Origin of the sequence: Streptomyces sp. DH10, assembly GCF_029813805.1 — a bacterium.
GTDB classification, from domain to species: domain Bacteria; phylum Actinomycetota; class Actinomycetes; order Streptomycetales; family Streptomycetaceae; genus Streptomyces; species Streptomyces coeruleofuscus.
The window spans coordinates 107487-218771 of the sequence record NZ_JARVKU010000002.1; the positions used below are offsets into that span (position 1 = coordinate 107487).

The 111285-nt window shown below is 71.5% G+C and carries 110 protein-coding genes, 2 tRNA genes, 1 pseudogene and 1 riboswitch (1 of these 114 cut by a window edge); of the genes and pseudogenes, 49 read left to right on the plus strand and 64 right to left on the minus strand.

The window, feature by feature from the left end; all coding sequences use genetic code 11:
* The 6 genes from ispD to QC385_RS04105 all read left to right on the plus strand — a co-directional run bounded on the left by ispD (window position 1) and on the right by QC385_RS04105 (window position 7063).
* The gene (ispD, locus tag QC385_RS04080; protein ID WP_279539873.1) at window positions 1-765 is read left to right on the plus strand and encodes a 2-C-methyl-D-erythritol 4-phosphate cytidylyltransferase; all 765 of its coding nucleotides are present in this window, start codon (window positions 1-3) and stop codon (window positions 763-765) included.
* Window positions 755-1258: a 2-C-methyl-D-erythritol 2,4-cyclodiphosphate synthase gene (ispF, locus tag QC385_RS04085; RefSeq protein WP_279539874.1), complete on the plus strand. Its 504-nt coding sequence runs from the start codon at window positions 755-757 to the stop codon at window positions 1256-1258. The genes ispD and ispF overlap by 11 nt, the downstream gene beginning before the upstream one ends.
* 45 nt (window positions 1259-1303) lie before the next feature.
* Window positions 1304-2698: a cysteine--tRNA ligase gene (gene cysS / locus QC385_RS04090; protein WP_279539875.1), complete on the plus strand. Its 1395-nt coding sequence runs from the start codon at window positions 1304-1306 to the stop codon at window positions 2696-2698.
* A 94-nt stretch (window positions 2699-2792) separates the two neighbouring features.
* On the plus strand, window positions 2793-3734 hold the full coding sequence (gene rlmB / locus QC385_RS04095; protein ID WP_279539876.1) for a 23S rRNA (guanosine(2251)-2'-O)-methyltransferase RlmB: 942 nt from the start codon (window positions 2793-2795) through the stop codon (window positions 3732-3734).
* A gap of 128 nt (window positions 3735-3862) precedes the next feature.
* Complete coding sequence (locus QC385_RS04100; RefSeq protein ID WP_279539877.1) at window positions 3863-5593, plus strand: DoxX family protein; 1731 nt, start codon at window positions 3863-3865, stop codon at window positions 5591-5593.
* 240 nt (window positions 5594-5833) lie between these two features.
* Window positions 5834-7063: a GNAT family N-acetyltransferase gene (locus QC385_RS04105; RefSeq protein ID WP_279539878.1), complete on the plus strand. Its 1230-nt coding sequence runs from the start codon at window positions 5834-5836 to the stop codon at window positions 7061-7063.
* Window positions 7064-7119: 56 nt separating this feature from the next.
* On the opposite strand, the gene QC385_RS04110 is transcribed toward QC385_RS04105, so the two are convergent.
* The 4 genes from QC385_RS04110 to QC385_RS04125 form a co-directional block, all read right to left on the minus strand.
* Window positions 7120-7851 carry a nucleotidyltransferase family protein gene (locus QC385_RS04110; protein WP_279539879.1) on the minus strand — a complete coding sequence of 244 codons (732 nt, stop codon included), beginning with the start codon at window positions 7849-7851 and terminating at the stop codon, window positions 7120-7122.
* A 105-nt stretch (window positions 7852-7956) separates the two neighbouring features.
* Entirely contained in the window at window positions 7957-8412 is a 456-nt protein-coding gene (locus QC385_RS04115) for a hypothetical protein (protein ID WP_279539880.1), read from the minus strand.
* A gap of 218 nt (window positions 8413-8630) precedes the next feature.
* Entirely contained in the window at window positions 8631-9719 is a 1089-nt protein-coding gene (locus tag QC385_RS04120; protein ID WP_279539881.1) for an ABC transporter ATP-binding protein, read from the minus strand.
* A gap of 184 nt (window positions 9720-9903) precedes the next feature.
* On the minus strand, window positions 9904-10872 hold the full coding sequence (locus tag QC385_RS04125) for a helix-turn-helix transcriptional regulator (protein WP_279539882.1): 969 nt from the start codon (window positions 10870-10872) through the stop codon (window positions 9904-9906).
* A gap of 116 nt (window positions 10873-10988) precedes the next feature.
* On the opposite strand from QC385_RS04125, the gene QC385_RS04130 reads away from it, so the two are divergent.
* Both QC385_RS04130 and QC385_RS04135 read left to right on the plus strand, forming a co-directional pair.
* Window positions 10989-11405, plus strand: a complete 417-nt coding sequence (locus tag QC385_RS04130; protein WP_279539883.1) for a DUF3224 domain-containing protein — start codon at window positions 10989-10991, stop codon at window positions 11403-11405.
* Between the two features lie 88 nt (window positions 11406-11493).
* Window positions 11494-11567: transfer RNA gene (locus QC385_RS04135), tRNA-Thr, on the plus strand.
* 45 nt (window positions 11568-11612) lie between these two features.
* Here the strand turns inward: QC385_RS04135 and QC385_RS04140 are convergent.
* The 14 genes from QC385_RS04140 to QC385_RS04205 form a co-directional block, all read right to left on the minus strand.
* A complete protein-coding gene (locus tag QC385_RS04140) occupies window positions 11613-13010 on the minus strand; it encodes a tyrosine-type recombinase/integrase (protein ID WP_279539884.1) in 1398 nt (465 codons plus the stop codon).
* Between the two features lie 64 nt (window positions 13011-13074).
* Window positions 13075-13278, minus strand: a complete 204-nt coding sequence (locus QC385_RS04145) for a helix-turn-helix domain-containing protein (protein WP_279539885.1) — start codon at window positions 13276-13278, stop codon at window positions 13075-13077.
* 463 nt (window positions 13279-13741) lie between these two features.
* Window positions 13742-15217: an ATP-binding protein gene (locus QC385_RS04150; RefSeq protein WP_279539886.1), complete on the minus strand. Its 1476-nt coding sequence runs from the start codon at window positions 15215-15217 to the stop codon at window positions 13742-13744.
* A 2-nt stretch (window positions 15218-15219) separates the two neighbouring features.
* Window positions 15220-16068 carry a bifunctional DNA primase/polymerase gene (locus tag QC385_RS04155; RefSeq protein ID WP_279539887.1) on the minus strand — a complete coding sequence of 283 codons (849 nt, stop codon included), beginning with the start codon at window positions 16066-16068 and terminating at the stop codon, window positions 15220-15222.
* 89 nt (window positions 16069-16157) lie between these two features.
* On the minus strand, window positions 16158-16448 hold the full coding sequence (locus tag QC385_RS04160) for a hypothetical protein (RefSeq protein WP_279539888.1): 291 nt from the start codon (window positions 16446-16448) through the stop codon (window positions 16158-16160).
* Between the two features lie 12 nt (window positions 16449-16460).
* Window positions 16461-16919 carry a hypothetical protein gene (locus QC385_RS04165; protein ID WP_279539889.1) on the minus strand — a complete coding sequence of 153 codons (459 nt, stop codon included), beginning with the start codon at window positions 16917-16919 and terminating at the stop codon, window positions 16461-16463.
* A gap of 174 nt (window positions 16920-17093) precedes the next feature.
* Complete coding sequence (locus tag QC385_RS04170; protein WP_279539890.1) at window positions 17094-19238, minus strand: hypothetical protein; 2145 nt, start codon at window positions 19236-19238, stop codon at window positions 17094-17096.
* A complete protein-coding gene (locus tag QC385_RS04175) occupies window positions 19238-19789 on the minus strand; it encodes a hypothetical protein (RefSeq protein ID WP_279539891.1) in 552 nt (183 codons plus the stop codon). Before QC385_RS04175 ends, QC385_RS04170 begins: the two co-directional genes overlap by 1 nt.
* Window positions 19786-20061, minus strand: coding sequence for a hypothetical protein (locus tag QC385_RS04180; RefSeq protein WP_279539892.1), 276 nt, complete (start codon window positions 20059-20061; stop codon window positions 19786-19788). Before QC385_RS04180 ends, QC385_RS04175 begins: the two co-directional genes overlap by 4 nt.
* Before the next feature lie 12 nt (window positions 20062-20073).
* Window positions 20074-20574, minus strand: a complete 501-nt coding sequence (locus QC385_RS04185; RefSeq protein WP_279539893.1) for a hypothetical protein — start codon at window positions 20572-20574, stop codon at window positions 20074-20076.
* Between the two features lie 27 nt (window positions 20575-20601).
* The gene (locus QC385_RS04190; protein ID WP_279539894.1) at window positions 20602-20943 is read right to left on the minus strand and encodes an RRQRL motif-containing zinc-binding protein; all 342 of its coding nucleotides are present in this window, start codon (window positions 20941-20943) and stop codon (window positions 20602-20604) included.
* Window positions 20943-21950: a DUF2637 domain-containing protein gene (locus tag QC385_RS04195; RefSeq protein ID WP_279539895.1), complete on the minus strand. Its 1008-nt coding sequence runs from the start codon at window positions 21948-21950 to the stop codon at window positions 20943-20945. The genes QC385_RS04190 and QC385_RS04195 overlap by 1 nt, the downstream gene beginning before the upstream one ends.
* Window positions 21947-22276 carry a hypothetical protein gene (locus QC385_RS04200; protein WP_279539896.1) on the minus strand — a complete coding sequence of 110 codons (330 nt, stop codon included), beginning with the start codon at window positions 22274-22276 and terminating at the stop codon, window positions 21947-21949. Before QC385_RS04200 ends, QC385_RS04195 begins: the two co-directional genes overlap by 4 nt.
* Complete coding sequence (locus QC385_RS04205) at window positions 22273-22539, minus strand: DUF6284 family protein (RefSeq protein ID WP_279539897.1); 267 nt, start codon at window positions 22537-22539, stop codon at window positions 22273-22275. Before QC385_RS04205 ends, QC385_RS04200 begins: the two co-directional genes overlap by 4 nt.
* 711 nt (window positions 22540-23250) lie before the next feature.
* Between QC385_RS04205 and QC385_RS04210 the strand changes: the two genes are divergently transcribed.
* Window positions 23251-24018, plus strand: a complete 768-nt coding sequence (locus tag QC385_RS04210) for an XRE family transcriptional regulator (protein WP_279539898.1) — start codon at window positions 23251-23253, stop codon at window positions 24016-24018.
* Window positions 24019-24021: 3 nt separating this feature from the next.
* Window positions 24022-24495 (plus strand): NUDIX domain-containing protein, encoded by a 474-nt coding sequence (locus tag QC385_RS04215; RefSeq protein ID WP_279539899.1) that lies wholly within the window; start codon window positions 24022-24024, stop codon window positions 24493-24495.
* Here the strand turns inward: QC385_RS04215 and QC385_RS04220 are convergent.
* Entirely contained in the window at window positions 24483-25049 is a 567-nt protein-coding gene (locus QC385_RS04220; protein ID WP_279539900.1) for an HD domain-containing protein, read from the minus strand. The two genes, QC385_RS04215 and QC385_RS04220, sit on opposite strands and share 13 nt — an antisense overlap.
* A 1-nt stretch (window position 25050) precedes the next feature.
* Window positions 25051-25512 carry a GntR family transcriptional regulator gene (locus tag QC385_RS04225; RefSeq protein ID WP_279539901.1) on the minus strand — a complete coding sequence of 154 codons (462 nt, stop codon included), beginning with the start codon at window positions 25510-25512 and terminating at the stop codon, window positions 25051-25053.
* A 401-nt stretch (window positions 25513-25913) separates the two neighbouring features.
* On the opposite strand from QC385_RS04225, the gene QC385_RS44190 reads away from it, so the two are divergent.
* Window positions 25914-26867, plus strand: a complete 954-nt coding sequence (locus QC385_RS44190; protein ID WP_443032834.1) for a helix-turn-helix domain-containing protein — start codon at window positions 25914-25916, stop codon at window positions 26865-26867.
* Window positions 26868-27593: 726 nt separating this feature from the next.
* A tRNA-Thr gene (locus tag QC385_RS04230) sits at window positions 27594-27668 on the plus strand.
* 16 nt (window positions 27669-27684) lie between these two features.
* On the opposite strand, the gene QC385_RS04235 is transcribed toward QC385_RS04230, so the two are convergent.
* Window positions 27685-28776 (minus strand): DUF4037 domain-containing protein, encoded by a 1092-nt coding sequence (locus QC385_RS04235; RefSeq protein ID WP_279539902.1) that lies wholly within the window; start codon window positions 28774-28776, stop codon window positions 27685-27687.
* Between the two features lie 3 nt (window positions 28777-28779).
* Window positions 28780-29703 (minus strand): aminoglycoside phosphotransferase family protein, encoded by a 924-nt coding sequence (locus QC385_RS04240; protein ID WP_443032835.1) that lies wholly within the window; start codon window positions 29701-29703, stop codon window positions 28780-28782.
* Window positions 29704-29839: 136 nt separating this feature from the next.
* Between QC385_RS04240 and QC385_RS04245 the strand changes: the two genes are divergently transcribed.
* On the plus strand, window positions 29840-33133 hold the full coding sequence (locus tag QC385_RS04245) for a Tat pathway signal protein (RefSeq protein WP_443032836.1): 3294 nt from the start codon (window positions 29840-29842) through the stop codon (window positions 33131-33133).
* A gap of 33 nt (window positions 33134-33166) precedes the next feature.
* Here QC385_RS04245 and QC385_RS04250 read toward each other — a convergent pair whose 3' ends face one another.
* Both QC385_RS04250 and QC385_RS04255 read right to left on the minus strand, forming a co-directional pair.
* Complete coding sequence (locus QC385_RS04250) at window positions 33167-34147, minus strand: zinc-binding dehydrogenase (RefSeq protein ID WP_279539905.1); 981 nt, start codon at window positions 34145-34147, stop codon at window positions 33167-33169.
* A gap of 43 nt (window positions 34148-34190) precedes the next feature.
* Window positions 34191-35351: an FAD-dependent oxidoreductase gene (locus QC385_RS04255; protein WP_279539906.1), complete on the minus strand. Its 1161-nt coding sequence runs from the start codon at window positions 35349-35351 to the stop codon at window positions 34191-34193.
* A gap of 129 nt (window positions 35352-35480) precedes the next feature.
* Between QC385_RS04255 and QC385_RS04260 the strand changes: the two genes are divergently transcribed.
* On the plus strand, window positions 35481-36173 hold the full coding sequence (locus QC385_RS04260) for a pentapeptide repeat-containing protein (RefSeq protein WP_279539907.1): 693 nt from the start codon (window positions 35481-35483) through the stop codon (window positions 36171-36173).
* Window positions 36174-36181: 8 nt separating this feature from the next.
* Here the strand turns inward: QC385_RS04260 and QC385_RS04265 are convergent, their stop codons facing one another.
* Window positions 36182-36832, minus strand: a complete 651-nt coding sequence (locus tag QC385_RS04265) for a hypothetical protein (RefSeq protein WP_279539908.1) — start codon at window positions 36830-36832, stop codon at window positions 36182-36184.
* Window positions 36833-36897: 65 nt separating this feature from the next.
* A complete protein-coding gene (locus tag QC385_RS04270; protein ID WP_279539909.1) occupies window positions 36898-37398 on the minus strand; it encodes a hypothetical protein in 501 nt (166 codons plus the stop codon).
* A gap of 37 nt (window positions 37399-37435) precedes the next feature.
* Here QC385_RS04270 and QC385_RS04275 point away from each other — a divergent pair, with 37 nt between their 5' ends.
* A complete protein-coding gene (locus QC385_RS04275) occupies window positions 37436-38830 on the plus strand; it encodes a M1 family metallopeptidase (protein WP_279539910.1) in 1395 nt (464 codons plus the stop codon).
* Window positions 38831-38837: 7 nt separating this feature from the next.
* Here QC385_RS04275 and QC385_RS04280 read toward each other — a convergent pair whose 3' ends face one another.
* Window positions 38838-39362, minus strand: coding sequence for a GNAT family N-acetyltransferase (locus tag QC385_RS04280; RefSeq protein ID WP_279539911.1), 525 nt, complete (start codon window positions 39360-39362; stop codon window positions 38838-38840).
* 92 nt (window positions 39363-39454) lie between these two features.
* Window positions 39455-40030 carry a TerD family protein gene (locus tag QC385_RS04285; RefSeq protein WP_279539912.1) on the minus strand — a complete coding sequence of 192 codons (576 nt, stop codon included), beginning with the start codon at window positions 40028-40030 and terminating at the stop codon, window positions 39455-39457.
* 146 nt (window positions 40031-40176) lie between these two features.
* Here QC385_RS04285 and arfB point away from each other — a divergent pair, with 146 nt between their 5' ends.
* Entirely contained in the window at window positions 40177-40614 is a 438-nt protein-coding gene (gene arfB / locus QC385_RS04290) for an alternative ribosome rescue aminoacyl-tRNA hydrolase ArfB (RefSeq protein ID WP_279539913.1), read from the plus strand.
* A gap of 212 nt (window positions 40615-40826) precedes the next feature.
* On the opposite strand, the gene QC385_RS04295 is transcribed toward arfB, so the two are convergent.
* Both QC385_RS04295 and QC385_RS04300 read right to left on the minus strand, forming a co-directional pair.
* The gene (locus tag QC385_RS04295; RefSeq protein ID WP_279539914.1) at window positions 40827-41294 is read right to left on the minus strand and encodes a GNAT family N-acetyltransferase; all 468 of its coding nucleotides are present in this window, start codon (window positions 41292-41294) and stop codon (window positions 40827-40829) included.
* Window positions 41295-41394: 100 nt separating this feature from the next.
* Window positions 41395-41979, minus strand: a complete 585-nt coding sequence (locus tag QC385_RS04300; RefSeq protein ID WP_279539915.1) for a flavin reductase family protein — start codon at window positions 41977-41979, stop codon at window positions 41395-41397.
* A gap of 382 nt (window positions 41980-42361) precedes the next feature.
* Between QC385_RS04300 and cdgB the strand changes: the two genes are divergently transcribed.
* The gene (gene cdgB / locus QC385_RS04305) at window positions 42362-44023 is read left to right on the plus strand and encodes a diguanylate cyclase CdgB (protein ID WP_279539916.1); all 1662 of its coding nucleotides are present in this window, start codon (window positions 42362-42364) and stop codon (window positions 44021-44023) included.
* A 118-nt stretch (window positions 44024-44141) separates the two neighbouring features.
* Entirely contained in the window at window positions 44142-45095 is a 954-nt protein-coding gene (locus tag QC385_RS04310; protein ID WP_279539917.1) for a carbohydrate-binding protein, read from the plus strand.
* Window positions 45096-45107: 12 nt separating this feature from the next.
* On the opposite strand, the gene QC385_RS04315 is transcribed toward QC385_RS04310, so the two are convergent.
* From QC385_RS04315 to QC385_RS04325, 3 genes are all read right to left on the minus strand, one after another.
* Window positions 45108-46037, minus strand: a complete 930-nt coding sequence (locus tag QC385_RS04315) for a 1-phosphofructokinase family hexose kinase (protein ID WP_279539918.1) — start codon at window positions 46035-46037, stop codon at window positions 45108-45110.
* 122 nt (window positions 46038-46159) lie between these two features.
* Window positions 46160-47371, minus strand: a complete 1212-nt coding sequence (gene nagA, locus QC385_RS04320; protein WP_279539919.1) for an N-acetylglucosamine-6-phosphate deacetylase — start codon at window positions 47369-47371, stop codon at window positions 46160-46162.
* Window positions 47371-48312 (minus strand): ROK family protein, encoded by a 942-nt coding sequence (locus QC385_RS04325; protein WP_279539920.1) that lies wholly within the window; start codon window positions 48310-48312, stop codon window positions 47371-47373. Before QC385_RS04325 ends, nagA begins: the two co-directional genes overlap by 1 nt.
* Window positions 48313-48445: 133 nt before the next feature.
* On the opposite strand from QC385_RS04325, the gene QC385_RS04330 reads away from it, so the two are divergent.
* Window positions 48446-49699, plus strand: coding sequence for an ABC transporter substrate-binding protein (locus QC385_RS04330; protein WP_279539921.1), 1254 nt, complete (start codon window positions 48446-48448; stop codon window positions 49697-49699).
* Window positions 49700-49734: 35 nt separating this feature from the next.
* Window positions 49735-49980, plus strand: a complete 246-nt coding sequence (locus QC385_RS04335) for a DUF3263 domain-containing protein (RefSeq protein WP_279539922.1) — start codon at window positions 49735-49737, stop codon at window positions 49978-49980.
* Between the two features lie 111 nt (window positions 49981-50091).
* Here the strand turns inward: QC385_RS04335 and otsB are convergent, their stop codons facing one another.
* The 3 genes from otsB to QC385_RS04350 form a co-directional block, all read right to left on the minus strand.
* Window positions 50092-50940 carry a trehalose-phosphatase gene (gene otsB, locus QC385_RS04340; RefSeq protein WP_279539923.1) on the minus strand — a complete coding sequence of 283 codons (849 nt, stop codon included), beginning with the start codon at window positions 50938-50940 and terminating at the stop codon, window positions 50092-50094.
* A gap of 6 nt (window positions 50941-50946) precedes the next feature.
* Window positions 50947-52335: an alpha,alpha-trehalose-phosphate synthase (UDP-forming) gene (locus tag QC385_RS04345; RefSeq protein WP_279539924.1), complete on the minus strand. Its 1389-nt coding sequence runs from the start codon at window positions 52333-52335 to the stop codon at window positions 50947-50949.
* A gap of 73 nt (window positions 52336-52408) precedes the next feature.
* Window positions 52409-53353 (minus strand): glucosyl-3-phosphoglycerate synthase, encoded by a 945-nt coding sequence (locus tag QC385_RS04350; protein ID WP_279539925.1) that lies wholly within the window; start codon window positions 53351-53353, stop codon window positions 52409-52411.
* Between the two features lie 155 nt (window positions 53354-53508).
* A riboswitch (SAM riboswitch) is annotated at window positions 53509-53663 on the plus strand.
* A gap of 15 nt (window positions 53664-53678) precedes the next feature.
* Here QC385_RS04350 and thrC point away from each other — a divergent pair.
* The 6 genes from thrC to QC385_RS04380 all read left to right on the plus strand — a co-directional run bounded on the left by thrC (window position 53679) and on the right by QC385_RS04380 (window position 61612).
* Window positions 53679-54965: a threonine synthase gene (thrC, locus tag QC385_RS04355; protein WP_279539926.1), complete on the plus strand. Its 1287-nt coding sequence runs from the start codon at window positions 53679-53681 to the stop codon at window positions 54963-54965.
* Window positions 54966-55076: 111 nt separating this feature from the next.
* Entirely contained in the window at window positions 55077-55352 is a 276-nt protein-coding gene (locus QC385_RS04360) for a ubiquitin-like small modifier protein 1 (protein WP_010035955.1), read from the plus strand.
* Between the two features lie 447 nt (window positions 55353-55799).
* Window positions 55800-56003, plus strand: a complete 204-nt coding sequence (locus QC385_RS04365) for a cold-shock protein (RefSeq protein ID WP_010035953.1) — start codon at window positions 55800-55802, stop codon at window positions 56001-56003.
* A 1022-nt stretch (window positions 56004-57025) separates the two neighbouring features.
* Window positions 57026-58648, plus strand: a complete 1623-nt coding sequence (groL, locus tag QC385_RS04370) for a chaperonin GroEL (protein ID WP_279539927.1) — start codon at window positions 57026-57028, stop codon at window positions 58646-58648.
* A 180-nt stretch (window positions 58649-58828) separates the two neighbouring features.
* On the plus strand, window positions 58829-59956 hold the full coding sequence (locus tag QC385_RS04375) for an NADH:flavin oxidoreductase (protein WP_279539928.1): 1128 nt from the start codon (window positions 58829-58831) through the stop codon (window positions 59954-59956).
* Window positions 59957-60055: 99 nt separating this feature from the next.
* A complete protein-coding gene (locus QC385_RS04380; protein WP_279539929.1) occupies window positions 60056-61612 on the plus strand; it encodes a carboxylesterase/lipase family protein in 1557 nt (518 codons plus the stop codon).
* Between the two features lies 1 nt (window position 61613).
* Here the strand turns inward: QC385_RS04380 and QC385_RS04385 are convergent, their stop codons facing one another.
* From QC385_RS04385 to QC385_RS04400, 4 genes are all read right to left on the minus strand, one after another.
* Window positions 61614-62186, minus strand: a complete 573-nt coding sequence (locus QC385_RS04385) for a hypothetical protein (protein WP_279539930.1) — start codon at window positions 62184-62186, stop codon at window positions 61614-61616.
* 22 nt (window positions 62187-62208) lie between these two features.
* Window positions 62209-62343, minus strand: coding sequence for a DUF397 domain-containing protein (locus QC385_RS04390; RefSeq protein WP_279539931.1), 135 nt, complete (start codon window positions 62341-62343; stop codon window positions 62209-62211).
* Window positions 62344-62455: 112 nt separating this feature from the next.
* Entirely contained in the window at window positions 62456-63391 is a 936-nt protein-coding gene (gene murQ, locus QC385_RS04395; protein WP_279539932.1) for an N-acetylmuramic acid 6-phosphate etherase, read from the minus strand.
* 52 nt (window positions 63392-63443) lie between these two features.
* Window positions 63444-64346, minus strand: coding sequence for a MurR/RpiR family transcriptional regulator (locus QC385_RS04400; RefSeq protein ID WP_401471078.1), 903 nt, complete (start codon window positions 64344-64346; stop codon window positions 63444-63446).
* Window positions 64347-64401: 55 nt separating this feature from the next.
* On the opposite strand from QC385_RS04400, the gene QC385_RS04405 reads away from it, so the two are divergent.
* Both QC385_RS04405 and QC385_RS04410 read left to right on the plus strand, forming a co-directional pair.
* The gene (locus QC385_RS04405) at window positions 64402-64785 is read left to right on the plus strand and encodes a hypothetical protein (protein ID WP_279539933.1); all 384 of its coding nucleotides are present in this window, start codon (window positions 64402-64404) and stop codon (window positions 64783-64785) included.
* A complete protein-coding gene (locus QC385_RS04410) occupies window positions 64782-65069 on the plus strand; it encodes a DUF4031 domain-containing protein (protein ID WP_279539934.1) in 288 nt (95 codons plus the stop codon). Before QC385_RS04405 ends, QC385_RS04410 begins: the two co-directional genes overlap by 4 nt.
* Here QC385_RS04410 and QC385_RS04415 read toward each other — a convergent pair.
* Both QC385_RS04415 and QC385_RS04420 read right to left on the minus strand, forming a co-directional pair.
* Window positions 65042-66118, minus strand: a complete 1077-nt coding sequence (locus tag QC385_RS04415; RefSeq protein WP_279539935.1) for a GNAT family N-acetyltransferase — start codon at window positions 66116-66118, stop codon at window positions 65042-65044. The genes QC385_RS04410 and QC385_RS04415 overlap by 28 nt on opposite strands.
* A 10-nt stretch (window positions 66119-66128) precedes the next feature.
* On the minus strand, window positions 66129-66791 hold the full coding sequence (locus tag QC385_RS04420; protein WP_279539936.1) for an HD domain-containing protein: 663 nt from the start codon (window positions 66789-66791) through the stop codon (window positions 66129-66131).
* Window positions 66792-66838: 47 nt separating this feature from the next.
* Here QC385_RS04420 and QC385_RS04425 point away from each other — a divergent pair, with 47 nt between their 5' ends.
* Together QC385_RS04425 and QC385_RS04430 are read left to right on the plus strand one after the other, a co-directional pair.
* Complete coding sequence (locus tag QC385_RS04425) at window positions 66839-67519, plus strand: maleylpyruvate isomerase family mycothiol-dependent enzyme (RefSeq protein ID WP_279539937.1); 681 nt, start codon at window positions 66839-66841, stop codon at window positions 67517-67519.
* A gap of 119 nt (window positions 67520-67638) precedes the next feature.
* On the plus strand, window positions 67639-68331 hold the full coding sequence (locus QC385_RS04430) for a copper homeostasis protein CutC (RefSeq protein ID WP_279539938.1): 693 nt from the start codon (window positions 67639-67641) through the stop codon (window positions 68329-68331).
* Window positions 68332-68417: 86 nt separating this feature from the next.
* On the opposite strand, the gene QC385_RS04435 is transcribed toward QC385_RS04430, so the two are convergent.
* A complete protein-coding gene (locus QC385_RS04435; RefSeq protein ID WP_279539939.1) occupies window positions 68418-70457 on the minus strand; it encodes a HelD family protein in 2040 nt (679 codons plus the stop codon).
* A gap of 336 nt (window positions 70458-70793) precedes the next feature.
* Between QC385_RS04435 and QC385_RS04440 the strand changes: the two genes are divergently transcribed.
* Window positions 70794-70985 (plus strand): hypothetical protein, encoded by a 192-nt coding sequence (locus QC385_RS04440; protein ID WP_184985143.1) that lies wholly within the window; start codon window positions 70794-70796, stop codon window positions 70983-70985.
* Window positions 70986-71006: 21 nt separating this feature from the next.
* Here QC385_RS04440 and QC385_RS04445 read toward each other — a convergent pair whose 3' ends face one another.
* Window positions 71007-72650 carry a DNA repair helicase XPB gene (locus QC385_RS04445; RefSeq protein ID WP_279539940.1) on the minus strand — a complete coding sequence of 548 codons (1644 nt, stop codon included), beginning with the start codon at window positions 72648-72650 and terminating at the stop codon, window positions 71007-71009.
* A gap of 199 nt (window positions 72651-72849) precedes the next feature.
* Between QC385_RS04445 and istB the strand changes: the two genes are divergently transcribed.
* Window positions 72850-74091 carry an IS21-like element helper ATPase IstB gene (istB, locus tag QC385_RS04450; RefSeq protein ID WP_279539941.1) on the plus strand — a complete coding sequence of 414 codons (1242 nt, stop codon included), beginning with the start codon at window positions 72850-72852 and terminating at the stop codon, window positions 74089-74091.
* Here istB and QC385_RS04455 read toward each other — a convergent pair.
* From QC385_RS04455 to QC385_RS04465, 3 genes are all read right to left on the minus strand, one after another.
* The gene (locus QC385_RS04455) at window positions 74069-74260 is read right to left on the minus strand and encodes a hypothetical protein (protein WP_279539942.1); all 192 of its coding nucleotides are present in this window, start codon (window positions 74258-74260) and stop codon (window positions 74069-74071) included. The two genes, istB and QC385_RS04455, sit on opposite strands and share 23 nt — an antisense overlap.
* A gap of 100 nt (window positions 74261-74360) precedes the next feature.
* Complete coding sequence (locus tag QC385_RS04460; protein ID WP_279539943.1) at window positions 74361-74492, minus strand: hypothetical protein; 132 nt, start codon at window positions 74490-74492, stop codon at window positions 74361-74363.
* A gap of 175 nt (window positions 74493-74667) precedes the next feature.
* Window positions 74668-77202 (minus strand): helicase C-terminal domain-containing protein, encoded by a 2535-nt coding sequence (locus QC385_RS04465; RefSeq protein ID WP_279539944.1) that lies wholly within the window; start codon window positions 77200-77202, stop codon window positions 74668-74670.
* Between the two features lie 154 nt (window positions 77203-77356).
* Here QC385_RS04465 and QC385_RS04470 point away from each other — a divergent pair, with 154 nt between their 5' ends.
* Window positions 77357-78376: a hypothetical protein gene (locus QC385_RS04470; RefSeq protein ID WP_279539945.1), complete on the plus strand. Its 1020-nt coding sequence runs from the start codon at window positions 77357-77359 to the stop codon at window positions 78374-78376.
* Window positions 78377-78435: 59 nt separating this feature from the next.
* Window positions 78436-79059 carry an HAD family hydrolase gene (locus QC385_RS04475; protein ID WP_279539946.1) on the plus strand — a complete coding sequence of 208 codons (624 nt, stop codon included), beginning with the start codon at window positions 78436-78438 and terminating at the stop codon, window positions 79057-79059.
* Here the strand turns inward: QC385_RS04475 and QC385_RS04480 are convergent.
* Window positions 79038-79286 carry a hypothetical protein gene (locus tag QC385_RS04480; RefSeq protein ID WP_086601337.1) on the minus strand — a complete coding sequence of 83 codons (249 nt, stop codon included), beginning with the start codon at window positions 79284-79286 and terminating at the stop codon, window positions 79038-79040. The two genes, QC385_RS04475 and QC385_RS04480, sit on opposite strands and share 22 nt — an antisense overlap.
* Window positions 79287-79449: 163 nt before the next feature.
* On the opposite strand from QC385_RS04480, the gene QC385_RS04485 reads away from it, so the two are divergent.
* Window positions 79450-79833: a cold-shock protein gene (locus tag QC385_RS04485; protein ID WP_010035896.1), complete on the plus strand. Its 384-nt coding sequence runs from the start codon at window positions 79450-79452 to the stop codon at window positions 79831-79833.
* A gap of 5 nt (window positions 79834-79838) precedes the next feature.
* On the opposite strand, the gene QC385_RS04490 is transcribed toward QC385_RS04485, so the two are convergent.
* From QC385_RS04490 to QC385_RS04505, 4 genes are all read right to left on the minus strand, one after another.
* Entirely contained in the window at window positions 79839-80687 is an 849-nt protein-coding gene (locus tag QC385_RS04490) for an MqnA/MqnD/SBP family protein (RefSeq protein WP_086844385.1), read from the minus strand.
* Window positions 80677-81477: a futalosine hydrolase gene (locus QC385_RS04495; protein ID WP_279540349.1), complete on the minus strand. Its 801-nt coding sequence runs from the start codon at window positions 81475-81477 to the stop codon at window positions 80677-80679. Before QC385_RS04495 ends, QC385_RS04490 begins: the two co-directional genes overlap by 11 nt.
* Before the next feature lie 14 nt (window positions 81478-81491).
* Window positions 81492-81965 carry a DUF2771 domain-containing protein gene (locus QC385_RS04500; protein ID WP_279539947.1) on the minus strand — a complete coding sequence of 158 codons (474 nt, stop codon included), beginning with the start codon at window positions 81963-81965 and terminating at the stop codon, window positions 81492-81494.
* A gap of 62 nt (window positions 81966-82027) precedes the next feature.
* Entirely contained in the window at window positions 82028-83461 is a 1434-nt protein-coding gene (locus QC385_RS04505; RefSeq protein ID WP_279540350.1) for an MFS transporter, read from the minus strand.
* A 282-nt stretch (window positions 83462-83743) separates the two neighbouring features.
* Between QC385_RS04505 and QC385_RS04510 the strand changes: the two genes are divergently transcribed.
* Window positions 83744-84658 (plus strand): DUF3027 domain-containing protein, encoded by a 915-nt coding sequence (locus QC385_RS04510; protein ID WP_279539948.1) that lies wholly within the window; start codon window positions 83744-83746, stop codon window positions 84656-84658.
* Window positions 84659-84680: 22 nt separating this feature from the next.
* Here the strand turns inward: QC385_RS04510 and QC385_RS04515 are convergent, their stop codons facing one another.
* The gene (locus tag QC385_RS04515) at window positions 84681-85439 is read right to left on the minus strand and encodes a hypothetical protein (RefSeq protein WP_443032837.1); all 759 of its coding nucleotides are present in this window, start codon (window positions 85437-85439) and stop codon (window positions 84681-84683) included.
* 36 nt (window positions 85440-85475) lie between these two features.
* On the opposite strand from QC385_RS04515, the gene QC385_RS04520 reads away from it, so the two are divergent.
* The 3 genes from QC385_RS04520 to QC385_RS04530 all read left to right on the plus strand — a co-directional run bounded on the left by QC385_RS04520 (window position 85476) and on the right by QC385_RS04530 (window position 90607).
* Window positions 85476-88622: a sacsin N-terminal ATP-binding-like domain-containing protein gene (locus QC385_RS04520; RefSeq protein WP_279539949.1), complete on the plus strand. Its 3147-nt coding sequence runs from the start codon at window positions 85476-85478 to the stop codon at window positions 88620-88622.
* Window positions 88623-88795: 173 nt separating this feature from the next.
* The gene (locus tag QC385_RS04525) at window positions 88796-89554 is read left to right on the plus strand and encodes a calcium-binding protein (RefSeq protein WP_279539950.1); all 759 of its coding nucleotides are present in this window, start codon (window positions 88796-88798) and stop codon (window positions 89552-89554) included.
* 195 nt (window positions 89555-89749) lie between these two features.
* Window positions 89750-90607 (plus strand): hypothetical protein, encoded by an 858-nt coding sequence (locus QC385_RS04530; protein ID WP_279539951.1) that lies wholly within the window; start codon window positions 89750-89752, stop codon window positions 90605-90607.
* A gap of 24 nt (window positions 90608-90631) precedes the next feature.
* On the opposite strand, the gene QC385_RS04535 is transcribed toward QC385_RS04530, so the two are convergent.
* The 3 genes from QC385_RS04535 to QC385_RS04545 all read right to left on the minus strand — a co-directional run bounded on the left by QC385_RS04535 (window position 90632) and on the right by QC385_RS04545 (window position 94416).
* Complete coding sequence (locus QC385_RS04535; RefSeq protein ID WP_279539952.1) at window positions 90632-93025, minus strand: HAD-IC family P-type ATPase; 2394 nt, start codon at window positions 93023-93025, stop codon at window positions 90632-90634.
* 144 nt (window positions 93026-93169) lie between these two features.
* The gene (locus QC385_RS04540; RefSeq protein WP_279539953.1) at window positions 93170-94015 is read right to left on the minus strand and encodes a class I SAM-dependent methyltransferase; all 846 of its coding nucleotides are present in this window, start codon (window positions 94013-94015) and stop codon (window positions 93170-93172) included.
* A gap of 122 nt (window positions 94016-94137) precedes the next feature.
* Window positions 94138-94416: a DUF2530 domain-containing protein gene (locus tag QC385_RS04545; RefSeq protein WP_279539954.1), complete on the minus strand. Its 279-nt coding sequence runs from the start codon at window positions 94414-94416 to the stop codon at window positions 94138-94140.
* 117 nt (window positions 94417-94533) lie between these two features.
* Here QC385_RS04545 and QC385_RS04550 point away from each other — a divergent pair, with 117 nt between their 5' ends.
* A complete protein-coding gene (locus QC385_RS04550) occupies window positions 94534-95985 on the plus strand; it encodes an NCS2 family permease (protein WP_279539955.1) in 1452 nt (483 codons plus the stop codon).
* Between the two features lie 29 nt (window positions 95986-96014).
* Here the strand turns inward: QC385_RS04550 and QC385_RS04555 are convergent.
* Window positions 96015-96188 (minus strand): annotated as a pseudogene (locus tag QC385_RS04555) (ribbon-helix-helix protein, CopG family); the annotation flags it as partial.
* Window positions 96189-96341: 153 nt separating this feature from the next.
* On the opposite strand from QC385_RS04555, the gene QC385_RS04560 reads away from it, so the two are divergent.
* Together QC385_RS04560 and QC385_RS04565 are read left to right on the plus strand one after the other, a co-directional pair.
* Window positions 96342-96779 carry a MarR family winged helix-turn-helix transcriptional regulator gene (locus QC385_RS04560; RefSeq protein WP_020273509.1) on the plus strand — a complete coding sequence of 146 codons (438 nt, stop codon included), beginning with the start codon at window positions 96342-96344 and terminating at the stop codon, window positions 96777-96779.
* Between the two features lie 150 nt (window positions 96780-96929).
* Complete coding sequence (locus QC385_RS04565; protein WP_279539956.1) at window positions 96930-98294, plus strand: MFS transporter; 1365 nt, start codon at window positions 96930-96932, stop codon at window positions 98292-98294.
* 7 nt (window positions 98295-98301) lie between these two features.
* On the opposite strand, the gene QC385_RS04570 is transcribed toward QC385_RS04565, so the two are convergent.
* Together QC385_RS04570 and QC385_RS04575 are read right to left on the minus strand one after the other, a co-directional pair.
* Window positions 98302-98889 (minus strand): Uma2 family endonuclease, encoded by a 588-nt coding sequence (locus QC385_RS04570; RefSeq protein WP_279539957.1) that lies wholly within the window; start codon window positions 98887-98889, stop codon window positions 98302-98304.
* A gap of 99 nt (window positions 98890-98988) precedes the next feature.
* Window positions 98989-99510 (minus strand): GNAT family N-acetyltransferase, encoded by a 522-nt coding sequence (locus tag QC385_RS04575; RefSeq protein ID WP_279539958.1) that lies wholly within the window; start codon window positions 99508-99510, stop codon window positions 98989-98991.
* A 25-nt stretch (window positions 99511-99535) separates the two neighbouring features.
* Here QC385_RS04575 and thpR point away from each other — a divergent pair, with 25 nt between their 5' ends.
* On the plus strand, window positions 99536-100108 hold the full coding sequence (gene thpR / locus QC385_RS04580; RefSeq protein ID WP_279539959.1) for an RNA 2',3'-cyclic phosphodiesterase: 573 nt from the start codon (window positions 99536-99538) through the stop codon (window positions 100106-100108).
* Between the two features lie 188 nt (window positions 100109-100296).
* Here the strand turns inward: thpR and QC385_RS04585 are convergent, their stop codons facing one another.
* A complete protein-coding gene (locus QC385_RS04585; protein WP_279539960.1) occupies window positions 100297-101289 on the minus strand; it encodes an aldo/keto reductase in 993 nt (330 codons plus the stop codon).
* A 125-nt stretch (window positions 101290-101414) separates the two neighbouring features.
* Here QC385_RS04585 and QC385_RS04590 point away from each other — a divergent pair, with 125 nt between their 5' ends.
* Window positions 101415-102164 (plus strand): aminoglycoside adenylyltransferase family protein, encoded by a 750-nt coding sequence (locus QC385_RS04590; RefSeq protein ID WP_279539961.1) that lies wholly within the window; start codon window positions 101415-101417, stop codon window positions 102162-102164.
* Here the strand turns inward: QC385_RS04590 and QC385_RS04595 are convergent.
* Complete coding sequence (locus QC385_RS04595; protein ID WP_279539962.1) at window positions 102152-102826, minus strand: SGNH/GDSL hydrolase family protein; 675 nt, start codon at window positions 102824-102826, stop codon at window positions 102152-102154. The genes QC385_RS04590 and QC385_RS04595 overlap by 13 nt on opposite strands.
* A 158-nt stretch (window positions 102827-102984) precedes the next feature.
* Here QC385_RS04595 and QC385_RS04600 point away from each other — a divergent pair, with 158 nt between their 5' ends.
* The 3 genes from QC385_RS04600 (at window position 102985) to QC385_RS04610 (ending at window position 105580) form a co-directional block, all read left to right on the plus strand.
* Entirely contained in the window at window positions 102985-103392 is a 408-nt protein-coding gene (locus QC385_RS04600; RefSeq protein ID WP_086844440.1) for a YciI family protein, read from the plus strand.
* A gap of 8 nt (window positions 103393-103400) precedes the next feature.
* The gene (locus tag QC385_RS04605; protein ID WP_279540351.1) at window positions 103401-104546 is read left to right on the plus strand and encodes an RNA polymerase sigma factor; all 1146 of its coding nucleotides are present in this window, start codon (window positions 103401-103403) and stop codon (window positions 104544-104546) included.
* 62 nt (window positions 104547-104608) lie between these two features.
* Entirely contained in the window at window positions 104609-105580 is a 972-nt protein-coding gene (locus QC385_RS04610; RefSeq protein ID WP_279539963.1) for a WD40 repeat domain-containing protein, read from the plus strand.
* A 470-nt stretch (window positions 105581-106050) separates the two neighbouring features.
* Here the strand turns inward: QC385_RS04610 and QC385_RS04615 are convergent, their stop codons facing one another.
* A complete protein-coding gene (locus QC385_RS04615; protein WP_279539964.1) occupies window positions 106051-106863 on the minus strand; it encodes a TetR/AcrR family transcriptional regulator in 813 nt (270 codons plus the stop codon).
* Between the two features lie 111 nt (window positions 106864-106974).
* Between QC385_RS04615 and QC385_RS04620 the strand changes: the two genes are divergently transcribed.
* Together QC385_RS04620 and QC385_RS04625 are read left to right on the plus strand one after the other, a co-directional pair.
* Window positions 106975-107937 carry an ATP-binding cassette domain-containing protein gene (locus QC385_RS04620; protein ID WP_279539965.1) on the plus strand — a complete coding sequence of 321 codons (963 nt, stop codon included), beginning with the start codon at window positions 106975-106977 and terminating at the stop codon, window positions 107935-107937.
* On the plus strand, window positions 107934-108752 hold the full coding sequence (locus QC385_RS04625) for an ABC transporter permease (protein WP_279539966.1): 819 nt from the start codon (window positions 107934-107936) through the stop codon (window positions 108750-108752). Before QC385_RS04620 ends, QC385_RS04625 begins: the two co-directional genes overlap by 4 nt.
* A 310-nt stretch (window positions 108753-109062) precedes the next feature.
* On the opposite strand, the gene QC385_RS04630 is transcribed toward QC385_RS04625, so the two are convergent.
* Both QC385_RS04630 and QC385_RS04635 read right to left on the minus strand, forming a co-directional pair.
* A complete protein-coding gene (locus QC385_RS04630; protein WP_279539967.1) occupies window positions 109063-109932 on the minus strand; it encodes a glutaminyl-peptide cyclotransferase in 870 nt (289 codons plus the stop codon).
* Between the two features lie 106 nt (window positions 109933-110038).
* Window positions 110039-111285, minus strand: the 3' portion of a protein-coding gene (locus QC385_RS04635; protein ID WP_279539968.1) for a polysaccharide biosynthesis tyrosine autokinase. It continues 346 nt past the right edge of the window; the window shows 1247 of its 1593 coding nt (coding positions 347-1593); its start codon lies beyond the right edge, outside the window; its stop codon occupies window positions 110039-110041.

Sequence of the window (111285 nt, forward strand, 5' to 3'; positions counted from 1 at the left end):
ATGTCTGACGATTCGCGCCCTTCGCCGTCGGCCACCCCCTCGGCAGCCCGTACGGCGGCCGTGATCCCGGCCGCCGGCCGTGGTGTACGGCTCGGCCCGGGCGCCCCCAAGGCGCTCCGCGCGCTGGGCGGCACCCCCATGCTCATCCACGCGGTCCGCGCGATGGCCGCCTCCCGCGCCGTCTCGCTGGTCGTCGTCGTGGCCCCGCCCGAAGGCGCCGCCGAGGTCAGGTCGCTGCTCGACGCACACGCGCTGCCCGAGCGGACCGACTTCCTCGTCGTGCCGGGCGGGCAGACCCGCAAGGAGTCCGTGAAGCTCGGCCTGGACGCGCTGCCGCCCGGCCACGACATCGTGCTGGTGCACGACGCGGCCCGGCCGCTGGTGCCGGTCGACACGGTCGACGCCGTGATCGAGGCCGTACGCGAGGGCGCCCCGGCCGTGGTCCCGGCGCTGCCGCTCGCCGACACCGTCAAGCAGGTCGAGCCGGCCGGGACTCCCGGCGAGCCGGAGCCGGTCGTCGCCACGCCGGAGCGCGCGCGGCTGCGGGCGGTGCAGACGCCCCAGGGCTTCGACCGGACGACACTCGTGCGGGCGCACGAGACGGTCACCGGAGACGTCACCGACGACGCCGGCATGGTCGAGCAGCTCGGCCTCACGGTCGTGGCGGTGCCCGGCCACGAGGAGGCGTTCAAGGTCACCCGGCCCCTGGACCTGGTGCTCGCGGAGGCGGTCCTGGCCCGCAGGAGGCTCAACGATGGCTTCTGACACGACGCCCGGGATGCCGCTGCCCCAGGTCGGCATCGGTACCGACATCCACGCCTTCGAGGAAGGCCGCGAGCTGTGGTGCGCCGGCCTGAAGTGGGAGGGCGAGGGCCCGGGCCTGGCGGGCCACTCGGACGCGGACGTCGTCGCGCACGCCGCGTGCAACGCGCTGTTCTCGGCGGCCGGCCTCGGCGACCTGGGACAGCACTTCGGCACGGGCCGCCCCGAGTGGTCGGGCGCGTCCGGCGTCACGCTGCTGACGGAGGCCGCCCGGATCGTCCGCGAGGCGGGCTTCCGCATCGGCAACATCGCCGTACAGGTGGTGGGCCCGAGGCCGAAGATCGGCAAACGGCGGGACGAGGCGCAGAAGCTCCTGTCGGAGGCGGCGGGAGCACCGGTGTCGGTGTCGGGCGCGACGACGGACGGACTGGGCTTCCCGGGACGCGACGAGGGCCTGGTGGCGGTGGCGACGGCGCTGGTCGTACGGGTCGGGTGAACGGCACTGCCCCACACACCCCCCATGGCCTACTACCCTGGTCCCGTGACTATTCGCCTGTACGACACCAGCGCCCGGCAGATCCGTGACTTCTCCCCGCTCAAGCCGGGTTGCGTCTCGATCTACCTGTGTGGTGCCACCGTGCAGGCGGCACCGCACATCGGGCACATCCGGTCGGGTCTGAACTTCGACATCATGCGCCGCTGGTTCGAGTACCGCGGCTACGACGTCACGTTCGTGCGGAACGTGACGGACATCGACGACAAGATCATCATCAAGTCGGCCGACCAGGGCCGCCCCTGGTGGGCCATCGGCTACGAGAACGAGCGGGCGTTCAACGACGGCTACCACGCCCTCGGCTGCCTGCCCCCGACCTACGAGCCGCGTGCCACGGGCCACATCACCGAGATGGTCGAGATGATGCGCGGCCTCATCGAGCGCGGGCACGCCTACGAGGCCGACGGCAACGTCTACTTCGACGTGCGCTCCTTCCCGGGCTACCTGCAGCTGTCGAACCAGGACATCGACGATCTGCGTCAGCCCGACGAGGGCGTCTCCGGCAAGCGCGACCCGCGGGACTTCGCCATGTGGAAGGCGTCCAAGCCGGGTGAGCCGGACTGGGAGACGCCGTGGGGCCGCGGCCGCCCGGGCTGGCACCTGGAGTGCTCGGCCATGGCGCACAAGTACCTCGGCACCTCCTTCGACATCCACGGCGGCGGCCTCGACCTGGTCTTCCCGCACCACGAGAACGAGATCGCCCAGGCCAAGGCCTACGGCGACGACTTCGCGCGGTACTGGGTGCACAACGCCTGGGTCACCATGAGCGGCGAGAAGATGTCGAAGTCGCTCGGCAACAGCGTCCTGGTCAGCGAGATGGTCAAGGCCTGGCGGCCCATCGTGCTGCGCTACTACCTCGGCACCCCGCACTACCGCTCGATGATCGAGTACAGCGAGGAGGCGCTGCGCGAGGCCGAGTCGGCGTTCGCGCGGATCGAGGGCTTCGTGCAGCGCGTGGTGGAGAAGGCCGGTGCCGTCGAGCCGGCCGCCGATGTGCCGCCGGCCTTCGCCGAGGCGATGGACGACGACCTGGGTGTGCCGCAGGCGCTCGCCGTCATCCACACCACTGTCCGGCAGGGCAACAGCGCGCTGGCCGCCGACGACAAGGAAGCCGCGGTGGCCCGGCTCGCCGAGGTCCGTGTCATGCTCGGCGTCCTCGGGCTCGACCCGCTCGACCCGCACTGGGCCGGGGAGAGCGACCGGGGCGCCGATCTGCACGGCGTGGTCGACAGCCTCGTACGACTCGTCCTCGACCAGCGCGAGGCCGCCCGGGCCCGCAAGGACTGGACCACCGCGGACGCCATCCGCGACCAGCTGAGCCAGTCCGGTCTGGTCATCGAGGACAGCCCGCAAGGGCCGCGCTGGAGCCTCGGACCGCGCTGATCCGGCCGCGATCCGGAAGATCGATTGTGCCGCCCGGGCCTCCGGGCGGCACACTTCATAGACGTACGTCACCGCACCCACAGACAGGTAGGTCATGGCAGCCAACAACCGCCGCATGTCCGGCAAGAAGGGCGCGCAGGTCGGCAGTGGCGGCCAGCGGCGCAAGGGCTTGGAGGGCAAGGGCCCCACTCCGCCCGCCGAGATGCGCAAGGGACACAAGAAGAACCGTGTCGCCGGCGCCAAGGCGCGGCAGACGGCCCGCCGTCCCGCGCCCCGGGGCCGCGGCGGCAAGTCCACGTCCGAGCTGGTCGTCGGCCGCAACCCGGTCTACGAGGCGCTGCGCGACGGCGTGCCCGCCTCCACGCTGTACGTCCAGCAGTTCATCGACAACGACGAGCGCGTCCGTGAGGCCCTCCAGCTCGCCGCCGAGCGCGGCGGGATCAACCTCATGGAGGCCCCCCGTCCCGAGCTCGACCGGATGACGAACGGGCTGAACCACCAGGGGCTCGTGCTCCAGGTCCCGCCGTACGAGTACGCCCACCCGCAGGACCTCGCCGACGCCGCCCTCGACGACGGCGAGGACCCGCTGATCGTCGCGCTCGACGGTGTCACCGACCCGCGCAACCTGGGTGCGGTCGTCCGCTCCGTCTCCGCCTTCCGCGGGCACGGCGTCGTCGTACCCGAGCGGCGGGCCGCCGGGATGACGGCGGGTGCCTGGAAGACGTCCGCCGGTGCGGCCGCCCGCACCCCCGTCGCCCGCGCCACCAACCTGACGCGCGCGCTGGAGGCGTACAAGAAGGCCGGCATCGTGGTCGTCGGCCTGGCCGCCGACGGCGAGGTCGAGATCGGTGAACTGGAGGCCCTGGGCGGGCCCGTCGTCATCGTCGTCGGCAGCGAGGGCAAGGGGCTGTCCCGGCTGGTCGGGGAGACCTGCGACCACCGGGTGCGGATCCCGATGCCGGGCGGCGCCGAGTCGCTCAACGCCGGTGTGGCGGCGGGGATCGTGCTGTACGAGGCGGCCCGCCGGCGCAGCTGAACAGGCGTCCGCCACCTCACCTGTACGGGTTAATTCCGGGAACATCGGGGCGACGAGGGCAAGCTTGACGGGGTCCGGACAGATCCGGCGAGTCAAAGCAGTGTCCTATCCCGACGTCACTCGGTTAGATGAGTGTGGACACCAGAACACCCCGCACACCCACGGGGGACCGCTCGTCGGGACTCGACGACGCTCCCGCGCTGAGCATGGTGAAGGTGCCGAGCGACCCGGCGCAGGTCATCGTCAATCACGCGAGTTTCCGCGTGCAGTTGGGCGTCTCGACGCGTCGCGTCCAGTCCCCACGGGTCGCACGGCACCTGACCGCCAGCGAGGACACCGCCCGCATCCCCGTCGTCACCGCCGGGGGCGCGGCGGACGGGGCCAACACCCGCCGCCGGCCCGTCGTCTGGAGCGGCAAGTCCGCGCCCGACGACACCGGCGCGCACCGGCTCCTCCAGGCCGTCCGGCACGAGAGCGTCCGCCACCCCGACGAGTCCGCCACGGACACCGGGGCCACCCAGGTCATCTCCCGCGTGGGCACCGACCCGCAGGGTCCGGGCTACGGCGCCGGATACCAGGACGGCGGCTACGGCGGCACCGGCTACGAGGGTGACCGCTACCCGGGCGACGGCTACCAGGACGACCTCACCCAGACGGTGGAGACCCCCGTCGTGGGCCCGCAGCGCACGCACGAGCCCGCCGACGGCACCCGGCTGCTGCCGCCCATGCGCACGGTCGGCAGCGCCTACGACGAACCCGCCTACGAGGAAGCGGAGTCCGAGGACCTCGCGCCCGAGACGGACGACATCGAGCGGCCCGTCAAGCGCCACGGCGACGACCCGGCACGGCACGCCTACTATCCGAGCCGCCGGATGAACCTCGGCGTCGTCCTGCTCCCGCTGCGCGTCTTCCTCGGCTTCATCTCCATCTACGCCGGCATGGGCAAGCTGTGCGACCCCGTCTACTTCGACGGCGGCAAGCGCGGCTCCATGGTCAAGTGGCTCAACACCCTGCACCCCTGGGAAGTCGCCGAGCCGCTGCGCCAGTTCGCCTTCGAGCACCCGGTCGGCACCGGACTGGCCATCGCCTTCGCCCAGGTCATCGTCGGCGTCCTGACGGTCCTCGGCTGCTGGCAGCGCGTCGCCGCCTCCTTCGGCGCCCTGCTGTCGGCCGCGCTGCTGGTCACCGTCAGCTGGAAGAGCGTCCCCGCCTACGAGACCCCCGACATCATCTACCTCGCCGCCTGGTCCCCGCTGATCATCGCCGGTGCCCCCGTCTACTCCGTCGACGGCCGCCTGGCCGGCAGCGCCTGGCGCCGCCTCGGGCCCCGCGCCGACATCTGGGACCTGCGCCGCTACGTGCTGCGCCGCGGCGCCCTCGTCACCGCCGTCACCGTCGGTCTCACGCTGCTCGTCGGCTCGCTGGTCGGCGGCGCCGTTCGCGACGCCGACCGGGTCGTCGTTCCCGGGCCCGGCGAGGCCCCGCGCAACGAACTGCCCGGTTCGCCGCTCCCGGAGGCCCCCGGTAAGCGGCAGGACAAGCGGACCCCGTCGGCCTCCACCTCGCCCACCCAGGGCGCCACGGCCGGCTCCGCCAGCCCCAGCGCGGGCACCTCGACCAGGCCGGACGCCACCCGGGACACCGGCACCGTCACCGGCGGCTCGCCCAGTCAGACCCAGGGCAGCGCGGGCCAGGCCCCGCCCCAGCAGTCCTCCCCGGCCGGCCAGGCCCCGAGCACCACCTCCGGCCCGACCTCCGGTGGCACGGCGACCGGCGGCTCCGGCTCGACCGGCGGCTCGGGCGAAGGCGGCTCCTCGTCCAAGGGCCGACCGGGTCTGGTGGGCGGCCTGCTGGGCTAGTCCTCCGATCGGAACGATCAACGGATCAGTGCCCACCGGCCTTGCGCCGGTCGGATGTGACGACACACGTCCGACCGGCGCGAGGAGGCAGGGCGTGCTCGCGGCGCTGGCCGGCCGGCACGTCGGGGTCTCGGGCCTCGGCGGAGCCGTAATTCGTTTGACCGGGCCACGGGCCGACGCTGCACTGTGGCGGGACACCACGCGTCGTGGTGCCGGTATCCCGAGGAGGCAGCGGCCGCGATGGAGATCCGTTCCACGACCGACAGGGATCTCGACGTCTTCGTCGACACGGTCCATGCCGCGTTCGGGCGCTTCCCGGAAACCCCGGTCGACGGCGGCGGGCTCTGGTGGTCGGCGCTCGAAATGGACCACTGCCTGCTCGCCCTGACGGCGGACGGGCGGCCCGTCGGCACCGCCGCCGAGCACCCTTTCGAACTCACCCTGCCCGGTGAGGCCATCGTCCCGGTCGCCGGGGTGACCGCCGTCGGCGTCCTGCCCTCCCACCGGCGCCAGGGCGTGCTCAGCGCGATGATGCGGCACCAGCTGACCGAGGCGCGGGCCCGGGGGGACTTCCTCTCCGTGCTGCTGGCCTCCGAGGCCCCGATCTACGGCAGGTTCGGCTACGGACCGGCTACCTACACGCAGCGGCTGACGGTGCCGCGCCGCCAGGCCGCCCTCGCCGCTCCCCGGGCCCGCACCGCGGCGGGTGCCCCAGCGGGCTCGGACAACGGCTCGGTCGAGGTACTGCGGCGTGCCGAGTGCGGCGAGATCCTGGAAGAGGTCTACGACCGGTACCGCCGCGCCCAGCCCGGCGCACTGTCCCGGCCGCACCGCTGGTGGGCCCTGCGCGCGGGGCAGCCCCCGATCTCGCCGGAGCCGCGCTACGTCGCCGTCCACCGGGACGCCGACGGCGTCCCGGACGGCTACGCCAGCTACTCGATCGGCGAATCCAGCACCCTGACGGTCGACGAGACCATCACCACCGACGACGCCGTCTTCACGGCCCTGGCCCGGTTCGTACTCGGACACGACCTGGTCAGTCAGATCGTGTTCAAGCACGTCCCGCCCGAGCACCCGCTGCGCTGGCAGCTCGCGGACTTCCGCGCCGGCCAGGTGAGCGACGCCATGGACTGGCTCTGGGTACGGCTCCTCGACATCCCGCAGGCGCTGACCGCGCGTGGCTGGTCCACGGACGGCGAACTCGTCCTCGACGTCGACGACCCGTTCCTCGGCGAACACGGCCGCTACCTGCTGACCGTCCAGGAGGGCAAGGCAGGCTGCGTCCCGACGGACCGGGAGCCCGATCTGTCCCTGGACGTGCGCGACCTGGGCTCGGTCTACCTCGGCGGCACCGCCCCGAGCACGCTCGTGCGGGCCGGACACATCCGGGCCCGCCACCCGAGCGCGGCCGCCCTCGCCGGCGCCCTCTTCCGCGCCGACCGTCCCCCGCACTGCCTGCACTTGTTCTGACCGCGCGCCCGCCGGACCCGTTCAAATCCCGTCAGGGGCGTGGGGCTGTAGAGCTCTCAGCGCCCCAACGCGGCCAGTTCCTTCGCGGCCTCCGTCAGATCCTTCGCCGTATCGATCGCACGCCAATACGACCCTTGGGGGATCGTGAAGCCGGCCAGCTTCCGCTCGCGGGCCAGCCGGGGAAACGTCGTGCGCTCGTGGTCCCCGCGGTCCGGCAGCAGCCCCGCGAACCCGGGGGAGAAGACGTACACACCCGCGTTGATCTCGAAGGTCGACGGCGGGGCCTCGATGAAGTCCGTGATCCGGCCGAAGCCGTCCGTCTTCACCGCGCCCCACGGCAGCCGCGGCCGGGCCAGGGCCAGCGTCGCGACGGCGTCCCGCTCGGTGTGGAAGTCCGCCATGTCACGCAGTGAGAACCGGGTCCAGATGTCGCCGTTCGTGGCGTACCAGGACCGGTCCGGGTGGGGCAGATGTGCGGCGGCGTACTTGAGGCCGCCGCCGCGTCCGAGGGGCTCGGACTCCACGACGGTGGTGACGGAGACCGGCAGATCGGCCGTCTCCAGCCACTGCTGGAGCACCTCGGCGAGGTGGCCGCAGGAGACCACCACGTCGGTCACGCCCTCCTCGGCGAGCCAGGACAGCTGATGGCCGATGATCGGAGTCCCCGTCCCGGGGATCTCGACCATCGGCTTGGGCCGGTCGTCGGTGTACGGACGCAGCCGGGAGCCCTGGCCTCCGGCCAGAACGACGGCTTGAACGGGGCGGGACGCGGCGCTCGGATCGCTCATGAGACCGAACTGTACGTGGCGTCCCGCCCGGTACCGCGGCGGACGAAGGTTCCCGCGTCAATCGCTGCCGGCTTCCCACCCCTCTCGTTCGGCAGGGCCGTGTGCTCAGCCGTGCGCGGCCGCGACGCCCGTGGCGAAGGAGGTGTCGCAGACCGGGCGGGCGTAGGACTGGGCGCGCGTCGGGCCGTAGACCCGGACGGCGGCCTGGCCGAGGGCGCGGGCGATGGACGCACAGTGCTTCGCCAGCGACGGGCGGCCGTTGACGGCCTGCTGGAGGTGGGTGAGGGCGACGCCCGGGTTCTCCTCCTGGAGCTCGGTGAGCAGCCTGTCGCGCAGGATGTCCTGCGGTGCGTCCTTGGCGGCCCGCGGGGTGCCGGCGGACGTGCTGGTGTCCGCGGCGGTGAGCACCGGGTCGGAGGGGCTTCCCGACCAGTTGACTCGGGTGACCGCGAGGGTCCCGGAGAGCACCAGGACGACGGGCAGGACGAAAGCGAGGGAGCGGCCGATCCGGCGGGCGGGGCCCCGGCCGCGTCGCGTCTGTTGGTTAGTGGAGTGCTTCACGCGTGTGAGGGTAGCGCGGGGTAATGGTTTATAGACATTGAGTCACCGGTTCGGGGGATGAGAGAGTGCCCGTTTTTGGGTAAGGCGTTGACGCACACCGCTCGAAACGTCCGGTCTGCCGGGGTATTTGTCGACAACGAGAAGGGCCCCGCAGCACGCTACGGGGCCCTCTTCGTCAACTTGGGTGATTCACCCGGGGTTGTGCGTTTGCCGACGGGTCAGTCGGACAGGCGCTCGCCCGTGGAGGTCGAGAACACGTGCGTCTCGCCGGAGCGCGGGACGATGTGCAGCGTGCTGCCCTTCTCCGGGACGTCACGGCCGCTGACGCGGACGACGAGGTCCTTGGAGTCGTCGCCGACCTTGGCGGTGCCGTAGACGTAGGCGTCGGCGCCGAGCTCCTCGACGACGTTGACGGTGACCGCGAGGCCCAGCTCGGCCTCCGGGCCGGCCACGTCGAAGTGCTCGGGGCGGACGCCGACGGTGACGGTCTTGTCGGTGGTGGCGGCGAGCGCGTCGCGCTGCACTGGCACGACCGACTTGCCGAACTTCACGCCGCCGTCGGCCACCGGGACCTCGACGAGGTTCATCGCCGGGGAGCCGATGAAGCCGGCCACGAAGAGGTTGGCGGGCTTGTCGTACATGTTGCGCGGGGTGTCGATCTGCTGGAGCAGACCGTCCTTGAGGACCGCCACGCGGTCGCCCATCGTCATGGCCTCGACCTGGTCGTGGGTGACGTAGACGGTGGTGATGCCCAGGCGGCGCTGGAGCGAGGCGATCTGCGTACGCGTGGACACACGGAGCTTGGCGTCCAGGTTGGACAGCGGCTCGTCCATGAGGAACACCTGCGGCTCACGCACGATGGCGCGGCCCATGGCGACACGCTGGCGCTGACCACCGGAGAGGGCCTTCGGCTTGCGGTCCAGGTACTCCGTGAGGTCGAGGATCTTCGCGGCCTCCTCGACCTTCTGCCGGATCTCCGCCTTGTTGACGCCGGCGATCTTGAGCGCGAAGCCCATGTTGTCGGCGACGGTCATGTGCGGGTAGAGCGCGTAGTTCTGGAACACCATGGCGATGTCCCGGTCCTTCGGCGGCAGGTGGGTGACGTCGCGGTCGCCGATGCGGATGGCGCCGGCGTTGACGTCCTCGAGCCCCGCGAGCATGCGGAGCGAGGTGGACTTGCCGCAGCCGGACGGGCCGACGAGGACGAGGAACTCGCCGTCCTCGATGTCGATCTCCAGCGCGTCAACAGCGGGCTTGGTGGAACCCGGGTAGATCCGGGTCGCCTTGTCGAACGAGACAGTGGCCATGATGAGTGAACCCCTTCTACCGGCAGGAACGTGCCGGACGATCCGAGTAGGAAGGCGGTGCCACGACGGGTGTTCCGTTGTGGTGTAGTCCACGCGTGTGAACTGGCTCAGGACGGTACCTGGCGTTCACCTGTCTGTCAGTACCTCCGGGCCTGTGAACTTCGCGGAAATTTTCGAAGGGGCTTCACGGCTGCCCGTACCGTTCCGCCAGCGCCGCCACCGCCCGCGTCACCGCCTGCCGCAGCTCGGGAGGCCCGAGGACCTCCGCCTCCGGACCCAGCCGGAGCAGGTCCCCGACCGCCACCGCCTCCGCCTCCACGGGCAGTTCCACCTCCACCCAGCCGTCCGCCTCCGGCGCACCCGCGTCCTCCAGGGCCCGTGCGCCCGCCGCCCCGAACTGCATCGGCAGCAGCCGCTGCCCCCGCGGTGAGAGACGCAACCGGGCGACACCCTGCCGCAGGGCGGCCTCCAGCCGCCGGGACGACTCCTCCCAGTAGGCGGCCAGGTCGAAGCCCGCCGGACGGTCGAACAGCTCCCCGGTCTCCTCCACGGTCAGCAGGCGGGACACCCGGTACGTCCGCACGGCCTCCTCCGCCAGGGCGACCAGGTACCAGATGCCGCCCTTCAGGACGAGCCCCAACGGCCGCACCTCCCGGCGCACCTCGCCCCGCCACCGCCGGTAGTGCACGCGCAGCACCCGCCGCTCCCACACGGCCGCCGCCACCGGCTCCAGACACGGCACCGGATCGGCCTCCCGGAACCACGCAGGCGCGTCCAGATGGAACCGCTCCTGCACCCGCCGCGCCTGCCCGGCCGACTCCGCCGGCAGCGCGGCCTGCACCTTCAGCTGGGCACTGGCCAGCACCGCCCCCAGCCCCAGGTCCCGTGCCGGGCCGGGCATCCCGGCGAGGAACAACGACCCGGCCTCGGCGTCGGTCAGACCGGTCAGCCGGGTGCGGTAGCCGTCCATCAGCCGGTAGCCGCCCTCCGGCCCGCGATCGGCGCACACCGGCACACCCGCCGCGCCCAGCGCCTCGACGTCCCGGTAGACCGTTCGCACCGAAACCTCCAGCTCGGCGGCGAGCTCGGGCGCGGTCATCCGCCCGCGGTTCTGGAGCAGCAGAAGCAGGGAGAGGAGCCGGTCGGCGCGCATGGTGGCCATTGTCCGGCGTACGTTTCCCGTACCTGACAGGAGATGTCAGGTACGGGAAAGAGAGTGGTGGTCCCAGACGGCCCGCACGGCCTACGGCTGACCGAGAGGACCCACCCATGCCCGGCACACGGACCACCACCGGACACTTCACCTTCGCCGACTGGCAGGAGCGCGTGATCGGCCCGGGCGAGGAGGCGAACCCCCGGCTCGCCCACGCCTCGGTCCGGAACACCTTCAGCGGCGGCATCGAGGCGGCCGGGACGATCTGCGAGTACACCATCGTCTACGTCACCGAGAAGACCGGCTCCTTCGCCGGCATGGAGCTGATCACCGGCCGGCTCGACGGGCGGGCGGGGAGCTTCGCCGTGGAGGAGCGGGGGTGGTTCGGCGAGGACGGGGCGGTGCACTGCACGTTCGAGGTGGTGCGGGGTTCCGGGAGCGGGGAGCTGGCCGGACTGCGGGGGAAGGGCGGGTTCACCGCGCACCACGGGGAGACGACGGTGGCGTACCGCTTCGAGTACGAGCTGGAGTGAGACCGGGCGACGGGGAACTTCGTGGCTCGGGGTAACGGGCTCTGTGTACAGTGGTGCCGCCCTCGCGTACGGCGTTGTAGTACGCGGTGCCTCCTTAGCTCAGCTGGCCAGAGCAACGCACTTGTAATGCGTAGGTCGTCGGTTCGAATCCGACAGGGGGCTCTGGTGAACCCCAGGTCAGATGTCGTCTGACCTGGGGTTTTGTTGTCAGCGGATGCGGCGGCGGCGCCTGGCGCGGGCCGCGCGGGTGTCGGCGGTCTCAGTTCTGGTCTCAGTGGGGCCCGGATCCGCGGGGGTGGGCGCGGGCACGAAGAACTCGCCCATGCGTCGCATGGCGTCCTTGGATAGGTGGGATCGGCCCTTCACGTATCGTCGGGTCTGGCTGATCTGGGTGTGCCGGAGGATCTCCATGATCGTGGGCATGTCCACGCCCAGCTCGTTGAGGATGGTGCCGGCGGTGTGGCGGCTCCCGTCGTAGAGGCGGCGGTCATCGATCCCGGCCTCCTTGAGTAGCTCCTTGAATTCCTCGTAGTCGGCGCGCGGGTCGAGCGGGCGTCCGTCCGGCCGTGAGAACACGACGTCGTGCTCCTGCCACAGCTCGCCGGCGGCGGCCCGCAGCTCCTCTTGCCCGGCCTTGTGCTCGCGCAGGAACGGGATGAACACGGGCGGGATCGGGACGGCGTTCCGGCTCTTTTTGGTCTTGGGCCGGGTGAAGACGAGACCGCCTTCCCTGCGCTGCGGGCAGGCGCTCGCGTGCCTCTTGCATGCCTTGGGGCACGGCTTCGGGCAGCCGCGCTTGTAGCTCCTGTGCCTGGCGCATCCGGCAGGGCACGGCTCGAAGCGGTGCAGGCGTTCCCCGCAGGCGTGCGGGTCGGCGCAGCCGTGCCGCCACGTGAGGCGTTGCAACTGCCACTCGGGGCGGAACAGCTCCGCCTCCAGGTCGACGTACGACCAGCGCAGTCCGAGCGTCTCACCCTGCCGGAACCCCATGCCGACGCCGACGATCCACCGCATGAACGTGGGCCGCTTCGACGCGGCCTCCAGGAAGGCCCTGGCCTCCTCCTTGGTGAAGGGGTTGGCCTCGATCTCGTCGACGCTCGGTGGGTCCACGAGCGTGGCCACGTTCTCGCCGATGATGCGACGCCGGTGGGCAATCTTCAGGGCCCGGGACAGGATGCGGTGCACCTTCACGACGTGCGAGGGAGCGTGGCCGGCGTCGAGCATGGCCCGGTACATCCGCTCCAGGTGCTCGGGCTGCAACTTGTCGATGCGGTGCTGGCCGACGCCGGGGATGATGTCGTTGCGCGTCTTCGACCAGTAGTCATCGAGCGAGCGCGGCTTGAGCTTCAGGCTCGCGATGTCGGTGAGGTAGGTCTCCATCCACTGCGCGACGGTGGGCTTGCGCCCCGCGGTGGTCGCGCGGCCCTGGTCACGCAGCCGCTCCAGCTCCCGGACCTTGCGGCGAACCTCCGCCTTGGTCTTGGCGCGGCGATGCCGGCGGTCGGGGCTGCCATCGTTCTTCACGCCCATCGTGACGCGTCCGTGCCACCAGCCGTCCGCACCAAAGTAGATGGTCGATTCCATGTTGGGCTTGCGGGGGCTCATGCGCTCCTCCATGCAGGAGGCGCCCCGAGCGGAGTGCTCGGGGCGCCTCAGGGCGTGCTGGGGGTCAGTTGGGCAGTGGGGCGAGGTTCGCCACGTACTCCTCGAGGTCCGTTCGCCGGATCCGGCGGGCGCGGCCCAACTTGATGTACTTCAGGGCGCCTTCCGCCATCAGCTCGTAGACGGTGGATCGGCCGATGGCGAGCGCTTCGGCAGCTTCCTCGGGCTTGTACAGGAGTCGGTCGACGGGGGCGGCAATCGCCGTGCTCATCCGGGGTGCCTCCTAGGCGGGAGGGTCTTGGGCGCTCTCGGGTCTCGTGTCTGTCCGAAGTGCGGATTCCTGCGTCATTGCGTCATCAGCGTCATCCGCGCTGCTGACCTGCGGCTTTGGGTGACGCAATGGTGTGGGGGTGCGTCATCGGGGCGTCATGAGCCGCGTCATCGGGTGACGCAGATGACGCAGGATGACGCAGACACCGTCGTCTGCGTCATGTCCCTAGCCGCAGGTCAGGGGCCGTTTCTCTGCCTGCATGACGCAGATGACGCAGGGTTCCCCCCTTGGGACAAAAGAGGGGGTGGTGTCTGTTGTGGTGCGGTGCCGCTTCAAGCGTGAAGAGCGAGCCGCTGCGCGGCGCGCCCCTCGCAGGGCGGCTATCGCCGCCGAACAGCAAGAAGAGCACGCCTGGCCGGTGGTGCTCTTCTTGCTTGTCCGGGGACCGTACGCGGGCGGGGGGTCAGAACATCCGCTTCTCCTCGTGGGGCGGCGGCGCCTGCAGGTGGGTCATTTCGAGGTAGCGGCCCTCGCTGGTGCGGCCCGATTCGATCAGGACACCCCGGGCGGCAAGCGTGGGTTGGAGGCGCTTGAGCCGGTCGGAGAGGACTTTGCCCGTCGTCGGCCACCCCTTGGGCAGCGGACGCATGTCGTCGCCGCTGTAAAGGCGGCTGAGGCAGTGCAGCCACTCCGTGGAGGTCATCCGCTGCTCGCCGCCCGGTTCGATGGTCTCGGCGTGCTTGAGGACGGTCTGCGCGAGCAAGTCGCCCTCGATCACGTCATCGTTGAGGTCGTCGAGGCTGCGCCGGTAGGCGGCGAGTGCCCCCAGGCCGGTCGCGGCGTCGAGCTGCGCGCACAGGTGCGCGAAGTCCGCCATCCGTAGATCGGTCGGGGTCTCGGCCTCAGCCGCGCGGACCTTGACCGTGAGGTCGAGCAGGGAGCCGAGGATGACCGGCAGGGCCTCGGCGTACTCCGCCCACAGCTCCGCTTCGGTGCGCCGGACGCGCGGGCGTTCCAGGCGCAGGGGGAGGAGTCGTTCGGCGAGGTCGGGCCGGATGACGCCGACGTCGATGCCGGTGAGCAGCATGGGGCGGCGGTAGCGGGCGCGGACCACGTCCCCGTCGGTGTACAGGGCGCGTTTGACGTTCTCGGCGCCGGTGACGATGCAGCACATCGCGTCCGACAGGTCCGGGGTCATGTGGGAGAGGTTGTCCAGGGCGGTGACCCATCCGGCGGCCACGGCCGCGATCAGGTTCTCCTCGTCCTTCGGGGCGCGGCGCAGGTCGCCGCTCATGCCCTCGATGATCCGCACGAGCATCCGCCCGCCCGTGGACTTGCCGGCGCCCTGCGGACCGGTCAGGAACGGTGCGGGGACGGGCACGGACGGCCCGAGACAGCCGATCAGCCAGGCGATGGCCAAGCACTCGGTCTCCGCGTTGGCGAAGTTGCACAGCCTGAGCAGGAGATCGATTCCCTTTCCGTCGGTGTCCTTGACCGGCAGGGGCAGCTCGCCGGTGAGCTGGGTGCGCCGCCAGCACACTTCCCGCGGGTCGGGGACGGCGATCTCCCACCCGGTGGGGTGGATGCGAACCGATTGCCCGTCCGTGCGGCCCAGGTCCAGCCACGTCGCCCCGTCGAACCCGGGCGCCACGCGGATGTGGACGGGCTGCACGTCCTCGGTCAGCGCCAGGGCCTCGATCAAGTCCAGTGCCTCCTTGAGGGCGGTGCCGTTGAACACGCCGTGTCCGTCGCGGTAGAGACCGACCATGAGTTCCTGGCGGTGGCTGCCCGTCGTGCCCTGCGAGCGGATCGGGCGGGCGACGGGGTGGCCGTTGCGCTGCGCGTACACGGTGCCGTCGGCGGTGCGGAAGTACCGGAAGTGCGCTTGCGCGTAGTCAGTGATGACCTCGCGGGCCGGGGTCTTGTCGTCCTCGGACATGCTCACAGTCCCAACCTGGTGCGGGCGTTGGTCCATGCGTCCGTGCAGTGGCGGGCCGATTCGCCCTTGGCCTGAGCGGCGGTGAACAGGCGCGTGACGTGGGCGTCGGTGAGGCAGCCGCATCGGCCATGCGTGGACAGCACGGCCAGGAACGTCTGGTACACGGTCGCGTGGACCGAGCTGCGGGCCTGTGTGATGCGCTGCTCCGCCATGGCGATGCCGCGATCCAGATAGGCCGGCGTGCGGTGACGGCACTCCCCGAACCCGGCCTCTGCCGGCACGGCGATGCTGTGCGGTGCGGGCCGGGCCGCACAGGTCTTCTTCACGGCCAGCGCGCGGACGACATCGGGCAGGGCGGTCGTGGTGCCGGTGCCGGGTCCGAGGTAGCGGGCGTAGGCCATGGTCGACTTGATGTCGACGCCAGGCCGGACGGCGTTGTGCGACGACATGGCGCCCCGGTAGATCCAGTGCTCACCGCGGGTCGTCTCCACGACCCGTGTGGCGGGCAGGGTCTCGCGCGCCCATGCGACGGCCGCCGCGTCGTCGAGGTCGACGACGGTCAGCCCTGCGGCGCCGGGGTGGTAGGCGACGCAGGCGGCCCGACGCCATGCGGCCACCCAGGCCGGAGAGGTGAGAACGGCCGGGTCGGCGGTGGCAGCGGCCCACGCATGGCAGACGCCAGGGCATCGGCACGGCCCGGCGGCCTTCATGTTCGGCCGGCCGCCGCACGCGTTGTTCGCGCACCGGTGGCAGTTTGCGAAGGGGGTTTTGGCCGGACGCAGGGGGAGAACGGGAAGTCCGGCGGCGGCCAGGTTGAGCGCCACTCGCCGGATGGGGGTCTGTTGGGTCATGCTGGGGGACCTCCAACAGGTCTGTTCACGGCTGGTTGGGCAAGGGCGGCCCCGGTTCTTGGCGGAATGGGGGGCCGCCCTTGGCGTAGCTAGAAGGGCGGTTCGTCGCTGTGTCCGTTGGGCGCCCACGGGTCGGGGTCCTGCCGGTGCCGGTACAGCCAGCGGGGGCGGCGGGGGATGGGCAGCAGGAACCAGCGGCGGTCCTCGTTCCAGCAGGTGCAGGGCTCCCAATCGGTGCCCGCGTACTCGCCGGTGTCGTGGTCGCCGTAGTGGTGCTCGGTGCCGCCCACGCCGTCACAGTCGGCGCAGTCGGGGCGGGGCGTGTCGGTCAGGATCAGCGCGTTGCGCGGCCACGTGGCGCGCTGGAAGCGCAGTCGCATTTGGTCTCCTTGTCAGCCGTGGAAGTGGCTGCGCTTGATGACGGCCTTGCGGATGTTGACCGTGCTGCCGTTCCTGCCGTTGGCAACACGTCCGGGCAGGCGCCAGGCGAGGACGGCGAGGGCGATCCACATCGCGGCTCCGGAGCCGAACCCGGCGGCGGCATTGACGACTTCACTCACGCCGTATCCGGCTCCGGCGGCGAGGGCGCCGCCCCCGAGACCGGCGCCCAGGAAGCGCTGGGCGACGGGGTCGAGCAGCGGCAGCGGGGTCAGGTCGCGCGGCTCCGGGACGGGCATGGGCGGCGGGGCGAGGTGCTTGGGCATGGGCACCATGCGGCCGTAGGCGTCCGGGACCCAGACGACCGGGACGCGTTCGGCGTACAGCTCCACCGGCCCCTGCGTGGGGGTCTGGAGGGGCTGTATCGCGGTGTCTGGGGTGGGCTCTCGGTAGGGCTCAAGAGGGTGGGTCACGGCCGGTTCTCCGATCACGGATCGTGACTGTCAGAGGGCAGGCTCTGACAGTCAGAAACGGGTGTCAGGCGTGATGTCAGGCCGGAATCGCTGACTTACCTATAGGCCGGGCCGCGCCCTGACTGTCAGAGTCAGAGCGCGGCCCTGACAGTCAGGGCGTCACCGTGGGTAGCGCTAGGCGGCGACGGCGACAGGGCGGACGATGGTGTACTCGCCCTGTCCGTCGCGCTGCAGGACGCCCTGTTCGGTGAGCTTCTTCAGCTCACCCTGGAGCCACGGGCGGGAGCGGCCGGCGGCCACCGTCGCGGGGATCAGGTCGCCGGGCTCGAAGGTGAGCCGGTCCTGTGCGGCCCATGCGTCGATCTGGCCGTACAGGGTTGCGCGGGCCTCCTCGGTGGACGGCCGGGCCGTCTGCGCGAAAGTGAGGTCCGTGTCCGGGTCGGCGTCGGGTACGTCGTCCTCCAGGCGGAGACGGGCGTAATCGGCGTCAGGCTCCGGGTCCGCCGGGATGTGGGACATCACGTCGTCGTAGGCGTCCTGCAGTTCCATGGCGGCGGCCTCCTCTACGGCCGGGTCGACGGCGTCGATGTCGTCGTCCTCACTGTCGTCCCACCCCGGTGCCGGGGCGGGGACGGCGTGCAGCAGGGCGGGCGCCGTCGCGGTGTCGGGGGCGTTGGTGCGGTTGGTGCCGTGGTGGGTGCGCCGTTCGTAGGCGAGACCGGCGGCCCGTGCGGACACGTCGTCCAGCGGGTCGCGGACCACGGCGGCGGCAAGCACCATTTCCCGGATCTGCTCCTTGACCGTCTTGGTCAGGGAGCCGCGCACCTCGGTGGTCCACCGCTTGGCCGGGATGTTCATGCCGGTGGCGTAGGCGTAGCCGGGCCGGTCCGCGCCCCAGTCCGGGATGGCGCCGGTTTCGGTGACGCGGTCGGGCAGGCAGAACCCGGCGTCGGCGGCGTCGTCGACGCCGAAGCACGCGGCGGCCTGGAGGTTGGCGCGCACGTCGGTGGACACGTTCTTCCAGGACGCACGCTGGAGGCTGACGACCAGCCAGATGCCGACCGACCGGGCAGCACGGGCGATCTTGTCCAGGACTTCGAAGTCGGCCACGTCCGCGGCCTCTTCGATCCAGACCACCATGGCGTTGAGCTTCGAATCCGGGGTCCACTGGTCGAGCCCCTCGTTCGCCAGCTCCGTGCCGCGCGCCGCGATCACTTCCGGCAGGCAGCGCAGCAGGGCTTTCGCCTCACGCTGTCCGCCACGGTTCTTGTCGACGAACCAGTCCAGCCCCTCGGCCATGTGCCCGACCGTCTGCTCACCCTTGGACAGGTCGACCAGCCATACCGACAGCTTGCGCCGGGTCATCAGGTGGGCGAGCACTGTACGGGCGAACTCCGACTTGCCCGAGCCGGTGACGCCCATGACCAGCAGGTGCTGAAGGATCTCGGCAAGGAAGGGGTTGATCGACCAGACCTCGCCGTCGGCGTACAGGCCGACCGGGATCGGCTCCGTGGGCAGCAGTCCGAGTTCGGCCGGCGGGCGGAAGGGGACGCCGTCCTTGAGCACGTCGGCCACGCGGGCGGAGAAGGTGCCACGGGCGGCGTTGTCCGGGTTGCGGTCGACGGTAACCGCGGACGGCGGGACGTGCAGGGCCGCCGCGAGTTTCGGCGCGGCGCTCTGGACGTCCTCCATGGTCTTGCCGGGCGGTACGACCACGTCGGCACTGACCATGCCCTTTCCGTTGCCGCGAGCGTTCTTGACCTGCACCTTCTCCAGGCCGATGGCTTCGGCGAGCTTGCCCAGACCCGTCGACTCGGTCTCCTCGGTCTCGTCGTGGGCGTTGCGCATGATCTGGCGCACGTTCCACGACGCGGCGAACAGCCCGCCCCCGAGCAGCCACAGATCTGTCATGGGGTGGCCGAACGGCCCGGCGGAGACCGAGCAGGTCAGCCAGCCCATGCCCGCGGCCACGCTCGCGGTGGCCTGTACGCGGCGGAAGCGGCGGAACTTGTTGGTACCACCGGCCACCGCCCATGTCACGGCGGACAGCAGGACCCCACCCGCCCCCATGCCGGCGGACGCGAGACCGGCGGACAGCGCGGAATCGCCCCACATCTCGTTGACCCCCCATCCGGCGACCGGGGGGAGGGCGGCGGCGCCGATCCAGGGCGGCAGGTAGGGCGCGGCCTTCGCGGCGAGGTGGTTGCCGATGGTGGACAGGACACCGCCCCGGCCGGTGGGCATGGTGGCCAGGGCGTAGCCGTTGTGGCCGTCCCACCCGCGCACGGCGGAGGTGTTGTCGCGGTCGCGGCGGGCCATCAGTCCTCCCCGATCGTGAACGTCGGGCGGGCCTGCTTGCCGTTGCGCTTCTGCTTGGCCTCCTGCTCCGGCTTGACGAAGTGCCGGTCAAAGGCGTGTGCCATCTTCAGGGCGCCGACCCCGAGCGCCTTGGCAGCTTCCGCACTGACCTTGAGGTGGGCGGAGACCAGCCGGGCCTTGATCCGGGACTGTGCGCCGAAGGTGTACCACTTGCCCTTGTACTGCGAGAGCACGCCGTTCAGCTCCTCGGCGCGCATGCCGAGGATCAGATACAGCTCGCGCCCAAGGTGGTTGATGGCCTTGGCCATGGCGATGATGTCCTTGTCGCTTCGGATCTCGATCCGCTCGATCATGTGGATCAGGCGGTCGCCCTGGTGTCGGTCGGACGCACCGCCCCCACTGCTGTCGTCGCTGAACCCGGAGTTCCCGCCCGGGTTGCTGCCGGTGTTCGCGCCGAAGTTGACGTTGTAGGTGCGTTCCTTGTGGGTGTGCCGCTTCGGCCCGCCCGAGGGGGCGCCGTTGGGCGGGGCGCTGTTGGTGGGGGTGCTCATGTGTCGTCCTCCTCGAAGACGAGCGACCGACCGAGCAGCCGTGACGTGGCGATGTGGTCGACGGTCCATCCGTCGTCGACCGCGTCGGCGGCCTGCTCGATGAGCCGGTGGGATGCCGCGAACCGTGCCGTGACGGTTGCGGCGTACAGGTCGGTAGGCCGCCAACGGGACTGACCCGAGACGGCGTGAACGAGGGCGCTCACCCGGCGGACCGCTCGGGAGCCGAGGGCCCACGAGCGGTCCAGCAGGGCGGCGCGGCGCGCGCCGAACACAGCCCGCCCCCTTCAGCCCTTGCGGCGGATGACCAGCCACGCCGTCTGAACGGCCAGCGTGACCAGCAGCCACAGCATGGGCAGCGGACCGGCCGTCGGGCCGAACCCGGCGGCCAGGGCCAGCCAGGTCAGCGCGGACGTGCCGCCCGTGGCGAGACCGATCCGCCACAGCAGCACCGAGCGGCCGGCGCGGCGGCGCAGCAGCGCGAAGGCCAGCCAGGCGAGCGGGGCGACGGCGAGCGGGGCGAGCAGCAGGCCCGACCACCACGCCCACCAGTGCAGCAGCGCCGTGACCGGCAGCGCGACCGTGGCGAGGGTGAGCGGCGCCATGGCGCGGCGGTGCTTCCACAACACGCGGGCCAGGAAGCCGAACGCCTCACGGGTCAGCGACGGACGCTCCGGGACGACGACCACGAACGGCTGCGCGCCCCGGCGGCCACGCTGACGCGGAATCTGGACGGTGTGGACACCCGCGGCCCTCTTCGAGGCGCGGGTACGAGTACGGCTGGACACAGCGAAGCTCCCAGGAGACGAGAGGATTCAGGCGGCGCGCTGTTCGTCGGCCGGGTAGGCGCAAGGCACGCACATCCCGAGCGAGACGGGGATCACGTAGCCCGCGTCGGCGTGGCACTGCGGGCACAAGCGGCGGGCGGCGTTGGCCTTGGCTAGGGCTGCCCACTTGGCGGGCGTCATCGGCCTGACCGGCTTGGCCTGCTCGATGCGGTAGAGGTAGGCGACCAGCGGGTCCCGGCGACGGCGCGGACGCTCCACTTGCGCGGCCACGTCCTGACCTCCGGGTCGCAGCCTGAAGGCCCTCAGTTGGCGGCGCGTGGCCAAACCGTCGGGGGCAAACCGCCACCGGTAGGTGGGGATGCCGGCCATCAGTTGCTCGCGATGGCCAGCTCAGCCCCACCGGCGCCGGGGTCGCGATGCTCGGCGTAGCGGGCGGACACCCAGCCGACCGACCAGCTGCACAGTTCCGCAGCCTGACGCACCGACAGGCCCGACGTGAACGCGGCGGCCACGATCTGGCGTGCCTCGTCCTCCGGCAGCTTCACCTCAGCCGGGCCACGCTCCAGCAGAGCGGCGCGTTCACGCTCGGCCCGCTCCTCGCGTTCACGGCGTTCACGCTCGGCCCGCTCAGCGCGCTCGCGCTGCTCGGCTTCGGCCCGCTGCCGGGCCTGCTGTTCATACCTCAGCCGCTCTTGTTCACGCTGTTCACGCTCGCGTTCACGGCGTTCACGAGCCTCCCGCTCGGCAGCCTCGGCCCGCTCCCGGGCTTCTCGCTCCTCGCGCCGCTGACGCTCCTCCCGCTCAGCCTGTTCGCGGGCCAAGCGGGCTTCGTGTTCACGCTGTTCACGCGCCAGCGCTGCGGCGTGCTCGCGCTCCTCACGGGCCTCGGCGCGGGCCTGCTCGGCTCGCTCCCGGGCCGCCTGCTCCCGCCGCTCCCGCTCGGCTGCCTGCTTGGCTTCCAGGGCCGCCACGGCGGCGGTGATGGCTCGCCGGTAGGCCAGACTGGTTTCCGCTGTGACGATCAGCAGCAGCGGCGCCACGGAGTGGACGGCAACTCCGACCAGGTCTTTCTTCAGCGCGGAGTCAGCCGTGTTGAGCGCGAGCGTCATCAGGCCGGTCATCCACCGCAGCACGATCGGCCAGCGCCCGCCGTGCCCGCCCAGACGGGCCAGCACATCATCGAGCTTGACCACGATGACCACCGCCGCGTCGACCACGAGCGGCAGGATCGGCGCCGTCCAGTCCCACGCTTCGGCCGTGTGCTTGGCCATCAACGGCGTCACGGTGAGGATCGAGTACAGCATCGCCCCGCACACGATCAGCCACGTCCCGCCCGACAGGGCGCGCTCCGCTGAACGCGTCTGAACACTGTTCACGCCGCACCCCCTACGCGCTCCGGGGCGCATGCGTCGCTGTAGCCGGTCAACTCCAGCGTGGCGTCCGCGAAGTCGGCGGACGCCTTCAGCACGCGCGTCCGGCCGTCGCTCTGCTCTCGGTAGACCACCGCGTCTGGGGAGATGTCCAGCGCCTCCCGCCAGACCTCGAAGTCCGGCAGGCCGCGGTGGAAGCTCAGCTCCAGCTGGTCCGGGAAGACGGGGGACATGCGTACGTCCGGCGCGGGAAGGTGGCTGAAGTCCACGGCCAGCAGGCGCAGCGCCCGCAGCGGCAGGGCCAGGCCGTCCAGCGTCAGGTTCTCGCTCACGCCCCAACCTCCGTCACCGTGCGGGTCTGGTTCGTGAGCTTGCGACGCGCGGCCAGCACCTTGCGGCGGGCCCGGCGCAGCCGTCGCGCGTCCAGCTCGGTCACCGGCCGGTCCATGAGGCTGATCCGAACGTCCAGCTCCTCGACCTCCGCGCGGATGAGGGGCATCTCGGCGTCGATGGCGTCCAGCTCCGCGTCCGTCGGTTCGCGGTCCTGCTCGGTCGCGTCGATGTCGGACAGCGGGTGAAGGGGGAGAATCTTCATGGGTCGTGTTCCTCTCGAAGTGTGGAACGGCCCGAACGCGGCTCCCGGGTGGCACCCCGGGGGCCGCTTGCCGTTGAAGCCGGGAACGTCTCGGCTCCCCGCGCCCCGCCCGTACGGCCCCCGCGCGATACGCAGGCCCGGACGGGCGAGGGAGGCAACCGGCCGCAGCGCTAGCCGCTGCGACGGCAGGAAGAGAGCGGACCGGTTCGGCCGTGAGCGTGCGTTCCGCTCGCGGACCTGGATGACGTATTGGCGCCCGCCGGCCGATCCGTCACGGCGGCGCCCAAAGTCTTCGTCGATGCACTGGAATGCCTATCTGTTGAGGTCAACAGGGGTGAAGCACTGCAAGGGGGACCACGTCCCCACCCTCCGGCCGTTGCTCGCGGTCGCCGGGCCACCTCGCCAGTACGGGCCGAAACCCTGTTCTGCCTGGCCTTCAGCGGGATTGCAGCGTCCCCGCCTTCTGCGCATGCGGCATGAAGCCGCCTTCCGGCCGAGGTGTTGCGTTCGGCCGTTGCAGTACCTGTTTTACAGGTACTGCATGAGGGCCCGTCAAGTACGCCGACGGAACCTCTCGTTCTTCGCGCCTGGAATTCTTGGCGCACCATCAGAATCGCCGCAGGTCAGGGGCGTTCGTAACCGCACCCTTGGAAAAGTCGGGGAGCGCTGTCTACGCTCAAGAAGTCCCTACAAGTCCCTCAGGGGGTGCAGATGTCCAACGAGCGCTTGAGGTCGGCTCTATTAGCGCGCGGCATGACCATTCAGGACCTGGCTGAGGAGATCGGCGTTATCCCGAAGACAGTCGAGCGCTGGATCACGCAAGGGAAAGTCCCCTACCGGCGTCACCAGTACGCGACAGCGGCGGCGCTCAAGGTCGAGGTGACAACGATCTGGGAAGACGGCCGGACCATCGAGAGCGCGGCGGACCTGTCCAAAGCCGAGATAGCGACCGTCTACCCGCACCGCCATACGGTGCCACCAGGGCTCTGGCGAGAGCTCTACGGCCGCGCTGAGCGGAACCTAGACGTGCTCGTCTACTCCGGGTTGTTCCTCTCCGAGGACCCGCTGTTCCACGACCTCGTGAAGGCGAAGGTGGAGGCCGGAGCCCAGGTGCGCATCCTGCTCGGCGATCCTGAGTGCGCTGCTGTACGGCAGCGCGGCATCGACGAGGGGCACCAGATCATGGACGGCAAGATCCGCAACGCCCTGCTCCACTACCGCGCCCTCATGCGCAGTCATCCGGACATCGGCTTCCGGCTGCACGACTCGACGCTCTACAACTCGATCTACCGGGCCGACGACGAGATGCTGGTGAACCCTCACGTCTACGGCATCGGCGCCTTCATGGCGCCCGTCCTCCATCTACGCCGTCTGCCTGGCGGCGGCATGTTCGACACGTACGCGAATAGCATCGAACACACCTGGGAGAACGCCCGACCGATCACTGAGCAGGACATAGCGAGCACTACGGGAGCCTGAACGATGGGACGTATCGACTATCTGCACGACCCCGACGCCCCGCCGGCCAACTCGGTGGTGCCATCCGTCGTCGCGTTCGTGCAGAACGACGGGGGACAGGTGCTGATGATTCAGCGCTCCGACAACGGACGCTGGGCACTGCCCGGCGGTGGCCACGACGTAGGGGAATCGATCAGCGACACGGTCGTGCGCGAGGTCTGGGAAGAGACCGGGATCAGGGCAGAGGTGGTCAACGTGTCCGGGCTCTACACGGACCCCGGGCACGTGATGCAGTACGACGATGGCGAGGTGCGCCAGCAGTTCAGCATCTGCTTCCGCGCGCGGCCGGTCGGAGGCGAACTGCGTACGAGCAACGAGACGACTCAGGTCCGCTGGGTCGACCCCGCGGACCTGACGACGCTGGACGTGCACCCTACGATGCGACTCCGCATCGAGCACGCCATGGACCAGGCGCGCACGGCTCCCTACATCGGTTGACGCTTGGCGGCGGCAACCCGTTCGAGCACGCGGGACGTACAGGCCAGGATCTCTGGTTCGGCCCGACGGATGAACTGCCCGATAAGGCTGTCCGCCCCGTACCGACCGGCGATCTCGTTGATCCGGTCGATCGGGTTCGTGGACGTGCCGTCCGGCGTGGTGTTCATGTCGCAGTAGCAGAGCGCGTCGTTCAGGTGCGCACTTTCGCGGGGGAACTCGCCCTCCAGCTCCTCGCGCATGCCGCGCGCTTCCGCCTCCATCCAGGCGCAGGAGTGGTGGGCGACCAAGTTGATGACGCGCTTGTCGGCGTCGGCCACGTCCCGGAGGTAGCGGGCCCCGTCCAACGGGTGGAAGCCGGTCTTGGCCAGGTCCGGCGCGTAGCCGATGTCGTGCAGGACCGCGGCGGCCTCCAGCAGGTCGGCGTCCTGGTCGAGTACGAGCGCGATCGTGCGGGCCCTCTCGGCAACCCCTAGGCAGTGCTTCCACCGCCGTGGCAACGGCTCGGCGAGCAGGGACTCGGCCAGGGGGTAGGCCCACTCCGTCAACTTCGGCAAGCTAGGAACGCTCCTCTCGCGTCGGCAAGGCGCGGACTGTCCGCACCTTGCCCTGTCCGCCCCCCGCCAGCACGCCGGCAGATTCCAACTTCTCCAGTGCCTTGGTCACCGTGGGACGTGAAACTCCGAACCGTTCGGCCAGCGCGGAGGCACTTGGGAACGCTTCCCCTACTTTGAGGCCGTCAGCCGCGATGACGTCTGCGATCCGCTGATCGAGCGGACGCCGGTCGACTTGAGCACCCGAGCGCACGACGCGCCACCGCTCGCCTGGCGCCGGTTCGGCCACGCCTTCCTGTCGCAGCACGCCGAACGCGCGGAGGGCGACCCCGCGCGAGACCTTGTGATCGCGCATAACCTCAGCCAGCGACGGGAGCTCCGTCAGGTCCGGGTCGTCCTCGATCTGCCGTTTCACAGAGTCGGCAACTTTCAGGAACGTTCCCCGAGGGTTGGCTTGCTGCGACACCTGTTCTCCCCTCTGCCGGCCGTTAACGGGTTCAAGCGTCGCACGCCCCTCACTTCTGGGTGTAGAGCAGCTCCAAGGGGCGGCGCGCTTCGTGTCGCTGCACCCTGAAGCCTGCGTCACTCGGGATGGGGTTGCTCTTCGACCGTGGCGTGCTGCGGGTGGCTCCGCTGCACTCGTTGCCGGGACGAGATCCGGACGCTTTTGGGACGTTGCGCTCTTGCGCCGTGCTGTGACCTGCGGAAATGTGCTGATCAGAGGGTTTATGGCCCCTGATAATGTGCCCCCGTCCCGGACGGGGAGGGTCGATGCGGTGGACACGGGCAACGCCCTCGCGTCAAGCTTTGCGCATTCCGCGGAGCTCGTAATCAGCGTGCTAATGATCACTACGCGCAGGGGGAGGAATGCGAGGAAGCGATCAGCGGTTTCCGTCAGTCCAATTCGGAACGCTGCAATCCTGGCTGCTTGACGAGAAACGCCGAAGCGGGCTCAGTTTTGGTGAGCTTGCGGCCCGAACCTTCGTATCGAAGTCGGCGTTGCATCGCGCTACACGGGGTTCAAGGTTGCCTAGCCGACAGATTTTCGATGCGTTTGTTGCTGGGTGCAAATCTGACCCTGAAGCTGCTGAGGAGCAGTGGCGTTGGGCTGAGCTCGTAGCCAACGCTCCTGACTTCCCCTGGGGTTACTCAAATGACGGTCCGGAAGCGGTGGCAAATTACAGTGATCTCAGACAGGCGCTGCTGTGGCTAACGGCTAAGAGTGGTCGCTCTTTACGTGAACTCGAAAGCGTAGCGCGGGCGCAAGGCGGCCGCCTGAGGCGGAGTACGGTCAGCGATGCACTGAGGGGTCGGCACAACTTCAGTCGGTGGATGGTGGCCGAGCTAGTCCGAGCCTGTGGGGTGTCGAGCGACGCTGTCACAGCCTGGGATGAAGCGTGGCAACGTGCCGAGAGGGAGCGGCGGGGCCGACGGGGGCATCTGGGTGCCGTGCGACGACTGCCCGCTGAGGCACGAGAGGTAATTGAACTCGGCGTCGTCGAGATGTTCCGAATCGGAGACCGTTACGGCATACCTGATGCGGAGATCGAACTATATATTCGCGGCTGCGCTGAAAGGAAACGTCGCTGGAAGGGAGGCACGTATTGGGCTGAGCCTCCTGAGTCGTGGAAGCGAGCTGTGCAAGGCCCTCTTGCTGGACTTTCTCGGCGGCTGGAGGAGGCGCTGTCTCCCGTTCTTGCCGTGGATGACGAGCCCTCCGAAGATGTCGTTGCCCGAGTTATTCAGGTAGTCATAGGTGTCATCTCGGATTCTGGCGAACGGGCGCTCATGCCGCCCACGGGTGACACCGGTCAGGGCTGAGGAGGCTGCCCGGCGCTGATATCGGTTGTGATGATGAGGCCGACCGGGAAGCGCAGTAGTTGGTAGACCCGTTAGTTGATCATTGCAGGGCGGTGCGGTCGCATACAAAGGCGGCCCCCGCTGGCACGGGAGCCGCCCTGACCCAACCAGCAACAGAGAAAGGTCAGGAATGACAATACCCACCGACGCGTCAAATCCAGCACCGCGTCAGATCACGAGCAGGCGTCGAGTCCCCAGCGTGGCGCCTGAGAGGAGGAGCCGACGACTGGCCGCCCAGGTGGCGGGTGTCCTGGGCGGCGCGCTACTCCTCGCGATCCTTGTTGGGGTCTTTCCTGCCCTCGCTGTACCGCTGGGTGTCGCCCTCGCGTTCGTGGCTGCGGTCCCGCCCCTGGCACAGTGGTTACTGCGGCGCTGAGCGACTGAGTTCGTTACCGGACCGGCGTTCACCCGGTCCGGGCGGCCTCACGGTGACTCGAACGGTGGCCGCCAACCACAGCCATTGGATGCGATGTAAGGCACCAGTGGGGCACTCACACAGCCGTGAGGCAACGAGGTAGGTCGCTGCCTGATCCCTGCGCAGACCCGTCAACCTGCTGAGTCAGCCTGCGCTGTCGGGCAGCGCGGTCTCAATCGTGGTCTCGATTGCCGTTCGTTCCGCACTCGTCCCCAGTCGTCCGCATGGGACCGCGCAGCCGCGTGACCAGGCTGGGTCCCTCGTTCGCAGACGCCCCTGGACACCGCGGGACAAAGGTCCGACAACTTGTAATGCGTAGGTCGTCGGTTCGAATCCGACAGGGGGCTCCGGTGGAAGCCCGGGTCAGATCGTCTCTGGCCCGGGCTTTTTTCTGTTCCGGACGTCGCTCAGGGCGTCGGTGCTGTCCACCCACTGGTCGATCGCGCCGGTGTCGGGCAGACAGCGGAGTGCCGGGTCCGTGATGCGGGCGCGGAGTGCCGCCGTGAAGCGTTCCGCGTGGAGGACCTGGAACGGGCGGCTGTGGTACGGGCGGGTGCCGGGGTCGACGGGGGCCGTGAGCGCGAGGTCGTTGTGGTGGGTCGCGACGGCCTCGTAGGCGTGCTTGAGGTGGTGCTCGCGGGTGTGCCAGTCGGGTGCCGCCAGTGCCGCCATCAGGGTGGGGGTGAGTGCCGCGCCCCGGGCGGTCGCGGTGAAGGCGGTGCCGAGCCACTTGCTGTAGGGCGGGTAGCGGCGGTGCATGAGGAGGCTCAGGCGCATCAGGTCGCGGATCAGACGGGCGGCCACGATCGCCGAGCCGAGTTCGTCGCCCACCTCGCCGCAGCGGCCTACGAAGGCCTCCTCCTGGGAGATGCGTTTCCACTGGCAGGCCAGGACGTACAGCCAGATGTCGTGCGGGTACCAGCGCAGGGCGGTGCGGGCCGGGGCGAGCAGGCCGAGGCCGTCGTGGAAGACGGCGCCCGCGGTGACCTCGGCCAGGCGCTGGGTGGGCGTGGCCAGCCAGTCCGCCGTGGTGACGCCCTGGGCCGGGTCGAAGCCGAGCTGGTCCGTGAACCAGGTGGCGGGGTCCCTGATGTCGACGCGGTGGTGCACCGGGCCGTCGGTGCCGGTCATGACGCGGATGTCGGTGCCCGGGTCGTCGCCGGTGCGGGCGAAGTGGGTGGGGTGACCGAGGAAGGTCTTGGGGAGGCGGTGGGAGAGGAGGGTGGTGAGGCGGGGGCCGTGGGTCTCGGTGTCCTCCGGGCGCAGGAAGAGCTGGAGGCGTGGGCCCCACTCGTGGTCGGCCGAGCGCGGGGTGTCGTAGCCGAGGACCTCGGAGCCGCTGCCGAGGTGGGCGGCGGAGTGGGGGATGCCGGGGAAGGCCTCGTCCAGGAGGGGGCGTACGGCCTCGGTGTAGAAGCGGCGGGAGAGCTCCAGGCCGGGGAGGAAGGGAGGCATGGGTCAGGCGGTGCGGCCGCGCAGGCGGCGGGCGATTTCGAGCTGGTCGTCGTCCAGGGGGCGGCCGTCCTCGATGTCCCACAGGGCGTTCTGGAGGAGGCGGCCGAGGGTCCAGGCGCGGGCGCGGGGGCGGTCCAGGGCGAGGACGTCGGTCATGGCGTCGAAGCGCCAGAGGATGTCGTCGGGGTCGTAGCGGTTGTCGATGGCCGGCCACAGCTCGAAGCCGGGGTCACCCGCGAGGGGCTTGGGGTCGATGGCGAGCCAGGGGGCGCGGCCGGAGGCGAGGACGTTCTCGTCGTGGAGGTCCCAGTGGAGGAGCCGGTCGCCCGGTTCGTCGACGACCTCGCGTACGGCGGCGGCGCAGTCGGTGACGAGGCGGCGGACCTCGGGGTCGGGGATGCGGTCGAGTGCCGACGGGGTCCGGTCCAGCATGGCCCGGGCGATGTCGCCGAGGCGGCGCATGCCGGGCGGGGCGGGGAAGGAGGTGAGGTGGGCGAGGAGTTCGGCGATGGTGACGACGGCCTGGTGGGTGTCCGGGACGTGGGACAGCATGCGGCTCTCGTCGAGGCGTTCCAGCAGCATCGTGCCGGTGGGCTCGTCGTGGTCGAGGAGACGGACCGCTCCGTCGCCGTCCCAGACCCGCAGCGCGACCGGTTCGCCTTCGCTCTCCTCGTCGAGGAGCTGGAGCTTGAGGACCGCGGGGCCGCCGTCGGCGCGGACGACCGGGAGGACCAGGGCGGACACGCCGTGCATGGGCGGTCCGTCGGGCTCGAGTTCCCAGCGGTCGAGGAAGCCGGCCGTCAGGTCCTGGAGTTCCGCGATGAAGGCGCGGCCCGCCTCGCCGTTGTACTTCTCCTGTGATGCCGCCAGTTCCCGGGGAATGTCGATCACTTTCGGCACCGTAGTGGGGCGGGCGGGGCGGGTCATGTGAATTAACCCGGGTCGGGGCGGGCTGGGTCGGGACGCGGCCGCGCCTGGTCGGCGTCTCGGCTTTCTCGCGGGCATTGTGTCGTACCTGTGTGCGAACATCTCGCCAACGACCACTGACCCAGGGGGGATTGACATGTCGGACACGGACGCCTGCCCGAGACCGAGACCGAGAACGGGAACGAGAACGAGAACGAGACTGAGACACGGATGGCGAGTGAGACGGGGGCGGGCCGGTGCGTCCGTCGTCGTCGTATCGCTGTTCGCCTCACTGCTGAGCCTGACGGGGGCCGGCTCGGTCCAGGCCGCCGCCGGACCGGAGTGTGCGCCGCTCGCCCTCGCGCCGTTCGGGGATCCGGGCGACGCCGTCGGCAAGGCCACCGTCCCGGCCCAGAGCAGCGCCTGCTTCACGGTGACGGCCGGTTCGGCCGGTCTGCATCTGGTGACCCTGGACGACAGCCAGAACAACGCCTACGCGCAGATGCTCGACGCCGACGGCGCCGAGGTCGACTGCTTCGACCACGAGTACCGCGCCGAGGGCTGGTGCCAGGTGCCCGCGGCCGGAACGTACACCGTCAAGGTCGTCAACAGCGGCTGGGTCGACGACGAGCAGACCGAGCTCACCGTCGTCCCGCTCGGTTCCGGCACCCGCGGCTGCGCCGAGCCGGTCGGCACCGGCTGGGACCGGCCGGCGGTGATCCGGAGCGCCGGGAGCCCGCTGGCCGTGGACTGCCAGGCCTTCGAGGGCCGGCCCGGCGAGCGGATCCGGCTGACGGTCGGCACCAAGGTGTACGGCGAGTCGGTCGCCTGGATCACCGACGCGACCGGCGCCCGCATCTGCGAGCACTTCCCGGAGGACGGCGAGGACAGCTGCGTCCTGCCCGGCGACGGCCCCTACCGGGTGCTGTCGAGCGTCTCCCGCGCGGAGAGCGGCTTTCCCGCCGAGTACGCGCTTCAGGTGCGCCGCCTGAACGACCCGCAGGGCTGTGCGACCGCGTCGGTCCTGCCCTACGGCCCGATCGAGCCGCGGGACTTCGGCACGGACGCCTGCTACACCTTCTCCGCCGCGAAGGCCGGGCCGTACACCGTGCACTACGTGGACGAGGACCGGTCGGCCGGGGCGGTCCGGGTGTACGACTCCGGCGGCAGGACCGTGTGCGAGTCCGGCACCGACCCGTGCCGGATCCGTGAGGCGGGCACCTACACGGCGGTGCTCGGCGTCAACGCCTTCGAGCCGTCCCGTGACCGGCTGGTGGTGTTCGACCGTGCCTCCGACGCCGGCTGTGCCGCGATCGGGACCGGCCTGTACAAGGGAGAGCTGAGCACCGTCGGGCAGTACGACTGCCTGACGCTGCCCGTCCCCAAGGGTGGCCGGATCGCCGCGCTCACCTCGCAGACCTCGGCCGGGCTGACCCCCGAGGTGGAGGTCCTGGACCGCCACGGCACCCCGCAGTGCGACGGGGAGGCCCTCCAGGGCGGTGACTGCGCGCTCACCGGTGAGGCGCCGTTCCGTGCCCTGGTGCACACCGAGGACGGCGGCGATACGGCCACGGGCCCGTACGCGGTCGCCTTCCACCGCACCGACGTCGCCGACGGCTGCCCCGTCCTGCCCGCGGGCAGTTTCGCCGCGGGCGGTGCGAAGGCCACGCTGACCACGGGCGACGGTGTCTTCTCGCACTGCCTGGGGATCCCGGCCGGCGCGCACTCGAACGCCGAGCTGCTCCAGCTGACCGCGACCTCCGGGACCGCCCCCGCCGGTTTCTCGGTGCTGGACTCCGGCGGCAAGCGGGTCTGTGACCGCTACGCCACCACCAATGGCTGGACGGTCTGCTCCCTGACCCCGGGCAAGGCCCACACGGTGCTGGTGACCGGCCGGGACGCTGCCGCCACGTACTCCCTGACCCGGCGGGACGTCACCGCGAGCGCCTCCGCCGCGGGCTGTGCGAAGACCGCCGCGGTGAAGGTCGGCGGGCCGTCCCTGAAGAGCGCGTCCGGAGAGCCGGGCACCATCACCTGCCACCAGGTGACCACGGGCGCGCCCACCGACGTCGTGCACGTCAACGTGCGGGACGCGCTCGGCACCGCCAACAGCGCGGTCGTGGCCGGGGACGGCCGGGTGGAGTGCTCCGACCGCAACGCGCCCTGCGCGGTCACCGGTTCCACCACCCACCAGGTCCTCGTACAGACCCCGCCCACGCGGAAGGCGGCGCCCGAGTACCGCCTCGACGCGTTGCGCATCGCCACCGCCGACGGGCCCGCCCCCGAGTGCGCCAAGGTGCCGTCCGTGGCGTTCGGGTACGGGCCGGTCACCGGCACGCTGAACGAGTCCCGCACCGCCATGTGCGCGGCGCTGCCCACCGCCGGGTTCGACGGGTTCGAGGCCGACATCAAGGACACCACCGGCGCCACCACCACGGCGGTGCCCGTCCTCTACGACAGCGAGTGGACCAACGGCTGCAGCCTCTGGAGCTCCGGCTACCGCTGCTCGGTCGGCGGCCCGGCCGGCGGATCCTCGCCGTCGCTGTTCCTGCTCGGCCTGCCCGAGAAGGCGTCCAGCACCGCCTACAGCGCCAAGCTCGCCTGCACCTCCACGCTCTGCGGCACGGAGAAGACGGACGTCACCGCCGTCAGCCCCGGCACCGGGGCCGCGGGCACCAAGGTGAAGCTCACCGTCACCGGTACCGCGCTCGGTCCGGACGTCAGGGTCCAGCTCAGCCAGGCCGGAAAGACGATCACCGCGCCGGCGGACTCGGTCGCCGCGGACAACCGCACGGTGACCGCGACCGCCGACCTGACGGGCGCGGCGACCGGCACCTGGAACATCAGCGTGTACACGCGCGGCTGGGAGTTCCAGCGCGGCACCTTCACCGTGACCCCCCAGCCCGCGCTGGAGAACACGGCGGCCCCGAAGGTGACCGGCACGCCCAAGGTGGGCGCCAAGGTCACCGCCGCGCCGGGCACCTGGTCGGCGACCCCGTCCTCGTACACGTACCAGTGGAAGGCGGACGGCACGGCGATCGGCGGCGCGACCGCGTCGGCGTACACGATCCCCGCGGCGCAGGCCGGTAAGAAGCTGTCCGTGACCGTGACGGCGGTCAAGGCGGGCTGGCGCAGCGGGTCCGCGTCCTCGGCGGCGGTGACCGTGGCCAAGGGCGATGCGCCCAAGGCGACCAAGCCGCCGGTGATCAGCGGGACGGCGAAGGTGGGCCGGACCCTGAAGGCGTCCGCCGGGACGTGGAGCCCGGCCGCGACCTCGCACGGGTACCAGTGGTACGCGAACGGCAAGGCGATCAGCGGGGCCACCAAGTCCTCGCTGGTGCTGAAGGCGGCGCAGCAGGGCAAGAAGATCACCGTGAAGGTGATCGCGCACCGCACCGGGCACAAGGACGGCTCGTCGCTCAGCGCGGCGACGAAGGCGGTCGCCCGCTGATCCGTTCCGGCCGACCCCTCCGAAGACGAGGTGTCATGGCTCCAGGACGACCTTCCCGATCGTCCCCCGGCTCTCCAGCGCCCGGTGCGCGGCCGCGGCCTCGCGCAGCGGGAAGCGCTGTACGGCCGGGGTGAGCCGGCCGGCGGCGGCCTCGGTCAGGGCGCGCAGTTCGAGGGTGCGCACCGGGTCGGGGCCGCCGGCCTTTCCGAGCATCACGGGGCCGAGGACCTGCTCGGAGACGCCGTCGACGAGGTAGGGCTCGCCGCCCTGGATGCCCTCGGCGGACCAGCCGAAGACGACGTGCTTGCCGCCGGGGCCGAGCAGGGCGACGGCCTCGCGGGCCACGTCGCCGCCGACGCCGTCGAAGACCACGGTCGCGGCCCGGCCGCCGAGGTGGGCGCGGACCTTCGCGGGCCAGGCGGGGTCCTTGTAGTCGACGGCGAGATCGGCGCCGTTCGCCTGCACGCGGGCGACCTTCTCCGGCCCGCCGGCGAGGCCGATGACGGTGGCGCCGGCGTTCTTGGCGTACTGCACGAGGAGTGTGCCGATGCCGCCGGCCGCGGCCGGGACGACGGCCACCGAGTCGGGGCCCAGCTCGGCGAACTGGAGGATTCCCATCGTCGTTCGGCCCGTGCCGATCAGGGCGACGGCCTCGGCGAAGTCCAGGTTCTCCGGGATCTCGTGCAGCCGCTCGACTCCGGTGACGGCCAGTTCGGCGTAACCGCCGGGGACGAAGCCGAGGTGGGCGACGACCCGCTTGCCGAGCCACAGGTCCGCCACGCCCTCGCCCAGCGACTCGACGACGCCGGCGACCTCGCGGCCGGGGACGGTGGGCAGGGGAATCGGCTCTGGCGCCGGTCCCTGTACGCCCTCGCGCAGGGCGGTGTCCAGGAGGTGGACGCCCGCCGCCCGTACGGCGACACGGACCTGGCCGGGGCCCGGCCGGGGGTCCTCGACCTGCTCGTAGGTGAGGTTCTCGGCCGGGCCGAAGGCGTGCAGGCGGATGGCGTGCATCGGGGCTCCTCATGTCGTGGTGGTCTGAGCCCAGTTTTCAACCTCAAGCTTGCTTGAGGTCAAGCTCCCGCCGCCCGAGCGCCAACGACACCGCCGTCAGGGCACTGTTGAAGGAGACCTCCGACAGCACGCCCGGGGCCGCGACCTGGTCGCCGGCGAGGTAGACGCCGTCGCCCCGGTCCACGGCGGGCCGGTCGCGCCAGCTGGTGCCGGGCAGGTCGACCGCGCCCGTACGGCCGTTCGCGACGGCCTCGCGCCGCCAGGTGACGCGCTCGCGCCAGCCCGGGAAACCCAGGTCGAGGAGATGCTCGGCGCGGGCGGTGCCGTCGGCCTTGGACTCGTGCGGGGCGATGGGGATCTGACCCTGGATGAGCTGCTCGCCGGCCGGGGCGAGGCTGCGGTCCTGGGCGGTGAACCGTTCGAGCCAGCCCGGCGCGTCGAGGTCGGACACCGCGAACGCGTCCCCGCGCCGCGTCCGTACGGCGAGGTCGACGAGGACGGTACGGCCGCTCGGCCAGGTCAGGGAGTCGTCACCGAGCAGGCGCCGGGCGGCGTCGAGTGAGGTGGCGACGACGACCGGGGTGTCGGTGGGGAGCGTGTCGACCCGGGACAGGGTCTCCATCCGGACGCCCAGGTTCCAGGCGCGGGCGGCCATCCGGTCGATGAGGCTGGCCCAGCCGCCGCGCGGGTAGTGCGCCTCGGGCGGCAGCTTGGTGGCGCGGCGCAGACGCTCCTGCACGAACGCGGCCGACAGGGAGCCGGGGTCGTGGTGGAAGAGGGCGACGGCCGAGTAGTGGGCGGCCGCCCGGGCCCCCTCCTCGCCCGCGATGCCGGTCGCCCAGGTCAGGAAGTCGACGTCCACGGGCGCCTGTTCGGCGGTCCGGCGCAGCAGCTTCAACATCGGGAAGGGCGGGGTGCGGCGCAGCACGCCGTGGTGCCGCAGCCGTAGCCGGGCGGCCTCCAGGGGTGGGATCGGGGCGAGCGGCCCGATGAGGTCGCGCTGCTTGAGCCAGGCCCAGTGCGGGCCGCCGTTGTAGAGGGCGTGCGGGCCCTCGTTCGTGCGGTAGGGGCCCTCGGCGGTGCGGGCCCGGCCGCCGAGGGTGTGGTGGGCTTCGTGGACGGTGACCTCGGCGCCCGCCTCGGCGGCGGTGATGGCGGCGGTCAGTCCGGCGAAGCCGCCGCCGATGACGGTGATGCGGTGCATGGCTGGGGGTCTCCCTGCGTGCGACGACACTCTTCTGGGAGTACGACCGGCCGAGCGCCCCGGAATGTGACATGGGCCGTTGCCTCGCAGGTCAGGGCCGTTGTCAGTGGTGTGGTGCAGCATGGGCGCATGGCGAGGAACGCGGCGGGCGGCAGGGGTGCGGGCGGTTCGCGGGTGAAGGCCGCGCGGAGACCGGAGATCCGGCTGCCGGCGCTGGAGCCGTTCCCGGGCGGCGAGCTGGAACCGGACGGGGACTACGACGGGCTGGAGTTCCGGGAGGCGGATTTCGCGGGGCAGGACGGGTCGGGCTCCCGCTTCCTGGACTGCGCCCTGACGGAGTGTGCGCTGGACGAGGTCGGGTTGCGGCACGCCTCCGTCCTGGACTCGACACTCACGAGTGTCCGGGGCGTCGGCACCAACCTCGCCGAGGCGACGCTGCGCGACGTCGAGCTGATCGACGCCCGCCTCGGCGGCACACAGCTGCACGCGGCGGTGCTGGAGCGGGTGCTGATCCGCGGCGGCAAGATCGACTACTTGAACCTGCGCATGGCCCGGCTCAGAGACGTCGTCTTCGAGGGCTGCGTCCTCGTCGAGCCGGACTTCGGTGGCGCCCGCCTGGAGCGCGTGGAGTTCGTGGACTGCGCGCTGACGGGCGCCGACTTCCACGCGGCGACCCTCAAGGACGTCGACCTGCGCGGGGCCGTGTCACTGGGGATCAGCCGCGGGCTGGACCGGCTGGCCGGGGCGGTGATCAGTACGGCGCAACTGCTCGATCTGGCGCCGGTGCTGGCGACGCAGTGGGGGATCAGGGTGGAGGACTGATCACCCGCTCAACTCGTACCAGCCCAGGTCCCCGCCCGTTCCGGGCAGTCGTAGGACTGGTGCAGTGCGATCAGGGCGTTGATCAGGCGCGGGTCCACCTCGTGGCTCAGCAGCTGGTAGTCCTCGGCCACCGCGCGGAAGACGAGATGGGCGCGGCGTGAGGTGTCGCGCCAGATGACACTGCGCGGCGGTCCGAAGCCGTCGCCGTCTCCCGCCAGAAGAGCCCAGATCAGCAACAGCAGGTAGACCGGAAATCCCACAGGCCACCACAGCGCCCACCACACCAGACGGCCCTGGTACCCCTGGAGGGCGGGGCCGGCCACCGGCGCGACGGTCCAGCGCTCGCGGCCCCAGCGGAAGGCGCGGCGGCGCCGCAGCGTGATCCGCCCGAGCGGCGCGCCGTGGGGGTCCAGCACGTGGTACACCGCCGGGCGCCCGCTCAGCCGGGAACCCAGGGCCTGCTCCGTGACCACGCGGGCGACCGGCGTCCCGTCCTCGGCGCGCAGATGGAAGGCCCGCAGCGAGCGGAGCCGGTCGGGCGCGGGACTGCCGGGGTCACGGCACAGCCGGACGGAGGTGCCCTGCCCCGGTCCGTCGCCGACGACGGCCGGTGGGTGCACCCTGTAGTCCAGCCCGTAGGTCACACGCCCCTGCGTCATGCTCCCGCTCTCCCCGTGTCAGGTAATGATCACGGACAAGGTTGTCACCGCGGTCTCGGCGCCGGTCAGGAGACCCTGGGGAAACGCGCCTGGAGCGTCCAGATCGCCGGGTTCTCGGCGAGGTCGTCGTGCAGGTCGGTGAGATCGGCGATCAGGTCGTGCAGGAAGTCCCGGGCCTCGCGGCGCAGTTCGGTGTGGGAGACGGTGAGCGGGGGCTCCTCCGCGGGCATCCAGTCGGCCTCGATGTCCACCCACCCGAAGCGGCGCTCGAACAGCATCCGGTCGGTCGACTCGGTGAAGTCGAGCTCCGCCCGCTGCGGCCGGGACGCCCGCGAGCCCGCCGGGTCCCGGTCGATCCGCTCCACGATGTCGCACAGCGCCCACGCGAAGTCCAGCACCGGCACCCATCCCCAGGCTGTGGACACCTCGTGGTCGGTCTTGGTGTCCGCCAGGTAGACGTCGCCGCAGAACAGGTCGTGCCGCAGGGCACGGACGTCCGCACGGCGGTAGTCGGTCTGCGGCGGGTCGGGGAAGCGGTTGGAGAGGGCGTAGCCGATGTCGAGCACGGATGTGATGGTGTCACGCGCCCGTAGGATCGCGACCGTGGCCCGATCTGTACGTCTTGTCCCCGCGCTGACCGCCGTCCCCCTCGCCCTCGCCCTCACCGCGTGCGGCGGAGTCCACGGCACCCCGGGCGGCTCCGGCGTACGCGACCCCTACTTCCCGAAGGCCGGCAACGGCGGCTACGACGTCACCCACTACGGCCTGCGCGTCGACTACGACCGGGACGCGCACCACCTCACCGGCACGGCCACCGTCACCGCCCGGGCCACCAAGGCCCTCTCCGCCTTCAACCTCGACCTGCTCGGCCTGGAGGTCGGGAAGGTCACCGTCGGCGGTGAGACCGCCCGCTGGAACCGTGCCGGGCAGGAGCTCACCGTCCGGCCGGCCGAGGACATCGACCGGGACGAGACGTTCCACGTGACGGTCCGTTATTCGGGGGCGCCCGAGACCGTCACCGACCCGGACGGCTCACGGGAGGGCTGGCTGCGCACCTCGGACGGGGCGCTCGCGCTGGGCGAGCCGACGGGGTCGATGGCGTGGTTCCCGGGCAACCACCACCCCTCCGACAAGGCGTCGTACGACCTGACGGTGACCGTGCCGCGAGGGCTGCGGGCCGTCTCCAACGGGGAGTTGCGGAGCGAGAGGACCGCGCGGGGACGTACGACGTTCGTGTGGCGCACCGCCGAGCCGATGGCGAGCTACCTCGCCACACTCGCGATCGGCGACTTCGGGATCACCCGGTCCACCGCCCGGGACGGTCTGCCCGTGTACACGGCCGTCGACCCGGTGGAGAAGGAAGGGAGCCGCGCGGTGCTCGCGCGCATCCCCGAGGTCCTGCGCTGGGCGGAGCGGCGATTCGGCCCGTACCCCTTCTCCTCCACGGGCGCGATCGTCGACCGCGCGGCCGACATCGGCTACGCCCTGGAGACCCAGAGCCGTCCCGTCTTCCCCGGCGCTCCCGACATCACCTTCCTCGTCCACGAACTCGCCCACCAGTGGTACGGCGACTCCGTCACGCCGGAGAGCTGGCGGGACATGTGGCTCAACGAGGGCTTCGCGACGTACGCGGAGTGGCTGTGGGAGGAGGACCACGGCGGCGAGACGGCGCAGGAGACCTTCGACGCGCTGTACGACGGCGGGGAGAAGACCTACGAGGACCTCTGGTCCTTCCCGCCCGCGGAACCCGTGGACGCCGCGCACATCTCCGGGGCCCCCGTCTACCAGCGTGGTGCCATGGTCCTCCACAAGATCCGCCGGACCGTCGGTGACGAGGCGTTCGGCGACCTCCTCCGGGGGTGGGCGGCGGACCGTCGCCACGGGAACGCCGACACTGCCGACTTCACGGCGTACGTCGAGGAGCAGGCGCCCGGAAAGGACTTCGACGGCATCTGGGAGGACTGGCTGTACGGGGAGGGGAAGCCGGAGCGGGCCTGAGCACCTGCTAGGTCGCCGTGAGTTCCTTGCGGAGCACCGCACACGGGCGCTTCATCTGCCGGTCCTCGCGGTGGTCGATGACCTCGTAGCCGAGGGCGGTCCAAAAGCCCAGGGCCTTCGAGTTGTCGTCGAGGACGGCGAGGCGTGCGGCGGTGCGGTGCGCCGCGCGGAAGCGGTCCTCCACGAGGGTGGCCAGGCGGCGGCCGTGGCCCTGGCCGTGCAGGCCGGCGTCCACCAGCAGGAGGCCGATCCACGGGTCCGGGTCGGCCGGGTCGGGGTGGTGGGCGAGGGTGATCGCGATCCCGGTCAGGTGGCCGAAGCTGCGGGCGAGCAGGATCTCGGTGCCGGGCTGGGCCCATTCCTCCGACAGGGCGTGTGCCACTTGCTCCGGACGGATGTCGTGCGGGTCGGGGAAGTCGCCGGTGAGGGTGTGGAACGCGTGGTTGGACGCGTAGAGGGCCGTGAGCTCCGCGAGGAGGGGTTCGGGGAGTGACCGGCCGGGGGGTGGCGGGAGCAGGAGGTCGAGGATCACGCCGGGAACGTATCGCGGGCGGGGTGGGGACGGGGAAGCCCCCGGGCCGGTGGACCGGCGCCGGGGGCTTCAGCCACGGGTGAGGGCGTCCGTCAGACGTTCACGCCGAAGTCCTGGGCGATGCCGACCAGGCCCGAGGCGTAGCCCTGGCCGACCGCCCGGAACTTCCACTCCGCGCCGTTGCGGTACAGCTCGCCGAAGACCATGGCCGTCTCCGTGGCCGCGTCCTCCGACAGGTCGTAGCGGGCGATCTCGGCGCCGCCGGCCTGGTTGACGATGCGGATGTAGGCGTTGCGCACCTGGCCGAAGTTCTGCGAGCGGTTCTCGGCGTCGTAGATGGACACCGGGAAGACGATCTTGTCGACGTCGGCCGGGAGGCCGGCGAGGTTGACGTTGATCGCCTCGTCGTCGCCGGCGCCCTCACCCGTGCGGTTGTCACCGGTGTGGACGATCGTGCTGTCCGGGGTCTGCTTGTTGTTGAAGAACACGAAGTGGGCGTCGGAGTAGACCTTGCCCTGCGTGTTGACCGCGATCGCGGACGCGTCGAGGTCGAAGTCCGTGCCGGTGGTGGTGCGGACGTCCCAGCCGAGGCCCACGGTGACAGCGGTCAGGCCCGGAGCCTCCTTGGTGAGCGAGACGTTGCCACCCTTGGACAGGCTTACAGCCATTGTTGGGAGTCCCTTCCCTCGTTTACGTACGGCAAAGAAGCTACAGCTACCCCCATGAACGTGGAGAGGGGTACGCGAGGTTCCAGCTCCTTTACTTTCTTTACGCGCGATTATTCGGATGACGTGGACGGGACAGGAGCGGGAACATGGACGGCATGTCTGGTCCCCACGTCATCCGCGGCTCCGTCTCCCTGCCCGAGTCCGAGCTCATGTGGCGTTTCTCGCGGTCCTCGGGGCCCGGCGGACAGCACGTCAACACCAGTGACTCGAAGGTCGAGCTCAGCTTCGACCTGGCGAGGACCGAGGCGCTGCCCGAGGTGTGGAAGCAGCGGGCGCTGGAGCGGCTGGCCGGGCGCCTGGTCGACGGAGTCGTCACCGTACGTTCCTCCGAGCACCGGTCCCAGTGGCGCAACCGCGAGACCGCCGCCGTACGCCTCGCCGCGCTCCTGGCCGAGGCCACCGCGCCGCCGCCCAAGCCCCGCAGGGCGACCCGGATCCCCCGGGGGATCAACGAGCGGCGGCTGCGGGAGAAGAAGCAGCGCTCGGAGACCAAGCGCGGCCGCAACGGCCAGAACTGGGGCTAGGGCGTGTCCGCAAAGTCCCGTCGTCCGCCCGGAGGGCGGGCCTCGCGGCGTCCGGTGCGTGCTCTGGGGGTCTCCCCGGCCGAAGGCTGGGCGAGTGCCGGGCGGACGCCCGCGTACTGGTTGTACGTGGGTGTTCGCCCGGTGCGGCGAGAGGGCGTGCCGGGCGTCGCGGGGCAGGCGGGACTTTGCGGACACGCCCTAGGGGCGTCCCCCTAGGTCAGCCCGAGCACCCCCACCGTCTGGCCCCCGCTGGTCTCCCCGTTCGTCTGGAAGCCGAGACCCAGGTAGAAGCCCTCCGGGCCGTCGGGGCCGGGATGCCAGGTGACGTGGAACTGCTTGGTGCCGCGCCGGCGGAGTTCCTCCGCGACGGACTCGACGGCGAAACGGCCGTACCCCCGGCCCTGCTCCCCGGCGGCGATGTTCAGCCGCCACAGGCCCGAGCGCAGCACGCTGCCGTCCTCGTACCAGTCGATGTCGAGGAAGGCCATGAGGAACCCGACCGGGCGGTCGCCGTCGACGATCAGGCGGGGCCAGGCGACGCCGGGATGCACATAGGCCTCGGCCAGGGACTTCACGACCGGGGCGACCGCCTGTTCCTGGTCGGGGCGGACGCGGATCCCGAGCGCGGCGTCGAGGTTCTGGGCGGTGATCTCTTCGAGGTGAGGGCCCGTCGTTGTCATGCGCGCACCCTAGGTACGCCGATCAGCCTGGGCCACCGGATTTTCGCCTCATCCCGGGGCCACCGGATTCCGTCTCACCCCGGACCACCGGATTTCCGCCTCACCCCAGGTGCCGGTACCGCCCCCGGAAGTACGTCAGCGGCCCCCCGTCGGCGCTCGGGACGCGGGCCGTCAGGACGCGGCCGATGACCAGGGTGTGATCGCCGGCGCGCACCCGCTGCTCGGTGCGGCACTCCAGGACGGCGAGGGCGCCGCCGACCAGGGGCGCGTCGGTGTACTCGCCGCGGGTGTAGGGGATGTCCGCGAAGAGCAGGCGGTCGCTGACGCGGCCCTTCATGGCGAAACGGCCCGCGATGTGCCGCTGGCTCTCGGAGAGGACCGAGACCGCCCACAGCTCCTGCTCCTCGAGCAGCTCGTCCATGCGGGAGCCCTCGCGCAGGCTCACCAGCACCAGGGGCGGGTCCAGGGACACCGACATGAAGGCCGTGGCCGTCATGCCCACGTCCTCGCTGCCCGGCGCCGAGGGGTCGTCCGGGTCGAGCGGCGGCTCCTGCGCGGTCACCAGGACCACGCCCGAGGCCAGCCGGGACATGGCGGCGCGGAACTCGTCGTTGCTCACCCCCTCAGCATGCCCGGAGGCGGGCGGCGGAATGATCGCGGACGTGGCGGTGGGAGTGTTCGGCACATACGAAACGCTAATCTCCGTCCCGTGCGCCCCGCATCGGGCTCCCGCCCGATCACGGTCGTAGGACCCGCGACGGACCCGCGACGGACCCGCGACGGACCCGCGACGGACCCGCGACGGACCCCCGAGGGCTGCCGAAGAACGCCGAGGAAATATATGTGCGCAACCTGACAAAGTTTGCGTTCGGCGGACGCACGTGAAGAACGCAGAAACTCCACTCAATTGTTCAGGTTTGCCTGTGACTTGAGTCACAAGGGGCAGTAATTGTTGACCCTGTGTACCGAGTGAGCAGCGCGCTGTGATTCAGTGGCTGGGAAGCTGCCAGGACGATACGCCGATGAGAACCCTTGATTCGCAGCGAGGTCTCGGGGGGAGGGCGAGCATGGAGACCGAGTCGGAGCCCTACGTCCGCCTTGCGTCCCTGCGACAACTGCACCAGGTCATGGCCGACATGAACACGGCCCGCAGCCTGGCGGACACCCTGCAGACCGTCGCGGAGGGCGTCGTCGCCGCCCTCGGGTACGAGCTGGCGTGCGTGAACCTCGTACGTCCCGACGGCGACCTCGTCGTCGCCGCCTTCGCCGGGAACCCGGCCGCCGAGGCCCTCATCACCGGACGTGTCGGCTCGCGCGACTCCTGGGAACGCCGCCTCGGCATGGGCGAGCACTGGGGCGACCTGGTGTTCATACCGCACACCGAGGGCTGGGTCCTCGACGACGACGACGTCCCGCAGTGGTACACCGACGGCCCCGCCCCCCGCTTCGAGGACGAGTGGCACCCGGCCGACCGGCTCTTCGCGCCCATGTACGCGCCCGGCCCGCAGGGCAACGCGGCCTGCGGCGAGCTGATCGGGGTGCTGTCCGTGGACCGGCCGCGCAACGGCCGCCGCCCCGGTGCCTGGGGTCGCGAGGCGCTCCAGATGTACGCCTTCCAGGCCGCCATCGCGATCAGCAACGCCCGGCTGCGCGCCAACATGCAGCGGGCGCTCGTCCGGCTGGAGCGCGAGCAGCAGGCGCTGCGGGCCAGTGAGGAAAGCTTCAGGCAGGCCTTCGAGTACGCCCCGTCCGGCATGGCCATCGCCGAGATGGGCGGCGACCAGCACGGCCGGATCCTGCGCACGAACGACGCCCTGTGCCGGCTGCTCGGCCGCCCCGCGTCCGCGATGCGCCGCTACTCGTTCTCCGACCTGGTCCACCCCGAGGACATAGGCACGCTCCTGCGCACCTCCGCCGAGGGCGGCCGCGCCGAGCTCCGCCTCGGCCGCCGGGACGGCACCTACGTCTGGGTCAGCCTGCGCAACAGCGTGGTCGCGGACGCCGCCGACGGCCCGCGCTTCCTCCTCACCCACGTCGAGGACATCGAGGAGCGCAAGCGCCGCGAGCTCCAGCTCGCCCACCGCGCCTCCCACGACTCGCTCACGGGCCTGCCGAACTCCGCCGAGCTGCGCTCCCGCCTGTCCGCCCGGCTGTGCCAGCGCGCGGCGAACCCGCACCCCGGCGTCGTCGAGTCCCACGACGCGGCCTACGGCCACCCCGCCTTCGACGCGATCGGCCACGCCTTCGACTTCGGGCCGAGCACCGAGCCGTTCGACGCCTACGACCACCACGTGCACACCGTCGCCCCGGACGGCGACCACGACGACGGCACCAAGGGCCTCGCCGTCCTCTTCTGCGACCTCGACGGCTTCAAGTCGATCAACGACCGGTTCGGGCACAACGCGGGTGACGCGGTTCTCATCGAGGTCGCCCGCCGGCTGAGCAACGGCGTCCGCGACGGCGACACCGTCGCCCGGCTCGGCGGTGACGAATTCGTCATCCTCGCCGACGGGCTCGGCCGTGCCGACGCGCAGGACCTCGCGGTCCGTCTGCGGAACGAGATCATCCAGCCCATCCGCGCCGAGGGGCGGGCCGTCCGGGTCGGCGCCAGCTTCGGCATCGGATGGGCACACTGTGGAATGACCGCGGACGAAGTGTTGAAATCCGCTGACGAGCGGATGTACGTCGAGAAACGATCTCGTCCCAAACAACACAGACGCGCGGGCTGAGCCCCAGGTCAGCGAGTGGATGCGGTCTGAGTCACCCGTTTGGGTCACTGGGAGCGGGTAGGCTCGCTCTCTCACGACCCGTACCGCACGCACCGCACCTGACTGAGGAGACCAAGGGATGACGCCCGGCAACAACGGCGCGAGCACGCCCGAGGACGACGACCCGTTCGGTTATCTCTACGCCGACGGGCAGGCCAACGGGGCCCAGCCGCCGTCCGGGGGCGGCTACGGCTACCCGAACTCGGTCAACCGGGTGCGGGCGGTCGGCACACGCCAGTACGGCCAGCAGCCGCAGAACACGCAGACGGCGCCCTATGGGCAGGTCCCCCAGCAGCAGGGCGGCTACAACCAGCCGAACGCGCACTACGCGGCACCGGAGACGCTGCCCGGCGGTGCGCCGACCACCCAGCAGCAGATCGCGGGCGGCGGCGGTGGCCGGGGCGGCCGCGGCCCGAACACCAAAGGTCTGCTGATCGGCGCGATCGCGGTGGTCGCCGCGGTCGTCATCGGCATCGGCGTGGCCATGCTGGGCGGCGAGAAGGACAAGGACCAGCCCGACGACCAGGCGGGCACGACGCCGACGCAGTCCCAGAACGCGAAGCCGAGCCCGTCGCCGAGCAAGGCCGGCGAGAGCAAGGTCGACCTGCCGACGATCGACGCCAAGGCCCTGCGCCTCGGCGGTGGCGCGACCCTCGCCCAGGACGTCAAGGGCGCCCAGTCCGACGGCGGCATCTACGTGGGGAACCTCAACCAGCCTGGTTCCTCGGTCACCTGGACGGTCAACGGCGTCCCCAAGGACGGTGCCTACACCGTCTTCGCCCGTTACAGCACGGTCGACGAGGACCAGGAGATGACGCTCACCGTCAACGGCAAGCCGTTCGGCGACAAGCTGAACCTGGGCAACTTCACGCACACCTCGGACGGCGACTTCACCAAGGGCTGGACGAAGACCTACGCCTGGCCGACCCTCAACAAGGGCACCAACACGATCACGGTCTCTTGCGGAGACGGCGACAAGTGCAATGTCCTGCTGGACCAGCTGTGGCTGAAGGCTGGGCAGGTCAAGGACTAGGGCGGTCCTGAATCAGGCCGCGCTGACCTCCCCCGTCACCGCCACCCGCCCCAGCAGCTCCTCGTACACCCCTCGATCGAACTCCCCGGCCACCGGCGCTGCCACCGTCGCTGCCGACAGCGCCACCGCCCGGATCAGGCGATCCGGCCAGGTGAGGTGTTCGACCAAGCCCGACAGCAGGCCCGCGACCGCCGAGTCGCCCGCGCCCGTCGGGTTGCCTCGGACGGAGGTCGGTGGGGTGGCTCGCCAGCGGCCGTCCCGGGTGACTGCCAGGAGGCCCTCGGGGCCGAGGGACGCGACCACCGCGCCCGCGCCCCGGCGGCGGGCGTCCTGTGTGGCGCGCAGGGGCTCGTGGGAACCGGTCAGTTCCGCCAGTTCGTCGGCGTTCGGCTTGATGATGTCCGGGCGGGCCGCGACGCCCCGGCGCAGGGCTTCGCCGCTCGTGTCCAGGAGGACCGGGACACCGGCGGCTCGGGCGGTCCGGACCAGGCCGGCGTACGCACCGACCGGCACGCCCGGTGGGAGGCTGCCGCACAGGGCCACCGCCGAGGCGGACGGGAGCAGGTCCTCGTAGGCCTCCTGGAAGGCCGACCACTCGGTGGGCGTGACCATCGGGCCCGGTTCGTTGAGCTGCGTCGTGTCGCCGGTCTGCTCGTCGACCACGGCGATCGTGCGGCGGGTCGCGCCCGAGACCGGGACCAGCGCGTCCGCCACGCCCGGCACCGACGCGAGCCGCTCCCGCACGACCCGCCCCGTCGCACCGCCCGTGAAACCGGTCACCGCCACCTCGTGCCCGAGGGCCGCGAGAACCCTGGCCACGTTGACGCCCTTGCCGCCGGGGCGTTCCGTCACCTCGGAGACCCGGTGGGAGGCGTGCGGCCTGAGGGACCGTACGCGGTAGGTGATGTCGAGAGCGGTGTTCAGCGTGACCGTGAGGATCACCTGGGCCGACCTCCCCCGAGAATGCGCTTGCCGCCGTGAACTTTCCGGAGCTCGATCATGCCAAAGAGACGGCGGTCGGCCCAGTCCTGGAGCCGGCCACCGTCTCTCGACCGCGGGACGGATCAGTGCAGTTGGGGACCGACGACCCATTCCCCCCGGCGCATGACGCCCTTGAGGTCGTAGTCCGCGTCCAGGAGCACCAGGTCCGCGTCCTTGCCGGGCTCCAGGGAGCCGATCCGGTCGGACATGCCGAGGAGGCGGGCCGGGGTGGCGGAGAGAGCCGTCACCGCGTCCTCGACGGACAGGCCGTCGACCGTGACCGCCCGCTTGAAGGCGCGGTCCAGGGTGAGGGTCGAGCCGGCGATCGTGCCGTCCGTCAGCAGGCGGGCCACGCCGTCCGCGACCTCCACTTCCAGCGGGCCGAGCCAGTAACGTCCGTCGCCGAAACCGGCCGCGTCCATCGCGTCCGTGATGAACGCCACCCGGCCCGCGCCCGCGCGGTGGAACGCCAGCTGGAGTGCGGCGGGGTGCAGATGCGTGCCGTCGTCGATCAGCTCGATGGCGACCCGGTCGTCCTCCAGGAGCGCGGCGATCGGGCCGGGGGAGCGGTGGCCGAGCTGCGGCATCGCGTTGAAGAGGTGGGTGGCGACCGTCGCGCCCGCGTCGATCGCCTCGACCGTCTGCTCGTACGTCGCGTCGGTGTGGCCGATCGCCGCGATCACGCCGTGTTCGGCCAGCAGGCGTACGGAGTCGATGCCGCCGGGCAGTTCGGTGGCCAGCGTGACCATCTTCGCCCTGCCCCGGGCCGCGTCGATCAGCTTGCGGACCTCCGCCGGGTCCGGGTCGCGCAGCAGTTCCTCGGAGTGCGCGCCCTTGCGGCAGGGGGAGATGAACGGTCCCTCGAAGTGGATTCCCGCGATCTCGCCCTGCTCGGCCAGCTCGCTCAGCAGGCCCGCGCGCTCGGTGAGGAAGTCCATGTCACCGGTGACGGTCGAGGCGACCAGGGTGGTCGTGCCGTGCAGGCGGTGGGTGTGGATGCCCTTGAGGACGTCCTCGACCGACCCGGAGGTGAAGGAGGCTCCGCCGCCGCCGTGGTTGTGGATGTCGACGAAGCCGGGGAGTACGTAGTGGCCGGTTACGTCGATGACCTGGGCGTTTTCGGGAGCCATTCCTGTGATGCGGGTGCCGTCGATGGTCACCTGGCCGTTTTCGACGGTTCCTGTGGGGAGGACCACAGTTGCGCCGGCGAGGACCGTGGGGGCTCCTGACGTCGCGGGGTGCGGATGGTTCGTGGCTGGTCGCGCAGTTCCCCGCGCCCCTGGGTGGGCTGCCATCAGGGCGTTACCTCCATACGGTCGGTCGATGCCAGAAGATCCCAGGCCAGCAGGCCCGCCCCCAGGCAACCGGCGCTGTCCCCCAGCGCCGCGGGGACGATCGACGGCTGTTTCTGGAAGGTGATGCGGTGACGGATGGCTTCCCGTAGCGGTGTGAACAGGGTTTCTCCCGCCTCGGCGAGGCCACCGCCGATGATCAGGACCCGTGGGTCCAGCAAGGTGAGGGCCGTGACCAGCCCGTCGGCCAGGGCGTCGACCGCCCCCTGCCAGACGGCCCGCGCCTTCGGGTCGCCGGAGTCCACCGCCTTCGCGCAGTCGGCCGCGTCCGCGCCCGGGTCGCCGGAGGCCGTCGCCCAGGCCTCGCTCACGGCCGCCGCCGAGGCGAAGCGCTCCAGGCAGCCGTGCTGCCCGCAGGGGCAGGGGGATCCGCCGGGGCGTACGACGATGTGGCCGATCTCGCCCGCGAAGCCGTGCGCGCCCGCCTCGACCCGGCCGTCGACGCCGATGGCGCCGGCGATGCCGGTGCCCAGTGCCACGAACAGGAACCGGTCCGCGCCCCGGCCCGCGCCGACCCGGCCCTCGGCGAGGCCGCCGGTGCGCACGTCGTGGCCGAGGGCGACCGGGACGCCCAGCCGCTCCGCCAGCAGGTCGCGCAAGGGGACGTCGCGCCAGCCGAGGTTCGCGGCGTAGGCGGCGACGCCCCGCGCCTCGTCGACGATGCCGGGGACGGCCACGCCGGCGGCGGCCGCGGGCGTGCCGAAGTGCTCGGCGCCGTACGCGCGCAGCTCGGCGGCGAAGTCGAGGATGCCCGCGACCACGGCGTCCGGTCCGTGCTCGCGCGCGGTGGGGCGGCGGGCGCGGTGCAGCAGCTCGCCCTCCGGTCCGGCCAGGGCGGCCTTCATTCCGGTGCCGCCCACGTCGAGGGCGATGACATGTCTCACGGGAACAGTGTGACCCGGGGACCCGCGAGAGGTCTAGTCCACTCGCGTGGTGTAGACCTTATTCCGATTATCGAAAGCTTTCGTTGGCGGTTCACGCCAGGGTTGGGGAAGAACAGCGGTGCAGCGGCGGCGGATGGCAGGAACGATCGCGGTGGTGTCCGCACTGGGCATGACGGCGGTCATCGGCGGCTGTGGCGTGACGGGCGGCTCCGCCGACGTGACCCTGAAGCTGGTCGCCGCCGACTACGGCGACAGTGCGGCCAACAGCTCCAAGAAGTACTGGGACAAGCTGGTGGAGGAGTACGAGGCCGACAACCCCGGGGTGAAGATCGACGTCAGCGTCTACTCCTGGAACGACGTCGACCGCAAGGTCAGGGAGATGGTCGCCGCCGGTGACCCGCCGGACATGGCGCAGATCGGCGCGTACGCCGACTACGCGGCGCAGAACCAGCTCTACAAGGCCGACGACCTGCTCTCCATACCCGTGCAGGCCGACTTCGTCGGGCAGCTGGCCTCCGCGGGACAGGTCAAGGGCGTGCAGTACGGCATGCCGTTCGCCTCCTCCACGCGCGTGCTCTTCTACAACAAGACCCTCTTCGCCAAGGCCGGCATCACCCCGCCCGAGACCTGGGACGACCTGGCCGACGACGCCGAGGCGCTCAAGGACGAGGGCGTGAAGTACCCCTACGCCCTGCCCCTCGGCCCGGAGGAGGCCCAGGCCGAGACGATGCAGTGGATGCTCAGCGGCGGGGGCGGCTACGCCGACACCGTCGGAAGCTACGGCATCGACTCCCCGGAGAACATCGACACCTTCTCCTGGCTGAAGAACGAACTGGTCGCCAAGGAGCTGACCGGGCCGGTCGCGCCCGGCGAGCTGAACCGGGCCGCCGCGTTCTCCGCCTTCGCCGAGGGCGAGGTCGGCATGCTCAACGGCCACCCGTCCCTGATGAAGATGGCCGCCAAGCGCGGTGTCGAGTACGGCATGGTGCCGACGCCGGGCAAGGAGGGGCCGAGCAAGTCCACGCTCGGTGTCGCCGACTGGATGACGGCCTTCCGGAAGAACGGCCACCGCGACCAGGTCGGAGACTTCCTCGACTTCGTCTACAGCGAGAAGAACGTGCTGGCCTTCTCCCGCGAGTACGACCTGCTGCCGGTCACCAGCTCCGCGTCCGCGACCATGGCCGCCTCCGGCCGGGACCGGCACCTCAAGCCGTTCCTGGAGGAGCTGGTGTCCTCCGAGCTCTACCCGGTCGGCAAGACCTCCTGGGCCGACGTCAGCGCCCAGGTCAAGAAGCAGATCGGCAAGGCCGTCGCCCCCTCCGGCAGCCCCTCGGGCGTCCTGGGCCACCTCCAGGCGGTGGCGACCCGGGCGGAGAGCGCGGAGTAGTCCCGCTGTCGGTGGCGGGCGTTACGGTGCCTGGCATGGACGAGGACACGGGTGACGAGCGGCTCGGGCGCAGGGAGCGGGACATCCTGGCGCTCGAACGCCGCGGTTTTTCCGGGCCCGGCGCGAAGGAACGGGCCATACGAGAGGAGCTGGGCCTCGCCCCCGTGCGCTACTACCAACTCCTCAACGCCCTGCTGGACGACCCCCGGGCCCTGTCCCACGACCCGGTGACGGTGAACAGGCTGCGGCGGATACGGGAGACGCGCCGGGCGGAGCGCTAGGGCCTGTCGTTTGGATCAGGTCGCGGGGAATCGACGGCATCTCGTCAGCGCCGGTGCGCGTGCCAGGCCCCGCGTCTGCGACCTGATCCAAACGACAGGCACTTGGACGCGTCAGCCGAGCCGGTCCGCGAGCTCGCGCAGCAGGCGTACGACACCCTCCGGGCCGTCCACCACCACGTCCGCCCGCTCCCTCAGCTCGGTCACCTCGTCGCTGCCGCTGCACACCAGCAGGCCCGGGGTGCCGTCCGAGCGGAGCTTGTCGACGGCCGAGTAGGCGGGCAGGTCGCCCAGGTCGTCGCCGGCGAAGAGGACGGACCCGGCGCCGATCTCCCGGGCGAATCCGGTGAGGGCGGCGCCCTTGTCCATGCCGGGCGGGCGGAGTTCGAGGACCATCCGGCCGGGCTCCACGATCAGGCCGTGGCGGCCGGCCAGTCCGGCGAGCGGTTCGCGCAGGGAGTCCAGCGCGGCCTGCGGGTCGGCGGCCCGGCGGGTGTGCACGGCCACCGCCCGTCCCTTGTCCTCGATCCAGGTCCCCTGTGACGCGCCGAACCGGTCGAGGAGCTCGGGCAGCTCGGTGCGGACCGCGGCGACGCCGGGATGCGGCTCGGGGGCGCTGATCTCGCCGGTGCGGGCGTCCCAGCGCTCGGCGCCGTAGTGACCGAGGACCACGAGGTGTTCCAGGCCCGGGACGTCCGCGAAGCCGCCGTTGCGCACCGCGACCTCGGCCGGCCGCCCGGTGATCACCGCCACGGCGGCCACCTTCGGCGCGAGCGCGGCCAGCGCGGGTACGGCGTCCGCGTGGGCCCGGGCCTGCTCGGGGTCGGCCACGATCGGCGCGAGCGTCCCGTCGAAGTCGAGGCCGATCAGGGCCTTGCCCGGGTGGGCGAGGAGGACGTCCAGACCTTCCTGGCCGGCTTTCGTGGTGGGCACCGGCAGCGGGGAGTCCGTGGGACCGGTCATCGGTGATCAGCCCCTCAGCGCGTCGAGCTGGTCCAGGAACCACTGCGCCGGCGGCAGCGCGGTGGCCGCCGCGGACAGCCGCTTGCTGCGTTCCGCGCGTTCCTCCGGGCCCATCGAGAGCGCCTCGTGCAGGGCCGCCGCCGTCCCCGTCACGTCGTACGGGTTCACCACGATCGCGTCCTCGCCCAGCTCCTCGAACGCCCCGGCCTCCCGCGACAGCACCAGCGCGCAGCCCGCGTCGGAGACGACCGGGACCTCCTTGGCGACGAGGTTCATGCCGTCCCGGATGGGATTGACGAGCGCCACGTCGGCCAGCCGGTACGCGGCCAGGGAGCGGGCGAAGTCGTCCTTGAGATTGAGGACGACCGGGGTCCACCCCGGCGTCCCGTACTCGGCGTTGATCTCCTCCGAGAGCCGCCGCACCTCGGCCGTGTAGTCCCGGTAGACCGCGAGGTCCTGCCGCGAGGGATAGGCGAAGGCCACGTGCACCACGCGCTCGCGCCACTCGGCGTGGGTCTCGAGCAGCCGGCGGTAGGCCAGCAGGCCGCGCACGATGTTCTTCGACAGCTCCGTGCGGTCGACCCGGACGATGGTGCGGCGGCCCTCGCCGATCTCCTCCCGGAGCGCGGCCATCCGCTCCTCGACGTCCGCCTCGTGCGACCGCTTCCGCAGGAAGTCCGCGTCGGCCCCCAGCCCGTGCACGCCGATCCGCGTGCCGCCGAGCCCGCCGGCGAACCGCTCGGCGCACGCGGTGAACGCGTCCGCCCAGCGCTGCGTGAGGAAGCCCAGCCGGTCCGCGCCCAGCATGCCGCGCAGCACCTGCCCGGCCACGTCGTCCGGCAGCATCCGGAAGTACTCGGGCGGCGCCCACGGCGTGTGCGAGAAGTGGCCGATCCTCAGGTCGGGCCGCAGCTCGCGGAGCATGCCCGGCACCAGCGTCAGGTGGTAGTCCTGCACCACCACCGCCGCGCCCTGCGCCGCCTCCTCGGCCAGCGCCTCGGCGAACGCGCGGTTGTACGTCTCGTACGACGTCCACTGGCGCCGGAACTCCGCGTCGAAGACCGGCTCCAGCGGCGTCTGGTAGAGCATGTGGTGGACGAACCACAGCACCGAGTTCGCGATGCCGTTGTACGCGTCCGCGTGTACGTCGGCCGGGATGTCCAGCATCCGTACGCCGTCCTCGCCGACGCCCCGCCGGACCGCCTCGCGGTCGCCGTCGGACAGCGCCGAGCAGACCCACAGGGCGTCCGCGTCCGAGCCGATCGCGGACAGCCCCGAGACCAGCCCGCCGCCGCCCCGCTTGGCGTCCAGCGAACCGTCCTCGCCCACCGAGTAGGAGACCGGGCCACGGTTGGAGGCCACCAGCACCTGTGCAGCACCGTACGTTGAAGCCATAGCCCTCAACCTAGCCCGGCCCGGAAACGCTCAAACGTACGGACCTGACCCACCCGGCCGAAAACGGCCCCGGTCAGGCCGCCCTCCGCGCCTGGTACTCGGCGATCTCCGCCATCGGCGGACGCTCCTCGGTGTCCACGGAGTAGGTGCGCGGCTCGAAGCCGTCGCCGCCCCGCTCGAACTGCGTCAGGGACGGCCGGATCAGATGCCCGCGGGCCAGCCGCAGCTGGGCCGTGCGGTAGATCGCGGCGGCCATCCGGCCCAGCGCCTGCCCGTCCTGGTGCCGGTGCTTGCGCACGCCGATGTCCACCTGGGCGAGGGCGTCCAGGCCCACCAGGTGCAGGGCGTCGACCAGCATCCCCAGCTCGACGCCGTACCCGACGGGGAAGGGCAGCTGCTCCAGCAGCGAGCGGCGGGCCGCGTACTCGCCGCCGAGCGGCTGCACGAAGCCGGCCAGCTGCGGCCAGTGCATGTTGAGCAGCGGGCGGGCCATCAGCTCCGTGACCCGGCCGCCCTGCCCGGCAGCGCCGCCGAGCGGACGGTCGTACATGCCCTTCACCAGGTCGATGTCCGGGTCGGTGAGCAGCGGGCCCACGATTCCCGAAACGAAGTCGGACGAGAAGTCCCTCAGATCCGCGTCGATGAAGCAGACGATGTCCCCGCTGGTGACCAGGAGGGACCGCCACAGCACCTCGCCCTTGCCGGGCACGGGCGGGACGCGCGGGAGGATCTCGTCGCGGTGCACCACCGTCGCGCCCGCGGCGGCGGCCACCTCCGACGTACGGTCGGTCGACCCCGAGTCGACGACGACCAGTTCGTCGACGAGCGGCACCTGCCGCATCAGGTCGTGGCGGATGACGGCGGCGATGTCGCCGACCGTCTCCTCCTCGTTCAGCGCGGGCAGCACGACACTGACGGTCCGGCCCGTGCGTTGCTTGGCGGCGAGGATCTGGTGGAGCGGGCGATCGGTCGCGGACCAGGAACGGGTGCTCAGCCAGCGCTCGACTTCTTCCAGCACCGTGGCGGCTCCTCTGCGTACTCTCGGCGGGACGGACTGTGAGCCATCTCGCGGTTCGGACGACTATCTCAACTGTCCTGGTCGTCGGTTACAGTCTTGAACAACGCGGATGACCATCGCATGTCCGGGGTCAGCCGTTGTTTACAACCGAATACAGCTCATCCAGAGGGGCAGAGGGATACGGCCCGATGAAGCCCCGGCAACCCTCCAGCCGATACTCGTAGGTCACTGTCGACCGCTCCGCGAGGTCCCGGCTCGGGAAGGTGCCAAATCCGTCTCACGGCGAGATGCGTCGTGAGGAAGATGAGGAAGGGCCTCGCCTCACATGGCTGTGCAGACTGTTGCAAGCACCACTGACTCCACCGTAGACCTCGGTCCCGCCGCGGCGCTGAGCTGCCGCGAGTGCGGTCACCGCGTACCCCTCGGCCCGGTCTTCGCGTGCGAGGAGTGTTTCGGCCCGCTGGAGATCGCCTACGACTTCTCGGCCTACGACACCGAGGAGCTCCGCAAGCGGATCGAAGCGGGCCCCGCGAACATCTGGCGCTACGCCCCGCTGCTGCCGGTCCCGGCCGACGTGGCGACCAAGCCGAACATCAACCCGGGCTGGACCCAGCTCGTCAAGGCCGACAACCTCGCGCGCGAGCTGGGTGTCGACGCCGGCAAGCTCTTCATCAAGGACGACTCCGGCAACCCGACGCACTCCTTCAAGGACCGGGTCGTCGCCCAGGCCCTGGAGGCCGCCCGCGCCTTCGGCTTCACCACGCTGTCCTGCTCCTCCACCGGCAACCTCGCCGGCGCCGTGGGTGCCGCGGCGGCCCGCGCCGGCTTCCGCTCCTGCGTGTTCATCCCGCACGACCTGGAGCAGGGCAAGGTCGTCATGGCCGCGGTCTACGGCGGCGAGCTCGTCGGCATCCAGGGCAACTACGACGACGTGAACCGCTTCTGTTCCGAGCTGATCGGCGACCCGGCGGGCGAGGGCTGGGGCTTCGTCAACGTCAACCTGCGGCCGTACTACGCCGAGGGCTCCAAGACCCTGGCGTACGAGATCTGCGAGCAGCTCGGCTGGCAGCTGCCCGACCAGATCGTCGTGCCGATCGCCTCCGGCTCGCAGCTCACGAAGATCGACAAGGGCCTTCAGGAGCTGATCAAGCTCGGACTGGTCGAGGACAAGCCGTACAAGATCTTCGGCGCGCAGGCCGAGGGCTGCTCGCCGGTGTCGACGGCCTACAAGGCCGGCCACGACGTCGTGCGCCCGCAGAAGCCCGACACGATCGCCAAGTCGCTGGCGATCGGCAACCCGGCGGACGGGCCGTACGTGCTCGACATCGCGCGCCGCACGGGCGGTGCGGTGGAGGACGTGAACGACGAGCAGGTCGTCGACGCGATCAAGATCCTCGCCCGGACCGAGGGCATCTTCGCGGAGACCGCCGGTGGTGTGACCGTGGGCGTGGCGAAGAAGCTGGTCGAGAACGGGGTGCTCGACCCGTCGTTGACGACCGTGGTGCTGAACACGGGGGACGGTCTGAAGACGCTGGATGCGGTGGCCGGCACCGGGCTCACCGCGACCATTCGGCCGAGCCTGGAGTCGTTCCGGGAAGCCGGTCTCGTCTGACCGTCGTTCGCTGCGGGCCAGTGGGGGCCGGTCGCGCCCACGCGGCGGAGCCGCACATTCAACCCAGCCCCGCGCCCCTGAGGCCTGATTCCCACCGGAGGTTTTGAAGTCATGAGCGTCACCGTTCGCATCCCCACCATCCTGCGTACCTACACCGGCGGCCAGGCCGAGGTCGCCGCCGAGGGCGCGACCCTCGGCGAGGTCATCGCCGATCTGGAGAAGAACCACACCGGGATCGCCGCCCGGGTGCTGGACGACCAGGGCAAGCTGCGCCGGTTCGTCAACGTGTACGTCAACGACGACGACGTGCGGTTCGAGCAGGGGCTGGAGACGGCGACGCCGGACGGTGCCGGGGTGTCGATCATCCCCGCCGTCGCCGGTGGCTGAACCGGTCGACCGGCTTGATTATTACCTTCGGTAACGGCGGTTACTGAGAGCTCATCGAATTGCCCCCTCCGTAAGAGAAGCGGAGGGGGCAATTCTGTGTGATTGAGCGCGGTACAGTTGGGGAACGCAGCGCCGATCTCCTGATCGGGAGCCCTTAATTCCTGCCGCGCGCCCGACAAGATGTAGCCAAAGTGTGTGCGTCTTTCGCGGCTTTTGTTCCTTTTGTGTGGCCCGACTTGCCCTGAAGTCGGGCGAATTCTCCCCACATTCCGGATCCTGCGCGTCCAGAATTCTCGTCCGATTGACCTGTTGCAGACGGCAGTTGGACAGATACATTCAGCCGCGGTCGACGCGTTCCGGCGCACGCCCCCAACCGTGGGGGGTGAGGTCTGACCCGGGTCCGCGAAGTGTGGATCTGTGCAAGGGCCAGTAATAGGGGAGTTAGGCATGGCTCAGGGCACCGTCAAGTGGTTCAACGCGGAGAAGGGGTACGGCTTCATCGCGGTCGACGGTGGTGCGGATGTTTTCGTCCACTACAGCGCGATTCAGATGGACGGCTACCGCACCCTGGAAGAGGGCCAGCGGGTCGAGTTCGAGATCTCGCAGGGCCAGAAGGGACCGCAGGCCGACATGGTTCGCGTCTCTGCCTGAACGCGCACCACGACCAAGCGCAAGCGACCGGTCTTCTCTGAAGGGCCCGCACCCCACGGGGTGCGGGCCCTTCGGCCTGTTCGGGGCCGGCAGTCCGGGGTGGCGGGGTGGCGGGTGCACCGGGCGACTGCTCGCCGAGGTCCGCCGTGCCCGAGGTGTTTCGGAGTCCGTCCTGGTGCGGGGGTGCCGTGGTCCGGCGGGCTCCAGAATGGCATGCTCTCCGGACCGGTTCGGGGTCGGCGGCGGGGTGCCGGGCGGCCGCTCGCCGAGGTCCGCCGCTCGCCGAGCTCTGCCGCGCCCGAGGTCCGTAGCTCGTCGAGGTCCGCCGCGCCGAGGACCGCTGCGCGAGGTCTGCCGGGCCGAGGACCGCTGCGCGAAGTCCGCCGCGCCCGAGGTCCGCCGTGTCCGAGGTGTTTCGGAGTCCGTCCTGGGGCCGTGGTCCGGCGGGCTCCAGAACGGCATGCTCTCGGGGCCGGTTCGGGGGTCGGCGGCGGGGTGCCGGGCGCGCCGGGTGGCCGCTCTCCGAGGTTCGCCGCGCCGAGGACCGCTGCGCGAGGTCTGCCGCGCCGAGGACCGCTGCGCGAAGTCCGCCGCGCCCGAGGTCCGCCGTGCAGACGTGCTTCGGAGTCCGTCGTGGGGCGGGCGTGCGGTTCGCGCCCCGGGTCGGCTCGCTTCCGGACCCGCTCGCGCCTGCCTCGGCCGCGCCGCGGCAGTGGGCCCGGGTCTTTCTCGGCTCGCCCGATCCGCCGTCGTGCCACCCCCGCGGCCTGCGGATCGGGCCCGGTGTCCCCCTGTTCGCCGGGGGCTGAGCGGGTCGCCGTATCCCGAGAGCCGCTTGCACTCGCCATGCCCGAGTGCTAATCATTGCGTTAGCACTCTGAAGGTGAGAGTGACAACGTAAGGACCGGGTCGGTGAGGCCCGCAGGCCAGGTGGGAAGGAACCACGGGGTCAGCGAGCCGTCCGTCGCGGGCGCGGGCGCGGTCCGAAGTAATCACCCCCAGTCCTGGAGGGACCACTTCACATGGCCAAGATCATCGCGTTCGACGAGGAGGCGCGGCGCGGCCTCGAGCGCGGCATGAACCAGCTCGCGGACGCCGTCAAGGTGACCCTCGGCCCCAAGGGCCGCAACGTCGTCCTCGAGAAGAAGTGGGGCGCCCCCACGATCACCAACGACGGTGTCTCCATCGCCAAGGAGATCGAGCTCGAGGACCCGTACGAGAAGATCGGCGCCGAGCTGGTCAAGGAAGTCGCCAAGAAGACGGACGACGTCGCCGGTGACGGTACGACCACCGCGACCGTTCTCGCCCAGGCCCTGGTCAAGGAAGGCCTGCGCAACGTAGCCGCCGGCGCCAACCCGATGGCCCTCAAGCGCGGTATCGAGAAGGCCGTCGAGGCCGTCTCCGCCGCCCTGCTGGAGCAGGCGAAGGACGTCGAGACCAAGGAGCAGATCGCCTCCACGGCCTCCATCTCCGCCGCCGACACCCAGATCGGCGAGCTCATCGCCGAGGCCATGGACAAGGTCGGCAAGGAAGGCGTCATCACCGTCGAGGAGTCCCAGACCTTCGGTCTGGAGCTGGAGCTCACCGAGGGTATGCGCTTCGACAAGGGCTACATCTCGGCGTACTTCGCGACCGACATGGAGCGTATGGAGGCCGTCCTCGACGACCCGTACATCCTGATCGCGAACTCGAAGATCTCCAACGTCAAGGACCTGCTCCCGCTCCTGGAGAAGGTCATGCAGTCGGGCAAGCCGCTGCTGATCATCGCCGAGGACGTCGAGGGCGAGGCCCTGTCGACCCTGGTCGTCAACAAGATCCGCGGCACCTTCAAGTCCGTCGCCGTCAAGGCCCCGGGCTTCGGTGACCGTCGCAAGGCGATGCTCCAGGACATCGGCATTCTCACCGGCGGCGAGGTGATCTCCGAGGAGGTCGGCCTCAAGCTGGAGAACGCCACGATCGACCTCCTGGGCAAGGCCCGCAAGGTCGTCATCACCAAGGACGAGACCACCATCGTCGACGGTGCCGGCTCCGCCGACCAGGTCCAGGGCCGGGTCAACCAGATCCGCGCCGAGATCGAGAACAGCGACTCGGACTACGACCGCGAGAAGCTCCAGGAGCGCCTGGCGAAGCTGGCCGGCGGCGTGGCCGTCATCAAGGCCGGTGCCGCCACCGAGGTGGAGCTCAAGGAGCGCAAGCACCGCATCGAGGACGCCGTGCGCAACGCCAAGGCGGCCGTCGAGGAGGGCATCGTCGCCGGTGGTGGCGTGGCCCTGCTCCAGGCCTCCCAGGTGTTCGAGAAGCTGGAGCTCGAGGGTGACGAGGCGACCGGCGCCAACGCCGTGAAGCTCGCCCTGGAGGCCCCGCTGAAGCAGATCGCCGTCAACGGTGGTCTCGAGGGCGGCGTCGTCGTGGAGAAGGTCCGCAACCTCCAGGTCGGCCACGGCCTGAACGCCGCGACCGGTGAGTACGTCGACATGATCGCCGAGGGCATCATCGACCCGGCGAAGGTGACCCGTTCCGCTCTGCAGAACGCCGCCTCCATCGCCGCGCTGTTCCTCACCACCGAGGCCGTCATCGCCGACAAGCCGGAGAAGAACGCCGCGCCCGCCGGCGGCGGCATGCCGGGCGGTGACATGGACTTCTGATCGACCCGGTCGATCAACGTCCTTGCCGAGGGCGGCACTTCCTGTTCCGACAGGGGGTGCCGCCCTCGGGCGTGTCCTGGATCACAGTGCGAACGGGATGGGGTGGGCGGGTCCGGGTGGTTGGACAGTACGTCCTATGCGTATGCACATACTGTCCGGTATCCGAAGAGGAGCCCCCACGTGACCGTCGACGCCTCCGCCGCCTCCCGCGCCGCCGAAATCCTGTCCCGGCCCGTATCGCTGGGCGGCCTGACCGTCCCGAACCGGATCGCGATGGCGCCGATGACCCGCATGTTCTCCCCGGGCGGCGTCCCCGGCGACGACGTCGTCTCGTACTACTCCCGCCGCGCCGCCGCCGGCGTCGGCCTGATCGTCACCGAGGGCACCTACGTCGGCCACGAGTCGGCCGGGCAGAGCGACCGCGTGCCGCGGTTCCACGGTGAGGAGCAGCTCGCGGGCTGGGCGAAGGTCGCCGAGGCGGTGCACGCCGCGGGCGGCACGATCGTGCCGCAGCTGTGGCACATCGGCATGGTCCGCAACCAGGGCGAGCCCCCGGTCGCGGACGCCCCGGCCGTCGGCCCCTCCGGCCTGCGCATCGGCGCCGACGAGCCCACCGGCAAGGCCATGACCCAGGCCGACGTCGACGCCGTCATCGGCGCGTTCGCCGAGGCCGCTGCCGCCGCCGAGCGCATCGGCTTCGACGGCGTGGAGATCCACGGCGCCCACGGCTACCTGCTCGACCAGTTCTTCTGGGAGGGCACCAACCGCCGCTCCGACGCCTACGGCGGCGACCCGGTCGCCCGCGCCCGGTTCTCGGCGGAGATCGTCGCGGCCGTCCGCGAGACCGTCTCCGCCGACTTCCCCGTCATCTTCCGCTACTCGCAGTGGAAGCAGGACGCCTACGACGCCCGCCTCGCCGAGACGCCCGAGGAGCTGGAGGCCATCCTGACTCCGCTCGCCGCGGCCGGTGTCGACGCCTTCCACGCCTCCACCCGCCGTTACTGGGTGCCCGAGTTCGACGACTCCGACCTCAACCTGGCCGGCTGGACCAAGAAGCTCACCGGCAAGCCCGCCATCACCGTCGGCTCGGTCGGCCTGAACGGCGACTTCCTCAAGGCCTTCCAGGGCGAGGGCGCCGAGATCGGCGACCTCGACAACCTCCTGGACCGCTTCGAGCGCGACGAGTTCGACATGGTCGCCGTCGGCCGCGCCCTGCTCCAGGACCCGCAGTGGGCGCGGAAGGTCCTGTCCGGCCGCTTCGAGGAGCTGGCGCCCTACGACCCGGCGGCGCTGAAGACGCTCAGCTGATCCCACGGGATCCGCATCCGGGGTGCCCTGGATTCGCTTGCGTCAGTCAAGGACACTGGCCGAGCGCCTGTTCACCGGCACCCCTGAGGAGACCCAGAGATGACGACGACCGAGTCCCACCCCCCGACCGGCGCCCCGGCAGAGCAGCCCGAACCGGTGGTGCGCACCGCCGCCGGCGCCGTACGCGGCCGCAGGGAGGAGGGACTCGCCGTCTTCCGTGGCATCCCCTTCGCCGCACCCCCCGTGGGCGAGGCCCGTTTCATGGCACCGCGCCCCGCCCACGCCTGGGACGGCATACGGGACGCGTACGCCTTCGGCCCGCCGCCGCCGCAGGACCTCGGCAACCTCGGCGGCCCGGGCCTGCTCGACGTGCCCGAGGGCGACGAGTGGCTCACGGTCAACGTCTGGACCCCCGAACCCGACCCGGGCGCCCGCCGCCCGGTGATGGTCTGGATCTACGGCGGCGCCTACAAGCTCGGCCACTCCGGCAGCCCCGGCTACGACGCCCGGCGCATCGCGGCCGACGGTGATCTCGTGGTCGTGTCCCTCAACTACCGCGTCGGCATGGAGGGCTTCGCCCACATCGAGGGGGCGCCCGCCAACCGCGGCCTGCTCGACCAGGTGGCCGCGCTGGAGTGGGTACGGGACAACATCGAGGCGTTCGGCGGCGACCCCGGCCAGGTCACGGTCTTCGGCGAGTCGGCGGGCGCGGGTTCGATCGCCTCGCTGCTGGCCATGCCGAGGGCGGCGGGCCTGTTCCGGCGGGTGATCGCGCAGAGCGTGCCGGGGACGTTCTTCTCGGACGCCCTGGCCCGTGACATCGGTGCCGCTCTCGCCGCCGAGATGGGGCTGCGCCCCACGGTCGCCGACCTGGCGGCCATCGCCCCGCGCGAACTGACGTCGGCGGGTGAGTCGCTGAGCGGCAAGATGCTCCAGTACGTCGACCGCTGGGGCCAGGCGGCGCCGACGGTGACGCCCTTCTCGCCCGTTGTCGACGGCGAGGTCCTGCCGGTCTCGCCCTGGCAGGCGCTGGCGGCCGGTGCGGCGAAGGACGTGGACCTGCTCGTCGGCCACAACCGCGACGAGTACCGCCTCTTCGTCGCCATGGCGGGCCGACTCGGCCAGATCTCCGAGGAGAGGGCGACAGCGGCCCTTCGCCTCTTCGCCCCCGGCCCCGACGGCGAACAGGCCTACCGCGCGGCTTTCCCCGACGCCACCCCCGGCGAACTCTACGAACGCGTCCAGACGGACTGGCTGTTCAACATGCCCTCCCTGCACCTGGCCGAGGCGCAGCGCGCGGGCGGCGGCCGCGCACACGTCTACGAACTGACCTGGCCGGCCCCGGGCAACGGCGGCGCGCTGGGCGCCTGCCACGGCCTGGACATCCCCCTGCTCTTCGGCACGTTCGGGGCGGACCTGGGACTTCTGCTGTTCGCGGGCACGGAGCCGTCCGCCGAGGCCGAGGCGCTGTCGTCCCGTTTCCGTCAGTCCTGGACGGCGTTCGCGAGGACGGGGGACCCGGGCTGGCCGGCGTACGAAGACGCGGAGCGGCTGGTGCAGGTGCTGGACGCGGAGCCGGCGGTGCGGGTGTACCCGGAGGACAGGTCGCGGCGCCTGTGGGAGGGCCATGACTTCTCCGCCCTGCCCCTGCTGTGAGTCACAGGTTGCCCATCGGCTCGATGTCGACCCTGACCGGCGTACCCCACACGCGCAGCACCTCGTAGTCGGTGAACTCGTGCACCAGCCGGTACGCCATGGCGGCCCGGGGCGCGCGGCGCTGGGCGGCGATGAACAGCTCGGCCTCCCGGCGGTCCCGGCGCGGGGTGCCGCACAGTTGCCAGGCCTGGCCGTTCCACAGCTCCGCCAGCCAGCGCTGCTGGGGCTGGGGGCGGTCACCGCGCAGGCCGTAGCGGGTCTGCACGGGCTCGGTGGGCTGCGGGTGGTGCGGGGCGGGACCGTTGAACTCGGCCCGGCGGGCGGCCCTGCGCCGCGTCTCGCACAGCAGGCAGCCGTCCGGCGCGCCCTCGTCGACCGGTCCGTTGGGATGCTCGGGGCAGCGCGTGGTGGGCGGGGCGCTGCTGACACTCTCCTCCAGCAGGTCCAGGGCCCGTCGCAGGTCCGCCTTGACCTCGTGCAGCTTGGCGTCCGGGGTGTCGGAGCCGAGGGCTTCGCCGTGCTCGCCGAGGAGACGGAGGGCGCGGCCTAGAGCGGTGAGCTGGGCGTGGTTCATGGGCCCATTGTCGCCGGGAGCGTCACCTCGTGATGTGGGTGAGGAAAGCGGACCAGGCCGGAGTGGTGAAGAGCAGGACCCGGCCGGACGGGTGCTTGGAGTCGCGGACGGGCACGAGCGTGGCGTGGTCGTTGGCCGGGGCAACTCCCTGTCGCACACATCGGCTTGTCTCACGCCGTGTATGGCCAGGTTAGAGGCGGTGCGGACACGCTGTGTGGCGATTTGCCAACTCTGCGTGGAGGGGGGCGTCGCCCCGCGGGCATGACCGGTCAGTCCGTCGCCGCCGCCAGGGCCGCGCGCAGATGGCCGTCGGACCGCGCCAGCAGGCGGGCCGCCGTCGGGCCGTCCACGTCGGCCAGGATGGTCAGGATCGCGTTCTTCACCTCGCCGTCGGTGGCGGCCAGGGCGCGTTCGATCTCCTCGTCGCCGGCGCCGGTGGCGAGGGCGACGATGCGGTGGGAGCGGGCGCGCAGTTTGTCGTTGGAGGCGCGGACGTCGACCATCAGGTTTCCGTAGGTCTTGCCCAGGCGGATCATCGTGATCGTCGAAAGCATGTTGAGGACGAGCTTCTGTGCCGTGCCGGCCTTCAACCGGGTGGAGCCCGTGAGCAGTTCCGGACCCACGACGATCTCGATGCCGTGCTCGGCGGTGGCCGCGAGCGGGCTGCCGGAGTTGCAGGCGAGGCCGATGGTGAGGCAGCGGTGGGCGCGGGCGTGTTCGACCGCGCCGATGGCGTACGGGGTGCGGCCGGAGGCCGAGATGCCGACCACCGTGTCGTCCGGGGTCAGGCCGAGCGGCTCCAGGTCGGCACGGGCCAGTTCCCGGGAGTCCTCCGCGCCCTCGACGGAGGTGACCACGGCCTGCGGGCCGCCCGCGATCAGCCCGACGACCCGGGAGGGGTCGGTGTTGAAGGTGGGCGGGCACTCGGAGGCGTCCAGGACGCCCAGCCGGCCCGCCGTGCCCGCACCCGCGTAGACCAGGCGGCCGCCCCGGGCCATCCGCTCGGCCAGGGCGTCGATAGCGGCGGCGATCTGGGGCAGCCGGGCCGCGACCGCCCCGGCCACGGTGGCGTCCTCGCCGTTCATGAGCCGGGCGATGTCGAGGGTGGGCAGCCGGTCGATGCCGGCGAGGTCCGGCCGGAACGCCTCGGTGGTCAGGGACTCCAACTCGGCTCTGAGATCACGGGGGTCGGAGGTGGAGGTCATGGGACGGCTCTTTCTGTGTCTTTCCGTGCTTCCGGTGCCGGCCGGGGCCGGCTCAGGAACGGTGCCGGTGGGCCAGCGCCTCGTACGACGCCGAGAGCGCCGGCGCCGCCGTCTCGTACGTCCGCTGCGCCACCCCCACGAACAGGCAGTCCACCACAAGAAGCTGACCGGTCCGGGACGACATCGCCGCGGGACGCAGCTCGCTCTCCCGGGCCGTGGACGTGGTGAGGACGTGGTCGGCGTACTGCGCGACCGGGCCGTCGGGACGGCCGGTGATCGCCACCGTCGTCGCCCCGCGCTCGAAGGCGACCCGCAGCGGCTCGATGACGTCCCCCGTCGACCCGGAGTGCGTGATGGCGATCGCGACGTCGCCCGCGCGCAGTTGCACGGCGTTGGTGACGGCCAGGTGCGGATCGCTGTGCGCGTGCGCCACCAGCCCTATGCGCAGGAGCTTCTGCGTGAGGTCCTGGGCGACCAGCCCCGACGCCCCGACGCCGTACACGTCCGTGCGGCGGGCACCGGTCAGCGCGGTGACGGCCGCGCCCAGCTGGACGGTGTCGAGACCGGCGGCGGTGTCGGCGAGGGTCTGCTGCTCGTCGTAGGCGAGCTTCGCGACCACGTCGGCGATCGGGTCGTCGACCGCGATGTCCGTCGTTATGGCCGGGGCGCGGCCGGACTGCTGCTGCGCGGCGAGGCCGGCGAGGGCCAGGCGCAGGTCCCGGTAACCCGGATAGCCCAGCAGCCGGGCGGTGCGTACGACGGTCGCCTCGCTGGTGCCGGTGAGTTCGGCGAGGCCGGTGACCGTGAGGGCCGCGCAGCCGGCCGGGTCGCCCGCGACGGCCTCGGCGACGCGCTGCATGGAACGCGTCATCGACGGGCCCAGCGTGCGGACCTTGGCCGCGAGGGCGGCGGGTGCCGGCGGGGTGCCGAAACTTTCCTTCACTCTTGAGGTCACCTCTGAAAGATATTTTCGGCTCGGCGTCGGGGTCAAGAGTGCGCACAATGGGGGCATGGACCCCATCAGCCCCCTGGAGCAGGCGCTGCACGCCGCGCGCGCCCTCGTGCTGGCCGACCTCGTCGCGGGACGCGTCGCCGAGGCGGACGTCGTGTCGTTGGTCGAGGAGTCCGTCGTGCAGCGGCGGTGGTGGGTCGAACAGTGGCCGGAGGGCGCGCAGTACGTCGCCGGTCTGGTCGCGCAGGACGTGCAGGACGCCCTGCTGGAGCGCTACGGCCGCTGGCCGCTGTGCCCGGTGTGCGGCACCGGCGAGCCGCACGCGCTCCAGGTGGAGCCGGAGTTGGGGGCCGACCCGCACTGGGTGTGCAGCGAGGCGGGCGTGAAGGTCGCGGCGCTGGGATCGCTGGGCGAGGCCCTCGGCGGAACGGCGCCCTCGTGACCGTCTACATCGACCCGCCGACCTGGCCCGGCCACGGCCGCATGTGGTCCCACCTGATCAGCGACGTCTCCTACGAGGAGCTGCACACCTTCGCCGAACGCCTCGGTGTGCCCCGGCGCGCCTTCGAACGCGACCACTACGACGTCCCCGCCCAGCGGTACGCGGACGTCGTGGCGGCCGGGGCCGTGGAGGTCAGCAGCCGCGAGGTGGTGCGGCTGCTGCACGGGGCGGGACTGCGGCGGCCCAAGGGGCGGGCTCAGTCGCCGGGTTCGCGCAGTTCGTAGGAGACCTGCTCGGTGTCCTCCGCGACGGCCTTGAACCCGGCGCGGGCGAGGACGTTGTGCGAGGGCGTGTTGTCCCGCTCGACGTTCGCGACGACGGTCCGTACCTCGTCCCGGGACAGCGCCCACGCCGACAGCGTGCGCAGCGCCTCGGTGGCGTAGCCGTGGCCACGGGCCGCCTCGACCAGGTCGTAGCCGACCTCCACCCGCCCCGACTCGTCCGGGACGCCGTGGAAGCCCATGGCGCCGAGCGCGCGGCCGTCCTCGCGCCGGACCAGGACGTACATGCCCCACTCCGGCCGGTGGACGCCGTCCTCGTACTGCTTGAACACCAGCCCGGCGCCCACCCGGGTGCCCTCGGCCGGTTCGCCTCCGAGCCACTCGAAGCCGCCGTCGCCGACCGTGCCCAGGTCATCGGCCGCCGCCGGAGTGACGCCCTGAAGGGTCAGCCGGTCGGTCGGCAGCACCAGGTTGTTGGACCAGCGCCACTCGGTGACCGGCTCGCGGCCGGGCAGCTCACCCCGGCCGGTGGCCCACAGCAGGGTCCGCCACGGCGTGGGGCCGGGCTGCACGTGCGGGAAGATCCGGGTGAGGACGAAGTCGCACAGCTCGGGGGCCGGTTCGTACGACACGCCCAGTCCCTCGGCCATGTCGTGGGTGTGCACCAGCACCTCGGTCACGCCCATCGCGGCGAACCCCTCGCGGTTCGCGCTGCGGAACGGATACGGATGGAAGGCCCGCACCTCGCGCGGCGTCGTACGGATCGCGGCGGCGAACAGGGTGCCCATCGTGTGGATCACCCGCAGCGCGCCCGCGTTGTCCGTCCCCTCCTCCAGCGAGATCTCGAACGGCGTGTACCCGTCCGGCTCGCGCCCCGCCAACTGGCCCGCGTACCCGATGAGATCCCCGGCGATGTGCTCCGCCGTCTCCCGGCAGCTCCACTCCAGCCGCCCGGCGCGCACCGCCTCCCAGTCCCGGTCGGTGACCGCCCCCAGCAGGCCCACGCACTCGGCGACGGCCTGCTCCACCTGTTCCGCACCCGTTGTCCGCATGCCGGGCAGGTTACGAGGGGACGTCGGGTGGAAGCGACAGCATTTCCAGCTCGGCGGTGAGGTTGTAGCGGGCCGTCGCCTCCCACTCCGACGCTCCGTACGGCGTCCTGAACAGCCTCGGCAGGTGGAGGAGTTGGCGCAGGATCGCCGCGCGGCCCGTGCGGAAGGCGTCGTTCGGGACGAAGTGGTACTCCTCGCGGACGGCGGCGGTGTAGGCGGCGTACGCCGACGGGGGCGAGGCGAGGATCGCCAGGTCGGCGTCGCACAGCACCTGGCCGTCGGGGTCGTCGTCGGCGGGGTCGTGGCCGACGGTGAGGCGGACCAGGCGGGCCACCTCGGCGGTCCTGGCGGCGGACACGCCGGCCTCGGGGAGAGCGCGCTCGGCCAGGCGGGCGGAGCGTTCCTCGTTCTCGGAGCGGTCGGGAAGGTAGACGGCGTCGTGGAACCAGGCGGCCAGCCGGACCACGTCCGCATCGTGCGCGTACTTCTCCAGCACGTCGATGTGGTCCAGGACCGCCGTGAGATGCGCGACCGTGTGGTAGCGGCGCTGGGGCTCCTGCCAGCGGCCGAGCAGGTCGTCGGCGTACGGGTCAGGGTCCGGGCCGCCGGCCGGGCCCCGGGCCGCTTCCAGGGTGCGGACGAAGCGGGCGCGGAGGGCGTCGAGATCGGCCATGGGGTCATTCTCCCGCTGAACGGGGCGCGGCACCTAGCGTGGGTCCCATGACGACTCCTGCTGATGTGCACGACGTACGGGACCCCGAGCAGCCCGGGCGGCTGCTCGCCATCGAGCGTGACGCGCTGATCCCGCTGTTGCGGGGCAGGGCCGAGGAGGACTTCGCGCTGCCCGTGAGGGCGTGTCCGGGCTGGTCGGTGCGGTCGGTGCTGGCGCACTGCTCGGCCGCGCTCACCCGGGTGGTGGAGAACCGGTTCGAGGAGGACGTGTTCTCACCCGAGTCGAACGACCGGGACATCGCCGAGCGGGACGGCTGGAGCAACGCGCGGCTGGTCGACGAGCTGGAGCGCGGGATGACCGGGGCCGGGCCGCTGATCGCCGGGGCGGGCGGGAAGCTGGACGGCCTCGCGCTGGGGGAGTGGGTGCACGCCGGGGACGTGCGCGAGGCCCTCGGCGAGCCCGGGGCGTACGGCGGGGCCGGGCTGCCGGACGCGCTCGCGCTGCTCGCCCGGATCACCCGCGAGCGGGGGCGCGTGCCGCTGCACGCCGACCTCGACGACCTGGACGAACCGCTGCGGCTGGGCGAGAGCGGCGGGGAGCGGCCCCCGGGGCGCTTCATCGGGGACGGGCCGACGCTGGTGCGGCTGTGCACGGGGCGGCCGGTCGACGGGGTGCCCGTGTTCGAGCTGGTCGGGGTGGAGGCGAAGGACCTCAACATCTTCGGGTGAGCCATGTCCCCCCAGGGCTTGGAATCCGGCGGGAACGGGCAGCGTAGTCTTGATTGGACTAGACCTGTGTGGCCTAGACCTGTTGTCGAACGCCGACGCCATGCCGACGAAGGGGCCCCATGAGCAAGCGTGCAGTCCTGGAGGTGATCGCCCTCGGCGTCGAGGACGCGGTCGCCGCCCAGGCCGGAGGCGCGGACCGCCTCGAACTGGTCACCGACATGGCGGCCGACGGGCTCACCCCGTCGGTCGCGACCGTCGCCGGGATCCGCCGTGCCGTCGACATCTCGCTGCGGGTGATGCTGCGGCTCGCCGACGGCTTCGCGGCCGGGGACGTCGACGGGCTGGTGCGGGTGGCGGGCGAGTTGCGGGAGGCCGGGGCGGATGAGTTCGTGCTGGGGTTCCTCGACGCGGGGGGTGGGGTGGATCTGGCGGCTGTGGAGCGGGTCGTGGGAGCGCTGGACGGCTGCCCCTGGACCTTCCACCGGGCGATCGACCGGGCCGCCGACCGGGACGCCCTGCGCAAGCAGCTGGACGGGATGCCGGGGTTGGACACGTACCTGACGGCCGGGTCGGCGGACGGGGTCGATGACGGGCTTGCTGTGCTGCTCGCCGAGGCGGGGCGGTCCGGAGAGCCGGGGTACGAGCAGCGGTTGCTGGTGGGGGGTGGGTTGCGGCTGGAGCATGTGCCGGTGTTGCGGGGCGCGGGGGTGGACGCGTTCCACATCGGTGGGGCGGTGCGGCCGGGGGGCTGGGCCGAACCGGTGTCGGCGGAGGCGGTCGCCGAGTGGCGGGCTGCGGTGGACGGCGGTTGAGCGGTGCCGTCAACCCGCGGGCAGTCGTGCCTCCCCCAGTGCCTTAAGGGCCTGGGAGGTGCCCCAGGCGGCACGACTGCCCGCAGCTAGGCCAGCTGCGGCGGCAGCGGCGCCGCGTGCGTCACCGTCAGCCCCGACACCGCTCGCGTCAGCGCCACGTACAGGCGTCGCAGACCCGTCCGTTCGTCCGGCTCGCCGTCGACCACCGCCTGGGGCTCGTCCAGGACGACGTAGTCGTACTCCAGACCCTTCGCGAGCGACGCCGGGACCAGGGTCAGACGGGTCTCCCGGGTCGTCTCCTCGCCGGGGCCGAGGTAGGGGATCCCGGCCTCGGTCAGGGCCGCCGCCAGCTCCGGGACCCGGGCGTCCGCCGCGATCAGGCCCGTCGAACCCTCGTGGCGCAGGGATGCGCGGCAGGCGTCGACCACGTCCGTCGTCCCCGCGACCGGCCGGACCTCGAAGTGGCCCGGGTTCTCACGGATCGACACGACCGGGGTGAGCCCCGGGGCGATGTGCGGGAGCAGCCGGGAGGCGTAGGTGATGACGTCCGTCGGCACGCGGAAACCGGCCGTCAGCTCCTCGATCACCGCGTCCTGCTTGCCCAGGTGGGTCAGCGCCTCCTCCCATTCCCGGGTCGCCCACGGCGTCGTGCCCTGCGCCAGGTCGCCGAGGACGGTCGCGCTGCCGGTCGTGCAGCGGCGGCCGACCGCCCGGTACTGCATGGGGGAGAGGTCCTGCGCCTCGTCGAGGACGACATGGCCGAGGGAGTGCGTGCGCTGGATCAGGTCGGTGGCCTCGTCGATGAGGACGGCGTCGGCGGCCGACCACTGGGCGGACTTGACGCTGCGCGCCGGTTTCACGCACAGCACGGCCTTCTGCTCCTCCTCGCCGAGGATCCCCGCCGCGTGTTCGGCGAGGAAGTCCGCGTCCGACAGCAGGCGCAGCACCAGCTTCGCCGGGTCGACGGCCGGCCAGACCGCCTTGACGGCCGCCTTGACCGCGCTGTTGCGGGCCACCGCGTCCTGTACCCGGTCGTCCGGCGCCTCCCCCGACCGCTCCATCTGCACCAGCACGGCGTGGGCGATGCGCTGCGGCAGGGCCTCGCGGGCGGCGCCGTAGCGGATGTCGCGGTCGAGCAACTCGCGGACGATCTCCTCCAGTTCGTGCGCCGCCACACGCCAGCGGCGGGAGCCGCGCACGACCACGACCGGCTCGGTGGGCATCGTGACGTGCGAGTAGAGGGCCCTGCGCAGCACCCGCGCCATGCGGGCGTCGCCCTTGACGACCGCGGCCGTCGCGTCGTCCGTCCCCTTGATCTCCACGTGCGCCACCAGGTCCTCGACGGTGGCCTGCTGGACCGTCAACTCACCGAGAGCGGGCAACACTTGCTCGATGTAGTGCAGGAAGGAACGGTTCGGTCCGATGACGAGCGTTCCGGTGCGGGCGAGGCGCTCGCGGTGGGCGTAGAGGAGGTAGGCGACCCGGTGCAGGCCGACGGCGGTCTTCCCGGTGCCCGGGCCGCCCTGCACGCACACCGTGCCGGAGAGCCCTGACCGGACGATCTCGTCCTGCTCGGGCTGGATCGTCGCGACGATGTCCCGCATCGGCCCGACGCGCGGGCGCTCGATCTCCTGCTGGAGGAGCTTGCTGGTCCGGGCCGCCTCGGCCGGGTCCGACAGGTGCTCGTCCTCGTACGCGGAGAGGTCGCCGCCCGTGTAGCCGAAGCGGCGGCGCAGCGCGACGTCCATCGGGTCCTTCTTGGAGGCCCTGTAGAACGGCTGCGAGACCGGTGCGCGCCAGTCGATGACCATCGGGTCGCCGTCGGCGTCGTGCACATGCCGCCGTCCGATGTAGAAGCGTTCCCCTTCCGCCCCTTCCGCCTCCGCGGCGCCGGGTGCGTGCAGGTAGTCGAGCCGGCCGAAGAACAGCGGGGTGTCGCTGAGGTCGGCCAGGGCCTTGATGCGCTCCTCGATCTGGTGGGCCAGCACCTCCGCGTTGACCCAGTTCGCGGTGACGTCGGTGATGTCGAGGGCCTCGACGTCCTCGCGCATGGCACGCAGGGCGGAACGGGACGCGGAGAGGTGGGAGCGCTCACGGGAGAGCGGGTCGTCGACGGGCGTGGACAAGGGGGTGCCTCCGGAGGACCTGCTGAAGGAATGGCGATGAGATGCCGGCCGGTTTCCGTCCGGTCGGCGGCGCTCCGGGAGGGAGGCGGGCAAGAGCGGAGATCTTAGAGGAGCGGGGGAGCCGGCCGCCAACGGTTTTCCCGTCCCCTGTTCCCCGTCCCCTGTTCCCCGGCCCTGTTTCCCGGCCCTGTTTCTCGTCCCTTGTTCCTCGTCCCCTAGGGGACGAGGTCCTCCCCCCTCAGGGGCAGAGGTCGGTCCGCAGGCGTACGAGCGGGGTACGCGGGTTCGGCCCTCAGACCGACGCGGACTTTACGACCGGAAACGCACCATGGAGACATGAGCGCAGCAACCTTCTCCCCCGCTTCGGCACCGGGCCGCCCGCCCGGCGCCACCGCCGTGGCAGGCAGCCACCACCGTCATCTCCTCGGCGATGCCCTGCGCGCCGTCCGGGTGTTCGCGGGCGCCGCCTTCGACGTGGTCATCCTCGGCCAGTACGGCGAGGAGGTGGGCGTCGTCCGCCGAAAGTGACCGGTGCGTGGCCCGCCTGCCTCAGCTCTCCGCGAGCAGCTCGTCCGCGTCCATGATCCGGTACGCGTACCCCTGCTCCGCCAGGAAGCGCTGGCGGTGCGCGGCGAAGTCCTGGTCGATGGTGTCCCTCGCGACCACCGAGTAGAAGTGCGCCTGGTGACCGTCCGACTTCGGCCGGAGCACGCGGCCCAGCCGCTGGGCCTCCTCCTGGCGCGACCCGAACGTGCCGGACACCTGGATCGCGACCGTCGCCTCCGGCAGGTCGATCGAGAAGTTCGCGACCTTCGACACGACGAGCACGCTGATCTCGCCCTCCCGGAACGCGTCGAACAACTTCTCCCGCTGCGCGTTCGACGTCTCGCCCTTGATCACGGGCGCCCCGAGGTGCTCACCCAGCTCGTCGAGCTGGTCGATGTACTGGCCGATGACGAGGATCTGCTGCCCGGCGAAGCGGCGGACGATCGCCTCCGTGACCTTCCGCTTGGTGTCGGTCGTCGCGCAGAAGCGGTACTTCTCCTCCGCCTCGGCCGTGGCGTACGCGAGCCGCTCCGCGTCCGTCAGATTGACCCGGACCTCCACGCAGTCGGCGGGCGCGATGTAGCCCTGCGCCTCGATCTCCTTCCACGGCGCGTCGAACCGCTTGGGCCCGATCAGGGAGAAGACGTCCGACTCGCGCCCGTCCTCACGCACCAGCGTGGCCGTGAGGCCCAGCCGCCGCCGTGCCTGGAGATCCGCCGTGAACTTGAACACCGGGGCCGGCAGCAGGTGCACCTCGTCGTAGACGATCAGGCCCCAGTCCCGGGAGTCGAACAGCTCCAGGTGCGGATAGACGCCCTTCCGCCTGGTCGTCAGCACCTGGTACGTGGCGATCGTGACGGGCCGGATCTCCTTCTTCGTCCCGCTGTACTCGCCGATCTCGTCCTCGGTGAGCGACGTCCGCCGCACCAGCTCGTGCTTCCACTGCCGGGCGGAGACCGTGTTCGTGACGAGGATCAGGGTCGTGGACTTCGCCTGGGCCATCGACCCGGCGCCGACCAGCGTCTTGCCCGCGCCACAGGGCAGCACGACCACGCCCGACCCGCCGTGCCAGAAGTTCTCCACCGCCTGCTTCTGGTACGGCCGCAGTGCCCAGCCGTCCTCGGCCAGCTCGATCGGGTGCGCCTCGCCGTCGACGTACCCGGCGAGGTCCTCGGCCGGCCAGCCCAGCTTCAGCAGCGTCTGCTTGATCTGCCCGCGCTCGGAGGGGTGCACGGCGACCGTGTCCGGGTCGATGCGGGTGCCGACCAGCGGCGCGACCCGCTTCGACCGCAGGATCTCCTCCAGCACCGGACGGTCGGTGGTGGTCAGGACCAGCCCGTGCGCCGGGTGCTTGGACAGTGTGAGCCGCCCGTAGCGGTCCATCGTCTCGGCGATGTCGACCAGCAGCGCGTGCGGCACCGGATAGCGGCTGTACTGCACCAGCGCGTCCACGACCTGCTCGGCGTCATGACCCGCCGCCCGGGCGTTCCACAGGCCCAGTGGGGTCACGCGGTAGGTGTGGATGTGCTCCGGCGCCCGCTCCAGCTCCGCGAACGGGGCGATGACCCGACGGCAGTCGTCGGCCTGCTCGTGGTCGACTTCCAGGAGCAGGGTCTTGTCGGACTGGACGATCAGCGGACCATTCACGCGTGGCACCCTTTCCCACGGCCGGACGGCTCGGACGGCTCGAACGACTCGGCCAAACCTCCAGTGTGCCTGATCGTCGCCGTCCCGAGGGTGTGATCTGCGCGGGACCGGACCGGCTCCGGTCGTACTGAATGCCTTTTCATCCCAACGTGTGGTGTGAATTCCGTTTTTCCGCGGCGGCCCCGAAGAATGGCGAACCGTGCGGAACCCCACGACCACCACGCTCGGATACGCCCTGTTCGCCACCCGCTGGCTCCAGGCCCCGCTCTACTTCGGGCTGGTGGCCGCCCAGGGCGTCTACGTCTACAAGTTCTTCAAGGAGCTCTGGACCTTAATCCTGATGTGCGTGAGCGGGCACGCCACCGAGACGTACGTGATGCTCGCGGTGCTCAAGCTGGTCGACGTCGTCATGATCGCCAACCTGCTGATCATGGTGATCGTCGGCGGCTACGAGACCTTCGTCTCGCGCATCGGCCTCCAGGGCCACCGTGACCAGCCCGAATGGCTCTCGCACGTCAACTCCAACGTACTGAAGGTCAAGCTCGCCACGGCGATCGTGGGCATCTCCTCCGTCCACCTGCTCCAGATGTTCGTGGACGTCCACCACACCTCCCGGCACGCCCTGCTGTGGGGGACGGTGATCCACATGGCGTTCATCTTCTCGGCGGCGATCCTCGCCTACATGTCGGGCCCGATGGCCGCGCACGGGGATCGCGGACATGCCGAGCGCCCGCAGGCCGCGCCCGGGCGGGAGACGCCTCCCCAGGCCGAGCGGGACCACGGCGACCAGCGGCACGGGAAGCCGGAACAGGAGGGAAGGGCGGCCACGCCCGCCGTTCCCCGGCAGCCGGGCCCGGACGCGGACGCCGAGGCCCGGATCCGGGCGGCCGGCTTCCCGGCCCGCAAGCTGCTGGAGGACTTCGACCAGCAGCACCCCCGGGGCTTCGACCGGGAGACCGTGGCCCGGCTCGGCAAGGCGGAGTTCGTCGCCGCCCGGCGCAACGTGGTCCTCGTCGGCCCGCCCGGCACCGGCAAGACCCACCTCGCCATCGGCTTCGGCGTGCGCGCCTGCCAGGCCGGGCACCGGGTGCTGTTCGCGACCGCCGCCGAGTGGGCCGCCCGGCTCTCCGACGCCCGGGCCGCCGGACGGCTCGACGCGGAGCTGGCCGCCCTCGACGAGTACCCCCTGCTCATCGTCGACGAGGTCGGCTACACGCCCTTCGACGCGGCGACCGCCGGACTGTTCTTCCGCCTGGTCGCGCACCGCTACGAGCGTGCCTCGCTGATCGTGACCGGCGACCGCCCGCCCGGCCGCTGGGACGAGGTCTTCGGTGCCTGCGCCCCGGCGCTGGTGGACCGCCTCGCCCACCACGCCGACGTCGTGCGGCTGGACGGCGACAGCTACCGGACGCGCCGCGCTACTTCAGCGTGGGCAGATTGACGTTGTTGATCAGCGGTCCCTCGATGCCGATCGCCTCGGAGACCAGGGGTTCGGCACCCGCGGCCGGCAGGGGCAGCGGCAGCGCGGGCGGGGCCGCCGCGGCGGAGGGCGCGAGCACGCCCACGAGGGCGACGGCGCAGAGAGCGACGGCGGGCAGTTCTTCACGCATGGGACGACGGGGCCTTTCGCTGACCGGGAGACGAGGAACACCCCACCGCGGGCCGGCCCGGGCACGCCGGAGCCGGCCCGATGGGTGCGTGCGAGGCGGATCAGATCTGCGGTGTCTCGAGGACGAGACCGGCGACGTCGATGCTGATCGCCGCGGCGGGCGTGGCGAGCCCACCGAACGTCATCAGGGCGGCGGTGGCCAGGACGGCGGCGACTCGACGGACAGCGCGCATGCTGGGACTTCCTTTCCACAAGGCTCACAGGGACACCCGGTGGCTGCCCCCGCCCGAACGGCGGAATGCGGCGCGCCCGGCGAAGTCGCCCAAGGGTGGGAAATCCCCGGCGTGGCGTGCATGAACGCCGGCGTGCACCCGAACGGGTGAGACGACGCCCAGGCGGAACGGTCCGTCAGCCCGCGTCGTCCGCGAGCTCCGCGACCCCGGTGATCCGGTGCAGCGGGTACGTACGGACCTCGTCCGCCGTGTGGTCGTACGCGGTGACGAAGCCGCCCTCGACACGAATCGGGGCGATGACGCGCTGGCTGGCGGTGCCCTCGGCGTTGACGTAGCCGATCCACAGGGCCTCGCCGGTCAGGACGGCGGCCTGCACGGTGGCGAGGGTCTCGGCGGAACCGGTGCGGGGCAGTTCGCCGTTGACCTCCGGAGCCGTGCCGGGCTTGCGCGGGGTGGTGGAGGCGAGGTCGCCGGCCCGGATGGCGCGCAGCGCCGCCGCGAGGAGGATCTCGTCGGGGACCGGCGGGCCGTCCGGCACCGGCTCGGGTGCCGTACGGGGCGGGGTGCGGTGCGCGTGCGCGCGGGTGATCAGGACGTCGCCCTCGGCGGACTCGGCGGCCGGCGCGAAGCCCATCGCGCGCAGGCCCTCCAGCAGCCCCGCCGGGTCGGTCTGCGCGGCCAGCACGGTCGGGGCGAGCCGGCGCAGCCCGAGCCCGGCGGCCCGCTTGTCGGCGATGATCTCGTTGAGCACCGCGTCGTCGTCGCAGCGGACGTACGCCGAGGCCGCGCCGACGCGCAGGTGCCCGTGCCTGCGGGCCACGTCGTCGATCAGGTAGGTGAGCGGCTGCGGCACCGGCGTACGGGAGTGCGCGGCCAGGAAGGCGTGCAGGTCAGAGGCGCTCTGCCCGGCGTCGAGGGCGCGCCGCACCGAGCCGGGCGTGAACCGGTAGACGGTGGCCCCGCCCTTGGACTCGACGTCCGCCAGCACGCCCAGCGTGTCGGCGAGCGGGCGCCGCAAGGGGCCGGGCGCCACCGCCGTCAGGTCGGCCTGGAGCAGCACGTGGTCCAGCGGCTCCGGCAGCAGGGGCGTGAGCAGCCGGGCCGCGGCGGTGGAGGCGACGGCCTGTTCGGCGGCGGAGAGGGTGGGGACCTGCGTGGGGCGGTGGTGGACCGGGAGCTTGTCGCCCGGCCCGGAGGGCTCCGCTTCCGGGCTCTTCGCGGGAGCGGCGGGCGCCCCCAGCAGGGCCCGGCCGTGGGCCGACAGCGCACCCCTGCCCGTCACGCCCAGCATTTCCGCCTCGGACAGGGCCCACCCGGCGAGCCGGCTGCGCAGGTCGTCCTCCCGCTGGGCACCGCGCAGCGGCCGCTCCCAGCGCAGCCGGGCCAGCACCGACTCGGCGGCCGGCGCGGCACCCTCCGGCAGCCCGGCCAGCAGCGCCAGCACCCGGTGCCGTACCTCCGGCGCCGCCGAACGGTCCAGACCCGGCCCGAGCGCCGACAACGTACGGTCCTTCGCGTCCCGCCCGCCCACCAGCCCGGGCGTGCGGGTCGCCGGGAGCCACGCCGTGACCAGCCGGGACCAGCGCTCGGCGGCGGGCAGCTCCAGCCACTCGTCGTACGCCGGGGTCGCCGCGTACCGCTCGTCGGCCTCCCCGTCCGGGGCGATCAGGCCCGCCGCGTAGGCCAGTTCCACCCAGAACGCGGCGACCGGCTCGAGCACGTCGAGGGCGACGGCGGTCCGCTTCAGGTCCCGCACGCTCAGCCCGCCGGCCCGCAGTACCGCCGGCCCGCCCTCGTCCCAGTCCTTCAGCAGCTCCTCGACGGTCGCGAGGGCGGTGTACGCCTGCCCGGCCGCGGTGCTGTCCACAACCTGTGGACGGTGCACGGCGGCGGCCTCGACCGCCGGCGGCACCGGCTCGGGCGTCCGGTGCGCGCGCCCCCGCCGCAGGTGCAGGGCGACCTCGCGCGGCAGTACGACCGTCCCGGGCGCCGTCGGCAGCAGCAGCCCCCGGTCCAGCAGCCAGCGCAGCCGGGGCGCCGGATCGGCCGTGACCTGCCCGTACGGCGGCCCCCACACCAGCCGCTCCAGCACGTCGAGTGAGTCGGCCGGGGCCTCGGCGAGCAGCGCGGCCATCCGGCGCCGGTCCGTGAACAGCCCGGTCAGGGAGGTCACCGCGGAGACCGAGTCGTGGGTCGAGGGCAGCCCGGCTGCCGTGACGATCTCCTGGATGCGCCCCGGGGACATCCCGGCGGTGGCCTCCTGGACCGTCGGGCCGAGCCCCGTCGGGGAGGGGTGCTGCGGCGAGGGCGCCAGCAGCTCACGGGCCGTGCGGACCAGCCGCAGCCGGTCGTCGCCGCCCCACACCAGGGCCTGCTCGCGCAGGACGCCCAGGGCGTGCGGCAGGGCCTGGGCGACGGCCGGGTCGGCGTCGTCCCCGGCCATGAGCCCGAGCAGTTCGTCGTACGTCGCCGGATCCGCCGCCACGGCCAGCGCCTCCGCCGTCTGGAGCGCGAACCGGTCCAGCCGCTCCAGGGCCCGCACGACCGAGGCCCGGGTGCCGGCGCGGGTCGCGAGCTGCGTGAGGTCGGTGGGCACGGGCGTGATGAGATCCGGACGGCTGCGCAGGAGCGCGCCCAGCGAGACGTCGTCCCGCCCGCGGAGCGCTTCCGCGAGGGAACGGGGGGCCGGAGGCCTGTCCTCGGTGCTCATCCGGTCCACGGTAGCGGGTCGCCTCCGGCGGCCGGGCCGACTGCGGGCGGGCGGGCGGGGCCGGGTGCCGGACGCGCATGTGGGTCGCGCACTCGTACTCGCGGTACCGTCGACCGACGGCGTCAGCCAACGCACACGCCCCGGAGGGGACTTCGTGGGGATTGAGAGCGACCAGGTCGTTTACGAGTATCTGAGCCGCGTCGGAGACGTGGCCCAGCAGCGGCAGTTGTCGTCTGCCACCCGCATGCGTCTGGTCGCGGACCTGCGCAACGAGATCGACCGGCGCCGCGCGAAGGCCACCGTCGACTCGCCCGCCGCCGTCCGCCGCATCCTGTCCCGCCTCGGCAGCCCCGACGAGGTCGTGGCGTCGGCCGCGGACGGCACGGGCGGCGGCGGTACGAAGGAGAGCGCACCCGCCGCCGTGCCCGTACAGCGCGAGGCCCGCGAGCGGGACGAGCCGGGCGAGCGGCCGAAGGGGGTCATGCGGCGCGTCGTACCGCGTCCCCGCCCGGCCCGGTCCGCCGATGAGCCACCTCCCGCCGCCACCGAGGGCGCGGCCCCGCCGCACCTGGCCGCCGGGCACGAGCTCGGGGACAGCGCGGTCCAGCCGGACTGGTGGCGGGTGGACAGCAGCCCCTTCGGGGCCGGCGACGACGTGCCGGGCTTCGTGGGCGGCGTGGAGCTGCCGGCCCTGCTGAAGCCGCCGAAGCCGAGGAAGCCGGAACTGGAGAAGGCGGCGGCCGACGAGGAGACGGCACCGGTCGTCGAGGTCGCCGTGGTGCCGGAGGAGACGGCCGGCAAGGCGAGCCGCCGGCGTCTCCCGCGCCTGCCCGCGGGCGGCTGGAACAACCCGTTCCTCCTGATCGCCGCCGGTCTCCTCGTCGCGGGCGCCGTACTCGGCAACTGGTTCGTGCTGATCCTCGGCTGGCTCATCGCCTACGCCTCCCGCCGCCTGACCCCGGCGGAGACGAAGTGGGCGGTCGTGATCCTCCCCGGTCTCTCCGTCGCGGCCGGCGTTCTCTGGCTGTGGGGCAGGATGAACGACCGCTGGGGCACGCCGATCGCCGAGGGCGGGATGAACGACGCGGTGGCGGAGACCTGGCCGTGGGTGGTCAGAGGTGCGGCGGTGGCGTCGGCGCTGTTCCTGGTCTGGCGCTCGCAGCGCTCTCGTTAGGCCCTGTCGGGCCTGGCCGGTCACAGCGTGACGTCTGCCGTTCACACCGTCTGGGCACAATGGCCCATATGGCAATCACCGTCGGCTTCGACCTCGACATGACCCTCATCGACTCCCGCCCCGGCATCCGCGCCTGCTACCAGGAACTGTCCGAGCGGACGGGGACGTACATCGACGCCGATCTGGCGGTCACGCGGCTCGGGCCGCCGCTGGCCGAGGAGCTGGTCAACTGGTTCCCGGCCGACGAGGTCGAGACCGTGGCGGACGTCTACCGGGAGATCTACCCGACCGTCGCGATCGCCGCGACGCCCGCGCTCCCCGGCGCCCGGGAGGCCATAGCGGCCGTACGGGAGGCCGGCGGACGCGCGATAGTCGTCACCGCCAAGTACGAGCCCAACGCCAAACTGCACCTCGCGCACCTCGGCATCGAGCCCGACGCGGTCATCGGCGACCTGTGGGCCGAACAGAAGGCGGAGGCGCTGCGTGAGCACGACGCGGGCGTCTACGTCGGCGACCACGTCGGGGACGTACGCGGAGCCCGGGCGGCCGGCGCGCTGTCGGTCGCGGTGCCCACCGGCCCCTGTCCCCCGGAGGAACTGCGCGCGGCGGGCGCGGACATCGTCCTCACCGACCTGACGGAATTCCCGGGGTGGCTTTCGGACTACCGTCCAGCACGCGCCTGACGCCGGCCCGCCGCCACGGAACGCAGCACTCCCGCGCCGGCCATCAGGAATCCGACCGCCATGAGCATGCTCAGGCCGAACATATAGGTCGGAAAGGGTGTCGTCCCCAGCAACAGCGGGGCGACCGTGACCAGTGTGGCCACGGCGCCGATGAAGAAGACGATGCCACCGGCACGGACCAGACGGTCACCGGGAGCGGCGGAATTCGTTTGGGTTTTGTCACGCACCCGACCAGGGTAGTTCCCAGCGCGAAGGAACAACCGGGTGACGTCTTGTCACCGGCCTGAAGAGCATTAGCCTTGGTACCGGCGGGTCGTACGACCCGCCCGAGTGCTATCCAGAGCCGTTTTCAGAAGCAGTTTTCCGACGAGTACGAGGACGAGGACAGACGTGCCTACCGGCAAGGTCAAGTGGTTCAACAGTGAGAAGGGCTTCGGCTTTCTCTCCCGCGACGACGGCGGTGACGTCTTCGTCCATTCCTCGGTCCTCCCCGCCGGAGTCGAGACGCTCAAGCCGGGACAGCGGGTGGAGTTCGGAGTCGTCGCCGGACAGCGCGGCGACCAGGCGCTGTCCCTGACGATTCTGGATCCGACCCCCTCGGTCGCCGCCGCGACCCGCAAGAAGCCGGACGAGCTGGCTTCGATCGTCCAGGATTTGACGACTCTCCTGGAGAACATCACGCCGATGCTGGAGCGGGGCCGCTACCCCGAGAAGACCGCCGGCAAGAAGATCGCGGGCCTGCTGCGCGCGGTCGCCGACCAGTTGGACGTGTAGACCGCTCAGGGGAAACGCAGCGCGTTCGGGCCGAGGGGCGGCACCAGCCCCTCGGCCGCCGCGCGTGTCAGCAGCCCGCGTACGGCGGCGTAGCCGTCCTCGCCGAGGTCGGCGGTGAACTCGTTGACGTACAGCCCGATGTGCTGGTCGGCGACGGCCGGGTCCATCTCCTGGGCGTGCTCCATGACGTACGGGCGGGACGCCTCGGGGTCGTCCCAGGCGGCGCGGACGGACGTCCGGATGGAGTCGGCGAGCAGCCGCAGCTTCTGTTCGCCCAGCGACCGCTTGGCGATGATCGCGCCCAGCGGGATCGGCAGCCCGGTGGTGTTCTCCCAGTGCTCGCCCATGTCGGCGAGCTTGTGCAGGCCGTAGTCGCGGTACGTGAAACGCGCCTCGTGGATGACGAGCCCCGCGTCGACCTTGCCGTCCCGCACGGCCGGCATGATCTCGTGGAAGGGCATGACGACGATCTCGCCGACCCCGTCGCCCAGCGTGTCCGCGGCCCACAGCCGGAACAGCAGATAGGCGGTGGACTTCTCACTGGGCACGGCGACCGTACGACCGGCGAGATCGACGTCCGCCTCCCGCGTCAGCACCAGCGGCCCGCAACCTCGCCCCAGCGCACCGCCGCACGGCAGCAGGGCGTACTCGTCGAGGACGTACGGCAGCACGGCGTACGACACCTTCAGCACGTCGAACTCGCCGCGCTCGGCCATGCCGTTGGTGATGTCGATGTCGGCGAAGGTCACGTCGAAGGCGGGGGCGCCGGGGACGCGGCCGTGGGCCAGGGCGTCGAAGACGAAGGTGTCGTTCGGGCAGGGGGAGTAGGCGATCTTCAGCTGCTCACTGGTCATGCCGGTTCCAACTCTCCAGTACGGGCAGGAGCTTCCCGAATCCCTCGGTGAGGGCCGCCAGGGCGTCGGGGATGCGCCAGGCGGCGCGGTCGCGCGGCCCGACGGGGTTGGAGATCGCCCGGACCTCCAGCACGGGCACCCCGTGCGCGGCGGCGGCCTCGGCCACACCGAAGCCCTCCATGGCCTCGGCGAGCGCGGTGGGGTGACGCTCGCGGAGCGCGCGGGCCCGCTCGGCGGTCCCGGTCACCGTGGACACGGTGAGCACGGCCCCGGTACGGGCCCCGACGGCGTCGCCGACCAGCCGTACGAGGTCCCGGGGCGGGTGGTGACGCACGGTCCCGAACCCGAGCTCCGTGACCGACACGAACCCGTCATCGGTCTCGGCCCCCAGATCGGCCGCGACGATCTCATCGGCGACGACGAGCGACCCCACGCCCGCCTCGGGCTGGAACCCCCCACCGATCCCGGCGGAGACGACGAGGTCGTAGGGGTCGCCCTGGAGGGCGGCGACGGTGAGGGCGGAGGCGGTGGAGGCAGCGGCGAGGGCGGGCCCTACACCGGCGGCGATCACCTGGAGGTCGAGCACCCCGCCGCGGGCAGTCGCGCCGCCACGGCCGTGGGCAGTCGTCCTGTTACCGCCGTGGGCAGTCGTTCCGCTGGGGCGGAACGGGTGGGCACGGCCTGCAACGCCGAGTGCCTCCTCACCGGACCCCGGGGGCAACGCCCCAAAGGCCCGAGCCACCGCGTCCCGTTCAACAACAACCGCGGTGGCAACAAGCACCCTGCCCAGCCCAGCGGCAGCGATTACGCGTCCTTCTCCAGCTTGAAGTTCCACAGCCCCGACGTGTCCTTCTCGCCCTGCTTGATGGACACCAGCGTCGAGTTGCCCTGCGCCCCGTACTGGGCGTTGAAGAACACGCTGCCAGGAATGGTGCGGTACGTCTTCGTGCTGGAGTCGGTCAGCGGCTGGCCGTTCATCAAGATCGTCCAGCCCTCATCGGCGATCTCCGGATCGACACCAAAACGCACGGTCTCGTCCGGGTCGACGGAGATGGTCTTGACGCCCTTGTCCTTCAGGCACTGCGTGAGGTCGGACGACTTCAGGGCGTCGCCCTCGCCACCACAGGTGGCCTCGGAGTTCACCGAGTCGCTGCCCACGGTGACCGTGGCCATCGGCGTCGGCTTGTCACAGGCGGAGAGGACGAGCAGTCCGGCGGATACGACGCCGGCGGCGGCGACGGCGCGGCGGCGTCGCACAGCGGATTGCAACGTGGTCATGGGCGAAGGCTATCGGGCCTGCGGGTCGGACCGCCCACGCGGGGTACGGCGTGCCCGTACCGCTACGCCACGCGCGGCCGTGCCGCACCGCCGCGCCGGGCCGAGCCGATCAGCCCCCGCACGGTCGTCAGCCAGCCCGTGCCGACGATCGCGGCGCCCACCGCCAGCCCGAGCGTGCCGTTGAGCGGCATCACGATGCCGACCGCCCCGCCCAGCACCCAGGACATCTGGAGCAGCGTCTCGGAGCGGGCGAAGGCCGACGTGCGGACCAGTTCGGGCACGTCCCGCTGGATCAACGCGTCGAGCGACAGCTTGGCCAGGGCCTGCGCGAAACCGGCGATCGCGGCCAGGCCGGCCACCAGGATCGCGCCGAAGAACAGCGCGGCCGTGATCGCCGCGCCCAGCACGCACGCCACGACCGTCACGATGATGATCTCCGGCGCCCGGGACCGGAGCCACGCCCCCACGGCCGTACCGAGCGCGTTGCCGACGCCCGCCGACACGCCCACAATCCCCAGGGACACGGCGGCGCTCTGGCCGGAGATCGGGTGCTCGCGCAGCAGGAAGGCGAGGAAGAAGATCAGGAAGCCCGTCAGGCAGCGGATGGACGCGTTAGCGGCCAGGGCATGAGTGACGGCCGGGCCGACCGTGCGCAGCCCGGGGCGCTTGACGGGGCGGCGGTGCGGCCCGTGCAGGTGCTCCTCGTCCGCGGCCAGCAGGGCGGTGTCCTCGCCCTTGGCGGAGTCGACCTTCGGCGGCAGCGTGAACGACAGAAACGTCCCTGCCACGAAGATCACGAAGGCACCGTAGAGGGGCCAGCGCGGCCCGACCTGCTGGAGTCCGGCGCCGATCGGCGCCGCGATGCCGGTGGCCAGGAGCCCGCCGAGGGTGACGCGCGAGTTGGCCTTCACCAGGGAGAAGCCGGGCGGCAGCAGCCGGGGCACGACGGCGCTTCTGACCACCCCGTACGCCTTCGACGCGACGAGGACACCGAGCGCCGCCGGGTACAGCTGGAGGCTGCCGCTGACGACCGCGCCGGACAGGATGAGCGCGAGCAGCGCCCGGGCCAGCATCGCCCCGGCCATCGCGGCCCGGCGGCCGTGCGGGATGCGGTCGAGGAGCGGGCCGATCACCGGCGCGAGGAGGGTGAAGGGCGCCATGGTGATGGCGAGGTACAGCGCGACCCGGCCGCGGGCCTCGTCGGTCGGCACGGAGAAGAACACGGTCGACGCGAGGGCGACGGTGATCATCACGTCTCCGGCGCCGTTCACGCCGTGCAGCTCGATCAGCTTGCCGAGGCCGGACTCGCCGGCGCCGTGCGCGTGGGTGGCCTTGCGGATGCCGCGTGCGGTGCCGGTGAAGGGCAGGTGCAGGGCACGGCCGACCGCGCGGAGGGAGCCGCGCACACGGCCCGGTCCGCTCAGTCGGCTGCTTCCCTTGACCCCTTTCGACCCACCGGTCCCGGTGTCGCCTTGGGGCGTCCTCGCGGCTGCCACGTCGTCATAGTGCCCCGAGATGGCCGTGGGTAGTGCCATTACAGCTTGTATAGGGCCTGTGGGGTGACTGTCCGGGTTGCCGGCGCCCGGTCGGCACGGTGGTCGGAGCCGTCGGTCAGGACCGTCGGTGTACGCGAAGTGGGGCGGAAGGGTAGCGTGCGTATCTCAGCCATCCCGCAAAATGGATGAAGGACGTCGACGCGGTCCCCTGGTCCGCTCCGTCCGCCCCTGGCGCTGGGAGTGGCGCACTCGTGAGACGGCGTATGGAGAGAAGCGATACCTGTGAGCGCAGCGACAACGCGAAGCCGCACCCCTGACCGTCTGTGCGCCGAGGCCGTCGACCTCGCCCGCGCCGCAGCCGAGGAGGCCGCGGCACCAGGAATCGTTGGCGAGCACGTGGAGCTGGTCTCCGAAGGGGACCGCGTCGTCACGCACTTCTTCGAGTGCAAGGAGCTCGGGTACCGGGGCTGGCGCTGGGCCGTGACGGTGGCCCGGGCGTCCCGGGCGAAGATCGTCACGGTGGACGAGGCGGTGCTGCTGCCCGGCCCGGACGCGGTGCTCGCGCCCGAGTGGGTGCCGTGGAGCGAGCGGCTGCGGCCCGGCGACATGGGGCCGGGCGACCTGCTGCCCACGGACGCCGAGGACCTGCGCCTGGAGCCCGGCTGGACCGGCGAGGACGAGCCGCCGCCGAACTCCGTCGTCTCCGAGGACATGGCCGCCCTGGCGGAGGCCGAGGACGCGGAGGTCACGGCTGGGCCCCTGGCCGTCCCCGCCCGCGGTTCGATCGCGGCGGTGGCCGAGGAACTCGGCGTGCGCCGTGCCCGGGTGCTGTCCCGCTACGGCCTGCACATCGCCGCCGACCGCTGGGAGGAGGCCTTCGGCCCCAAGACCCCGATGGCACAGGCGGCCCCCGCCCCCTGCGTGAGCTGCGGCTTCCTGCTCCGCATCGGCGGCTCCCTGGGCCAGGCCTTCGGCGTCTGCGCCAACGAGTTCTCCCCGGCCGACGGCCGCGTCGTCTCCCTGGCCTACGGCTGCGGCGGCCACTCCGAGGCCGCGGTCATGCCCAAGCCGCCCCAGCCGGCGCCGCCGGTCATCGACGAGACCCGCGTGGACCCGTTCCCGCTGCGCCCGGCGTCGGACTCGGGCTCGGTCCCGGTGACGGCGGACGAGGACACGGAGGAACTGGGCCACTCGTAGCAGCGGCAGCAGCCGCCGTCGCCTACTCGTCCTGCTCGTCCGAGAAGATCTGCTCGGCAGAGGGGGCGATCACGGCGCGTCGGTGCCAGCGGCGCAGAGTCCCGGGGTCATCGCAGCTGACGATGCGCTCGCGGACAGCTTCGGGGACGTCGATGCCACGGACATCCAGGACCTCCAGGACGTCTTCGGCGGCCCGCCGGGCCTCACCCTCGGCTCGGCCTTCTTCCCGGCCTTCTTCCCGGCCTTCGTCGCGGATTTCTTCCGAGATGTGCGACTTGTAGAAGGAGAGGTCCACGGCCACCAGGTTCCTCCACAGTTCCGCGGCCGGGTGCTTGCCCAGGCCTTGTGCGATGAGTTCGACGATCGGGTCGGCGATGGGGTGCGGTGTGTCCCGCAGGACGGTTGTCACTGCTTTGAGTATGGCCCCGATGTCCGGATGCCTGACGTGGGTGATGGCGGACAGCGTGGCGAGCGCGAGGTCCTTGCGGACCTCGGCCGGGTCGGTGAGCACCGGCATGTTGTGCGGTCCCGCGACCAGCGGGCGCAGGGTGAGCAGGGACCACTGGCGAGGGCCGAAGCGGACCGGGCGCGCGGCCCATTCGGCGGTGGCGCGGTCCTGGCAGACGACCAGGAGCAGCGGCTGGAGCCGGTATTTCGTGAGCGGGCACGAGGCGTACTCCAAGCACACCGAGGGCCCCCGGCTCGCCGTCGCTCCCGCCGCATGGGTGGATTTCGTGACGTTCGCGTCCGAGAGCCGACCGGAGCCGGACGGCGCGCGCACCCCCGCTCCGCAGGCGGTACCTTCGTCCTCTCGTCGATGAGGAGAAGGAACGTGAGCAGCAAGTTCGTGCGGCCCGCAGCCGAGGGCGCCGACCCGTTCGGTACGGCACGCCTGCGGCGCGGCGTCATCGACGCCTGGGCCACCAGCCCCGCCCGGTTCCGTGAGGACGCCAACGCCGAGGAGGACCTGGTCCTCGGTGGCTACCGGGACCGGCTCGTCGTCGAACTCGCGCAGAACGCCGCCGACGCGGCGGCCCGGGCCGGTGTGCCCGGGCGGCTGCGGCTCACCCTCCGTGACGGTGTGCTCGTCGCCGCCAACACCGGCGCACCGCTGGACGCAGCCGGGGTCGAGTCGCTGTCCACCCTGCGCGCGTCGGCGAAGCGCGAGACCCACGAGCAGGCCGTCGGGCGGTTCGGCGTCGGGTTCGCCGCCGTCCTCGCCGTGACCGACGAGCCCGCCGTCGTCGGCCGGCACGGCGGCGTGCGGTGGTCGCTGGCCGAGGCGCGGGAACTGGCCGCCGACACCGCCCGGCACAGCCCCGGCCTCGGGGACGAGGTCCGGCGGCGCGACGGTCACGTACCGCTGCTGCGGTTGCCGTTCGCCGCCGAGGGCACCGCCCCCGACCCGTACGACACCGCCGTCATCCTGCCGCTGCGGGACGCGGCCGCCGCCGACCTCGCCGAACGGCTGCTGCGGGCGGTCGACGACGCGCTGCTGCTCACCCTCGCCGGTCTCGAAGAGGTCGTCGTCGAGATCAACGGCGAGAGCCCCCGGACGATCTCCCGCCGCACCGACGGCCCCTTCACCGTCATCGACGACTCCGGCGACGGCGTCACCTACTGGCGCACCCGCGCCGCCCACGGCCCCCTCACTCCCGAACTGCTCACCGGCCGGCCCGTCGAGGAGCGGCTGCGCCCGCACTGGTCGGTCACCTGGGCCGTGCCCGTGGACTCCGACGGCAGCCCGGTCCGGCCCCGCACCAGCCCGGTCGTGCACGCCCCCACGCCCAGCGACGAGCCGCTCGGCGTCCCGGCCCTGCTCATCGCCTCGTTCCCGCTGGACTCCACCCGCCGGCACGCCGCCCCCGGTCCGCTGACCGACTTCCTGATCGAGCGCGCGGCCGACTCCTACGCCGAACTCCTCGGCGCCTGGCGGCCGGTGACGGCCGGGCTGATCGACCTCGTCCCCGGGCCGCTCGGCAAGGGCGAGCTGGACGGCGCCCTGCGCCGGGCGATCGTGGAGCGGCTGCCGCGCACCTCCTTCCTGCCGCCCGCCGTCGAGCCCCGCGGGCAGGACGACGAGGAGTTGCCCGAGTCGCTGCGACCCCGGGACGCCGAGGTCGTCGAGGGCGCGGGCGCGGACACGGTGCGGGTGCTCGCCGAGGTGCTGCCCACGCTGCTGCCCGCCGGGTTGGAACGCCGGACGGAGCTGCGCACCCTGGGCGTCGCCCGGGTGCCGCTGACCGACGCGATCGACCGGCTGGCCGGGCTGGAGAAGGAGCCCGGCTGGTGGCGGCGGCTCTACGACAGCCTGGCCGGGGTCGACCCGGACCGGCTGTCGGGCCTGCCGGTGCCGCTCGCGGACGGACGCACGACGATCGGGCCCCGGCAGGTCCTGCTGCCCAGCTCCGACGCCACCGGCACCGACCCGGAGACCCTGGCCCGGCTCGGTCTGAAGGTGGCCCATCCGGACGCCGCGCACCCGATCCTGGAGAAGCTGGGCGCCCTGCCCGCGACCCCGCGCGCCGTGCTCACCACCCCGCAGGTCAGGGCCGCCGTCGCCGCGTCGCTCGACGACGAGGGCGGCGTGCTGTGGGAGGAGGACGCCCTCGACGCGGAGGAACTGGCGGACACCGTGCTCGCGTTGGTGCGGGACGCCGGTCTGGAGCCCGGTGACGAGCCCTGGCTCGGTGCGCTCGCCCTGCACGACGAGGACGGTGAACCGGCCCCGGCCTGCGAACTCGTCTTTCCCGGCGGCCCGTTCGCCCAGGTCATGCGCGAGGGCGAACTGGCCGCGGTGGACGCCGAGCTGGCCTCGAAGTGGGGCGAGCAGCCGCTGGCGGCCTGCGGGGTGCTGGTGAACTTCGCGCTCGTCCGCGCCACCGACGTCGTCCTCGACCCCGACGAACTGGAGCCGCGCGAGGGTGACTTCGCCGAACCCGACGACGCGGGCCTGCTGGACGCGGTCGACGTGTGGGCCGAGGACGTCCTCGACCGTTTCCCGGACAGCCCGGTGCCGCCGGTCGCCACCGAGATCGTCGCCGTACGGGACCTGGACCTGGTCGACGAGGACAAGTGGGCCCAGGCCCTGTCCCTGCTGTCGCAGCCGCCCCTGCGGGACGCGATCGTGCAGCCCGTGCGCGTCCTGCTGCCGGACGGCACGCACGAGGTCGTACGGCCGTACACGGCGTGGTGGCTGCGCGGGAACCCGGTGCTCGACGGGCGCCGCCCGGCCGGACTGCGGGCCGCCGGCGGCGACCCGCTGCTGCGCGGCCTGTACGAGGAGGCCGACGCGACCGGCTTTGAGGACGAGCAGGTGCTGCGGGCGCTGGGTGTGCGGACGTCCGTCGCCGCGCTGCTGGACGAGCCCGGCGGTGCCGCCGAACTCCTCGACCGGCTCGCAGACCCGGAGCGCGAGGTGACGGACGCCCAACTGCACGCGCTGTACGGGGCCCTGGCCGAACTGGACCCCGAGCAGGTGACCCTGCCGGACGAGCTGCGTGCCGTCATCGACGGCCGGACGGAGGTCGTGGACGCGGCCGACGCCGTGGTGTGCGACTCACCCGACCTGCTGCCCTTCACGGAAGGCGTCCCGCTGCTCCCGGTCCGCCCGTCCCGGGCCGCCGACCTGACCGAACTCTTCCAGGTACGGCGCCTGAGCGAGTCGGTCACGGGGCGGGTCACCTCCGAGGGCACCGAACACGACGTCCCGGACCCGGTCCAGGTCCTGCTCGGTCCCCGCACCCCTTCCTCCTACATCGAGCACGAGGAACTCGTCGTCGACGGCGTGGAGATCGACTGGCGCCTCACCGACGACGGCGTCCTGCACGCCGCCACGCTGGAGGGCGTCGCCGCGGGCCTGGCCTGGGCGGCCGGGCAGTGGCCGCGGCGGTTCGAGGTGGCGGCACTGCTGGAGGACCCGTCGCGGACGGCGGAGCTGGCGCGGGATCGGTGGTTCGACTGAAGCGTGCGGTGGCGTTTGAGCATTCGGTGAAAGTTCCCGCACAAATCTTTCACCTGTCGTACAACCAAACGCCTTGCTCGCGAATCTGATCACGTGAGTCAACAGACTCCACGATCACCTGGGCCCCAGGAGCCGACGACGAGCGCCGGGGCCCCTCTCCACCTGGAGAACGCATGCGCATCCGAGTCACCGTGGCCGCCGTCGCCGGCGCCCTGGCCCTTTCCGCCCTGGCCGTTCCCGCCGCGCAGGCGGATGGCGGGGTCGGCGACACCACGATCACCAAGGTCGTCGTCGACGGCGACAACAAGGTGTCTGTGGGGACGTCCGCCGCGAAGACCATCAAGGTCAGCGTGACGGCCCAGGACGACTCGGGCATCGCGGGCGCCGACGGGTTCACGCTCAGCGGCCCCGACTACGGCTTCTTCACGACCTCCAAGCCGACGTGCACGGCGGTCAGCTCCACCACCTCCACGTGCACGGCCTCGGTGCTGGTCGATCCGAAGGTCGACTACCTGAGCAACGCGAATGCCGGCACCTGGTACGTGGAAGCCTGGATCGACGCCGAGGACGGCGACTTCGTATGGCAGGAGAAAGCCGGGTCCTTCAAGTTCCAGCGTGCCTCCCAGCTGACAGTCAACGCCTCGCCGGAGCCCGTGTACAAGGGCAAGACCATCACGGCCACCGGCAAGCTGTCCCGTGCCAACTGGGAGACCCTCAAGTACGCGGGCTACACCAACCAGCCGGTCAAGCTCCAGTTCCGCAAGGCGGGCACCAGCACGTACACCACGGTCAAGACGGTGTACTCCGACCAGTACGGCAACCTGAAGGCCACCGTCACGGCCTCCACCGACGGCTACTTCCGCTACTCCTTCGCGGGCACGACGACCACGCCGGCGGTCAACGCCACGGGCGACTTCGTCGACGTGCGATAACACCGTCCCCGCAGACGGCACCGCCGGCCACGGGATCCGTTCCGGGGCCGGCGGTGCCGCATGTCTCATGGGTGTGTCACACATCGCGGATGAGATGGCAAAACCTGGACCGGGTCGTACAACCTGTTCCCGGCCTCGTGAATCTGATCGCGTGAGTCAACAGACTCCTAGATCACTTCTCCACCTGGGGAACACATGCACATCCGAGCCACCGTGGCCGCCGTCACCGGCGCCCTGGCCCTTTCCGCCCTCGTCGTTCCGGCCGCCCAGGCCGCCGACGCTCCGTCCGGCAAGGCGGCCTTCGGCTCCGCCGCGTCCGGCGCCGAGTCGGGCAGCACCACCACGTCGACCCTCGACGTCACCTTCTCCGACATGAAGGTCAACAGCGGCAAGAACATCGTCGTCGGCACCACGAACCTGGTCAGCGTCCCCGTTACCTACACCGTGACCCACGCCGCGGACCTCGACACCAGCTCCGACAACTTCGCCACCGGCCCGCTGATCTACCACGGCTCCTCGATGGACACCGCGGACAACGTCCTCATCAGCGACGACCCGGCCACCTGCACCGCCGCCTCGTCGACCGTCCTCAGCTGCAAGGGCGTCATCAACATCCGCCCGGCCGACGGCGATCTGTGGAACTCCGACGCCGGCACCTGGGGCGCCGGCGCCCTCGCCGTCACCAGCAACGGCGACGAGAAGACGCAGGGCGGCCTGGGCAGCACCAAGGTGCAGCGCTACTCCAAGCTGACCGTCAACGCCGGCCCCGAGCCCGTCTACAAGGGCAAGACCATCACGTCCACCGGCAAGCTCTCCCGCGCCAACTGGGAGGACAACGCCTACCACGGCTACACCAACCAGCCGGTCAAGCTCCAGTTCCGCAAGGCGGGCACCAGCACGTACACCACGGTCAAGACGGTGTACTCCGACCAGTACGGCAACCTGAAGACCACCGCCACCGCGACGTACGACGGCTACTGGCGTTTCAGCTTCGCGGGCACCACGACGACCCCGGCGGTCAACGCCACGGGTGACTACGTCGACGTCAGGTAACCGCGGCCAGAGCCTGGGACAGGCTTAGGCCGGGAAGCGGCGGTCCACCACCCTCCACGTCAGCTCCAGGGTGGCCGCCGCCACCGCCGCGATACCGACCGCCAGCCACGGCATCGTCACGCCGACCAGCTTCAGCGCGAAGAAGTCCTGGAGCCACGGCACGACGAGGACCAGCAGGAACGCCCCGGCCATCGTCGCCACCAGGGCGATACGCCACCAGGTGTAGGGGCGGGCGATGATCGCCAGGACCCACATCGAGATGAGGAACAGCGTGAGCGTCGCGGCGCTGGTCTCCGCGTCCAGGGCGCCCGCGCCCGTGTAGTGCCGCCGGGCGATCAGGTAGGTCGCGAAGGTCGCCACCGCGGCCACCGCCCCGCCCGGGATCGCGTACCGCATCACCCGCCGCACGAAGTTCGGCTTCGCGCGCTCCTTGTTGGGCGCGAGCGCGAGGAAGAAGGCCGGGACGCCGATCGTCAGGGTCGAGAGCAAGGTCAGGTGGCGCGGCAGGAACGGGTACTCGACCTGCGAGCAGACCACCAGGATCGCCAGCAGCACCGAGTAGACCGTCTTGACGAGGAACAGGGTCGCGACGCGCGTGATGTTGCCGATGACCCGGCGGCCCTCCGCCACCACTGACGGCAGCGTCGCGAAGCTGTTGTTCAGCAGCACGATCTGCGCGACCGCCCGGGTCGCCTCCGAGCCGGAGCCCATCGCGACGCCGATGTCGGCGTCCTTCAGGGCGAGGACGTCGTTCACCCCGTCACCCGTCATCGCGACCGTGTGCCCGCGGGACTGCAACGCGCCCACCATGTTCCGCTTCTGCTGCGGGGTGACCCGCCCGAACACCGTGCCGTCGTCGAGGGCCTCGGCCATCCCCTCCTGCTCGGCGGGCAGCCGGCGCGCGTCCACGGTGGTTCCTGACAGCCCCAGCTTGGACGCGACCGCGCCGACCGACACCGCGTTGTCGCCGGAGATGACCTTGGCGGCCACGTTCTGCTCGGCGAAGTAGCGCAGCGTGTCGGCCGCGTCCGGCCGCAGTCGCTGGTCCAGGACCACCAGCGCGGTGGGCTTCGCTCCCTCGGACACCTCCGGGTCGTCGAGGTCCCGGTCGACCTGGGCGAGCAGCAGCACCCGCAGGCCCCGCTCGTTCAGCCGCTCGGTCTCGGCGAGGGCCGGATCGTCCTCGGACAGCAGCACGTCAGGCGCCCCGAGCAGCCAGGTGCTGCTCTCCCCGTCGGCCTCGGAGAACGCGGCGCCGCTGTACTTGCGGGCGGAGGAGAACGGCAGTGCCCGGGTGCAGCGCCAGTCCTCGGCGGCCGGGTAGGCGTCGATGATCGCCTTGAGGGAGGCGTTCGGCCGGGGGTCCGATGAGCCGAGCGCGCCGAGCACCCGGCGTACGTACGTGTCGTCGGCGCCCTGGAGGGGCCGCAGCCCGGTGACGTCCATGCCGCCCTCGGTGAGGGTGCCGGTCTTGTCGAGGCAGACCGTGTCGACCCGGGCCAGCCCCTCGATCGCGGGCAGCTCCTGGACCAGGCACTGCTTGCGGCCGAGGCGGATGACGCCGATGGCGAAGGCGACCGAGGTGAGCAGGACCAGCCCCTCGGGGACCATCGGGACGATGCCGCCGACCGTCCGCGCGACAGAGTCCTTGAAGGCGTTGTCCTTCACGAACAGCTGGCTGATGATCAGGCCGATCGCGGTCGGGACCATCATCCACGTGACGTACTTGAGGATCGTGGAGATGCCCGAGCGCAGCTCGGAGTGGACGAGGGTGAACCGGGACGCCTCCTCCGCGAGCTGCGCCGCATACGCCTCCCGTCCGACCTTCGTGGCCTGGAAGGCCCCGCCGCCCGCGACCACGAAGCTGCCCGACATCACCTGGTCGCCAGGGCGCTTGACGACCGGGTCCGCCTCGCCGGTGAGCAGCGACTCGTCGATCTCCAGCCCGTCGGCCTCGACACACACCCCGTCGACGACGACCTTGTCGCCGGGCCCGATCTCGATCAGATCGTCGAGGACGAGCTCGGAGGTGCTGACCTCGCCGGAGGCCCCGTCCCGTCGGACGGTGGGACGCACCTCGCCGATCAGCGCGAGCGAGTCCAGCGTCTTCTTCGCCCGCCACTCCTGGACGATCCCGATCCCGGTGTTGGCGAGGATCACGAAGCCGAACAGGCTGTCCTGGATCGGCGCGACGACCAGCATGATCAGCCAGAGCACGCCGATGATCGCGTTGAAGCGGGTGAAGACGTTGGCGCGGACGATGTCGACGGTGGAGCGGCTGCTGCGCACCGGCACGTCGTTGACCTGGCCGCGCTCCACCCGCTCGGCGACCTGCGCCGTGGTCAGGCCGGTCTCGCGTGAGGTGACCGTCGCCGGCAGTGCGGAGTCGGGCCGGGCACCCGCGTCGAGATGCGTCATGCATTCGACGGTACGTGCGGTTTTGCCGCTTCACCTGCCGAATGCGGGGAAGATCCGACCTGGGAAGGACGGGCGTCGTGCCCTGGTCGTACGGCAGTTGTACGCCACCGGACCACCGTCGGACCCTGCTGCCACGCGCGGTGGTCAGCCCGCCCGGCGCGCGGTGAGCAGCAGGTACTCCCACTCCAGGGCGGTCCCGCCCCCGCCCGTCCCCGGGTCGCCGTCGCGGGCGAGATCCGCCAGGTCGCGGTCCAGGGCTGCGGTGCGCTCGGGGTCGCCGGCGATGTTCTTGTAGACGGTGATCGTGGGACCGTAGCGCTCCTTGAAGTAGTCGCGGAACGCCTCGGGCGTCTCGAAGCGGTCGACCCGGACGGTCCGGCGCTCGGCGCGCACGTCCGTGACCCGGTCGCCGAGGAGGGCACGCACATGGTCCTCGTCCCCCCACAGCGGGGGCGGCTGCGCACCCGGCGGGGGCGGCGGCGCGTACGGCTTCATGGTGGCGAACATCCGGCCGATGAAGCCCTGCGGCGTCCAGCTCAGCAGGCCGATGGTGCCGCCGGGACGGCAGACCCGGACGAGTTCGTCGGCGGCCTGCTGGTGGTGCGGTGCGAACATCACCCCGACGCAGGACAGCACGGTGTCGAACTCGGCGTCGCCGAAGGGCAGGGCCTCGGCGTCGGCCTCCTGCCAGCTGAGGTGGGCGCCCTGCTTCTCGGCCACCTGCCGGCCGGCCTCGAACAGTTCCGGAGCCAGGTCCGAGGCGACCACGTCCGCGCCGGCCAGGGCCGCCGGGATCGCGGCGTTGCCGGTGCCCGCGGCCACGTCCAGCACCCGCTGACCGGAGCGCACCCCGCACGCCTCGACCAGGACCGCCCCTAGACCGGGGATGACCTCGGCGGCCAGGGACGGGTAGTCGCCCTGCGCCCACATCGCCCGGTGCTTGGCCTTCAGGGCCCGGTCGGCCTCGGTCGCGCTGTTCTGCGTCGTCATGGCTGCGCTCCTCACCGGAGGGGCGGCGGTCGCGCGCGACGGTTTCGGGCGTTTCGCCGCCTCCCTCCGAGAGTAGAGAGGGGACGGACGTGTGTCTCGCCGGGAACCGGGCGGGAACGCGCCTACTCGGCCGAAGGAGTCGCCGTCACGTCCTGCTGGGCCGCGGCCCGCTTGATCGCGGCATCGCGCCTGCGGACGTACCAGATGCCGATCAGCCCCAGACCGGCGCCGGCCAGGCAGGTCCACACCCACCACGTCTGGCCGCGGTCGTCGAACCAGCCGTAGAAGGGGAGCTGGACCAGGAAGAGGACGAACCAAAGGATCGTGCCGCCGGTGACGGTGGCGACCACGGGGCCCTCCAGGGGCTCCGGCGCCTCGTGTCTGGGGGTCCATTTCGCCATGGGGACAGCTTACGAGGCGATCAGGTCTACGCGCGCAGATGTGCGATCGGGGCCTTATATGTTCATACTGAAACGGTTTGTGTCTGACCACTTCTCTTCGTAGGAAACACCAAACACATGTCCTCCTCGGCTCCCGCCAAGGTCCCCGCCCCTGAACAGCCGGGAGCCGGGCCCACGTACGGCGCACTCGACCGCTTCTTCCGGATCTCCGAGCGGGGCAGCACGCTGTCCCGCGAGGTCCGCGGCGGCCTCGCCACCTTCTTCGCGATGGCCTACATCATCGTGCTGAACCCGATCATCCTCGGCAGCGCCAAGGACATGTACGGTCACCAGCTCGACAACGGACAGCTGGTCACCGCGACGGCCCTCACGGCCGCGCTCACCACCCTCCTCATGGGCGTCATCGGCAACGTGCCGATCGCGCTGGCCGCCGGCCTGGGCGTGAACTCCGTCGTCGCCCTCCAGCTCGCCCCGCGCATGTCCTGGCCGGACGCGATGGGCATGGTGGTCCTCGCCGGGTTCGTGGTCATGCTGCTGGTCGCCACGGGGCTGCGCGAGCGCGTGATGAACGCCGTCCCCTACGGGCTGCGCAAGGCCATCTCCATCGGTATCGGCCTGTTCATCATGCTGATCGGGCTCGTCGACGCCGGCTTCGTCTCCCGTATCCCGGACGCCGCCCGCACCACCGTCCCGCTCCAGCTCGGCGGCGACGGCCACCTCGACGGCTGGCCGGTCCTGGTCTTCGTCCTGGGCGTACTGCTCACGCTCGCCTTGATCGTGCGCAAGGTCTCCGGCGCGATCCTGATCTCGATCGTGGCCATGACCGTCGTGGCCGTGGTGATCGAGGCCGTGGCCAAGGTGCCGAGCTGGGGTCTGACCACCCCGAAGTGGCCCGGCAACCCGGTCGCCGCCCCCGACTTCGGGCTGGTCGGGCAGGTCAGCCTGTTCGGCGGCTTCGAGAAGGTCGGCGTGCTGACCGGTGTGCTGTTCGTCTTCACCGTGCTGCTGTCGTGCTTCTTCGACGCGATGGGCACGATCATGGGCGTCTCCGACGAGGCGAAGCTGACCGACGCGCAGGGGCAGATGCCCGGCATCAACAAGGTGCTGTTCGTCGACGGCCTCGCGGTCGCCGCCGGCGGCGCCAGCTCCTCCTCGGCGACCACCGCCTTCGTCGAGTCCACGGCCGGTGTCGGCGAGGGCGCTCGTACCGGCCTCGCGAACGTCGTCACCGGCGGTCTCTTCGCCGCGGCCCTCTTCCTGACGCCGGTCGCCACGATGGTGCCGTCCCAGGCGGCCACCCCGGCCCTGCTCGCGGTCGGCTTCCTGATCCTGGCCGGCTCGGTCAAGGAGATCGACTGGGCGGACCACACGATCGCCATCCCGGCCTTCGTGACGATGGTGATGATGCCGTTCACGTACTCGATCACCAACGGCATCGGCATGGGCTTCGTCACCTTCGTGGTGCTGCGCCTGGCGGCCGGACGGGGCCGGGAGGTGCCGACGGCGATGTACGCGGTGGCGGCGGTGTTCGCGTTCTACTACCTGATGCCGGCGCTGGGTCTGACCTGATCCGGATCCTCGTCGCCCGAGTCGGGTGACCCGTAGAACCTCTCCGTCTCCTCGACGGCGGCCTGGAACCGCTGGTCGAAGTCATCGCGAATGAGCGTCCGGACGACATAGTCCTGGACGCTCATTCCCCTTTTCGCGGCATGGTGCCGGAGCCGCTCAAGCAGCTCGTGGTCTATTCGCAGGCTGAACACGCTGGTCCCCATGACCGAAGGGTCGCGGCACTCTTCGGTCCGGTGTGTCACGTTCCGCCAACGGATCACCCATATGAGTGATGTCACGCTTCAGTGGCCAGGGTCACGGGAGTTCATGCGTGTCCGGGTAGTCCTTAGCGAGAGTAATGAGTTACGCTAAAGAACATGCCGGACCTCAGCCATGGCGACGATGTAGCCGCCGTGAACTCCCTCCGCTCCGCCGTGATGCGGCTCTCCCGTCGGCTCAAGCACCAGCGGGTCGACGAGTCGCTCAGCCCCACCGAGATGTCGGTGCTCGGCACCCTGTCCCTGTGCGGCAGGGCCACCCCGGGCGAGCTCGCCCGCAAGGAGCACGTCCAGCCGCCCTCGATGACCCGCATCGTGGCGCTGCTGGAGTCCAAGGGGCTGGTCCGTCTGGAGCCGCACCCCGAGGACCGGCGCCAGAAGGTCGTGACGCGCACCGAGCAGGCCGAGGCGATGCTCGAGGAGAGCCGCCGCAAGCGGAACGCATTCCTGGCCACATTGGTGGAAAACCTCGACGAGGACGAGTGGGCGAAACTGCGCGCCGCCGCCCCCGTGCTGGAGAAACTCGCGCATCTGTAAGCCGTACGTCGCCGCGAGTGAGCCGTAGGGGCGCGCCGGTGCCGAGGGGTCGAGCGCGCGGAGGCCCGAAGGGGCGAGCACGGTCGGCCCCTCGGCACCGGCTCCAGCGCCCCGAAGGCGAACGAGCAATGGAAAGAGGAGGCGAACCCTTTGAGTTCGGGACCCGGAGCAGCTTCCGTCCCCGCACCTGATCCCCACGACTCCCCGCCCACCTCCGACACCCGCCCGCGCAAGTCCTCGATGTTCTCGTCCCTGAAGGTGCGGAACTACCGCCTGTTCTTCATGGGACAGGTCGTCTCCAACATCGGCACCTGGATGCAGCGCATCGCCCAGGACTGGCTGGTCCTCAGCCTCACCGGCTCCTCCGCGGCCGTCGGCATAACGACGGCCCTCCAGTTCCTGCCGATGCTGCTCTTCGGCCTCTACGGCGGTGTCCTCGTCGACCGGCTGCGCAAGCGGCCCACCCTGCTGGTCACACAGTCGGCGATGGCCCTCACCGCCCTCGCCCTCGCCGTCGCCGTCCTCACCGGCCACGTCCAGGTGTGGCACGTGTACGTCGCCGCCTTCGCGGTCGGTCTCGCCACGGTGGTGGACAACCCGGCCCGGCAGTCCTTCGTCTCCGAGCTGGTCGGCCCGCGCCAGCTGCAGAACGCGGTCAGCCTGAACTCGGCGAACTTCCAGTCCGCCCGCCTGGTCGGCCCCGCCGTCGCGGGCATACTGATCACCGGTGTCGGCACCGGCTACGCGTTCCTCTTCAACGGCCTGTCCTTCATCGCGCCGCTCACCGGCCTGCTGCTGATGCGCGCCCGCGAGCTGCACGTCGTCGAGCGCGCCCCGCGCGGCAAGGGGCAGCTGCGCGAAGGCGTGCGCTATGTCACCGGCCGCCCGGAGCTGATCTGGCCGATCGTCCTGGTCGGATTCGTCGGCACCTTCGCCTTCAACTTCCCCGTCTACCTCTCGGCCTTCGCGGACGACGTGTTCCACGCGGGCGCGGGCGCCTACAGCATGTTCAACACGCTGATGGCGGTCGGCTCGGTCGCGGGCGCCCTGCTCGCCGCCCGGCGCGGCACGGCCCGGCTGCGGCTGCTGATCGCGGCGGCGCTGGTCTTCGGCGCGCTGGAGATCGTGGCGGCCACGACACCGACGCTGTGGATGTTCGCCCTGCTCATGGTTCCGCTGGGCCTGTTCGGCATGACGGTCAACGTCACGACGAACACCAGCATCCAGATGTCCACGGACCCGGCCATGCGCGGCCGTGTCATGGCCCTCTACATGATGGTCTTCCTCGGCGGCTCCCCGGTCGGCGCGCCGATCGTGGGCTGGATCACCGACACGTACGGCGCCCGCGTCGGCCTCGCGGCCGGCGGTGCCGTCGCGGCCGTCGCCGCGGCCGTGATCGGCCTGATCCTGGCCCGCGTCGGCAACCTGCGGCTTTCGGTGGGCTGGCACCGGGGGCACCCGAGGGTGCGATTCGTGCCCCGGGAGCATCAGGAGGAGCTGGCCCCGGCGGCGTAGGGCGGCGTCAGTCGCGGGGGAACTCGCCGGTTTCGAGGACGAGCCCGACCACGGTGCCTGTCAGGTCGATCTCGTCCCCGAAGTCCAGACTCAGCTCGCCCCGATATTCGCCGTCCTTGGGCTTGGTGTGCAGATGCCAGCGGCCGGTGTACGGATCCACGATCAGGTACACCGGCACACCGGCCGAGGCATAGGCGTCCTTCTTGGGGCCGTAGTCGTTCGCCGCGGTCTTCCTGGAGATCACCTCGGCGACGAACTCGACGTCCTGGTAGCGCCAAAGGCCCTTGTCGTTCTTCGCCGCGCCCTCCGCCATCACGGTCAGATCGGAGGCGAAGCCGTTGAGGTGGCCCGGGTAGTCCACGCGGACATCGGACTTCACGCGCTTGCGCGGATACTTGGTGCGCAGTTGCTCGACGATGTCCAGGATGATGTCCCAGTGGGTGTCCCGCTGAGGCGCCATGAAGATGTTCCCCCCGACGATCTCGACCTTGTAGCCCTCGGGGACCGGCATCGTCTCCACCCACTCGAACATCGTGTCGAGCGTGAGTTCACCGCTGCTGTCGGCCATCTCGATCCTGTCGTCAAGGACGGTCATCGTGGCGCTCCTCCCCGGCCGCACCCGTGGATGGATCCGGCCGCGCAGTACAACGATACGCACGGTGACCAGGACACGCCCCGGGTCCGCGGGGCGGGCCTACACCCTGCGAGCCAGCAACTGCCCCGGCCACTTGCTCTCGCCGACCGTGAAGGCCTCGGTCCGGGTGAAGCCGTTGGACTCGTAGTAGCGGACGAGCTTGCCGTCGTCCCCGGCGTAGCAGTCGACGCGGAGCAGGGAGATCCCGGCGCGGCGGGTCTCCTCGGCGGCGTGCGCGAGCAGGGCGCTGCCCACGCCGTGCCCCTTGAAGCGGCGGTCGGAGGCCAGCCAGTGGATGTAGCGCTCGGGTTCGCCGGGCTGCGGGAGGTGGGACAGGGAGGCGCCCGCCGAGTCGGTGAGGGTGAGGGTGCCGGCCGGGACGCCGTCGGCGTCGGCCATGAACACGCTGCCCTCCGCCATGTACCGGCCGACCGACTCCACCGTCTTCGGGCTCTGCGACAGGGGCCGCGTCCCCCACTGCCCCGTGCGCCCCTGGGAGACCAGCCACTCCACACAGTTGTCGAGCATGCCGAGTATCGCGGGAATGTCGTCGGGCCCGCCGTCCCGGATGGTGATCCGCATGGCCTCATGGTGCCAGGCTGGACCCATGAGACTCTTCGCGGCCGTGCTGCCCCCTGACGAGGTGTGTCGTGAACTCGGCGGTGTGGTCGACGAGTTGCGCGCGCTGCCCGGCGCCGACGGCATGCGCTGGACCGGCCGTCCGGGCTGGCACTTCACACTCGCCTTCTACGGTGAGGTCGACGACGGTCTGGTCCCCGAGCTGGCGGAGCGGCTGGAGCGGGCCGCGCGCCGGACCGAGCCGTTCTCGCTGGCCGTGCGGGGTGGCGGGCAGTTCGGGCACGGGAAGGCGCTGTGGGCCGGGGCCGACGGGGACCTGGCGGCCCTCCGGCTGCTGGCCGAGCGGGCCGAGGCGGCCGCGCGCAAGGCCGGGGTGCCGATGGGGGAGCACCGGCGGTACAAGGCCCATCTGACCGTGGCGCGGAAGCGGGAGGCGGGGGACGTGCGGGCGTTCCTGGACGTGCTCGCGGGATTCACGGGCCGGACCTGGACCGTACGGGAGCTCTGCCTGGTGCGGAGCAATCTGCCGACGTCGGGGGTCCCGGGAGAGCAGCCCCGGTACGAGGCGGTCGGGCGCTGGCCGCTCGGGGGCGCCGGTTAGGCTCGGTGGCGTGGACCCGAAAACCCGCAACCGGATCATGGCCGGTGTGCTCGTGCTGATGTTTCTCGTCGTCGCCCTGGCTTCCGTGCTCGGGAGGTAAGGGCGGCGGGGGAACTGCGGACGGCTGCTTTTCGGCTCCGGGCCGGTGGCGGCTTGTCGCGCAGTTCCCCGCGCCCCTGACGGGGCCGCTACCAGGCGAAGGCCTCCGGTGACGGGCCCGGGCCCGGGAAGATCTCGTCCAGGCCGGCCAGGAGCTCCTCGGACAGTTCCAGCTCGGCCGCGCGGACCGCGGAGGCGAGCTGCTCGGCCGTGCGCGGGCCGACGATCGGGCCGGTCACGCCGGGGCGGGTGAGCAGCCAGGCCAGAGCGGCCTCGCCGGGCTCGATGCCGTGCTTGTCGAGCAGGTCCTCGTAGGACTGGATCTGCGCACGGGTGGCGGGGTCGGCGAGCGCGTCGGCCGCGCGGCCGGAGGTGCGGCGACCGCCCTGGGCCTCCTTCTTGAGCACACCGCCCAGCAGACCACCGTGCAGCGGCGACCAGGGGATCACGCCGAGCCCGTAGTCCTGAGCGGCCGGGATGACCTCCATCTCGGCACGCCGCTCGGCGAGGTTGTACAGGCACTGCTCGCTGACCAGCCCTATGGTCCCGCCCCGCCGGGCGGCGATCTCGTTGGCCTGGGCGATCTTGTAGCCGGGGAAGTTCGACGACCCGACGTAGAGGATCTTGCCCTGCTGGACCAGGACGTCGATCGCCTGCCAGATCTCCTCGAAAGGCGTGTCCCGGTCGATGTGGTGGAACTGGTAGACGTCGATGTGGTCCGTCTGGAGCCGCTTGAGGCTGGCGTCCACGGCCCGCCGGATGTTGAGGGCGGAGAGCTTGTCGTGGTTGGGCCAGGCCGGGCCGTCGGCGCCCATGTTGCCGTAGACCTTGGTGGCGAGGATGACCTTGTCGCGCCGCCCCTCGCCCTTGGCGAACCAGTTGCCGATGATGCTTTCGGTGCGGCCCTTGTTCTCGCCCCAGCCGTAGACGTTGGCGGTGTCGAAGAAGTTGATGCCCGCGTCCAGCGCCGCGTCCATGATGGCGTGGCTGTCGGCCTCGTCGGTCTGCGGTCCGAAGTTCATGGTGCCGAGGACGAGTCGGCTGACCTTGAGTCCCGTGCGTCCGAGCTGCGTGTACTTCATGCCGCCCAAGCCAACGTGTTGAAGTGCGCTCCAAGCAAGCACGTGTCGACCTCGAGGGGGCCGGGGTGGGGCAGCCGCGCAGTACAACGATACGCGCGGTGACCAGGACACGAGAAAGAGCGCATATGCCAGAGCACCCCGCCACCGATCACCTCGTCCAGCTCCTCCGCACCACCCTCGGCGACTCCGTCCTCGGCATCTACCTGCACGGCTCCGCCACCCTCGGCGGCCTCCGCCCGCACAGCGACATCGACGTCCTGGCCGTCGTACGGGACCGCACGACGCACGCCCAACGCCGGGCCCTGGTGGAGGAGTTGCTCACGGTGTCCGGCGTGGACGGGCGGCGGCACATCGAGCTGATCGTCGTCGTACAGGACGACGTACGGCCCTGGCGCTACCCGCCGACCTGCGACTTCCTCTACGGCGACTGGCTGCGGGACGACTACGAGCGCGGAGTGACCCCGGGCCCCGAGCCCAGCCCCGATCTCGCGCCTCTCCTCACGATGGTCCTGCGCGCCGACACCCCGCTCCACGGGCCGCCGCCCGCCGAGCTCCTCGCCCCCGTCCCGCACGACGACCTCAGGCGCGCCATCGTCGCCGGCGTGCCGGAGCTGATGGCCGAGCTGGACTCCGACACCCGCAACGTGCTGCTCACCCTCGCCCGGATCTGGACCACCCTCACCACCGGGACCATCCGCTCGAAGGACGCGGCGGCCGAGTGGGCGCTCGACCGGCTCCCCGCCGGGCACCGGCCCGTCCTCGCCCGCGCCCGGGCCGTCTACCTGGGGCAGGAGCAGGAGCACTGGGACGATCTGGCGCCCGGGCCCTGTGCGGAGTTCCTGACCCGGATGATCACCGAGAGCTACTGCTCGTAGGGCTCGCCCAGGTCCCACGCCTGGTACATCGCCTCCGCGAAGGCCGCCGCGATCTTGTGCTCGCCGCTCGCGTTGGGGTGGGTGCCGTCGTAGGTGTCGGCGTGGATGTCGTAGGAGGGCGGGGTCGAGGCCAGGAGGACGGGCGAGCCGGGCTCGTCGAGGTCCGCGGCCGTCTTCGCCAGCAGTTCGTTGAAGCGGGCGACCTCTGCGGCGAAGGCCGGGTCGGACTCGGCGCGCACGTTCGGGGTCACCGGCAGCCACACCATCCGCACCCGCCGGTTCGCCGCGCGGGCCTCGGCCACGAAGGCCCGGACGTTCTCGGCGGTCTGCCCGGCGTTGGTGTAGAAGCCCAGGTCGATGAGGCCGAGGGAGACCAGGAGCACGTCCGCGCGGCACGAGCGCACCGCCTCGCCGATCAGCGGCGCCATGTGCAGCCAGCCCTCACCCCAGCCGGCCAGGTGGGCACGGGGAAAGTCAGGGTCGGCGTACGCGTACGACGTCGGGGCGTCGGCGAGCTTGTCGTGGAGCGTCTCTCGCGGGCCGACGAGGGTGAAGGGGCCGCCGTAGGACCGGCACAGGTGCTGCCACATCCGGTAGCGCCACGTGTGATCGCCCGCGCTCCCGATCGTCATGGAGTCACCGACGGGCATGAACCTGAGCATCCGCTCATCATGAATGATCCAGCCGCCTGACGGGGTGTGAGTCGGACCACGCGCGGATCCCGAAAAAAATCGGCCGGTGATGTCGAGAACCCGCGTCCGGCTCCGTCCCCGGGGTGAAGGCGACCAGAATGGGTCGCACCAGCTCCGAGGAGAACACCATGGCCAAGTACCTGCTGCTGAAGCACTACCGCGGCGCCCCGGCTCCGGTCAACAACGTGCCGATGGACCAGTGGAGCCCGGAGGAGATCTCGGCGCACATGCAGTACATGAACGACTTCGCGGCCCGGCTGGAGAAGACCGGCGAGTTCGTCGACGGTCAGGCCCTGGCCCCCGAGGGAGCATGGGTCCGCTACGACGGTGAGGGGCGCCCGCCGGTCACCGACGGCCCGTTCGCGGAGACCAAGGACCTCATCGCCGGCTGGATGATCATCGACGTCGACAGCTACGAGCGCGCCGTCGAGCTGGCCGGGGAGCTGTCGGCCGCCCCCGGCGCGGGCGGCAAGCCGATCCACGAGTGGCTGGAACTGCGCCCGTTCTACGGCGTGACCCCCACCATCACCGAGTGACGACTCTGATGAACGAGGCCCTGCTCCGGAGCCTCACGCCGAGCGTGCTCGCCGTCCTCGTCCGCCGCGGAGCCGACTTCGCGGCGGCCGAGGACGCCGTGCAGGACGCGCTCGTCGAGGCGCTCCGGGTCTGGCCCGCCGACCCTCCGCGGGATGCCAAGGGCTGGCTGGTCACCGCGGCCTGGCGCAAGTTCCTCGACGCGACGCGCGCCGACGCCGCCCGCCGCCGGCGTGAGGACCGCGTCGACGAGGAGCCGGCGCCCGGGCCCGCGCCCGAGGCGGACGACACGCTCCAGCTCTACTTCCTGTGCGCCCACCCGTCGCTGACGCCGTCGTCCGCCGTCGCGCTCACGCTGCGCGCCGTCGGCGGGCTGACCACCCGCCAGATCGCCCAGGCCTACCTGGTGCCCGAGGCGACCATGGCGCAGCGCATCAGCCGGGCCAAGCGCACCGTCTCCGACGTGCGGTTCGACCAGCCCGGCGATGTCGCCACCGTGCTGCGCGTCCTCTACCTGGTGTTCAACGAGGGCTACTCCGGCGACGTCGACCTCGCCGCCGAGGCCATCCGGCTCACCCGGCAGCTCGCGGCCGCGATCGACCATCCCGAGGTGGCGGGGCTGCTCGCCCTCATGCTGCTCCACCACGCCCGGCGGTCCGCCCGTACCGCGCCCAACGGCAGCCTGGTGCCGCTCGCCGAGCAGGACCGCGGCCGGTGGGACACCGCGTTGATCGCCGAGGGCGTCGGGATCCTCCAGGCGGCCCTCGCCCGCGACCGGCTGGGGGAGTTCCAGGCCCAGGCCGCCATCGCGGCCCTCCACGCCGACGCACCCACCGCCGAGGAGACCGACTGGGTGCAGATCGTCGAGTGGTACGACGAGCTCACGCGCCTGACCGACAGCCCGGTCGTCCGGCTCAACCGCGCGGTCGCCGTCGGGGAGGCCGACGGACCGCGCGCCGGCCTGGCGGCGCTCGCGGCGCTGGACGACGCGCTGCCCCGCCACACCGCGGTGGCGGCGTATCTCCACGAGCGCGACGGCGATCTGGCCACCGCGGCACGGCTGTACGCCGAGGCGGCCCAGAAGGCACCCAACCTCGCCGAGCGCGGTCACCTGACGCGCCAGGCAGCCCGGCTCAACGCCCGCCGAGGTGGCTGACGGATCACGCCCGGTTCTGCGGCGGACCGACCACGCACACCCGGGATGGCAGGCTTAAGGGCATGCGCCGACCGTTCGTCACACTCGCCGCGGCCCTCCTCGTGGGCGCCCTCGCCGTGCCCGCCTCCGCCGCCGACGGCGACGAGGACTTCACGATCAAGGATCCACGCATCACCGAGTCCAGCGGTCTGGCCGCCTCCCGCCTCCACCCGGGCATCTACTGGACGCACAACGACAGCGACGACGGCCCCTACATCTACGCCGTCGACAGCGGGACGGGCGAGACCGTCGCCCGCCTCACGCTCACCGGCGTCGGCACGCCCCGGGACGTCGAGGCCATCTCCGTAGGCCCGGACAACCGGATCTACGTCGGCGACATCGGCGACAACCTCGGCGGCAGCTGGCCCCATGTGTGGATCTACGAGCTGCCCGAGCCGAAGACGCTGAAGGACCAGACGGTCCGGGCCACCCAGTACGTCGTGAAGTACTCCGACGGGGCCCGCGACGCCGAGTCCCTCGTCGTGCATCCCAAGACCGGCCGCGTCTACATCGTCGACAAGAACGAGCAGGGCGGGCACCTGTACGAGGGGCCCGCCGAGCTCTCCGCCTCGGGCACGAACGTCTTCCGGCCCGTCGCGGCCGTGCCCGACCTGGAGGCCACCGACGCCACGCTCTCCCCGGACGGCGAACGCCTCGTCGTCCGCAGCTACTTCGGCGCGATCGCGTACGACTGGAACGGCGGGAAGATCAAGCGGAAGGAGCGGCTCGGCGTGCCGTTCCTCGGGCAGGGCGAGTCCGTCACGTACACCGCCGACGGGACGAGGCTCATGTACGGGGCCGAGGGGGCCGACAGCTCGGTGGAGGGACAGGACGCGCCCGGTGGCGGCTCCTCCTCCGGCAGCGGGAGTCCGGCCGCGGGGGGCGAAGGCGACAGCGGCGAGGGGCTCGACGGCAACCTCAAGACCGGCGCCATCGCCGTGGCCGTGGCCTGCGCCGCCCTGCTCGGTCTGCGCGGGCTGAGGCGGCGCCGCTAGGGCCTGTCGTTTGGATCAGGTCGCGGGGAATCGACGGCATCCGGTCAGCGCCGGTGAGCGGGGCCTGGTGCGTGCGGCTGCAAGGCGGAGGAGGGAGTCAACGCGGAGCGTTGGCGACTGACGACAACGCCGCAGATGCGCGTGCCAGGCCCCGCGTCTGCGACCTGATCCAAACGACAGGCCCTAACAACCGAAGGCGGCGCGGCTGGCAACCGAAGGCGGCTCAGCCGGCGACCGGAAGCGGCGCGGTCGGCAGCCGGAGCGGCGGCCGAGGGCGTGTCCGTAAAGTCCCGGCGTCCGCCCGGGGGGCGGGCCTCGCGGCGTCCGGTGCGTGCTCTGGGGGTCTCCCCGGCCGGAGGCTGGGGGAGTGCCGGGCGGACGCCCGCGTACTGGTTGTACGTGGGTGTTCGGCCGGAGCGGTGAGAGGGCGTGCCGGGCGTCGCGGGGCAGGCGGGACTTGCGGACACGCCCTAGGAGGACGGCTCGCCCCGGCGTTGCGCCACGAGTACCTCCAACCCGTCCAGGATCCGCTGGAGTCCGAACCCGAAGTGGTCGAAGTCGGGCCCGAACGTGTCCTCGGAGAGCGATGCCATCACCGGGTAGCGGCCCGACGCCAGGACCTTCTCCAGCGTCGGCACCTGCGCCTGCCAGAACTCCGCGTCCGTCAGGCCCGTCCGGCGCTCCGCCTCCTGCTGGTAGAGCTGCGAGCGCGCGGCCCCGACGACGTAGCCGTCGATCATGATGATCGCGGAGACGAGTTCGGGGTCGGTCAGGCCCATCGGGCGGATCAGGGCGAGGACCTTTTCCATGCCGTCCAGGGCGCTCGGGCCGAGGATCGGGCGGGACTGGTTGACCTGGAGCAGCCAGGGATGGCGGCGGTAGAGGGCGAGGGTCTCGCGGGCCATGGCCTCCAGGGCGGCGCGCCAGCCGCCGTCGCCCAGGTCGGCCGGGTTCTCCGAGGGGCGCTGGACCCGGTCCAGCATCAGGTCGAGCAGCTCGCCCTTGCCGGGGACGTACCGGTAGAGCGACATGGTGCCGGTGCCGAGTTCGGCGGCGACCCGGCGCATGGAGAGCCCCTCCAGACCTTCCGTGTCCGCGACCTGGACGGCCGCTTCCACGATCCGGTCCAGGGTCAGGGTCGGCTTGGGGCCGCGGCTGGGACGCCGGCCGGTGTCCCACAACAGTTCGAGGGTGCGGGCGATATCGCCGCTGCCGCTGGTCTCCGTACCGGCCGTACTGCCAGTACCGCCCGTCCTGCCTGTACCGCTCGTGCCGCTTTCCATGGAGCCCAGCTTAGGTCCCCCGTAAAAAACTGGGTACGTCGTACGCGCAATCGGGTACGCTGTACTCAGTTTGGTGCCGGACGCGGGGCACGAGCACACGGGAGGGGCGGCATGGACGGATACGCGGTGCGGGCCGAGGCGCTGGAGAAGCGGTACGGCGAGAAACGCGCCCTCGACGGCTTCGACCTGGCGGTACGCGAGGGCACGGTGCACGGCCTGCTCGGGCCGAACGGGGCGGGCAAGACCACCGCCGTCCGCATCCTGTCCACGCTGGTCCGGCTGGACGGGGGCAGGGCGACGGTCGCCGGTCTTGACGTGGCCCGGCAGCCGCGCGAGGTGCGGGCCCGGATCGGACTCACGGGGCAGTACGCGGCGGTGGACGAGGTGCTCACCGGCCGGCAGAACCTGGAGATGTTCGGCCGGCTGTTCCACCTGGGCGGCAGGCGGGCGAAGCTCAGGGCGACCGAACTGCTGGAGCAGTTCGACCTGACCGACGCCGGCGACCGGGGCGTCGGCAAGTACAGCGGCGGCATGCGGCGCCGCCTCGACCTCGCCGCGTCGATGATCCTCGCCCCGGCCGTCCTCTTCCTCGACGAGCCGACGACAGGCCTCGACCCCCGTAGCCGCGGGGAAGTCTGGGAATCCGTACGGGCGTTGGTGGCGGGCGGCACGACCGTGCTGCTGACCACGCAGTACCTGGAGGAGGCCGACAAGCTCGCCTCCCGCATCACCGTCATCGACCAGGGGCGGGCCATCGCCGACGACACCCCGGACGGGCTGAAGAACCTGGTCGGCGGTGACCGTATCGAGGTCGTGGTCGCCGAGCGGGCCGAGATCCCGCGGGTGGTGAAGGTGGTCGCCCGGGTCACGGACGGCGAACCCGAGGCGGACGAGAGCGAGTTGCGGGTGCACGCCCCGGTCGCCGACCGGGTCACGGCGCTCACCGAGGTGGCGCGGACCCTCCAGGACGAGGGAGTCCGCGTCGAGGACATCGGGCTGCGCAGGCCCAGCCTCGACGACGTGTTCCTGCGTCTGACCGGACACCGCACGGAAGCCAAGGAGGCGGCGGCGTGACCACCCTCGACCTGACCGCGCGGAGCGACCGCGGCCGCGTGTACTGGCTGCTCGCCGACTGCTGGAACCTCGTCCGCCGCGGCCTGACCCACTACCAGCGCCAGCCCGTCAACATCGCCTGGCAGCTGGGCTTCCCGATCCTCTCCGTGCTGCTCTACGGCTATGTCTTCGGCAGCGCGATGAAGGTGCCGGGCGGCGGGGACTACAAGGACTTCCTGATGCCGGGCATGTTCGTGATGACCATGGCGTTCGGCTTCATCAACACCGCCACGGTCGTGGTCTACGACTCCACCAAGGGCGTCATCGACCGCTTCCGCTCCATGCCGATGGCCTCCTCCGCGGTGGTGGCCGGGCGCGGGGTCACCGATCTGATCATCGCCTGCGCCGAGTTGGCGATCATGATGCTCACCGCGTTCGCCATGGGCTGGCGGCCGGACGGGGGCCTCGGCTTCCTCGGCGCGTTCGGGCTGCTGCTGTGGCTGCGGTTCGCGCTGATCTGGATCGGTGTGTGGCTCGGACTGCTCGTGCCCAACCCGGAGGCCGCGGGCGGCCTGTTCGCGGTCGCCTTCCCGCTGACCATGATCTCCAGCATCTTCGTCGCCCCGCAGCTCATGCCCGACTGGCTGGGCTGGGTGGCCATGTGGAACCCGATCTCCTCCACGGCGGCGGCGACCCGCGAGCTGTTCGGCGAGCCGGTCGGCGGTGACACCTGGATCGAGCAGCACGCGCTGCTGATGGCGGGGGTGTGGCCGGTGATCCTGACGGCGATCTTCCTGCCGCTCGCGGTCCGGCGTTTCCGGAGGCTGAGCCGGTGAGTGCCGGGGGCGGTGCGGTGTGGTGAGCGCCGCTCCCGCCGTCAGGTGAACGTTCCCCGCCCGTGGACGACTCGTGCCGCCGGTCAGCGAGGCCCATCCCGCTCACCGTCCGCGGACGCGGACCTGGCGAGCGGGACGTCTCCTTGGTCGGCAGCGGGAAGCCGCCCCTCACTTGGCCGAGGCGGCCCCCGTGAGATTGCTTCGGACCGAACCGGCCGTGACGGACAGGCCGATCAGCAATCAGCAGAGCACCCTCTGAGACGTCCCCCGGCCCCCGTCGCGCGGCCCTGGCGACCGGACGGGAACCGGATCACCTGGCGACGAAAGCCACCCGGAACATCTTCGGCCACCACTTGCCGGTGAGCAGGAACTCATCGGTGCCCGGGATGGCGGCGATGCCGTTCAGCACCTCGGCGGGCTGCTGCTCCTCCGGGGACAGCAGCCCCGAGGCATCGATCTGAGCGGTGACCGCGCCGGTGCCCGTGTCGATGCGCACGATCCGGTCGGAGGGCCAGACATTGGCGTACACACGGTCGCCCACGCATTCCAGCTCGTTGAGCCGCGGCACCGGACGGCCTCGGAGAGTGACGAGGAGTTCACCGGTCGCGGCCAGCGTGCGCGGGTCCCGGAAGGTCAGCCGAGCGGAACCGTCACTGGTGACCAGCCGCCCGCGCCCCGGCTGGTGGCATACCCCCCAGCCCTCCGCCGGGTAGGGGAGACGGCGCAGCTCGGCCAGGGTTGCGGCGTCCCGTTCGATTGCGATGTGGTCCCGGAAGGTCAACTGCCACAGCGTTCGTCCGAGGACGGTGACCCCCTCCCCGAACAGTGGTGCCGGCAGGTCGACACGGACGGTGGGACGCCGGCCGGGCAGGCCCCGGCGGATCGACGACTCGCCGGCCAGGCCCGTCCCCTCGTAGAGGGTTCGCCCGGCCATCTCGAGGCCCTGCGTGTAGGCCTTCGGGTCGTGGGGCAGGACGTCGAGGACCCTGACCCCGAGTTGCTCGACCGGCCCCGCGGCGGACCCGGCCGCGGCCTGGGTACGCACCGGTGAGCGGTCGTCAGCAGCACAGGAGGCAAGCAGTGCCGAGCCTCCCAGGGCCGCGGCCGCGATGGCCGGGAGCGCCAGGAGCGCACGCATCCGCGCGAACCGGGCCATCGGCCCGGACACGGGAACCGCCACGCCGGGCCCCCGGCGCCCACGCCCGCCGGGCCGGCGGCGCCGCGCCCGCCGGGCGAGGCCCGGGCCGGTCATACGGTCCGGGCCGCCCGCGGCGTCCCCTCCTCGCTCAGTGATGGTCTGCCCCTTCATTGGCAGCCGTCGGGGTGGTGTCCTTTCCCGTCGGCACGGCCGGGGTGGTGTCCTTTCCCGTCGGCACGGCCGGCGTGGTGTCCTTCCCCGTCGGCACGGCCGGCGCGGGGAAGGTGTTGATCGTCGCCGGCCCGCCGCGGCGAAGCCGGAGCCGGAGCCGTGGCCGGGCCAGGATTCGGAGCCGGTTCCGGCGTCCGGAGGTCTTGGGCCGGTACTCGTACCCGTAGCCGTACTGCTCGCTGTCGCGCTTTGTGGGAACCATGTTGAGGACGCTGCCGAGCACGGTGGCGCTGACGTCCTGCAGGGCGCGCACGGCGTCGGTGACTTGGCCCCGGGAGCTCTTCCCGTACCGGGCGGCCAGCAGGTAGCCGTCGACCGCCGAGGCCATCGCCGGTGTGTCCGCCACCGGGAGCACCGGCGCTGTGTCGATCACCACATGGTCGAACCTGTCGGCGAGCGAGCGCACCACGGCGCGGAACTGCGCCGAGCCCAGCATCTCCGCCGGGTTCGGCGGCAGCACCCCGCTGGCCAGCACCGAGAAGGAGCCCGCCGACTGCATCACGTCCTCGGCGTTCGCCTGGCCGATCATCACGGTGGTCAGGCCCGCGTCCTGCACCAGGCCGAGCGCACGGGCCACGCTGGGGCGCCGCAGGTCCGCGTCGACCAGGCAGACCGAGGAGCCGAACTCGGCCAGGGAGGACGCCAGGTTGATCGAGATGCTCGTCTTCCCCTCGGCGGGCACTGCGCTGGTCACCGCGATGACCTTGGGCGGGGCGTCGATGTCCACGAACCGGAGGTTGGTGCGCAGCCGTCTGAAGTCCTCCGCCCGCCGGCCGAACGCGTCGTCGTCGGTCGCCACCGCGTGCCGGGAGGCGCTCTGGTCGAGGACGACGCTGCCGAGTACGGCCGGTCCGCCGGTGTCGGCGAGACACCGGGCGAGGTCGCCGCGGCTGCGTACCGAGGTGTCCAGCGACTCCCGCGCGACCGCCAGGCCGGTGCCGAGGCCCAGACCGGCCAGGAGCCCGAGTGCCAGGTTGAGCACCAGATTCGGGGAAGCCGGCTCCTTGGGCTTGCTGGCGTGCTCGGTGATGCTCAGCCGGACGGGCGAGTGCCGGGCGCCCTCCGGTTGCTCGATCTTGGCGATGACCTCGGCGAAGCGGTGGGCGACCGCGTCGCTGATCCGGGCCGCCCGGGACGGCCGGGTGTCCGTGACGGTGATCTTGA

What these genes read in the sequence shown, in the direction of transcription:
- QC385_RS04100 (WP_279539877.1), top strand. Translation starts at nt 3,863, where the DNA reads ATGAGTGTGGACACCAGAACACCCCGCACACCCACGGGGGACCGCTCG.
- ispD (WP_279539873.1), top strand. Translation starts at nt 1, where the DNA reads ATGTCTGACGATTCGCGCCCTTCGCCGTCGGCCACCCCCTCGGCAGCC.
- otsB (WP_279539923.1), bottom strand. Translation starts at nt 50,940, where the DNA reads ATGACCGGTCCCACGGACTCCCCGCTGCCGGTGCCCACCACGAAAGCC.
- QC385_RS04585 (WP_279539960.1), bottom strand. Translation starts at nt 101,289, where the DNA reads ATGAAGTACACGCAGCTCGGACGCACGGGACTCAAGGTCAGCCGACTC.
- QC385_RS04215 (WP_279539899.1), top strand. Translation starts at nt 24,022, where the DNA reads ATGGGACGTATCGACTATCTGCACGACCCCGACGCCCCGCCGGCCAAC.
- QC385_RS04430 (WP_279539938.1), top strand. Translation starts at nt 67,639, where the DNA reads ATGAGCAAGCGTGCAGTCCTGGAGGTGATCGCCCTCGGCGTCGAGGAC.
- QC385_RS04265 (WP_279539908.1), bottom strand. Translation starts at nt 36,832, where the DNA reads ATGACGCAGGGGCGTGTGACCTACGGGCTGGACTACAGGGTGCACCCA.
- QC385_RS04575 (WP_279539958.1), bottom strand. Translation starts at nt 99,510, where the DNA reads ATGCGGATCACCATCCGGGACGGCGGGCCCGACGACATTCCCGCGATA.
- thrC (WP_279539926.1), top strand. Translation starts at nt 53,679, where the DNA reads ATGGCTGTGCAGACTGTTGCAAGCACCACTGACTCCACCGTAGACCTC.
- QC385_RS04595 (WP_279539962.1), bottom strand. Translation starts at nt 102,826, where the DNA reads ATGCTCAGGTTCATGCCCGTCGGTGACTCCATGACGATCGGGAGCGCG.
- QC385_RS04210 (WP_279539898.1), top strand. Translation starts at nt 23,251, where the DNA reads ATGTCCAACGAGCGCTTGAGGTCGGCTCTATTAGCGCGCGGCATGACC.
- QC385_RS04160 (WP_279539888.1), bottom strand. Translation starts at nt 16,448, where the DNA reads ATGCGACTGCGCTTCCAGCGCGCCACGTGGCCGCGCAACGCGCTGATC.
- arfB (WP_279539913.1), top strand. Translation starts at nt 40,177, where the DNA reads ATGGACGGCATGTCTGGTCCCCACGTCATCCGCGGCTCCGTCTCCCTG.
- cdgB (WP_279539916.1), top strand. Translation starts at nt 42,362, where the DNA reads ATGGAGACCGAGTCGGAGCCCTACGTCCGCCTTGCGTCCCTGCGACAA.
- QC385_RS04570 (WP_279539957.1), bottom strand. Translation starts at nt 98,889, where the DNA reads ATGACCGTCCTTGACGACAGGATCGAGATGGCCGACAGCAGCGGTGAA.
- QC385_RS04545 (WP_279539954.1), bottom strand. Translation starts at nt 94,416, where the DNA reads ATGGCGAAATGGACCCCCAGACACGAGGCGCCGGAGCCCCTGGAGGGC.
- QC385_RS04240 (WP_443032835.1), bottom strand. Translation starts at nt 29,703, where the DNA reads ATGACCCGCCCCGCCCGCCCCACTACGGTGCCGAAAGTGATCGACATT.
- ispF (WP_279539874.1), top strand. Translation starts at nt 755, where the DNA reads ATGGCTTCTGACACGACGCCCGGGATGCCGCTGCCCCAGGTCGGCATC.
- QC385_RS04525 (WP_279539950.1), top strand. Translation starts at nt 88,796, where the DNA reads ATGCGCATCCGAGTCACCGTGGCCGCCGTCGCCGGCGCCCTGGCCCTT.
- QC385_RS04205 (WP_279539897.1), bottom strand. Translation starts at nt 22,539, where the DNA reads ATGAAGATTCTCCCCCTTCACCCGCTGTCCGACATCGACGCGACCGAG.
- QC385_RS04490 (WP_086844385.1), bottom strand. Translation starts at nt 80,687, where the DNA reads ATGACCAGTGAGCAGCTGAAGATCGCCTACTCCCCCTGCCCGAACGAC.
- QC385_RS04425 (WP_279539937.1), top strand. Translation starts at nt 66,839, where the DNA reads ATGACGACTCCTGCTGATGTGCACGACGTACGGGACCCCGAGCAGCCC.
- QC385_RS04155 (WP_279539887.1), bottom strand. Translation starts at nt 16,068, where the DNA reads ATGACCCAACAGACCCCCATCCGGCGAGTGGCGCTCAACCTGGCCGCC.
- QC385_RS04405 (WP_279539933.1), top strand. Translation starts at nt 64,402, where the DNA reads ATGGACCCCATCAGCCCCCTGGAGCAGGCGCTGCACGCCGCGCGCGCC.
- QC385_RS04530 (WP_279539951.1), top strand. Translation starts at nt 89,750, where the DNA reads ATGCACATCCGAGCCACCGTGGCCGCCGTCACCGGCGCCCTGGCCCTT.
- QC385_RS44190 (WP_443032834.1), top strand. Translation starts at nt 25,914, where the DNA reads ATGCGAGGAAGCGATCAGCGGTTTCCGTCAGTCCAATTCGGAACGCTG.
- QC385_RS04190 (WP_279539894.1), bottom strand. Translation starts at nt 20,943, where the DNA reads ATGGCCGGCATCCCCACCTACCGGTGGCGGTTTGCCCCCGACGGTTTG.
- QC385_RS04465 (WP_279539944.1), bottom strand. Translation starts at nt 77,202, where the DNA reads ATGAGCACCGAGGACAGGCCTCCGGCCCCCCGTTCCCTCGCGGAAGCG.
- QC385_RS04330 (WP_279539921.1), top strand. Translation starts at nt 48,446, where the DNA reads ATGGCAGGAACGATCGCGGTGGTGTCCGCACTGGGCATGACGGCGGTC.
- groL (WP_279539927.1), top strand. Translation starts at nt 57,026, where the DNA reads ATGGCCAAGATCATCGCGTTCGACGAGGAGGCGCGGCGCGGCCTCGAG.
- QC385_RS04610 (WP_279539963.1), top strand. Translation starts at nt 104,609, where the DNA reads ATGCGCCGACCGTTCGTCACACTCGCCGCGGCCCTCCTCGTGGGCGCC.
- QC385_RS04615 (WP_279539964.1), bottom strand. Translation starts at nt 106,863, where the DNA reads ATGGAAAGCGGCACGAGCGGTACAGGCAGGACGGGCGGTACTGGCAGT.
- QC385_RS04500 (WP_279539947.1), bottom strand. Translation starts at nt 81,965, where the DNA reads ATGACCACGTTGCAATCCGCTGTGCGACGCCGCCGCGCCGTCGCCGCC.
- QC385_RS04150 (WP_279539886.1), bottom strand. Translation starts at nt 15,217, where the DNA reads ATGTCCGAGGACGACAAGACCCCGGCCCGCGAGGTCATCACTGACTAC.
- QC385_RS04385 (WP_279539930.1), bottom strand. Translation starts at nt 62,186, where the DNA reads ATGAACCACGCCCAGCTCACCGCTCTAGGCCGCGCCCTCCGTCTCCTC.
- rlmB (WP_279539876.1), top strand. Translation starts at nt 2,793, where the DNA reads ATGGCAGCCAACAACCGCCGCATGTCCGGCAAGAAGGGCGCGCAGGTC.
- QC385_RS04590 (WP_279539961.1), top strand. Translation starts at nt 101,415, where the DNA reads ATGCCAGAGCACCCCGCCACCGATCACCTCGTCCAGCTCCTCCGCACC.
- QC385_RS04255 (WP_279539906.1), bottom strand. Translation starts at nt 35,351, where the DNA reads ATGCACCGCATCACCGTCATCGGCGGCGGCTTCGCCGGACTGACCGCC.
- QC385_RS04145 (WP_279539885.1), bottom strand. Translation starts at nt 13,278, where the DNA reads ATGAGCACGGCGATTGCCGCCCCCGTCGACCGACTCCTGTACAAGCCC.
- QC385_RS04130 (WP_279539883.1), top strand. Translation starts at nt 10,989, where the DNA reads ATGCCCGGCACACGGACCACCACCGGACACTTCACCTTCGCCGACTGG.
- QC385_RS04600 (WP_086844440.1), top strand. Translation starts at nt 102,985, where the DNA reads ATGGCCAAGTACCTGCTGCTGAAGCACTACCGCGGCGCCCCGGCTCCG.
- QC385_RS04120 (WP_279539881.1), bottom strand. Translation starts at nt 9,719, where the DNA reads ATGGCCACTGTCTCGTTCGACAAGGCGACCCGGATCTACCCGGGTTCC.
- QC385_RS04110 (WP_279539879.1), bottom strand. Translation starts at nt 7,851, where the DNA reads ATGAGCGATCCGAGCGCCGCGTCCCGCCCCGTTCAAGCCGTCGTTCTG.
- QC385_RS04455 (WP_279539942.1), bottom strand. Translation starts at nt 74,260, where the DNA reads ATGCGTGAAGAACTGCCCGCCGTCGCTCTCTGCGCCGTCGCCCTCGTG.
- QC385_RS04560 (WP_020273509.1), top strand. Translation starts at nt 96,342, where the DNA reads ATGCCGGACCTCAGCCATGGCGACGATGTAGCCGCCGTGAACTCCCTC.
- QC385_RS04550 (WP_279539955.1), top strand. Translation starts at nt 94,534, where the DNA reads ATGTCCTCCTCGGCTCCCGCCAAGGTCCCCGCCCCTGAACAGCCGGGA.
- QC385_RS04535 (WP_279539952.1), bottom strand. Translation starts at nt 93,025, where the DNA reads ATGACGCATCTCGACGCGGGTGCCCGGCCCGACTCCGCACTGCCGGCG.
- QC385_RS04250 (WP_279539905.1), bottom strand. Translation starts at nt 34,147, where the DNA reads ATGCACGCCATCCGCCTGCACGCCTTCGGCCCGGCCGAGAACCTCACC.
- QC385_RS04125 (WP_279539882.1), bottom strand. Translation starts at nt 10,872, where the DNA reads ATGCGCGCCGACCGGCTCCTCTCCCTGCTTCTGCTGCTCCAGAACCGC.
- nagA (WP_279539919.1), bottom strand. Translation starts at nt 47,371, where the DNA reads ATGGCAGCCCACCCAGGGGCGCGGGGAACTGCGCGACCAGCCACGAAC.
- QC385_RS04360 (WP_010035955.1), top strand. Translation starts at nt 55,077, where the DNA reads ATGAGCGTCACCGTTCGCATCCCCACCATCCTGCGTACCTACACCGGC.
- QC385_RS04105 (WP_279539878.1), top strand. Translation starts at nt 5,834, where the DNA reads ATGGAGATCCGTTCCACGACCGACAGGGATCTCGACGTCTTCGTCGAC.
- QC385_RS04260 (WP_279539907.1), top strand. Translation starts at nt 35,481, where the DNA reads ATGGCGAGGAACGCGGCGGGCGGCAGGGGTGCGGGCGGTTCGCGGGTG.
- QC385_RS04245 (WP_443032836.1), top strand. Translation starts at nt 29,840, where the DNA reads ATGTCGGACACGGACGCCTGCCCGAGACCGAGACCGAGAACGGGAACG.
- QC385_RS04440 (WP_184985143.1), top strand. Translation starts at nt 70,794, where the DNA reads ATGAGCGCAGCAACCTTCTCCCCCGCTTCGGCACCGGGCCGCCCGCCC.
- QC385_RS04605 (WP_279540351.1), top strand. Translation starts at nt 103,401, where the DNA reads ATGAACGAGGCCCTGCTCCGGAGCCTCACGCCGAGCGTGCTCGCCGTC.
- QC385_RS04335 (WP_279539922.1), top strand. Translation starts at nt 49,735, where the DNA reads ATGGACGAGGACACGGGTGACGAGCGGCTCGGGCGCAGGGAGCGGGAC.
- QC385_RS04235 (WP_279539902.1), bottom strand. Translation starts at nt 28,776, where the DNA reads ATGCCTCCCTTCCTCCCCGGCCTGGAGCTCTCCCGCCGCTTCTACACC.
- QC385_RS04345 (WP_279539924.1), bottom strand. Translation starts at nt 52,335, where the DNA reads ATGGCTTCAACGTACGGTGCTGCACAGGTGCTGGTGGCCTCCAACCGT.
- QC385_RS04475 (WP_279539946.1), top strand. Translation starts at nt 78,436, where the DNA reads ATGGCCCATATGGCAATCACCGTCGGCTTCGACCTCGACATGACCCTC.
- QC385_RS04295 (WP_279539914.1), bottom strand. Translation starts at nt 41,294, where the DNA reads ATGACAACGACGGGCCCTCACCTCGAAGAGATCACCGCCCAGAACCTC.
- QC385_RS04380 (WP_279539929.1), top strand. Translation starts at nt 60,056, where the DNA reads ATGACGACGACCGAGTCCCACCCCCCGACCGGCGCCCCGGCAGAGCAG.
- QC385_RS04460 (WP_279539943.1), bottom strand. Translation starts at nt 74,492, where the DNA reads ATGCGCGCTGTCCGTCGAGTCGCCGCCGTCCTGGCCACCGCCGCCCTG.
- QC385_RS04140 (WP_279539884.1), bottom strand. Translation starts at nt 13,010, where the DNA reads ATGAGCCCCCGCAAGCCCAACATGGAATCGACCATCTACTTTGGTGCG.
- QC385_RS04520 (WP_279539949.1), top strand. Translation starts at nt 85,476, where the DNA reads ATGAGGAGAAGGAACGTGAGCAGCAAGTTCGTGCGGCCCGCAGCCGAG.
- thpR (WP_279539959.1), top strand. Translation starts at nt 99,536, where the DNA reads ATGAGACTCTTCGCGGCCGTGCTGCCCCCTGACGAGGTGTGTCGTGAA.
- QC385_RS04420 (WP_279539936.1), bottom strand. Translation starts at nt 66,791, where the DNA reads ATGGCCGATCTCGACGCCCTCCGCGCCCGCTTCGTCCGCACCCTGGAA.
- murQ (WP_279539932.1), bottom strand. Translation starts at nt 63,391, where the DNA reads ATGACCTCCACCTCCGACCCCCGTGATCTCAGAGCCGAGTTGGAGTCC.
- QC385_RS04620 (WP_279539965.1), top strand. Translation starts at nt 106,975, where the DNA reads ATGGACGGATACGCGGTGCGGGCCGAGGCGCTGGAGAAGCGGTACGGC.
- QC385_RS04310 (WP_279539917.1), top strand. Translation starts at nt 44,142, where the DNA reads ATGACGCCCGGCAACAACGGCGCGAGCACGCCCGAGGACGACGACCCG.
- QC385_RS04285 (WP_279539912.1), bottom strand. Translation starts at nt 40,030, where the DNA reads ATGGCTGTAAGCCTGTCCAAGGGTGGCAACGTCTCGCTCACCAAGGAG.
- QC385_RS04415 (WP_279539935.1), bottom strand. Translation starts at nt 66,118, where the DNA reads ATGCGGACAACGGGTGCGGAACAGGTGGAGCAGGCCGTCGCCGAGTGC.
- QC385_RS04365 (WP_010035953.1), top strand. Translation starts at nt 55,800, where the DNA reads ATGGCTCAGGGCACCGTCAAGTGGTTCAACGCGGAGAAGGGGTACGGC.
- QC385_RS04170 (WP_279539890.1), bottom strand. Translation starts at nt 19,238, where the DNA reads ATGGCCCGCCGCGACCGCGACAACACCTCCGCCGTGCGCGGGTGGGAC.
- QC385_RS04175 (WP_279539891.1), bottom strand. Translation starts at nt 19,789, where the DNA reads ATGAGCACCCCCACCAACAGCGCCCCGCCCAACGGCGCCCCCTCGGGC.
- QC385_RS04540 (WP_279539953.1), bottom strand. Translation starts at nt 94,015, where the DNA reads ATGACGACGCAGAACAGCGCGACCGAGGCCGACCGGGCCCTGAAGGCC.